General features: G+C 41.2%; 80 protein-coding genes and 1 pseudogene. 48 read left to right on the top strand and 33 right to left on the bottom strand.

The window, feature by feature from the left end:
- Window positions 1-240 precede the first annotated feature (240 nt).
- Window positions 241-738, top strand: a complete 498-nt coding sequence (locus tag IQ259_RS08720; RefSeq protein ID WP_228014440.1) for a hypothetical protein — start codon at window positions 241-243, stop codon at window positions 736-738.
- 123 nt (window positions 739-861) lie between these two features.
- Here the strand turns inward: IQ259_RS08720 and IQ259_RS08715 are convergent, their stop codons facing one another.
- A complete protein-coding gene (locus tag IQ259_RS08715; protein ID WP_193883706.1) occupies window positions 862-1,074 on the bottom strand; it encodes a helix-turn-helix domain-containing protein in 213 nt (70 codons plus the stop codon).
- A gap of 129 nt (window positions 1,075-1,203) precedes the next feature.
- Between IQ259_RS08715 and IQ259_RS08710 the strand changes: the two genes are divergently transcribed.
- The 3 genes from IQ259_RS08710 to IQ259_RS08700 all read left to right on the top strand — a co-directional run bounded on the left by IQ259_RS08710 (window position 1,204) and on the right by IQ259_RS08700 (window position 3,222).
- Window positions 1,204-1,428 carry a hypothetical protein gene (locus tag IQ259_RS08710; protein ID WP_193883696.1) on the top strand — a complete coding sequence of 75 codons (225 nt, stop codon included), beginning with the start codon at window positions 1,204-1,206 and terminating at the stop codon, window positions 1,426-1,428.
- 260 nt (window positions 1,429-1,688) lie between these two features.
- The gene (locus tag IQ259_RS08705; RefSeq protein WP_193883694.1) at window positions 1,689-2,498 is read left to right on the top strand and encodes a TPM domain-containing protein; all 810 of its coding nucleotides are present in this window, start codon (window positions 1,689-1,691) and stop codon (window positions 2,496-2,498) included.
- 94 nt (window positions 2,499-2,592) lie between these two features.
- The gene (locus tag IQ259_RS08700; RefSeq protein ID WP_193883692.1) at window positions 2,593-3,222 is read left to right on the top strand and encodes a precorrin-8X methylmutase; all 630 of its coding nucleotides are present in this window, start codon (window positions 2,593-2,595) and stop codon (window positions 3,220-3,222) included.
- A 62-nt stretch (window positions 3,223-3,284) separates the two neighbouring features.
- Here the strand turns inward: IQ259_RS08700 and IQ259_RS08695 are convergent, their stop codons facing one another.
- The 5 genes from IQ259_RS08695 to IQ259_RS08675 all read right to left on the bottom strand — a co-directional run bounded on the left by IQ259_RS08695 (window position 3,285) and on the right by IQ259_RS08675 (window position 9,773).
- On the bottom strand, window positions 3,285-3,971 hold the full coding sequence (locus tag IQ259_RS08695) for a phosphate ABC transporter permease (RefSeq protein WP_193883690.1): 687 nt from the start codon (window positions 3,969-3,971) through the stop codon (window positions 3,285-3,287).
- Window positions 3,972-3,997: 26 nt separating this feature from the next.
- Window positions 3,998-4,834: a 4-hydroxy-tetrahydrodipicolinate reductase gene (gene dapB / locus IQ259_RS08690; protein WP_193883687.1), complete on the bottom strand. Its 837-nt coding sequence runs from the start codon at window positions 4,832-4,834 to the stop codon at window positions 3,998-4,000.
- 123 nt (window positions 4,835-4,957) lie between these two features.
- Window positions 4,958-7,765, bottom strand: a complete 2,808-nt coding sequence (locus tag IQ259_RS08685; protein ID WP_193883685.1) for a CHAT domain-containing tetratricopeptide repeat protein — start codon at window positions 7,763-7,765, stop codon at window positions 4,958-4,960.
- Window positions 7,766-8,218: 453 nt separating this feature from the next.
- Window positions 8,219-8,755 (bottom strand): 2TM domain-containing protein, encoded by a 537-nt coding sequence (locus IQ259_RS08680; RefSeq protein WP_193883683.1) that lies wholly within the window; start codon window positions 8,753-8,755, stop codon window positions 8,219-8,221.
- 217 nt (window positions 8,756-8,972) lie between these two features.
- The gene (locus IQ259_RS08675) at window positions 8,973-9,773 is read right to left on the bottom strand and encodes a creatininase family protein (protein ID WP_193883681.1); all 801 of its coding nucleotides are present in this window, start codon (window positions 9,771-9,773) and stop codon (window positions 8,973-8,975) included.
- Between the two features lie 99 nt (window positions 9,774-9,872).
- Between IQ259_RS08675 and IQ259_RS08670 the strand changes: the two genes are divergently transcribed.
- Together IQ259_RS08670 and IQ259_RS08665 are read left to right on the top strand one after the other, a co-directional pair.
- Entirely contained in the window at window positions 9,873-10,580 is a 708-nt protein-coding gene (locus tag IQ259_RS08670) for an ROK family protein (RefSeq protein ID WP_193883679.1), read from the top strand.
- Window positions 10,581-10,882: 302 nt separating this feature from the next.
- Window positions 10,883-11,080 (top strand): hypothetical protein, encoded by a 198-nt coding sequence (locus tag IQ259_RS08665; protein WP_193883677.1) that lies wholly within the window; start codon window positions 10,883-10,885, stop codon window positions 11,078-11,080.
- Window positions 11,081-11,450: 370 nt separating this feature from the next.
- Here IQ259_RS08665 and IQ259_RS08660 read toward each other — a convergent pair whose 3' ends face one another.
- The gene (locus IQ259_RS08660) at window positions 11,451-11,852 is read right to left on the bottom strand and encodes a nuclease A inhibitor family protein (protein ID WP_193883675.1); all 402 of its coding nucleotides are present in this window, start codon (window positions 11,850-11,852) and stop codon (window positions 11,451-11,453) included.
- A gap of 217 nt (window positions 11,853-12,069) precedes the next feature.
- Between IQ259_RS08660 and IQ259_RS08655 the strand changes: the two genes are divergently transcribed.
- Together IQ259_RS08655 and IQ259_RS08650 are read left to right on the top strand one after the other, a co-directional pair.
- Complete coding sequence (locus IQ259_RS08655; protein ID WP_193883673.1) at window positions 12,070-12,462, top strand: MAPEG family protein; 393 nt, start codon at window positions 12,070-12,072, stop codon at window positions 12,460-12,462.
- Between the two features lie 262 nt (window positions 12,463-12,724).
- Window positions 12,725-18,409, top strand: a complete 5,685-nt coding sequence (locus IQ259_RS08650; protein WP_193883704.1) for an ATP-binding sensor histidine kinase — start codon at window positions 12,725-12,727, stop codon at window positions 18,407-18,409.
- Window positions 18,410-18,414: 5 nt separating this feature from the next.
- On the opposite strand, the gene IQ259_RS08645 is transcribed toward IQ259_RS08650, so the two are convergent.
- From IQ259_RS08645 to mutS, 3 genes are all read right to left on the bottom strand, one after another.
- A complete protein-coding gene (locus IQ259_RS08645; RefSeq protein ID WP_193883671.1) occupies window positions 18,415-19,809 on the bottom strand; it encodes a cytochrome P450 in 1,395 nt (464 codons plus the stop codon).
- 126 nt (window positions 19,810-19,935) lie between these two features.
- A complete protein-coding gene (locus IQ259_RS08640) occupies window positions 19,936-20,901 on the bottom strand; it encodes a terpene synthase (protein ID WP_193883669.1) in 966 nt (321 codons plus the stop codon).
- A gap of 1,287 nt (window positions 20,902-22,188) precedes the next feature.
- On the bottom strand, window positions 22,189-24,759 hold the full coding sequence (mutS, locus tag IQ259_RS08635) for a DNA mismatch repair protein MutS (RefSeq protein ID WP_193883667.1): 2,571 nt from the start codon (window positions 24,757-24,759) through the stop codon (window positions 22,189-22,191).
- A 473-nt stretch (window positions 24,760-25,232) separates the two neighbouring features.
- Between mutS and IQ259_RS08630 the strand changes: the two genes are divergently transcribed.
- Together IQ259_RS08630 and IQ259_RS08625 are read left to right on the top strand one after the other, a co-directional pair.
- Window positions 25,233-25,475, top strand: coding sequence for a type II toxin-antitoxin system Phd/YefM family antitoxin (locus IQ259_RS08630; protein WP_193883702.1), 243 nt, complete (start codon window positions 25,233-25,235; stop codon window positions 25,473-25,475).
- A gap of 485 nt (window positions 25,476-25,960) precedes the next feature.
- Window positions 25,961-27,538 carry a hypothetical protein gene (locus tag IQ259_RS08625; RefSeq protein ID WP_193883665.1) on the top strand — a complete coding sequence of 526 codons (1,578 nt, stop codon included), beginning with the start codon at window positions 25,961-25,963 and terminating at the stop codon, window positions 27,536-27,538.
- Between the two features lie 7 nt (window positions 27,539-27,545).
- Here IQ259_RS08625 and IQ259_RS08620 read toward each other — a convergent pair whose 3' ends face one another.
- Window positions 27,546-29,639, bottom strand: a complete 2,094-nt coding sequence (locus IQ259_RS08620) for an NAD(P)/FAD-dependent oxidoreductase (RefSeq protein ID WP_193883663.1) — start codon at window positions 29,637-29,639, stop codon at window positions 27,546-27,548.
- Between the two features lie 161 nt (window positions 29,640-29,800).
- Here IQ259_RS08620 and IQ259_RS08615 point away from each other — a divergent pair, with 161 nt between their 5' ends.
- Entirely contained in the window at window positions 29,801-30,034 is a 234-nt protein-coding gene (locus IQ259_RS08615; protein ID WP_193883661.1) for a hypothetical protein, read from the top strand.
- Between the two features lie 112 nt (window positions 30,035-30,146).
- Here IQ259_RS08615 and IQ259_RS08610 read toward each other — a convergent pair whose 3' ends face one another.
- On the bottom strand, window positions 30,147-32,960 hold the full coding sequence (locus IQ259_RS08610) for a tetratricopeptide repeat protein (RefSeq protein ID WP_339383851.1): 2,814 nt from the start codon (window positions 32,958-32,960) through the stop codon (window positions 30,147-30,149).
- 825 nt (window positions 32,961-33,785) lie between these two features.
- Here IQ259_RS08610 and IQ259_RS08605 point away from each other — a divergent pair.
- Complete coding sequence (locus IQ259_RS08605) at window positions 33,786-34,511, top strand: Uma2 family endonuclease (RefSeq protein WP_193883659.1); 726 nt, start codon at window positions 33,786-33,788, stop codon at window positions 34,509-34,511.
- A 65-nt stretch (window positions 34,512-34,576) separates the two neighbouring features.
- Here the strand turns inward: IQ259_RS08605 and IQ259_RS08600 are convergent, their stop codons facing one another.
- Complete coding sequence (locus tag IQ259_RS08600) at window positions 34,577-35,518, bottom strand: NAD(P)-dependent alcohol dehydrogenase (RefSeq protein WP_193883657.1); 942 nt, start codon at window positions 35,516-35,518, stop codon at window positions 34,577-34,579.
- Between the two features lie 1,013 nt (window positions 35,519-36,531).
- Between IQ259_RS08600 and nifB the strand changes: the two genes are divergently transcribed.
- The 19 genes from nifB to IQ259_RS08505 all read left to right on the top strand — a co-directional run bounded on the left by nifB (window position 36,532) and on the right by IQ259_RS08505 (window position 53,515).
- Window positions 36,532-37,974: a nitrogenase cofactor biosynthesis protein NifB gene (nifB, locus tag IQ259_RS08595; protein WP_193883655.1), complete on the top strand. Its 1,443-nt coding sequence runs from the start codon at window positions 36,532-36,534 to the stop codon at window positions 37,972-37,974.
- A 115-nt stretch (window positions 37,975-38,089) separates the two neighbouring features.
- The gene (locus tag IQ259_RS08590) at window positions 38,090-38,437 is read left to right on the top strand and encodes a 4Fe-4S binding protein (protein ID WP_193883653.1); all 348 of its coding nucleotides are present in this window, start codon (window positions 38,090-38,092) and stop codon (window positions 38,435-38,437) included.
- 2 nt (window positions 38,438-38,439) lie between these two features.
- The gene (nifS, locus tag IQ259_RS08585) at window positions 38,440-39,642 is read left to right on the top strand and encodes a cysteine desulfurase NifS (RefSeq protein WP_193883651.1); all 1,203 of its coding nucleotides are present in this window, start codon (window positions 38,440-38,442) and stop codon (window positions 39,640-39,642) included.
- 97 nt (window positions 39,643-39,739) lie between these two features.
- Window positions 39,740-40,654, top strand: a complete 915-nt coding sequence (gene nifU, locus IQ259_RS08580) for a Fe-S cluster assembly protein NifU (protein ID WP_193883649.1) — start codon at window positions 39,740-39,742, stop codon at window positions 40,652-40,654.
- A 302-nt stretch (window positions 40,655-40,956) separates the two neighbouring features.
- Window positions 40,957-41,316, top strand: coding sequence for a group 1 truncated hemoglobin (locus tag IQ259_RS08575; RefSeq protein WP_193883647.1), 360 nt, complete (start codon window positions 40,957-40,959; stop codon window positions 41,314-41,316).
- Between the two features lie 320 nt (window positions 41,317-41,636).
- Window positions 41,637-42,524 carry a nitrogenase iron protein gene (gene nifH / locus IQ259_RS08570; RefSeq protein WP_193883645.1) on the top strand — a complete coding sequence of 296 codons (888 nt, stop codon included), beginning with the start codon at window positions 41,637-41,639 and terminating at the stop codon, window positions 42,522-42,524.
- Between the two features lie 187 nt (window positions 42,525-42,711).
- The gene (gene nifD / locus IQ259_RS08565) at window positions 42,712-44,205 is read left to right on the top strand and encodes a nitrogenase molybdenum-iron protein alpha chain (protein WP_193883643.1); all 1,494 of its coding nucleotides are present in this window, start codon (window positions 42,712-42,714) and stop codon (window positions 44,203-44,205) included.
- 201 nt (window positions 44,206-44,406) lie between these two features.
- Complete coding sequence (gene nifK / locus IQ259_RS08560) at window positions 44,407-45,945, top strand: nitrogenase molybdenum-iron protein subunit beta (protein ID WP_193883641.1); 1,539 nt, start codon at window positions 44,407-44,409, stop codon at window positions 45,943-45,945.
- Between the two features lie 138 nt (window positions 45,946-46,083).
- Window positions 46,084-46,401, top strand: a complete 318-nt coding sequence (locus IQ259_RS08555) for a Mo-dependent nitrogenase C-terminal domain-containing protein (protein WP_193883639.1) — start codon at window positions 46,084-46,086, stop codon at window positions 46,399-46,401.
- A gap of 422 nt (window positions 46,402-46,823) precedes the next feature.
- Window positions 46,824-48,263 carry a nitrogenase iron-molybdenum cofactor biosynthesis protein NifE gene (nifE, locus tag IQ259_RS08550; protein WP_193883637.1) on the top strand — a complete coding sequence of 480 codons (1,440 nt, stop codon included), beginning with the start codon at window positions 46,824-46,826 and terminating at the stop codon, window positions 48,261-48,263.
- Entirely contained in the window at window positions 48,263-49,582 is a 1,320-nt protein-coding gene (gene nifN / locus IQ259_RS08545; RefSeq protein WP_193883635.1) for a nitrogenase iron-molybdenum cofactor biosynthesis protein NifN, read from the top strand. The genes nifE and nifN overlap by 1 nt, the downstream gene beginning before the upstream one ends.
- A gap of 114 nt (window positions 49,583-49,696) precedes the next feature.
- Window positions 49,697-50,110, top strand: coding sequence for a nitrogen fixation protein NifX (gene nifX, locus IQ259_RS08540; protein ID WP_193883633.1), 414 nt, complete (start codon window positions 49,697-49,699; stop codon window positions 50,108-50,110).
- Window positions 50,107-50,583 carry a NifX-associated nitrogen fixation protein gene (locus IQ259_RS08535; RefSeq protein WP_193883631.1) on the top strand — a complete coding sequence of 159 codons (477 nt, stop codon included), beginning with the start codon at window positions 50,107-50,109 and terminating at the stop codon, window positions 50,581-50,583. The genes nifX and IQ259_RS08535 overlap by 4 nt, the downstream gene beginning before the upstream one ends.
- A gap of 89 nt (window positions 50,584-50,672) precedes the next feature.
- Window positions 50,673-50,891: a CCE_0567 family metalloprotein gene (locus tag IQ259_RS08530; protein ID WP_193883629.1), complete on the top strand. Its 219-nt coding sequence runs from the start codon at window positions 50,673-50,675 to the stop codon at window positions 50,889-50,891.
- Window positions 50,888-51,205 carry a nitrogenase-stabilizing/protective protein NifW gene (nifW, locus tag IQ259_RS08525; protein ID WP_193883627.1) on the top strand — a complete coding sequence of 106 codons (318 nt, stop codon included), beginning with the start codon at window positions 50,888-50,890 and terminating at the stop codon, window positions 51,203-51,205. Before IQ259_RS08530 ends, nifW begins: the two co-directional genes overlap by 4 nt.
- A 10-nt stretch (window positions 51,206-51,215) precedes the next feature.
- Entirely contained in the window at window positions 51,216-52,016 is an 801-nt protein-coding gene (locus tag IQ259_RS08520) for a HesA/MoeB/ThiF family protein (RefSeq protein ID WP_193883625.1), read from the top strand.
- 295 nt (window positions 52,017-52,311) lie between these two features.
- Window positions 52,312-52,683: an iron-sulfur cluster assembly accessory protein gene (locus IQ259_RS08515; RefSeq protein WP_193883623.1), complete on the top strand. Its 372-nt coding sequence runs from the start codon at window positions 52,312-52,314 to the stop codon at window positions 52,681-52,683.
- 178 nt (window positions 52,684-52,861) lie between these two features.
- Entirely contained in the window at window positions 52,862-53,161 is a 300-nt protein-coding gene (locus IQ259_RS08510) for a 2Fe-2S iron-sulfur cluster-binding protein (protein ID WP_193883622.1), read from the top strand.
- Between the two features lie 102 nt (window positions 53,162-53,263).
- Window positions 53,264-53,515 carry a FeoA family protein gene (locus IQ259_RS08505; protein ID WP_193883620.1) on the top strand — a complete coding sequence of 84 codons (252 nt, stop codon included), beginning with the start codon at window positions 53,264-53,266 and terminating at the stop codon, window positions 53,513-53,515.
- A 104-nt stretch (window positions 53,516-53,619) separates the two neighbouring features.
- Here IQ259_RS08505 and IQ259_RS08500 read toward each other — a convergent pair whose 3' ends face one another.
- Entirely contained in the window at window positions 53,620-53,829 is a 210-nt protein-coding gene (locus IQ259_RS08500; RefSeq protein WP_193883618.1) for a molybdopterin-binding protein, read from the bottom strand.
- Between the two features lie 714 nt (window positions 53,830-54,543).
- Here IQ259_RS08500 and IQ259_RS08495 point away from each other — a divergent pair.
- The 3 genes from IQ259_RS08495 to IQ259_RS08485 are packed head-to-tail and all read left to right on the top strand — an operon-like array spanning window position 54,544 to window position 56,674.
- Window positions 54,544-55,008, top strand: a complete 465-nt coding sequence (locus IQ259_RS08495; RefSeq protein WP_193883616.1) for an ankyrin repeat domain-containing protein — start codon at window positions 54,544-54,546, stop codon at window positions 55,006-55,008.
- Window positions 54,995-56,281, top strand: a complete 1,287-nt coding sequence (locus IQ259_RS08490; RefSeq protein ID WP_193883614.1) for a SagB family peptide dehydrogenase — start codon at window positions 54,995-54,997, stop codon at window positions 56,279-56,281. The genes IQ259_RS08495 and IQ259_RS08490 overlap by 14 nt, the downstream gene beginning before the upstream one ends.
- Window positions 56,282-56,299: 18 nt before the next feature.
- Window positions 56,300-56,674 (top strand): hypothetical protein, encoded by a 375-nt coding sequence (locus IQ259_RS08485; RefSeq protein WP_193883612.1) that lies wholly within the window; start codon window positions 56,300-56,302, stop codon window positions 56,672-56,674.
- Window positions 56,675-56,687: 13 nt separating this feature from the next.
- Here the strand turns inward: IQ259_RS08485 and IQ259_RS08480 are convergent, their stop codons facing one another.
- Together IQ259_RS08480 and IQ259_RS08475 are read right to left on the bottom strand one after the other, a co-directional pair.
- The gene (locus tag IQ259_RS08480) at window positions 56,688-57,158 is read right to left on the bottom strand and encodes a hydrogenase maturation protease (RefSeq protein ID WP_193883610.1); all 471 of its coding nucleotides are present in this window, start codon (window positions 57,156-57,158) and stop codon (window positions 56,688-56,690) included.
- Between the two features lie 208 nt (window positions 57,159-57,366).
- Window positions 57,367-57,798 carry a nucleoside deaminase gene (locus IQ259_RS08475; RefSeq protein ID WP_193883608.1) on the bottom strand — a complete coding sequence of 144 codons (432 nt, stop codon included), beginning with the start codon at window positions 57,796-57,798 and terminating at the stop codon, window positions 57,367-57,369.
- A gap of 19 nt (window positions 57,799-57,817) precedes the next feature.
- On the opposite strand from IQ259_RS08475, the gene IQ259_RS08470 reads away from it, so the two are divergent.
- The 3 genes from IQ259_RS08470 to IQ259_RS08460 are packed head-to-tail and all read left to right on the top strand — an operon-like array spanning window position 57,818 to window position 60,350.
- The gene (locus IQ259_RS08470; RefSeq protein WP_193883606.1) at window positions 57,818-58,741 is read left to right on the top strand and encodes a nucleoside hydrolase; all 924 of its coding nucleotides are present in this window, start codon (window positions 57,818-57,820) and stop codon (window positions 58,739-58,741) included.
- Between the two features lie 25 nt (window positions 58,742-58,766).
- Window positions 58,767-59,030 carry a hypothetical protein gene (locus IQ259_RS08465; RefSeq protein WP_193883605.1) on the top strand — a complete coding sequence of 88 codons (264 nt, stop codon included), beginning with the start codon at window positions 58,767-58,769 and terminating at the stop codon, window positions 59,028-59,030.
- A gap of 15 nt (window positions 59,031-59,045) precedes the next feature.
- Complete coding sequence (locus IQ259_RS08460) at window positions 59,046-60,350, top strand: glutamate-5-semialdehyde dehydrogenase (RefSeq protein WP_193883603.1); 1,305 nt, start codon at window positions 59,046-59,048, stop codon at window positions 60,348-60,350.
- Window positions 60,351-60,601: 251 nt separating this feature from the next.
- Here the strand turns inward: IQ259_RS08460 and IQ259_RS08455 are convergent, their stop codons facing one another.
- From IQ259_RS08455 to IQ259_RS08445, 3 genes are read right to left on the bottom strand one after another with little or no spacing between them, the layout of a single operon-like run.
- Window positions 60,602-61,030 carry a hypothetical protein gene (locus tag IQ259_RS08455; protein ID WP_193883601.1) on the bottom strand — a complete coding sequence of 143 codons (429 nt, stop codon included), beginning with the start codon at window positions 61,028-61,030 and terminating at the stop codon, window positions 60,602-60,604.
- A gap of 30 nt (window positions 61,031-61,060) precedes the next feature.
- A complete protein-coding gene (locus IQ259_RS08450) occupies window positions 61,061-61,630 on the bottom strand; it encodes a Uma2 family endonuclease (protein WP_193883599.1) in 570 nt (189 codons plus the stop codon).
- Between the two features lie 54 nt (window positions 61,631-61,684).
- Entirely contained in the window at window positions 61,685-63,100 is a 1,416-nt protein-coding gene (locus IQ259_RS08445; protein ID WP_193883596.1) for an isochorismate synthase MenF, read from the bottom strand.
- Window positions 63,101-63,460: 360 nt separating this feature from the next.
- Between IQ259_RS08445 and menA the strand changes: the two genes are divergently transcribed.
- The 3 genes from menA to IQ259_RS08430 are packed head-to-tail and all read left to right on the top strand — an operon-like array spanning window position 63,461 to window position 66,713.
- Window positions 63,461-64,360: a 2-carboxy-1,4-naphthoquinone phytyltransferase gene (gene menA / locus IQ259_RS08440; protein ID WP_193883595.1), complete on the top strand. Its 900-nt coding sequence runs from the start codon at window positions 63,461-63,463 to the stop codon at window positions 64,358-64,360.
- Window positions 64,360-65,322, top strand: coding sequence for an o-succinylbenzoate synthase (locus IQ259_RS08435; protein ID WP_193883593.1), 963 nt, complete (start codon window positions 64,360-64,362; stop codon window positions 65,320-65,322). Before menA ends, IQ259_RS08435 begins: the two co-directional genes overlap by 1 nt.
- On the top strand, window positions 65,307-66,713 hold the full coding sequence (locus IQ259_RS08430; RefSeq protein ID WP_193883591.1) for a 2-succinylbenzoate--CoA ligase: 1,407 nt from the start codon (window positions 65,307-65,309) through the stop codon (window positions 66,711-66,713). The genes IQ259_RS08435 and IQ259_RS08430 overlap by 16 nt, the downstream gene beginning before the upstream one ends.
- Before the next feature lie 4 nt (window positions 66,714-66,717).
- Here IQ259_RS08430 and IQ259_RS08425 read toward each other — a convergent pair whose 3' ends face one another.
- From IQ259_RS08425 to IQ259_RS08415, 3 genes are all read right to left on the bottom strand, one after another.
- On the bottom strand, window positions 66,718-71,838 hold the full coding sequence (locus IQ259_RS08425; RefSeq protein ID WP_193883589.1) for a PD40 domain-containing protein: 5,121 nt from the start codon (window positions 71,836-71,838) through the stop codon (window positions 66,718-66,720).
- Window positions 71,811-73,145, bottom strand: coding sequence for a P-loop NTPase fold protein (locus IQ259_RS08420; protein WP_193883587.1), 1,335 nt, complete (start codon window positions 73,143-73,145; stop codon window positions 71,811-71,813). Before IQ259_RS08420 ends, IQ259_RS08425 begins: the two co-directional genes overlap by 28 nt.
- A 308-nt stretch (window positions 73,146-73,453) precedes the next feature.
- Window positions 73,454-73,657, bottom strand: a complete 204-nt coding sequence (locus tag IQ259_RS08415; RefSeq protein ID WP_228014438.1) for a hypothetical protein — start codon at window positions 73,655-73,657, stop codon at window positions 73,454-73,456.
- 664 nt (window positions 73,658-74,321) lie between these two features.
- On the opposite strand from IQ259_RS08415, the gene tatC reads away from it, so the two are divergent.
- Complete coding sequence (gene tatC, locus IQ259_RS08410; RefSeq protein ID WP_193883583.1) at window positions 74,322-75,116, top strand: twin-arginine translocase subunit TatC; 795 nt, start codon at window positions 74,322-74,324, stop codon at window positions 75,114-75,116.
- A gap of 128 nt (window positions 75,117-75,244) precedes the next feature.
- Here the strand turns inward: tatC and IQ259_RS08405 are convergent, their stop codons facing one another.
- A complete protein-coding gene (locus tag IQ259_RS08405; RefSeq protein WP_193883581.1) occupies window positions 75,245-75,553 on the bottom strand; it encodes a DUF3067 family protein in 309 nt (102 codons plus the stop codon).
- Window positions 75,554-75,786: 233 nt separating this feature from the next.
- On the opposite strand from IQ259_RS08405, the gene petC reads away from it, so the two are divergent.
- The 3 genes from petC (at window position 75,787) to IQ259_RS08390 (ending at window position 78,000) form a co-directional block, all read left to right on the top strand.
- Entirely contained in the window at window positions 75,787-76,326 is a 540-nt protein-coding gene (gene petC, locus IQ259_RS08400; protein WP_062290764.1) for a cytochrome b6-f complex iron-sulfur subunit, read from the top strand.
- Window positions 76,327-76,441: 115 nt separating this feature from the next.
- Window positions 76,442-77,443 carry a cytochrome f gene (gene petA, locus IQ259_RS08395; protein WP_193883579.1) on the top strand — a complete coding sequence of 334 codons (1,002 nt, stop codon included), beginning with the start codon at window positions 76,442-76,444 and terminating at the stop codon, window positions 77,441-77,443.
- Window positions 77,444-77,508: 65 nt separating this feature from the next.
- A complete protein-coding gene (locus tag IQ259_RS08390; RefSeq protein ID WP_193883577.1) occupies window positions 77,509-78,000 on the top strand; it encodes a WD40 repeat domain-containing protein in 492 nt (163 codons plus the stop codon).
- Window positions 78,001-78,386: 386 nt separating this feature from the next.
- Here the strand turns inward: IQ259_RS08390 and trxA are convergent.
- From trxA to IQ259_RS08370, 4 genes and pseudogenes are all read right to left on the bottom strand, one after another.
- Window positions 78,387-78,737: pseudogene (trxA, locus tag IQ259_RS08385) on the bottom strand (thioredoxin); the annotation flags it as partial.
- A 329-nt stretch (window positions 78,738-79,066) separates the two neighbouring features.
- Window positions 79,067-80,230, bottom strand: coding sequence for a GuaB3 family IMP dehydrogenase-related protein (locus IQ259_RS08380; RefSeq protein ID WP_193883573.1), 1,164 nt, complete (start codon window positions 80,228-80,230; stop codon window positions 79,067-79,069).
- Window positions 80,231-80,420: 190 nt separating this feature from the next.
- Complete coding sequence (locus IQ259_RS08375) at window positions 80,421-82,349, bottom strand: flotillin family protein (protein WP_193883571.1); 1,929 nt, start codon at window positions 82,347-82,349, stop codon at window positions 80,421-80,423.
- 22 nt (window positions 82,350-82,371) lie between these two features.
- Window positions 82,372-83,037: an OB-fold-containig protein gene (locus IQ259_RS08370; RefSeq protein ID WP_193883569.1), complete on the bottom strand. Its 666-nt coding sequence runs from the start codon at window positions 83,035-83,037 to the stop codon at window positions 82,372-82,374.
- Between the two features lie 707 nt (window positions 83,038-83,744).
- On the opposite strand from IQ259_RS08370, the gene IQ259_RS08365 reads away from it, so the two are divergent.
- From IQ259_RS08365 to IQ259_RS08350, 4 genes are all read left to right on the top strand, one after another.
- Window positions 83,745-86,141: an endonuclease MutS2 gene (locus IQ259_RS08365; protein WP_193883567.1), complete on the top strand. Its 2,397-nt coding sequence runs from the start codon at window positions 83,745-83,747 to the stop codon at window positions 86,139-86,141.
- A gap of 526 nt (window positions 86,142-86,667) precedes the next feature.
- The gene (locus IQ259_RS08360) at window positions 86,668-87,273 is read left to right on the top strand and encodes a DUF3038 domain-containing protein (protein ID WP_193883565.1); all 606 of its coding nucleotides are present in this window, start codon (window positions 86,668-86,670) and stop codon (window positions 87,271-87,273) included.
- Between the two features lie 25 nt (window positions 87,274-87,298).
- Window positions 87,299-88,879: a DUF4335 domain-containing protein gene (locus tag IQ259_RS08355; protein ID WP_193883563.1), complete on the top strand. Its 1,581-nt coding sequence runs from the start codon at window positions 87,299-87,301 to the stop codon at window positions 88,877-88,879.
- Between the two features lie 186 nt (window positions 88,880-89,065).
- A complete protein-coding gene (locus IQ259_RS08350; RefSeq protein ID WP_193883698.1) occupies window positions 89,066-89,350 on the top strand; it encodes a YiaA/YiaB family inner membrane protein in 285 nt (94 codons plus the stop codon).
- Between the two features lie 151 nt (window positions 89,351-89,501).
- On the opposite strand, the gene IQ259_RS08345 is transcribed toward IQ259_RS08350, so the two are convergent.
- The 6 genes from IQ259_RS08345 to IQ259_RS08320 all read right to left on the bottom strand — a co-directional run bounded on the left by IQ259_RS08345 (window position 89,502) and on the right by IQ259_RS08320 (window position 92,944).
- Complete coding sequence (locus tag IQ259_RS08345) at window positions 89,502-89,963, bottom strand: ferredoxin (RefSeq protein ID WP_193883561.1); 462 nt, start codon at window positions 89,961-89,963, stop codon at window positions 89,502-89,504.
- Window positions 89,963-90,349, bottom strand: coding sequence for a DUF1257 domain-containing protein (locus IQ259_RS08340; protein WP_193883559.1), 387 nt, complete (start codon window positions 90,347-90,349; stop codon window positions 89,963-89,965). Before IQ259_RS08340 ends, IQ259_RS08345 begins: the two co-directional genes overlap by 1 nt.
- Before the next feature lie 38 nt (window positions 90,350-90,387).
- Window positions 90,388-90,597, bottom strand: coding sequence for a DUF2997 domain-containing protein (locus IQ259_RS08335; protein WP_193883557.1), 210 nt, complete (start codon window positions 90,595-90,597; stop codon window positions 90,388-90,390).
- A gap of 545 nt (window positions 90,598-91,142) precedes the next feature.
- Window positions 91,143-92,123 carry a porphobilinogen synthase gene (gene hemB, locus IQ259_RS08330; RefSeq protein WP_193883555.1) on the bottom strand — a complete coding sequence of 327 codons (981 nt, stop codon included), beginning with the start codon at window positions 92,121-92,123 and terminating at the stop codon, window positions 91,143-91,145.
- A 234-nt stretch (window positions 92,124-92,357) separates the two neighbouring features.
- Window positions 92,358-92,558 (bottom strand): type II toxin-antitoxin system HicB family antitoxin, encoded by a 201-nt coding sequence (locus tag IQ259_RS08325; protein ID WP_228014437.1) that lies wholly within the window; start codon window positions 92,556-92,558, stop codon window positions 92,358-92,360.
- 107 nt (window positions 92,559-92,665) lie between these two features.
- The gene (locus IQ259_RS08320; RefSeq protein ID WP_193883551.1) at window positions 92,666-92,944 is read right to left on the bottom strand and encodes a hypothetical protein; all 279 of its coding nucleotides are present in this window, start codon (window positions 92,942-92,944) and stop codon (window positions 92,666-92,668) included.
- Window positions 92,945-93,088: the final 144 nt, after the last annotated feature.

The raw sequence follows: 93,088 nt of genomic DNA, 5'->3' as shown, positions 1-93,088 counted from the left end.
TTACAGAAGAGAGCTTTTCTCACCTCACGGGCATCTGGGCGACTATCTATAAATTCTTGTAGTTCTGCGATGGCTACGCCCGCCGCAGGCATCGCAGGTTGTAGATGCTGATCTATCATTGTTTGTTCTTAGACAGATATATTCCTCCGTATTATCTCGTACACTTTTTCAGAAATCAAATATGATTCCTATACTAGACTTGCTTTTCATGCTAAATATATAAAAGTATAAAAAATAGCTATGAAAAAGTCTGAAATGCCAAAAACTCCTCCTAAAGGAAATGCGGCTAAATACCTCAGTTATAGAGAAGCATGGGCGCGAATCAAAGTAGCATGTCAAGAAGGTTTTTATCTGGAAGCAATTACTCTTCAAGAGAGTATTATTACAGATCGTCTAATTAGTTATTTAACAGTCGTTGGAGAAATACAGAAACCGACAGAAGTCCATCAGTATCCATCTTTCGGAAAGTTGATTCAGTTATGGAAAAAGCAGAATCCTTTACCGATTGAAGTTGGAGGACAAACTAGTCTTCAAGAAGCAGTGGATCAGTGGCGGATACTAAGAAATCAAGCTGTACATGGAATGGTTAAATCTCACCCAGGTACACCTACAGTACCAGTTGATGACTTTTTAGCTGTTGCGGAAAGAGCTGCACATGAGGGGACATTATTGGCAAAGACAGTAAGTGAGTGGTGTAGAAAAATACGCAAATATCAAGAAAAAGAAAACTATCTTTAACAAAAAGATTAGGGTTTATTAATCAAGTGCAATACTTCTTGTTAAACAACTCTAGAACGCAAAATATCTAGTGAATTTTTGTCTACTAATTCAATTATTTCTACGCTATCCATTTCCGATCGCCTACTCTTCCACCAATTCCATCAACTCTTCAATTGTCACATCAAAGCTACGGGCTATCTTGTAGACTGCACTTAAATCAACTGTATTCAAGACATCACGTTGAACATAGCTTTTAACTGTGTTGTAGTTAACTCCAGAACGGTCAGCAACTTCTTTTAGTGTCCAACCCTTCTGTTGAGCTAGTTCTCGAATTCGCAGCCTAACATAGCCCATTTTTTGGTTGACAAGGGTGCGTATGCGCCCGATAATATCTGTGTACATCAAAAGCGATCGCTCTGACAGCCTGGAAAACTTGAGAGCGACCGCATTCCTAACACATCCCACTAAGGGGAAGATTGCTCTATGATATCAACGTCCCAGCCAAAATCAAATACTCATCCTTGGTGTATTATTCGCCACCTACCAAATATGCAGCGATTGGTAGTAGCCCGGTTTCATCGCCGTCATGATGCGGATGGATATATCCAAATTCTGCGACAATTGCTGCCAACAACCAAGCATGTGATTGTGTTTGACAAAAATAAGAATGAAGTGTATTGCAGAATACAGAATTCTAATCAATCTTAATTTCAGGCTTAAAAGCACCAAACATAAAAAAAGCGGTCGCTATGATGGTCTTGATGGCTGTGGGGCGATCGCTTAATCTCAAAGAAGCAACCGAGCTTTATCTAGAGGAATTTTCTCTCCCTAAATTCCTAACACCCGATACTTTCCCTAGACCCTAATATTAGAGTAAAGTAAACAAGTGTAAAGAAGTATCACTTTTCTCCCTTACTTTTTAAAACAACTTGTTCACTTCTACTGTTGATATTTGTATAAGAACATCCATGCAGTCTAGTTTTTGGCGACGAATTCTGGTATCTATTGCAACATTTTTCTTGGCTGGGTCAATTTGGGTAGCACATCCCGCCTCAGCACTTGCCTATGACAACCCTGAGTTATTGCCCAATTTCCAAACTCCAGTTATAGATTTGGCTAAAACTCTCACTGACATTCAAGAAGACAAGCTAGTTTCAGAGTTAGAGCAGTTTGAAACTGACACTGGCTGGAAACTGCGAGTATTAACACAGTACGATCGCACTCCCGGTCGAGCAGTGATAAATTATTGGGGTTTAGATGACAAAAGTATCCTGCTAGTTGCCGATTCTCGTGGCGGCAATATTCTCAGCTTTAGTGTTGGCGACGCAGTTTATGAATTTTTACCCCGGACATTTTGGATAGAATTACAAACGCGCTTTGGTAACTTGTACTTTGTGCGCGAACAAGGCGAAGACCAAGCAATATTACAAGCCCTAGAATCAGTTAGAGGCTGCTTGCTCAAAGGTGGTTGTAATGTCGTGCCTGGACTACCAAGAGAACAGTGGATTCTCACCCTAATAACCTCCGTCATTGGTGGAATCATCTGCGGATTTGCAGCTCAACCCCGTACTGACAAACAAATTTTTGCTTGGCAATGGGCATTAATCTTCTCTCCTTTATGGGGAATTTTGTTCATAGCCTTCGGCATTGGGCCAGTGGTGACACGCACCAGCGATTGGTTGCCTTTAGTTCGCAATATTTCTGGCTTTTTTATCGGCGCTTTAGTTGCTTACCTATCGCCTGTGTTCAGTCGTCCTTCTTCCAATGCTGAGTCCTGAATTCAGACTTCAGACTTCAAACTTCAGACTTCAGATTACTCAGCACTCACTGAAGCTGATAAGCTGAAGGCTGGTATATCAGCGCTGAATAGTGATGGAATGGCACGTAACGGATGCTCAAAGTTTAGCAATCATTGATAGTGAAATTGGCGATCATGTCTTTTCACCCGCAGAGTATGAAATTGTTCGGCGGGTGATATATGCCACAGCTGACTTTGAATATAAGTCTTTAATTCGCTTTTCGGAACAAGCTTTGCAATCTGGTGCCGCAGCGTTAGCAGCACGTACCACAATCGTAGTAGATGTGCCAATGGTACAAGTAGGTATCGCCTACGACATCCAAAACACTTTCGCTAACCCAGTCTATTGCAGCATGGAAACTGTAACGCGTCCCCAAAAGGAAAAAACTCTGGCAGCATGGGGAATTGAAACCTTAGCCAAGCGTTATCCAGAGGGGATATTTGTGGTTGGTCAAGCCCAAACAGCACTAACAGCACTGGTTGATTTGATTGAAGCTGAAGAAATTCTACCAGCTTTAATAATTGCTACTCCAGTCGGATTTGTGGATGTGGATACTGCTAAAAGCCGCTTGCAAGACTCTTTAGTTCCTTACATCACAATTGAAAGTCGCAAAGGAAACGCCGTTGTGGCTGCTGCGATTGTTGATGGACTGGTAGATTTGGCATGGCAAGCTTATGGGCAGAATGCGAATCGGGAAAGTTAGGAGAAGTATGAAGTATGAATTATGAAATTTCAGACTTCAGACTTCACACTTCAGACTTCACGCTATTCTTCATATTTCCGGCGACGGCGGCGTGGCCTGTCTTGTTGTCCTTCGCGTAAGCGGCGACTGACTTCAGAAAAGAAGTCTCTGCGGAGATAGGGATAATCATTAACCCACAGGTCACGACTGGGAATGTAAACATCACTAAAATCGTCAATACTGCCTAAATCTGAGCGATTTGACATGACAATCATCTCAGCAATTTGACCCCGTGCGATCGCTTTATGGAAAGGACGTAGTGGCGCGTCCAATTCCACACTAAATCCGGTGTCATCTCCCACTTCTAGGTTGATGCGTTTTTCTCGATTTTCAACAATTACTAATTCTCCTTTGCTGTTGACAGTTTCTTGTTTACCCATCAATTGGTCTGTAATCCACCAATCTAGAATTCGTCCACGAAAAAAGCCGCAGTACTTATAACGGCGGCATTTTGCATTCCGTACACTGGCTTGGAATACGGGAAACCACAGCCAAAAAAATGCACCCATTACACCAAGAAAAAATAGGATGGGGCCAAACTCCAGCCCAAAGAGGGCTTTGGCGAGCAAAATCACAACTACAGAAACTACAGAAATTAATAGTCGCTGCAAAAAATTAGAAAACTTCCCCCAGTAGTACTTGTACTGCTGACTGGTAGCAATAAGGGGGACAACTTGTTCAAATTTCTGGCGAGTCAGTGGAACAAGCATGGGTGCTGGATGTTGAGTGCTAATGTTTAGAGTATCTTTTCTAAACCATACACTAACGACTTTAACTGTACGACCTTCCGAATTGCCAATAAGACTCCGGGCATATAGCAAGCGCGATCGCTGGTATCATGTCGTAAAGTGTAAATTTGTCCAGCTGCGCCAAAAATCACTTCTTGATGGGCTATTAGTCCTGGTAAGCGCACACTATGAATTCTAATTCCTTCGTCGGCTAGGCTGCCTCTAGCTCCAGGTATTTTCTCGGTTTCTTCTACAAGTGCTGGGTTAAAAGCTTTACCCATCTCTCCTAGTAATTGTGCGGTTTGAATTGCTGTACCACTAGGCGCATCCGCTTTTTGGTTGTGATGCAGTTCGATAATTTCTACATGGTCAAAATATTGCGATGCGGTGAGGGCGGCTTGCTGTAACAATACCATCCCAATGGAGAAGTTAGGAATAATCAAGCAGCCAGTACTGGCTTTTTCGGCAAAGTCAGCCAAATTTTGAATTTGTTCTGGACTTAACCCTGTAGTTCCGACAACCGGACGAATACCGTAGGCGATCGCACTCCGCACATTATCATACACTGCATCAGGATGGGTAAAGTCTATGATTACCCCAGGCGGTAGTTTTCTTTCGCCAGCTACATAGCCAAGCATTGGTTCCAATTGGTTAGTTATAGGCACTTCCAAGGGTTCACTTAAACCTGCTAGTTCCCCAGCGTCCTTACCTTGATGTTCTAGACTGCTGTCAATTGCACCCATCAAAATTAAATCAGGTGCTTGTGCTACTGCTTTGACTACCTCACGTCCCATTTTGCCAGCAGCACCGTTAATAATTACTGGAATTGGAGCTTGATTTGTCATAATTCAAAAAATATTTTTCAGCCAACAAGGGTTTTATTGTAGATACTTTAGTGACACAGTAGCTAGTCTTAGAAGTCAGCCCTAAGGATGAAGGTAGTCGTTTACCCTATTCCTAACTTACTTTCATCGCCACTCACCTTGCATAGTAAAAGCAGCCCAATACAAAGGCTTACGCCAAGTAGGATTTTGCCATAAACTTAATTGCGCCGCACGCAGAGCCGCAACAGGTGATTTCCCTTCTTGCCACATTTGGCGATAAAATTGCGTCATCAATTCTTTCGTTCCTTCATCATCCACATCCCATAAAGACAACACAAGTCTGGGTGAACCGGCATACATCAATCCTCTTGTCAAACCTACTAACCCTTCTCCTTGAACTTCTCTACCTTGTCCGGTTTGACAAGCACTCAACACAATTAAATCAGCCGGAAAATCGAGGTTGAAGATATCGTTTAACCGCAAGTATCCTCTTTGCTGTTTACCTTGCTTGTCTACTAATGAAAGTACAATGCCTGATAACTCTGGGTTAACATCATCAGCAAAACCGTGAGTAGCAAAGTGAATTATACGATATTGATTTAGTTTTGCGTTTGTTACCCAGTCATAATTAGCATCAAAATCAAATGCTGCTAGGCTATCTTTTGGTGAACCGAGTTTGAGAATTGTCTCGGCTTCTTCACGAGTCCCGTTTAATCTATCCCAACCGTTGCGGTTGAGATTTCGGGCTGACCTTGACAATGCAGAACGCTGGAGGTCTAATTCAGGAGTGATGGAATTGTTCTCAGGTTTGCCAGTCACCCGTGAATCATCTGCACTGTATACGGGATCTGCAAGAATAGCTATGGCTTTCGGTGCTTTGGGACGCTTTTGTGTTTCTTGTCTGAGGATGGCAATGGTGGAAGCTGAAGGAAGATTGACGATTTCGTGGTTGATTAGCAGTGGTTGATAAGATTCTTGAGCAGTTGGTTCAGTGATGGCGGCGAAGGGAATATTTTGTAAAGCACCATCCGCGACAATTACCAAACGTTTGTTTGCTAATTTGTTGGCGACTGGAGTTAGGATAATTTGAGCCAGTTGTTTTGCTGCTGCTGCTTGTTGTTCACCAGAGGCTGATACTGTTACTAAACTTTGACGAAAATCGTTTGCTGCTTTTTCTATCTGTGCTTGTGGTGGAAGTTCATAGCTGTCGAGGGAATTTGGTGTTACAACCCAAAGATAACTGCGTTCTTTACCTAATGAATATTGCAACAGCACAGTATTTGCATCGAGTTGTTGCTGAATTTGCGCTAATTTTAACGGTTCAGGATATTTGAGCGCGGCATATTTCGGGCTAGTTGTGCGAATTTGTGTTTGTAGTTGTTGATATTGACTCAGAAGATTGGCAATTTCTTGTTCGAGTTTTTGGATTGTGGTGGCGGGTGCTGCTTTGCTGATTAAATCTCGACGCAGTTTATCTTTGGCATCAATTTGCTCTTGCAGACTTTGTTCTTGTGCTAATAATTTAGAGTCAACGCCTTTGCGGATTTTGGCATTGGCTTCGGTTAATAGTTCTAATAAAACCCTGGCGCGGGAGCGTTCGCTGATGTGTAGTGCTTGGGCGGCGTAACCTTTAGTTGGTTCTTTCTTGTGCAACTGCATTAGCAAGTCGATGTAAAATTGATAATAGTCTTGTACTGTAGCAAAGTAAGAAGTACGCAAATCTTGACTGTCGATTTTGGTGCGTAATTCTTCGATGATTTTGATAGATGCTTCGATTTGTGTGAGTGCAGTTTCTAAGTTACCTTTGTCTCTTTCTACGTTAGCGATGTTAAAGAGAGTAAGAGCTTCACCGGAGCGATCGCCCACTGCACGTCTGAGGGGCAGAGCTTGGTTGTAAAATGACAGTGCTTGCTGCTTTTCTCCTAAATCTGAGTAGACTCTAGCAATGTTATTAAGAGTAGTGGCTTCCCCCGCGCGCTCGCCCACCGCACGATATAGGGGCAGAGCTTGGTTAAGAAATGACAGTGCTTGTTGCTTTTCTTCTAAATCAGAGTAGACAAGAGCAATGTTATTGAGAGTAGTAGCTTCCCCAAAGCGATTGCCCACAGCACGAAATAGGGGCAGTGCTTGGTTGTAAAATTCTAGTGCTTGCTGCTTTTCTCCTAATGCGGAGTAGACTCCACCAATACTAGTGAGAGTAGTGGCAACGCCTGCGCGATCGCCCACCGCACGTCTGAGGGGCAGGGCTTGGTTGTAATATGACAGGGCTTTCTGCTTGTCTCCTAAATCGGAGTAGACTAAACCAATGTTATTGAGAGTAGTGGCAACGCCTGCGCGATCACCTACAGCACGCCATAGGGGCAGAGCTTGGTTGTAAAATTCTAGTGCTTGCTGCTTTTCTCCTAATGCGGAGTAGACTCCACCAATGTTATTGAGAGTAGGCGCTTCCCCAGAGCGATTGCCCACGGCACGAAATAGGGGCAGAGCTTGGTTGTAAAATTCTAATGCTTGCTGCTTTTCTCCTAAATCTGAGTAGACTGCACCAATGTTATTGAGAGTAATCGCTTCCCCAGAGCGATCGCCTACTGCACGATATAGAGGCAGAGCTTGGTTATGAAATTCTAGTGCTTGCTGCTTTTCTCCTAAATCTGAGTAGACTCTACCAATTAAGTGTAGAGTCAAAGCTTCGTAAGATTTATCGCCAAGTTTCTGCCACAGGGGTAAGGCAATTTGCCATTTTGCAATTGCCTGTCGTAAGCTTTCGGCTGTGCCTTGTTTGTATGATAATTCCAATCCTTCAAGTAATGCTTGTCGTGCTGCGGCGCGGGTTGCGTCTGGTGGGGTTGGTTGTTGTGCTATCTGCAAGTCTTGGGTTTTTGATGTGGCTCTCACTGCATCAGATAGCAGCAGCGAACTCAGCACTAAGGGTAAAAATAATGATTTGTAATTCATAGTTCGTAATTCGTAATTTGATGATGGGTTAATAGATCCCCGACTTCTTTAAGAAGTCGGGGATCTGACCACCTTTATTCACTTGTCATCAGAGATATTGCGGAAAATCTGTTGTTATCTTACTAATTTGCAAGATTATTTCTGTTTTTGTTGCATTTTTTGCAACAATTTGAGGGTGTAGGGAAAAAAATTTGACAGATTGATGCAATACGATTGCAGGACGATGCAATCTTATAGCCGGGCAATGCAATACGATTGCAAGTCGATACAATCTTATGGACGGGCGATGCAAGAAGATATGTGTATTGGTGTTAGGTTTTCTTGCGTCAACACAACTTATTACTTTAAATTTTTTCGCCAGTAGCGATCGCCACAACAATCAACCAAAAATTAAAACCCCGATTTTTCTTAACTGTCGGGGTTTGGTTTCAGGATGTGTATTTTTACGATCGCCTAAATCTGCAATGTCTTAAACCATTTATTTACGAGTGTATTGGCGGTTTGCAAAACTGTATTCATGTTCTGCTTTAGCTGATGCTTGCGATACCATTTTTGAAAAGCTATTTCATACTCTTCACCTTTAGCATGAAAGTTATTCCAAAAATCTAGCCCAATGTTCAATCCCCAGAAGAGTAAAATGTAGAGCGACCAAGGAAACAACAAAATATGACCAGTGGTAGCAATAAAGTTAATTGATATTAAAACAGTATTGACAATGGCAAAATTGCCCAACCGCTTTTTAAATCTTGAGAGACGGTAAGCGTCAAAAGCCTGACGTTGTTGAATTTCACTTTGTTGCGATCGCCAGTCTCGTTCTGCTAGTTGTAAAGAATCAGGCGAAATGTCTAACTCGCCAGCAATTTCTAACAGTAGTTCATAAGAAAATTCTTTGTCTTGGTCGTCAGCTTGACGAGTGATCGCCAATTGAAGAATGCGTTGTACATCTTCTTGGCTATAAGAACGATTGCTATTAGGTTCAAATGCCGCCATAATTATAATCTCTTATTTGCTATTGATAAAAATAAATTGCCCGTTCTACTGACAAGCACTAACTTTACACTAGCAAATCTAGAGATGGCTGGAAGTGATTAACAGACATTCTTTACCCTTAAGTAGTTGCACAAAATTAAATTCATTCGTGGACAGAGGAAACAGGGAACAGAAAAATAATGTGTGTAATTAATTCTGTTTAGGTACTTATTTATGACTAATTTTGTGGTAGTCCAAATGCGTAAATATCTTTAATCACTTGCACCCACCCATCAGATACAGATTCGAGGATGCGATCGCCTTTTTCTTTGGTTGCGGTTGTCGCGTCACCAATTACACCACTTTTACTAATATCTCGTGTTGTCCATGATACGGGTAATTGACCTTCCCAACTAATTAATGTACTTTCTGGTTGTTCTGGAGGATATTCGGCAACAGCTTTTTCGAGTTTTACCTGTTCTGGTAAAATTGCCAACATAATGCTAGTTTCTGCGTCCCCAGCGTGCATACCCAGTTTAGCTTCCTTGGGAGTTAACAATTCTTTAGTGATGTTAGGCACACGCCAAGTAAACAAGGGAAATACTAAAAAGTCATCATATTTTACATGTAAATCTCGCGCTGCCATTTGCATGATTTGGGGTTGTCCGCCGTGGGAATTCATCAAGACAAATTTTCTAAACCCAGCCCGGTAAATACTTTCTCCCACTTCCATAATTGTTGCTGTCAGCGTTTCGGAACTGAGGGTAATTGTTCCGGGAAAGTGCCAATGTTCGTTAGATTTACCATAATAGAGAGTGGGCAAAGCATAGGCGGGAATGTTTGCATCTAGCTTAGTGAGGGCTTTTCCCAGTACCCCAACACCAATCGCCGCATCTACAATCAATGGTAAATGGGGGCCGTGCTGTTCAATTGCCCCTACAGGTTGGATAATTACGACATTTTCCTTATTAGGCATTGCTCGAATTTCAGTCCAAGTCAGGTAAGGAAAAAAGCGTTCTGGGGGAATAAAGCTGTGCATTTTAATTTTGAGTCTTGTGAAGACTATCAACACATCAGGATATTACCAGAAGCAGGGACGCATAATAGCCAGAGAACAAGTAGTAATAGGGAAAATTAAATGGTTGAAGACAACGGTTCAATTCGCACTTTATCAGTTGATATTGGTGGTAGTGGTGTGAAGGCAATGGTATTAGATATTACTGGTACACCGCTAACTGATAGAGCGCGGGTAGATACACCATCTCCAGCAAAACCAGAAGTAGTAATCAATGCGATCGCAATTTTAGCGGCTGCTCAAGGTGAGTTTCATCGGGTTTCTGTGGGTTTTCCTGGTGTGGTGCGCTGCGGAGTTACAGAAACAGCAGTAAACTTAGATTCTGATTGGATTGGCTTCGACTTGCAAGCAGTATTATCACAACGTTTAAATAAGCCAGTACGGGTGATTAATGATGCAGATATGCAAGGCTTAGGCGCGATCGCCGGTAAAGGTGTGGAATTGGTAATTACCTTGGGAACAGGGTTTGGTTCGGCTTTATTTGTTGATGGTAAACTAGTGCCGAATATGGAAATGGGACACCATGAGTTTCGCAAAGGACAGACTTACGAAGAACAGCTAGGACGAGCGGCTTTACAAAAGTATGGTGAGAAAAAATGGAATCGGCGTTTAGAAAAAGCGATCGCTTCTTTGCAGCACTTGTTTAATTATGATTATCTCTATATCGGTGGTGGTGAGGCTGTGAAGGTGAATTTACAACTACCTTTGAATGTCAAGCTTATACCCAATGTCACAGGTTTGTTGGGTGGAATTGCTTTGTGGCGCGATTAGGAATGTCAAAAGCGTAGACGCTCTGCGTATTATATCATATAGCAGTAGCCAAGGCAGTTAGGACATCGGCCAATGATAAAACTCATGCACTAAAAGACTTTTAACCCTGTCACCTGTCACCTGTTCCCTGTCACCTGCGATACCATTTCACTCTAATCACGATGCACATAAGTAGAGACGCGATATATCGCGTCTCTACTTTGATTTTCATACATCTCTGTATTTATAAAAATTGTAGAGACTAGTGCGTTTAGTCTAAATCCGAGTGTACCCTAAATAAAAATGTGAATTGCTGTACTGCTATGGAAAATCAGCTAAGTTTTATTGTTAAATTGCTGTTGCTCTCAGCTTTATTATCTCTATTAATTAAGGATGTACTGCCAAGTGTCGCAATTCCCGCAACAGCGACGAATGCCTTAATTTTAGTTTTGTTACCTACTATTATTATGGCGATCGCTCTACTATGGCGATTCCAAGCACAGAAACAAACACCCTCTTAGAGAACGCTTGGTAAGTTGTGTTCACGTTAGTGTCTTTGCAAGAGAAGAATACCAAAAACCTCTCCCCGTTGGCGTTAGTCTACTGTTAAGCAACCAGAGAGAGGCCAATACGGTTCGGTTAAGAAAAAATTGAAACTTCAGCCCAAACACAACTATCCTTCTGTAGGGGGTTTGGGGGCGGCAGAATGCCCCCAATCGGGGGCTTGGGGGAGAATCCCCCCAATTCTTGGTTTTTCCGACACAATCAAATAGAAATCTGTTAACCGAACTGTATTGAGAGAGAGGCCGTAAAACCCTCGTTTCTTAGAAGGAAATGGGGGTTAGGTTTTTTAGATTTTAATGTTAGCAATAATACTTTTCAAACATCCTCTTAGGTTTCTACAACTTTTGTGGAAATTCCGGCTAAATCACCAGAGGTTGTTTTACCAATAATATAGACATCAATATTTATCGTACCCAAACGATAAACTTTGATATCTGTAAGGTTATCTTTTAGTGTGTTGACAAGGGATTGAAATTTCTGCACATCTTGTTTTTGGATTTCATCGTGCCATTCTTTTTCTTCAGCACAGTTACGAAATAAATAATCTAGTTCTACTGTTTCTATTGATGTCTCTGGGGGATGATCTGTTAACTGAAGAAGTTTTTGATTTGTCAAAGTTTCTTGGGCTTGTCCAGGCCATAAAACAACTTCAAAGGGATACTCAGATTCACTCATCATGAGCAAACTATTGGAAGCTTGCTTGAGTTTTGCAGGAATTTGATTAGTCATAGAATTGATTTTGTGAAGAAAAATCTAAAGTTTAAAAATTACAACATGGCTGCAAAAAACTGCATAAATCTTAACATTATCCTGGTGAACTAAGCGATCGCTCAATTTTTTTTCAATAAAAATTTAGTTTTTGGGCAATTCTCCCAAGGAGACACTTCGTGAACGCGTATTTATGTGACTAAAGAATTATACTTTTTTTGTACACGAGGATTTTGATATGTCGCCTTGGACTAGTCTGATCACTGCTTTGACACTACTACTCTACTTGGTGATCACAATTAATGTTGGTCGAGCTAGAGCCAAATATAAAGTATCACCACCCCAAATGACAGGTAATGCCAACTTTGAGCGAGTGCTGCGCGTTCAACAGAATACCCTAGAGCAGACGGTTTTATTTATTCCTGGTTTATGGTTGTTCTCTTTTTATGTCAACCCGTTATGGGGGGCAATTATCGGCGCTATCTGGCTTATAGGTCGAATTACTTACGCTTGGGGATATTATCAGGCTGCCGAAAAGCGGATGATTGGCTTTGGCATTAGTGCTATGAGTGGTACAGTGCTACTTTTGGGTTCGCTTGTTGGTATTATTTTGGTTTTGGTGCAGTCATAAACTGCTGTAGAGCGTTAATTTAACGCTCTATCTATATATACTTCGCTGTTATATAAAACCGTATAAGTGGCAAGTGGTCGCGCCTCGACTGCGATCGGCGACCACCGATCGCAGTCGAGGTGAGTGAAGAAGGTTTTAGCTCAGTTCATTTTTCTACACATAGTTTGGTTTTTTCTCAACCACCTACTTACTCACTCGACGTTAAATAAGCTGAGTCAAAGGGAATACTAAGCACAGTAAAAATATTGTGAACACTGCTGCAATGTTAGTCTTATCTGATAAAGTATTCTCTCTTGCCGGGTATCAAATTTTAGAACAAATCTATTGTGGCAGCAAAACCCTAGTTTATCGAGGCATTAGAGAACAAGACCAAAAACCTGTGGTCATTAAATTGATGCGAAATGAGTATCCTACCTTCAGCGAAATTGCTCAATTCCGCAATCAGTATACAATTACCAAAAACCTCAACTTACCAGGAATCGTTCAACCTCTGTGCTTAGAAAACTATCGCAATGGTTATGCCTTAATCATGGAGGACTTTGGCGGCATATCACTCAAAGATTGGGGGCGACAAAACAAAGTTTTACAAGAATCTGGCGTTACACTAAAAGAATTTTTCCATATTGCCATAGCGATCGCATCTACCTTAGAAGGACTGCATCGCAGTCGCATTATTCATAAAGACATCAAACCTGCCAACATCCTGATTAACCCCAGCACCCTGGAAATCAAAATTATCGACTTCAGTATTGCCACTCTCCTACCAAGAGAAATTCAATATCTCACAAATCCCAACGTCTTAGAAGGAACACTCGCTTACATATCTCCTGAACAAACAGGCAGAATGAACCGTGGTATTGATTACCGCAGTGATTTCTATTCTCTAGGTGTCACCTTTTTTGAACTCTTAACCGGACAGTTACCCTTCGCTAACACTGAACTGATGGAGTTAGTTCACGCTCACATTGCAAAACAACCACCAAGCGTACACCAAATCAATCCTCATCATCCGCAAATTTTGTCGGCAATTGTTAGCAAGTTGATGGCCAAAAATGCCGAAGACCGCTATCAGAGTGCCTACGGACTTAAGTACGACTTAGACATTTGTCACAACCAATGGCAAGAAAATAGTAATATTGCCACCTTTGAGTTAGCAACTAAAGATATTTCCGACCGTTTTCTCATCCCGGAAAAACTCTATGGCCGTCAAAAAGAAGTTGGCACTTTACTTGCCGCTTTTGAGCGAATAGCTAAAGGTACAACAGAAATGATCCTAGTCGCTGGATTCTCTGGAATTGGCAAAACCGCAGTGGTTAATGAAGTACATAAACCAATTACCAGACAGCGCAGTTATTTCATCAAAGGTAAATTTGATCAATTCCAACGTGACATTCCCTTGTCAGCGTTAGTACAAGCTTTTCAGGATTTAATGAGGCAAATCCTAGTAGAAACTGATGCTCAAATTCAACATTGGAAAGAAGAAATTCTCTCAGCATTAGGTGAACAAGCGCAGGTAATTATCGATGTGATTCCTGTTCTTGAACAGATTATTGGCAAACAGCCAGAAGTTACTGAACTCTCTGGTAGTGCTGCTCAAAATCGATTTAATTTACTATTCCCAAGATTCATCCAAGTATTCAGCACTAAAGAGCATCCCTTAGTGATTTTTTTAGATGATTTGCAATGGGCAGACTCAGCTTCTTTAAAGTTTATTCAACTCTTAATGAGTCAACCTAATGTCATCAATAAAAATTCTGCCTTAGTTTCTCTGGAAATCAAAGAGAATATATGGTCTCCTATATTTGATGGAGAGCCTTGGAAAGTTGATGAAGAACCAAAAGTTAATCAGACTGAAAGTGAAGGATGTTTTTTAATAATTGGTGCATATCGTAACAACGAAGTTTACCAAGCACACCCACTATCTTTAACATTACAGCAAATCGAAAAAACAGGAGCAAGTATTAATCAAATTACTTTAACACCTCTCAATCAAAGTAATTTAAATTTTTTGATTGCTGATACCCTTTGCTGCCACGAAGAACTTGCTATTCCTCTGGGGCAAATGGTGTTTGCTAAAACCAAAGGTAATCCCTTCTTTGCAACTCAATTTTTGAAGTCTCTACATCAAGATGGCATAATTAAATTTAATTTTGAGGTCGGCTATTGGCAGTATGATTTAGGCGCAATACAAGCATTAGCTCTGACAGATGATGTTGTAGAATTTATCGCAAGGCAAATAGAAAAATTGCCAATAATGACACAAAATGTCTTGAAACTGGCTGCCTGTATTGGTAATGAATTTGACTTAAAAACTCTGGCGATCGTCAATGAAAAATCTGTAGTAGATACAGCATCTGACTTATGGATAGCTCTTCATGAGGGAATAGTTTTACCCCAGACTGAACTTTATAAGTTATTTCAAAATGAAAATAATTCAGATGAAATTCTCAAAAATTCAAATTCTCCAGAATTTTTCAATAATAATTTTCAAGTTCCTAAATATAAGTTTATCCATGACCGAGTACAACAAGCTGCTTATTCTTTAATTCCAGAAACTCAAAGGAAGCAAATTCATTTTAAAATTGGACTCTTACTTTTGGATAATATTCCAGTAGCAGAACGAGAAGAAAAGATTTTTCAGATTGTCAATCAATTTAATACGGCATTAGAATTAATTACTTACCAAACTAAGCGTGATGAAATAGCCAAAATGAATTTCATAGCTGGACGCAAAGCTTTAGCATCAACAGCTTATGCAGCAGCAATAAAGTATTTAAGGACTGGTATCGAACTCCTCTCATCTGATAAGTGGGAAACACAATATGAACTCACTTTAGCTTTGTATGAAACAGCAGCAGAAGCAGCATATCTAGCTGGTGAATTTGACCAGATGGAGCAATTAGTTGATGTTGTATTAGCTTGTGCTAATACATTACTAGAAAAAGTAAAAGTTTATGAAGTCAAAATTCAAGCTTACGGCGCACAAAATAAAGCGCTAGAAGCTGTCAATACGGCACTCACTGTTTTGAAGCAGTTGGGTGTAGAGTTTCCTGAAAATCCTAGCCAATCTGATATTCAGATGGTAATGGCAGAAATCACATCAAATTTAAGTGGAAAATGTATTGAAGATTTAGTTAATCTACCAGAAATGACGGCAGCCCAACCTTCGTCAGTGATGCGTATTTTATCGGGTGTGTCTAGTTGGGTCTATCAAGCATATCCTCAACTTTTTCCACTGATTGTTATGAAACAAATAGAATTATCCCTCAAATATGGTAATGCTATTTTATCTGCTTACGCTTATGTCCTTTACGGATTAATGCTAAGTGGAATTATGGGAGATATTAAGTCTGGCTATGAGTTTGGCGATCTAGCTGTCAATCTAACGGATAAGTTCAATGCTGAAGAATTGAAAGCTAAGGTAATACAAATATTTTATGCTACTATAGCTCACTGGAAAAAACATACTAAAGATATAGTAAATCCTTTACTAGAAGGTTACTCTACCGGATTGCAGACAGGAGACTTAGAATTTGCTGGCTACTGTCTTTACAGTCATTCGTATTCTTCGTATTTCATTGGCAGAGAACTGGCAGGATTAGCATCTGAGATGGCAAGCTATAGCAATGCCATCTCTCAAATTAAGCAAGAAATAATATTTAACTGGCATAATATTTATCATCAAAGTGTTTTGAATTTGCTACAAGAAGCTACAGAAAAATCAAGTAATTTAATCGGTGAAGCATACAATGAAGAAGAAATGTTACCGATTCACCAGCAAGCTCAAGATGGAGTAGGTCTTATATATCTATACTTCAATAAACTATATCTCTGCTACCTATTTCGAGATTTTCCTCAGGCAATTGAAAATTCAAAATTGGCAGAAATTTATTTAGATAGTGGAGTAGGAAATTTAGTGTTTCCTCTTTTCCATTTTTATGATTCTCTGGCACAAATTGCTGTATATGCCGATGCAATTGATTCTGAGCAAAAACACATTTTGGACAAAGTGCAAATCAATCAGGAAAAGATGCAGAAATGGGCGGATCATGCTCCGATGAATTATTTGCATAAATTTTATTTGGTGGAGGCTGAAAAGTATCGGGTTACAAGTCAATATTTGGAAGCAATAGAATCTTACGATCGCGCCATTTCCCTTGCTAAAGAAAACGAGTACATTAATGAAGAAGCTCTGGCTAATGAACTAGCTGCTAGATTCTATCTTGAATGGGGCAAAAATAAAATTGCTCAAACATATCTCACCGATGCTTATTATTGCTACGTTCGCTGGGGAGCCAAAGCCAAAGTAGATGATTTGGCCAAGCACTATCCCCAATTACTAATGCCAATACTTCAGCACGAAAAACTTAGCCTCCAATCATCTGAAAAAATCACTGTTTCTACTCATCAATCCCTATCAAACCAATGTAGTTACCAAACACTTATCAGTTCTAAAACAAGCATTTCTGACGCGCTAGATTTAGCAGTTGTGATCAAAGCCTCTCAAGCGCTTTCTGGAGAAATTGACATGGAGGAACTGCTTGCTAAATTAATGCAAGTTGTGATGGAAAATGCCGGAGCTTCTAAATCTGCTTTGATTTTGAGTGAGGGTAATAACTTAGAATTAAAAGTAACTGCGGTCAGTTCTAGCGCAAATTTTGACCCAATTTCTACACAGTTCCCATCAATTCATGTGGAATCGAGTTACGATGTTCCCATTACGTTGATGAAACATGTTAAACGTACTGGAGAAGTATTTGTAGTTGATGATGCTAAGGCCGTTGCTTTCTTAGCAGGCGATCGCTACATTATTCGTGAGCAGCCTAAGAGCCTTTTGTGTATTCCAATTATTAACCAAGGTAAATTGCTAGGGATTCTATACCTCGAAAATAATCTTACTACGGGAGCATTTACCCGCGATCGCGTCGAAGTCATCAAACTCCTCACTACTCAAGCAGCAATTTCCCTAGAAAATGCCATACTCTACGAAAATTTGGCAAAAGCTAATCAAAACTTGGAGGAATACAGCCATAGATTAGAAGAAAAAGTAGAAGCTAGAACACAAGAACTGCACAACAAAAATCAACATTTGCAACAAGCTCTCCAAGAACTGCAACACACACAAATCCAATTAGTTCAAAGCGAAAAAATGTCTTCTTTGGGCCAAATGGTGGCGGGAATTGCTCATGAAATTAATAACCCAATTAACTTTATTCATGGCAATATTGCTCATGCTAGTGAATATGTAGAAGATTTGCTGGATTTACTTGCTATTTATCGGCATGAATGCGCTAATGTTTCGGATTTAGTTCAGGAAAAAGCCGCAAAAATTGATGTAGATTTCTTAGCAGAAGATTTGCCTAAGATTCTCGATTCAATGAGGGTTGGAAGTTCCCGAATTCGGAATATAGTTTTGGGTTTACGTAACTTTTCCCGCCTGGATGAGTCAGAAATGAAAGCTGTTGATATTTATGAAGGTATTGATAACACCTTGATGATTTTGCAGCACCGATTGAAGGAAAAGAGCGACCGCCCCGAAATAGAAGTTATCAAAAAATATGTAAAAATACCTGAAATTAGTTGTTATGCTGGTCAACTAAATCAGGTATTTATGAATATTTTGAGTAATGCGATCGATGCGTTGGATGAGTCAACAGTTAACAACGCTGAACTATTAACTAAACCACAGATTTGTATTTGTACTGAACTCGCAAACTCAAATACTCTGCGGATTCGTATTGCTGATAATGGTTCTGGAATGACAGAAGCAGTTAGGAAGAAAATCTTTGACCCATTTTTTACTACTAAACCAGTGGGTAGTGGTACTGGGTTGGGATTATCTATTAGTTATCAGGTGGTTGTAGACAAACACAAGGGTCAGTTAACCTGTGATTCTACTCCCGGAAAAGGTACTGAGTTTGTGATTGAAATACCAATCCAGCAGTGAGATAGCTAGGTTATGGCAGGTACAGTCGCTGCACTTACTAAAGATTTATGAGGTTTACGTTGCCCATGAATTAACATCTTGATTCCACTAGTAGGCCCAATACCAAAACCTCGCCGATGAAGTCGCTCTGGTTCACGATTCACCAAAGCAAGTTGATAGCGTGATACGACTGTTGCTATTACTAGCTTCATTTCAAACAAAGCCAAAGCCTCACCAATACAGCGACGGGAACCACCACCAAAAGGTAAAAATTCATAGGTAGAAAATTGTCTTTCGAGAAAGCGTTCTGGCTTAAATTGGTTAGGTTCTGGATATAAATCTTCACGGTGATGAGTAAGATAAATACAGCCAGCTACAACAGTACCAGGCTCTAACAGATATCCTAGTAGTCTTGCAGGTTCTTGCACTACTCTAGGCAAAGTCAATATCAAAAAGGGATGAATTCGCAGACTTTCATTACAGACAGCTGTGAGATAAGGCAATCGGAAAATACTCATGGGATCTGGCGAATCACCAAGAGTATCAAATTCTTCTAGCAGTTTTTTAAGGACTTCTGGCTTGTAGTGAGTCCAGTACAATACCCAAGCCATAGAAATTGCTGTGGTTTCTTTTGCAGAAAACATCATAAGTATTAATTCATCACGCAACTCCTGATTTGTCATTACTTTACCTTCTTCATCTCTTGCAGACATTAGCAAAGAGAGAATATCAATTCGATCTGGATCGAATTTTTGCCGACGTTCGTTGATTTCAGCATAAAGTAATTCATCAATTTGTTGTCGCAGCCGCAAAAATCTTCCCCAAATACTCCAAGCACCTAAATCTTTTTGCAGAAAAGGGAACATGAGAAAGCTAGAGGTGAGTGGTGAACTAAAGACATCTAGAAGCGAAGCTAACAAATGCTTGATTTGCTGATAACGGTCACCTTCATACAAGCCAAAAATAGTTTGTAGTATTACTTGTAGAGCAATATCCTGCATAGCAACACAAGCTAAAAAGGGTTGTTCTACTGGTAATTGACTAAACACTTTTTCAGTCAAATTACAGATGATCTGACCGTAAGCTCGCATTCGCTCTCCATGAAAGGGAGGCATTAAAAGTTGTCTTCGTTTTTTGTGAAAGCTGTCATCAAGCATAGCGATAGAAGAATTACCAACGATTGGTTCTCCTATTCTGTTAAACCTGCCAGGCGCTGTAAATTGTTTTCTATCGTTGGTTAAAATCTCTTGGATTCCTTGGGGATGGTTGACAAATACCACAGTATCTCCAAAACCAACCATGCTGCCAGTAAAAATATCGGGATATTGCTGAGATGCTTTTTGCATATATCCTACAGGATCAGCAACCCAATGAAGCTTTTGTATAAAAGGAAGGGTTTTCAGTGGATTAGGTAGTTGCATCTGAGTTGATCACTCCAAAATTCTATTGATACTCTTTGAGTGTCGAGCAAAACTAAATTGCTCCAAAAATTCCTTAGAAGTAAACAGTTGTATTCCTTATTTAAAATATGCTGATGAACTTAACATCTAGCTTACTTTAGCTAGACTTATATTTTCTCTAATTTGATATCGACCAGAGTAAGAATACCATTCAAGATGACCATTTATCCAAGCATGTAGTCCTAATACATATTTTGCGACTTTAGTGTCTAAATCCTCTCCTAAAGATGGAATAGAGGCTTCCAATTCAATCATATTTCTGACCTCTTTATTGTGCATTTCAACAACAATATCAACTGCTGCACTCAAAGAAATTTTTTGTTGGTAATGTAATATCAACACTAGATTATGAACATGGCCAATTGCAACTTCTTTTGGAAATGAAAATATATCATTAGACCAGCAAATAATATTAGTTGTCATCCGTTTTAGTTTTTTTAAGATTTCGTGGTTTCTTAAAAAATCTGAAATATTTAATTTGTCACAAAATTCGGTTAATGCAAGGGAAGTTTCCACTCCTATAGTTGACCTACGTATATTCATATAAGTCTCGACATTTGGCGTGATTTTCTGTATACTAATATTTGCTTCTTGCTCACAACCATCAAAGTAGTCTTCAAAGGTATGAATGAAGTAATTGAATAAATTTTTATTGTCTAATTGAAGCATTCTTTGTCTTATATCACTTAAGGCGTGACTAAAAGGTATATCCTGACTTGTAAGTTCTGCACCGTTTAATATCTGAATAAATCTTTGATGAAAGATAGTTAGCACTTCAGGCTTTAAATGTAACATATCGCATTGGTCATCCCAAATAAATACCCAACTCATCCAGTCATTAGCAACTTTTAGTTCTTCTAGTTGGCAGTAAGGGTAGACAAGTGCAACTAACATATAAAATTTGGCTTTTAAGAAGCGCTGATAAGTTAAATCATCTGTCATAAGATTGAAACGAAAAACCCATTCTATTGCAGATTCTTCTAGCGAATCAACATATTTATTGATTTGGGATGGAAATGGGCAGTATAAATCAGGCAAAATTAACTTTTGCATAAATCCTCAGTAGTTTTAAGAGATGCTAAAATGGTGAAATCATTGCTAGTTGCTAATTTTAGGATTGACACCTTAAATAGCAATAGCTAAAGTAATTGATGTCTCAGACAAAAAGTAGATATTTGAATTCTTACCAATGCTTTGTCTACCTTTTAGGCATAAAAGAAGAGTTACAAAACAACAGCACCACATTTTGATGATATGTTTTTATGTCTGCATACCTAATACAAATGTCATGCAGAGTTTGAACCTCATCTTATATGATGGTGTATATCGTATAACAGCCCTAAATCATTCGTGACAAATAACCAACGATGAATGATAGGCAAAATGAAATTTTTTACCAATCAAATAAGGTTGCTATGGTATTGTGAAAACTTTAATGAACAGCACTTATGACACTTACGCTGATTTTTATACAGTCTAAAGCTTTCTTTTTTGTCTAAAGCCACTAAGTGGTTAAGCAAAATTAAATATATGTTGCGATTGCTTCGTTCCTCGCAATGACAAGGGTTTGAAGTTTTCAAAATATATAAATATTTTTGCACTACTACTTATGTTTAACTTTACTTGAGACTGTATTTAGCCAAAATTTAGACTTAAGACCCAACCGTATTTATCATTTTTTAATATTTTCAGGAAAAAGATAACTGTATTTTTGTGTAATTATGAAGTGAAATTAAATTTTATATATACATTGTTAAAAATAATACTTTTTGATCTAAGTGATTGTAAATTTTGGCTGAAGATTTTTAGGTTTAATACCAATTAAAAAATGTTTGTCACAGATAATCACCGCCCTTGTCAAGGTTGAGGTTGCGGGTAATTTCTATTTAGATGTTACATTCTTTTTAAATTGGTATGACTAACACAAACAAGTTATGTAACTGATTTTTCCTAAACTGTTAGAAAACTTTTATCCTTAATAAAAGCAAATTGCTTACGTCAAAAAATACTTATTTTTTAAGTAAAAATACTAAATTGTCATGTATCCATCACATAAAATATTGTAATAAAAATAGTTTTTCTAAGCATTTGTAAAATAAATATAAAGAAACTGAATATTCACAAGCTTTTCCTCCCAATGGTAGATACAAATTTAAAAAAAATATAAAGTAATAAATAATACATAATATAAAATATATATTATGTATTATTTACTTTACTTCAAATGGTAGTTGAAAAAATCACTAAACTATGCTTATTTAGTTTTACATAATTAAAACTGAAGTGTAAGTCGAGAAAATTTGGCTCACCCTTTCTCGTTGATGCGTCTCTATTAAAGACTCATGTTAAATTTTTTAGCCCGATCGCAATCTTACTGTGTTTTTCAATTTGACCCATGACTTGTTTCGCCCGTTGAATTACCACTGTTGGTAAGCCAGCCAACCTTCCCGCTTCAATGCCGTAGGATTTATCAGCACCACCCGGTTGGACTTGGTGCAGAAAGATAATTTGGTCGGGTAATTCTTTTACCGTCACTTGATAATTGGCGACATTGGGTAACATGCTTGCCAACTCGTTCAATTCGTGGTAATGAGTAGCAAAAATTGTCCGCGAACGAATCTCTATTGCTAAATATTCTGCTACCGCCCAAGCAATGGAAAGACCATCAAATGTTGCCGTCCCGCGCCCAATTTCATCTAATAATACTAACGACCGAGATGTGGCATGATTGAGGATATTTGCGGTTTCATTCATCTCCACCATAAAGGTAGATTGACCAGTTGCCAAATCATCTACCGCCCCGACACGGGTAAAAATGCGATCGCATACTCCCAACTTTGCAGACTTAGCCGGGACAAAACTGCCAATTTGCGCCATTAACTGAATTAAACCCACTTGACGCAGATAACAACTTTTGCCACTAGCATTTGGCCCTGTAAGAATGACTAAATCAGGGAGTGGAGAACTTTCTTCACTACTCCCTAGCTGAGTTGAATTTGGGACGAAGAAACCCGCAGGTAAAGACTGTTCCACCACTGGGTGACGGCCAGCAACAATTCCTATCTCTCTTCCTGATATCATTTCAGGACGACAGTAACCTTGTTGTACCGCCAACTCAGCTAAACCACACAACACATCCGCCGCGGCGACAGCGCGAGAAAGTTGGCGAATCGCCTCCGCTTGTTCTCCGACTTCTTCCCGCAACGCCACAAAAATTTCATATTCCAACTTGTGTAAATCATCCCTGGCGCTGAGAATTCGCGCCTCTCGTTCCTTCAGTTCAGGGGTGATATAACGTTCCTCATTCTTCAGAGTTTGTTTGCGGATGTAATTTGCCGGTACTTGGTCGGCTTTGGTACGAGAAATGCTGATATAGTAACCAAAGGTTTCATTAAATCCTACTTTTAAAGTTGGAATTCCTGTTTTCGCCCGTTCATCTACTTCTAGATTAGCAATCCATTGATGATCTGCTTCTACAGTCGCCTTTTTTTCATCTAACAAAACATTAACACCTGGACGAATTAATCCGCCTTCTTTTAAATGTAAAGGTGGTGCTTCGACGACGTGAACTTGAATTTTTTGTGCCAATTCTTCTAATACAGGTGGTACTTTCTGCAAAGCTTTCAGGTAAGGAGAACTAGCATCAGCTACGACGTGGGCTAATTCTGGTAGACGTGAGAGAGAATCGGCCAAAGCGATTAAATCTCTAGCATTAGCAGTACCAGAACTCGCTCGTCCTGTCAATCTTTCTAAATCGTAGATTTGCCGTAATAGGTAGCGCAAATCCTGACGCAGAGGTGTATTTTCTTTTAACTCTTGAATTGTATCTTGTCGCGCCCAAATGCCTTTACTATCGAGTAGCGGTTGCAATAACCAACGCCGCAAAGCCCGACTACCCATCGCTGTGCTAGTTCTATCTAACGACCACAACAGGGAACCGTGAAAAGTACCATCACGGACTGTTTGCGTAATTTCTAAGTTACGGCGGGTTTGGTGGTCAATGATTAGGTAGTCTGTGAGTGTATAGGTGCGTAGCCTTTGCAGAGAGACTGTGTTTTCTTTTTGCGTATCTTCCACATATTCTAAAAGACCACCAGCTGCCCGTACAGCCAAAGGCAGATGGTCACAACCCAAACCTTCGAGCGATCGCACCTTAAATTTCTGCAATAATTTACTTCTAGCTTCCCCTTGTGTGAAGGGTACTTGCGATCGCAAACTATAACAAAATGATGGTGGTAAACATTGAGGAAGATGGGGTGAAGTTTCCCCTGGACGCAGCAACACACCTAAATCAGGGGCGTTGGTAGGAAATAGCACCTCGGAAGGTTGCAAACGCATTAATTCTTGGGTGAGGTGTTCTAAATCACTGTCTTGAGTTGTGAGAAATTCTCCAGTTGAGATGTCTGCATAAGCTAAACCCCAATGACTCCCAGCAATGACCACAGCCGCCAAATAATTATTGCGGCTTGATTTCAGCATTCCCTCTTCTAACAAAGTACCAGGGGTGAGGATACGGGTCACCTCTCGGCGCACCAAACCTACAGCTTCAGAGGCATCTTCTACTTGGTCGCAAATCACCACTGCATAGCCTTTTTCCACCAATAGGGTAGTGTAGCGTTCCCAAGCGTGGTGAGGGACACCAGTCATCGCCACCCGTCCAACTTCGCCGCCGTGTTTACTGGTGAGAACTAATTCCAGTTCCCTAGAGACAGTTACAGCATCTTGGAAAAAAGTTTCAAAAAAATCGCCCACTCGATACAGCAACAGCGCATGAGGATACTTATCTTTAGTTTCCACATAATGCTGATACATCTTACTCAGCTTACTGCGGTCTACCAATCGCGTATCAGCGTGAGGCGCAGGGGGTTGATTTGGTTCCGTTGGCTGGTTGTCAGAGTCAGAAGCAGTCATAGATAGATGCAAGGATTCATGCACGGAAAAGCCACAATACTCGATGATAACGTGATGTGAAGGCGAGTGGCGATCGCTCAATATTTTTTTATGCTTCTATGTTGCCTTGTAATGTAGTGAATAGGCGATCGCAATACAAGGCATCTACCATTAAATGTATTCCGGCTTCAATCAACAGTACCAAGCGGACTTTTGGAAAAGCAGCTCGCGTCCCTGTCTGTGTTCCTGGGTATCCAAAAACCCTGGCATTTGCTTGTCATAAAAAAGCAGGGGAGAAAAGCCACCTACAAGAGATGGGGTTTTAACCAAAGGTGAAAGGGAGCAAGGGAGCCTGAACGAAGTTCGGTTTGTACCTACAGTCCCCTCTTCTCTCTGCTCCCTGCCCCCTGCCTCTAATCAAAAACTGTTCCATCAACTGCTATCACTCGCTGTTTGTAGATAAAATAAAGTAATTGTCAGCCAAAAACATCATGATGTCTTCGCTTCCCGTCAACGAAGCTCAAAAGCATTTGCAACAGTTAATCGATCAAGTTGCAGAACAAGGTCAACCTGTAATTATTCAAAGCGATCGCGGTAATGCTATTCTGCTGTCAGAAAAAGATTGGTCTGCAATTCAGGAAACTCTCTACCTGTTATTTGTTCCTGGAATGCGAGAATCTATCAAAAAAGGACTAGCAACTCCTATTCAAGAATGCGATGAGGAATTGGATTGGTGAGTTGGCGTTTAGTTTACACGAAGATATGCAAAATCAGGTGGAATTTTTGAGTGTTTGGCATGAAGAAGCATAAGTTAACGTAAAGTCTCACACCCCTGTTCCCTTAAAAGCAAGGTGTTTGCTAAATTATATACAGCGCTAATGTCTTTCTAGCGCCGGGATTTTTTTGCCAGGAAGCTACTACTACCCAATCATTGTTTACCGAAGCCAAGGGGGCTAACACCTCTGTTAGGCATCTGCGCTGAAATCTGTACAATTAGTAGCATTTGAACTACAAACCTGCATCTAGCCCAAAGTTGACGGGTTGTAAGCTCATAATGTTATAACGTCTTCAGTTCCAGATGCAAAAATGGGAAAACTAACTAGTGACTCATGCTTGGGGAAAATTCAACTTGGCTTCTAGATTAAACTCCGAGCGAACACAGTTAATTAGCAATGCTCAAACTAGCAGTGCTAAGTATCTTTAGGTGGGTGGGTCAAGAGTGATGAATGAAGCTGACACCTCAAACAACAAGGCTGTAATGGAATCTCTCAATTCTGCTAACTCGCTACAACCAGAGCAAGCGAGCTGTCCTTTTTATGCAGTTGTGCCTTCTGAAAATCTGGCTATGAGGCAATTGCCACTCCTCAAACCAGCAGAAGACCAACAACACGAGCCGCCAAATCCTCAATCCTCTGAAAATGTTACCCAAGAAGAATGGGTAGCAGAACCAGACAGTGGACAACAGGCAGTAATTGACAATGAATTTCAGAAACTGCTGATATTAAATGAAGAACTGCGTGCTGCTAACAATGAATTGTACGAACAAGTAGAACATCTCAAAGATGACCTAGCTGAGTCAGAAAAAGCATTGCAGTGGCAGAAAAGGCGTTCCAGTGTCACTGAGTCAATGCTCAACCAACAAGCTCAGGAACTAATTGCCGCCCAAGAACAAATTCAGTCCCTATTTCAACAGTTAGACACTACTACACAAACTGTCCAACGTCAAGAAAGTTTGCTCGAAACCTATAAAGCACAGCTACAAATTAGCCAACAACGCCTCGCCCAGTTAGAACGAGAGTGTGCGTTCTTGCAAACTAATTACCATGAACAGTCTCAACAAGTATTACAGTCAGAAACTACTTGTCGAGAACTACGTACTCGGTTAATGCGCCAACAGCGTCAAACGCTGCAATTTAAGGCAGCTTTAGAAAAATGTTTAGAACCACCTACTGTCAGCGACGATACCCCAGACGACGCAAATAATTCTGACAATAGTGCTACTAAACAAAGCAGATTTTCTAGAAAGGCACGGTCTTTATTTCCTAACGTACAACCAATTCGACCTTGGTCAGCAGAACCAGAATCTTCCTCTGAGAATGTTGCTCATCCTTGGGGTGAATCTTCGACCCCACCCTCATACACCAATAGTAACCATGCTCCCCAGCCATCATCTCCTTGGAACTGGCCGAGTAAGGAAGAAACATCAGAATCGACTGAACCGGATGCTTCCTCAGAAATGGATGATGAGCCAACTATATCAGAAACGTTTTCATCTGATGAGTCAGCAAAGCTAGATGAGCAAATAGATAGTCTCATTCAAATGTTCTTTGCCTCCCAGCCTCTATCTTCACCACCCACTAACACCGAAACCAATATCTCCAGCAATCAAACTGATGTCCCGATTTGGGAAACTTGGGTGACAAATGGTGAACAATCGGAAACTACGATAGAACAACAATTGCAAGCATTAGCAAGAGAAAGCGATGCTCCTATAACTGTATCTAGTTCGGTGATCGAGGAATCCACGGTTTTACCAGAAAATAATTCCCCACTTTCCTTTACTTTGCAGCACACTCAGAAGGCAACTGAAGAGCCAGAAAATTATTGGTCAGAAACTACACCACAAAATACTGAGGAATCTTCAGAAACAGAATTTTCCGAAGAAATCACTGGTGACTTTAGTAATGATTCTCAATCACCGTCACCAGTAGTTTATCCCCAGCGTCCACCCAAGGGACGTAAATCTTTAGCTTCGGTGGAATTACCGAATTTTCAAACCAATAGTCAAAATAACTCGTAATTACGAATTACGAATTACGAATTGGTATTATTGCTTCTGATTTCACTGTTGGTGTTTGATTTGCCGATCGCGGTTTACCTGTGGTAATTGCGTAGCTAATTACGAGTAATTGTAACCACAATGCCGGATTCCGGGGTTCTAGCCACGGTTGAATCCGGCATAGGAAATGGGGAAACCAAGGATTCAGCAAGGTACTAACTAGGGCATAACTACTAAAGTTAAAATAATTACCCAGCCATCTGAATAAATCTTTGGGGCCAGCCAGTTCCCAAATCCACCACAGCAAGGCGGGATTTTTGCGGGCGGCTTTGAGTGCTAGGCGATTAAAGGTTAACCAATCGCACCGATCTTTAATGAAATTATCCGCAACTTCCGTCGGTTCATCTGCCAATAAACCAAAGAATGTATTCAGCATGGAGTTAATTCTTTGGGGCGGTAAAAATTTTCCAGTTGGTACCATCATGCCTTTAGAAAATAGCCAAGTCACCGAAACATTGCTTTGATAAGCGCGAATTTTATTCAAGTGGCGAAAACTTAATAAGTCATGCTTGAGGGCTGTATCCAACAGTGTGGTTAATCGTTCTAAATTCCGCACCAAGGAACCAAAACCCGTAAATACAAGGGGAGACTGAAGAGATGCAGCATCACCGATCGCAATCAATCTATCAAAGGCAATGGTGCGATCGCTACTGCTCGTACTAAAATGCCCTGGGATATATCCAAATGTCGGCTTTTTCCACACCAGTTTATCCAGATCGCAGCGACGATACTCTGGCAAGATAGTGAAAAAGTCCTCGTACATTTCTAGCAGAGAACCGGGATTTTCAGGATTGACTTCGTGGTAGTGAAATAAATAAATCGTCAGTTCTTCACCCGCACCAGGAAACAATTCCCAAATTAATTGTCTACCCCGCGAAATATCGCCGTGACTGTAAAGCACATCTCCGTATTGGGAATCCCACACCTCAGGCTCAAATCCCCCATCAACAACTGCGCCCACAGTGGGACAGACACTATCAAAGGCGCGGCCACCATTTAATTGCCAAGCAATTGGGGAGGCAGTTCCCATTGCATCTACTAACAATCGCCCAGTTACTTGCTTTTGTTCTTGCGTAGGCAAATGCTTGACTGTAACCGCAACTTGTGATTTGTCAATATCCACACCCATAAACTCAGTTTCATCCCAGATGTCGCCGCCAGCCGCCCGTAGCTTTTGTCCGCACATTTGCAGCCATTTCTCCGAGTCTAAGGCTAAATTCAAAACTGTGGGTGTGTGTAGAATTGGCGATCGCAATTTAGGCGGATTATTACCATCAAAAAATTTATTGAAGCCATCTTTATATTCTCTGACAATAATGCTTTCTAACTCAGCATTTGTCACCAAACCTAAATTAACCAAGCTTTGAATTTCATCACGAGAAATATTCCATTCGCGGTTCATTCGCCCAAAAGGTAAACGTTCCACCAACAGTACTTTATATCCCAGTTTGGCCATAACCGCCGCATGGACTGCTCCGAGTGCGCCGCCGATGTAAATCAGGTCGTAATGAAGATTGGGAAGCGCTGGGGGCAGGGGGCTAGGGGGAAAAGAAAAGACTACCTGACGCGGTTCTTTGGGATTACGTACACCTTCGCGCCATCGTTGCTCCCACCAATAGGCACGTTTGAGGTCGTATTCGCCATTGGGCATTTTTTGAAAATATTTAACCGTGAGTGGGTAATATGGCGCTAAAGCTTCAAAAATTGATTGTTGGGATAAATCAATGGTTGGTGGTTCAGGGTAGCGATGGGGAAAGCGCTGTCTGATTTCCGTCTTGAGGCGTAGCACAATCTCCTTCTCTTGAGGGAAAGGCTGATCTGCCCAACGGAAGACCTTTAAATAAGTAGTTCTCTGGACTGACCAAACAAAAATAGAAAGTTCAGTCGGTAATTTTTCGGAAATTGTTTGCTTAAATGCTGTAGTATCTGTAAGTATTTTCAGGCAGAAGCCATCTGGGGTCAATGTTTTTTCGCCAATTCCTGGCTGAAAATCCATTTGCAGCCAACGCCTTACAGCTGCCGTGTCTGAAATCGGCACTTCTAAATAAAGGACTTCTTTCATGTGTTTCTGACTTCTCCGTTTAAAATACTCATTTCGACAGATTTATTAATGGCGAAAATTAAGGTACACTCCGCCCTATTACTCAAATAAAGATTCTGTAAAGAACTTTTAATAATTTGTCAAAATTTTTGTTCATTTTTGTAACTTTGTAAACCCACGCCATGAATTATCCCATTCCAGACAGCCCTCAAGAAATTTTTGCTTTACAACAAAGGCCAGTTGATGAAGAACTTGTAGCTTCAGCGATCGCAGGAGTTATTAAAATTGTCCGTTCTCAAGGTAAATCTTTAGAAGATTTAACAGCGCAGGTACTTGAGGATGATCCATTGCTAGATCGGCAGCAACGACGCTGGTTAAGTCAACTGCTGGCTCAATCCTGGGAAAGTTTTACATAAATGAATTCAGGAGTCAGAATGGACTGCGCCCCGCTACGCTAACAGGAGTCAGAAGGGAAAACATTCTCACTCCTTATACCCCTGCCCTCTGAGCCTTTCAACGAAGATAATATTACTTGCCACTCAACGGTGTCCAGTTACCAGAAGGAAGAAAAGCCGCCCAATATTGCGGATGCTCATACTCCTGACTATTGAGCAAGTCTAACTGTGCAGAACGTAACGCTTCATGTCTCCCCTTACCCACTTTTAAATTCTGGTAATACTTCACCATTAAATCCTTCGTCGCCGCATCATCCACCAGCCACAGACTTAAAACCTGAGTTTGTGAACCAGCAATTACCAAAGCACGACGCAAGCCATAAACACCATCGCCAACTTTGATATCACCTTTACCAGTTTCACAAGCCGATAGCACAACTAACTCAGTGGAACGCAAATCTAAACCAGCAACTTCCAACGCTGTTAGTACACCATCATCATTATTATTTGTCGCTTGTTTGCGTTTGTTAAACCCAGCCAACGCCAAACCAGAACGTAACAAGGGATTTTCAACTTGTAAAATCTTCGGTTGACGTGGTGTTTCTTCAAAATCTAATGAAGCATTGAGATTTTGTTCGACATCGGTAATAAAGAAACCGTGAGTAGCCAAATGCAAAATACTCGGACTTTGTAGTTGTTTGACTGCGGTTTCTGTGGCTTCTTTACCTAATAGTAATTTTGCATCAGGTAAAACCTTTTTAATGGCTGCGGCTTCATCTTTAGTAGCCGCTAACGGGTCAAATATCAAGTTTGCCAAATCACCAGAACGTCGATTTTGTAAACCTCTGGAATTAGTTGTTTTAGCAGAAGCTACAGTTTGTGTTTGGTTGTCGTAGTCAATATCTGCCAGCACTACAGGCGCAGAAGCATTGTTATTATTTGACTGGAAGCCTAATAAATCTCGTCCACTGGTGAGGTAAGAAAAAGCATAACGCTGAATCAGAAATTTATCTTGCTCATCCTTTAAGGCTTCAAAGGGAATTAATGTTAATTGCCCATCAGGAGAAATTAAAATATGACTCGCATCACCCAATAAAGGGCGGATTGGTGTGATTAATTTTTTATCTAAAGTGCGGGCGAGTTGTTTGAATGGTTTTCCTGTGGCTAATGCTGCGCGGAAATCAATGGCTAATTGATCAATTTCTGCGACTTCGCCTAAATCAAGCCACTTGGGTTCGCCTTTGGAGCGCAATACAGCCGCCGCATAACGTGGTTTACCTAACTTTTGAGCATCCGTTTTGCCTTTGGCGTTGTATGGTTGATAGTGGACAATCTCTACCAAGGCTGCATCTTTGGGGATTTTGGCTTGAATGGTTGCTAACTCTACTGGTTGTGTTTGCTGACGGAATTCAGCACTTTTAGTACTGATAGCGGCTTCTATTTTTTCTTTTTCGGCTTCCAGTTGTTCTAGTTGAGTTTTCAGGTTAGCAGTTTGTTTTTCTGGCTGAGAGTAGATTAATGCTGAGAGTTGCTGTTGTACTTGCAGCCATTGAGCGAATAATTTTTGAGTTTCCGGGTTTTTGTCGAGTTGAGCGCGTAAGATTTGGATACTGTCGGCTACAGCATCTAACACCAAACCTTTGCGACGGAGTACCGTAGTTAAGGCTAGAGATGCGGCTGCTGGATTGTTGTGAGCTTCCTGCAAGGACAGTGAAATACTACGATAAGTTGCACCTCGAAAAGTTCTAAGGTAACTCTGTTTTCTTTGTTCTGAACCAACAGCAAAAATCAGATTAAGGTTTTGTGCTTCAATTTCTAGCCCACGCCGTAAGAAATCGGTAGTACGGGTAATATCACCCTGTGCCAAATACAGTACAGCCAAATTATTCAAGCTTAGGGCGACATTGGGATGTTCCTTACCCAGCACCTTTTCTCGGATAGCCAGGGAACGCAGAAACAATGGTTCCGCCTGTTGATAATTGCCCTGTAAATCGTACAGTAGAGCCAAATTATTCAAGCTAGTGGCGACATTGGGATGTTCCTTACCCAGCACTTTCTCTGTGATAGCCAGGGAGCGGAGATGCAATGGTTCTGCTTGTTGATAATTTCCCTGTGTTCGATACAGTTCAGCCAAATTATTCAAGCTTAGGGCGACATTGGGATGTTCCTTACCCAGCACCTTCTCTAAAATAGCCAAGGAGCGGAGAAATAATGATTCCGCCTGTTGATAATTTCCCTGTGCATAATACAGTTGTGCCAAATTATTCAAGCTTAAGGCGACATCGGGATGTTCCTTCCCCAATACCTTCTCCCAAATAGCTAGGGAGCGGAGAAACAATGGTTCCGCCTGTTGATAATTCCCCTGTGAATCGTACAGTAGAGCCAAATTATTTAAGCTAGAGGCGACATCGGGATGAACATTCCCCAGCACCTTCTCTGCGATAGCCAGGGAGCGGAGAAACAATGGTTCCGCCTGTTGATAATTTCCTTGTGTTCGATACAGTTCAGCCAAATTATTCAAGCTAGAAGCGACATCAGGATGTTCTTTGCCTAGCACTTTCTCAAGGATAGCTAGAGAACGAAGATACAATGGTTCTGCCTGTTGATAATTGCCCTGTGAATCGTACAGTAGAGCCAAATTATTCAAGCTAGAAGCGACATCGGGATGTTCTTTACCCAACACCTTCTCTCTAATAGCCAGTGCGCGTTCTGCTAAAGGGATGGCGGTAGTGTATTTACCCTCTTGATATAACTTGACTACCTGTTCATTCAGTTCTAAAGCTTCCTTTATGGCTGCTTGTTGCTCTGCTGAATATGCGGGTATTTGCTGTTGTGCTATTCCTATGACTGGCATACTTAACAATAACCCTGTTGTCATCACACCTGCTACCATCCAAGGTGCAAGATAGATACCCGCAGCATTCATCGCACTGAGTAATTTTTTCACAGTCAACTCACAAGCTTGTATAGTTCAGTTATCAGTTATCAGTTATCACGGTTTCAGTTGGAGATTTGACTCTTGTTGACTACCACTTTTTAGAAGTGAAGGACTTCAAAATATATTGCTGATTACTGTTCACTGTTCACTGATTACTGTTAAGTAAATCATGCCGGATTCAGCACTTTCCGCAAAACAATTGTGATAAAAGTCAAAAACTTTCTTATTTTTCTCTGCGCTTCTGGGCTTCTGCGTGAGACAAAACAACATTCCACAACATCCAACGCAGAAAATTTCCTGACGCTTCCACCTCAAAGCCTCACCTTTCACCCTTTGAACCTCAACGTTTGAGTAAAAAGGCTCAACTTTCAGCTTCAGAACTCGAAGTTTCAGCTTCAGAACTCCATCATTCCACCTCAGAACACGAAACTTCAAGCTCAAAACAGGAACGTTTTCACTTCAAACAAGAATGTTCTCACTTCAAACAGGAACGTTTTTACTTGAAACAAGAATGTTTTCGTTTAGAACCTGAAATGTCAAAATTCGATAATCGCATTTGCTAAAAATTGTAGTGACTGTCTTTAAAGTCAAGCGATCGCCATCTATATATCTGTTGGGTTTCGCTTTGCTACACCCAACCTACGTTAAATACTGCTGTAAATTTTAACGCGCTTGATTAGGCGATGCTTTGAAAAATTTGTTCGACGGTTAAATTTAGTTCGCTGAAAGTTTGTGAGATGAGGCGATCGCATCAGTATAATTTACCTAGATGAATTAGGTGAAATGGCATCACTACTAAGCTAATAATAATGAATTAATCTTAGGAGTATTTATATGGTTCTACAAATTAACCCCATCCAAAAAGAACTAAATATTACCTGGGAAGCCCTTCCAGCCGACTTCATTTTACCTGATGATCCAGTGGAAAATATTCAGCAACCTACTCTAGCCGCAGCACTTACCGATGCTTTAGGAAGTTCCGGGCGCATCCAACCTCAAATGCTGATTGGCTCTAATTTTGGGCTTGTCGCCACAGTCAATAAAAAAATCGTCGTCAAAGCACCAGATTGGTTTTACGTCCCTCAAGTCCAACCAGTAGCCGCTGATGTGATTCGTCGCAGTTACACCCCACATTTAGAAGGTGCGGCTGTGGCGGTAGTGATGGAATTTCTCTCAGACACAGAAGGTGGAGAATTATCAGTGCGCTCAACTCCACCTTATGGTAAACTCCATTTTTACGAACAAATTCTGCAAGTTCCTACCTACGTCGCCTACGATCCTTACGAACCAAGTCTGGAAGTAAGATGTTTGGAAAATGGACAATATACTTTGCAAACAGCAGATGCAAATGGACGATTCTGGATTCCAGAGTTAGAGTTGTTTCTCGGAATTTGGCGGGGTGAAAGATTATGCCAAACCATTAATTGGCTAAGGTGGTGGGATAGAGAAGGAAATCTGCTGTTATGGAGTAGTGAACAGGCGGAACAAGAACGCCAACGTGCTGATATCTTAGCAGCTAAGTTACGTGAGTTAGGTATTGATCCTGAAGCGATCGCCTAAAACTGTACACATAGACGCGGAGGAGTATTTTAAAACTCTGACTCTCTGCATCTGTGCGTGAAGTATCAATTAATTGCGATCGCAATTTTACCAACAGCCCGTTCACTCTCACTATAAGCATGAGCCGCCGCTAATTCTTGCAATGAAAAAGTCCGGTCGATGACAGCGCGAATTTTACCCGCCTCAATCAAGTCTTTTAAATAAATCAAGTCTTGGCTATTTGGTCTTTCAACTACTAATTTCGCTTTTTGACCAGGTAAAAACATTGTCAACAAACCTTGGATCAAAACTTCAGGCGTAGGCAAAGTTGTAACATAAATTCCATTTGGTTTCAGCACTTCTCTACAGGTAGAAAATGCTCGTTTGGCAACTGTATCAAAAATAATGTCATACTTTGTTGACTCTGTGGTGAAGTCTTGTTGCGTATAATCAACAACACTATCTGCGCCTAGAGATTTAACAAAATCTAGATTTTTGGTACTGCAAACTCCCGTTACCTCTGTCTCCAAAGCCTTAGCAATTTGCACTGCAAATATACCCACGCCACCCGCAGCACCATTAATCAAAACTGTCTGTCCAGCTTGGATATTTCCCAAGTCACGTAAAGCTTGCAAAGCTGTCAGCGCGGCTAAAGGTACGGTGGCTGCTTCTTCATAGCTCAAATTTGCTGGTTTGGGTGCTGCTAAATTCTCAGGAATGGCTGCAAATTCCGCGTATGCACCGCCAGGAAAGCTAGTGCTACCGTAAATCGCATCTCCAGCTTTGAAGCGCGTGACTTGGGAACCAACACTTACCACCTCTCCCGCCACATCAAACCCCAAAATCAACGGAAAGTTTCTACCTGTCAACACACTCAACATTCCCTTGCGAATCTTCCAGTCGGCGGGGTTAACGCTGCTGGCGTGGACTTTCACAAGTATTTGGTCAGGCTTAATTTGCGGCTGCATCCAATCTTCATACTGCAAAACATCAGTGCTTCCATAGCCCCGGATAATGACTGCCTTCATAGCATTCCCCCTGCAACCCTGTATTGCTTGCCTATGCCTTTAGTGTAGCGATCGCTGCCGATTTGTGACGCACTTAACTTTTTATGCTATCTGTTAGATATGCTGCTAATTCAATATCAAAATATTTTTCTTTTTATATAAAAACGTTAATTTTTGCAAAATATCTTCATTAATTTACCTGGAGCAGAAAACCTTGAAACCTAACACAATCATACTCTTCAGTGCTATTTAATCTCATTAAACTGAGAAAACTTAAGAAAATGTGAATTACATTTTTCTCTAAAAAAAAATGATATGTTGTATACAGAATTGAATTTCGCACGTATCTGGAGTAGTACGAAGTAATCTGCTCCAGTTTTTCCCCTTAAATCCTTGCCAACTCGACGTTTTCAGCAAGATGCAAGGGGTAGTTGAGTACATTTTTTTGTATCCTGAAATCAGCAAAAAATAGCTGAAAAGCTTTGCTGATATTGGGTTATAGCTGAGTACAAAGAAATCCTAAACCCCACTCTAAAAATACTAGAACCCTGACTTAAAAATACTAGAACCCCTACCCGAAAAAAAAATTATAAATTTTTTTATGGCTCAATATCAAGGTTTCCAGATTTGAGTACAAATGTAATAAATCCAATAAATTCTATCCACAAGTAACGGCCAGGCAATCGAAAAAACGGCTGCTATAAATCATATATCGCCAATCACTTAAAGCTCCAAGCAAAACAAAGAGCCAAAAGTGAGTGGAGGGATGAGATAGCACCATGCCTCGGTGAATCGAAGTTGCGGCTGTACACACCAACTCTACCCAAGACCAAAAAGTTGACACACACCAGCCGAAGAACAAGGACTTATAGCCTGCTGTCATCAGCAAAGTTACCCACCAAGTAGCTTTGCTACAACCAAAGGATGCACTCTTGCGGGCAGTGCGGCAGCCGCGACTTCCATTCTAGGGCAGACAAAATAGCAACGGCATCTCCCACAGTGGCAGCTTAGTCCACCGACATTTGCGAAATTCAATGACACCACAGGTTACAGGCTCCTCCGTTACTGAATCGACACCTACCCAAGCAAAATCTGGTGGTTGCGGATGCGACAGCAAAAGCAGCGCCACCGTGGAAATGGACGAAAAGCTCCAAGAACGCATTGCTAAACATCCCTGCTACAGCGAAGAAGCTCACCATCACTATGCAAGAATGCACGTTGCCGTTGCACCTGCTTGCAACATTCAATGCAACTATTGCAACCGCAAATATGACTGTGCCAACGAAAGCCGTCCTGGCGTAGTTAGCGAGTTACTTACCCCCGAAGAAGCAGCCCACAAAGCTTTAGTCATCGCAGGCAAAATTCCCCAAATGACAGTTTTGGGAATTGCTGGCCCTGGCGATCCCCTAGCTAATCCAGACAAAACATTCCGCACCTTTGAGTTGATTGCAGACAAAGCACCAGATATCAAGCTTTGCTTATCAACCAACGGTTTAATGCTAACTGAATACATCGATCGCATTAAACAATTAAATATAGATCACGTTACTATCACCCTTAACACCATAGACCCAGAAATCGGCGCGCAGATTTACTCATGGGTTCACTATAAGCGCAAGCGTTACAGAGGCGTGGAAGGAGCCAAAATCCTGCTCGAAAAGCAGCTAGAAGGTTTACAAGCTCTAAGAGAAGCCGACATTCTGTGCAAAGTTAACTCCGTGATGATTCCCGGAATCAACGACCAGCACTTAGTTGAAGTCAACAAGGCAATTCGTGAGCGTGGTGCATTCTTGCATAACATCATGCCTTTGATTTCTGCACCAGAACACGGCACACACTTCGGCTTAACAGGTCAACGCGGCCCCTCATCCAAAGAACTCAAGTTAGTGCAAGACCAGTGTGCCGGCAACATGAAAATGATGCGCCACTGCCGTCAATGTCGTGCTGATGCGATCGGATTATTGGGTGAAGACCGCAGTCAAGAATTCACTAAAGAGAATTTCTTGGAAATGTCTCCAGAGTACGACTTCAGCAAACGCCAAGAAGTTCACGAAGGTATTGAGAAATTTAGAGAAGAAATTAAAGCAGCCAAAGAAAAGGCAAAAACAGGCAAACCACAAAGTGCTAACAATCCAAAAATCTTAGTTGCAGTTGCAACCAAAGGCGGCGGATTAGTTAACCAACACTTCGGACATGTTAAAGAATTTCAAATTTACGAAGTGGATGGCAGTGAAGTTCGTTTCGTTAGTCACCGTAAGATTGATCAATATTGTCAAGGTGGATACGGTGAAGAAGCGACCGCAGACAATATCATGAAGACAATTGCAGATTGTAAAGCCGTGTTGGTTTCCAAAATTGGCAACTGTCCTAAAGAAAAATTGCACGAAGCTGGCATACAGACCGTTGAAGCTTACGACGTAATCGAGAAGGTTGCTTTAGAGTTTTACGAGCAATACATCCAAGAATTAGGGAAATAGGGAAATAGGTTACAGGTTATAGGTTACAGGTTACAGATAATTTTCTATCACCTATCACCTGTCACCTATCACCTATCACCTATCACCTGTCACCTCATTCGCAAGGAGAATAATCATGGCTTATAAGATTACTGGCCAGTGTATTTCTTGCAATCTCTGTGAGTCTGTATGTCCCACTGGCGCAATTAAAATAGTTGACGGTATCCACTGGATTGACCCCGCACTTTGCACAAACTGTGTTGGGAGCATTTATACAGTGCCTCAATGTAAAGCTGGTTGCCCAACCTGTGATGGTTGCATTAAAGAGACAAACGATTATTGGGAAAGCTGGTTTGCTAAATATAATCGCGTTATAGGGAAATTAACAAAAAAACAAGATTATTGGGAACGTTGGTTTGATTGTTATTCTCGGAAGTTCTCAGAACAATTGCAAAAACATCAGGGTGAAATTTTAGGGGTATAAGAATGAGCATCATTTATCTAGACAATAATGCTACCACTAGGGTAGATCCACAAGTCGTAGAGGCAATGATGCCCTACTTAACCGAATATTACGCCAACCCCTCAAGTATGCACACCTTTGGTGGGCAACTGGCTAAAGCAGTCAAAACAGCCAGAGAACAATTGGCCGCCCTTTTGGGAGCAGATGAATCAGAAATTGTTTTTACCAGTTGTGGAACAGAGGGAGATAACGCCGCTATTCGTGCTGCATTGTCAGCCCAACCAGAAAAGCGCCACATCATCACCACCCAAGTAGAACACCCAGCGGTGTTGAATGTCTGCAAACAACTGGAAACCCAAGGTTACAGTGTTACTTATCTGTCAGTGAATAGTCAAGGACAGTTGGATCTAGATGAACTAGAAGCCTCGCTGACAGGTAACACCGCCTTGGTAACAATCATGTATGCCAACAACGAGACAGGCACGATTTTTCCAATTGAGCAGATTGGCTTACGAGTTAAAGAACGGGGCGCACTGTTCCACGTTGATGCAGTGCAAGCAGTGGGTAAACTACCCCTGAACATGAAGGCCAGCACCATAGATATGTTAACTATGTCTGGTCACAAAATCCACGCACCCAAAGGTATCGGTGCATTGTATGTGCGCCGGGGTGTGAGATTCCGTCCTTTACTGATTGGTGGACACCAAGAACGCGGTCGCCGCGCGGGTACAGAGAATGTTCCGGGTATTGTCGCTTTAGGTAAAGCAGCCGAATTAGAACTGCTACATTTAGAAGAAGCAACCAAAAGAGAAAGACAGTTGCGCGATCGCCTGGAACAAACTCTCCTCAATAAAATTCCTGATTGTGAAGTTAACGGCGATACCAAAAATAGATTGCCCAACACCACCAACCTCGGTTTTAAATATATCGAAGGTGAAGCTATATTACTGTTGTTAAATAAATACGGTATCTGTGCTTCATCAGGTTCCGCTTGCACCTCCGGTTCACTCGAACCATCCCACGTTCTCCGGGCAATGGGTTTACCATACACAACTCTGCATGGTTCCATTCGCTTCAGTCTTTGTCGCTACACCACCGACGCTGAAATCGATCGCGTCATTGAAGTCATGCCCGAAATTGTAGAACGTCTACGCGCTCTGTCACCATTCAAAAACGACGACGCAGGTTGGTTGCAATCCCAAGAACAAACACTAGCACATCGATAAATAGGTTACAGGGAACAGGTTACAGATAATTTTCTATCACCTGTCACCTGTCACCTATCACCTGTCACCTCTCTCCACTCAGCACTCGGAACTTAATATGTGGGACTACACAGATAAAGTATTAGAACTGTTTTACGATCCCAAGAATCAGGGAACAATTGAAGAAACCAGCGAACCTGGAGTTAAGGTTGCAACAGGAGAAGTAGGTAGTATTTCTTGCGGCGATGCTTTGAGACTGCACCTAAAAGTGGAAGTAGAATCTGATAAGATTCTGGATGCACGTTTCCAAACCTTTGGCTGTACCAGTGCGATCGCTTCTTCTAGTGCATTGACCGAAATGGTTAAGGGTTTAACTCTAGATGAAGCCCTGAAAGTATCTAATAAAGATATTGCCAATTACCTCGGCGGCTTACCTGAAGCTAAAATGCACTGTTCAGTTATGGGGCAGGAAGCTCTAGAAGCCGCAATCTATAACTATCGTGGCATTCCTCTCGCTGCCCATGACGACGATGACGAAGGCGTTTTAATTTGCTCCTGCTTTGGGATCAGCGATACTAAGATTCGTCGGGTGGTGAAAGAAAATAACCTCACCAGTGCGGAGCAGGTAACAAATTATGTCAAAGCTGGTGGCGGATGCGGTTCCTGTTTAACAAAAATTGATGATATTATTAAGGAAGTTAAACAAGAAGTCGCTACAGCTAGTAAAAACGGCAATAACAGCATAGAAACTCCAGAAATTCTTAACTCTGGTCAGATAGCAACAAAACCACTAACCAACGTCCAAAAGATTGCTCTAATTCAAAAAGTTCTTGACGAAGAAGTCAGACCAGTCTTGATCGCTGACGGTGGAGATGTTGAACTCTACGACATAGAAGGAAATAACGTCAAAGTTATCCTCCAAGGTGCTTGCGGTTCATGTTCTAGCAGCACCGCCACTTTAAAGATAGCGATTGAATCGAGACTGCGCGATCGCATCAGCAAAGACATAGTAGTAGTAGCAGTCGAGCCATAACTCTAAATTTTACCCACAGCACAAATACACCTTGATGTGCAGTAGCTATAGCAGTAGCCACATAGATGAGGACATCAACAAATCACAAAACCCTTACTTCAAAGGGATTTTAACCCTGTCACCTGTCCTCTGTTACCTGTCACCTGCTATAAGAACAGAAAGTAGGATTTGACCGATACAATTGTTTTCCCATCAATGTTTGATTCCTACTGACAACGAACAGCTAACAGCACATAGGCAAAGAAAGGTATTCAGCGCCTACCTGCAATTTCATTATCCAACACGCTTCAAAGGAAAAGGATATGAGTGCAACATTGTATGACAGACTTGGCGGACAACCGACTATTGAGAAAATAGTTGATGATTTACACAAACGCATTGTCGCAGACAACACCCTCAAAGCATTTTTCGCTAACACAGATATGGCGAAACAGCGGGCGCATCAAATTGCTTTCTTCTCTCTGATATTTGAAGGGCCAAAGCAATACACTGGTCGCCCAATGGACAAAACCCACACAGGTATGAATTTACAGGAACAACACTTCGATGCGATCGCCAAGCACCTAACTGAGGCGATGGCTGTAGGTGGAGCATCAGCAGAAGACACCAAAGCTGCGTTAGATCGCGTTTCCAGCTTGAAAGGCGCTATTTTGAACAAGTAGTAGGACTGACGTATTGATGACGAATAGCTAAGTCAAGTCTTACCTAGCGTTCCCAGTTTCTCCAGATTATGGCGTATTTGTAAAGTGTGTAATTCCTTTGTCATTTGCCTAATCAACAACAAATGACAAAGGCTAAATAAAATTTTAACCCCGAATCATTATGACACCAATACCCACCAATTTTGCTGTAGAGCGATCGCCTCCGGCATGTGCCTAAGCGATCGTTCTACAAACCCTCACAGCCATAGCTCAACAGGCGTGAGAAGCCCACAGACAAACCCAAAGACCCACTAAACCAACCAATTGCAGGAATAGAAACCATGACTGAAGAAAGAATTAGACAGATAGCTTTTTACGGTAAAGGCGGTATTGGTAAATCTACCACCTCCCAAAACACCTTGGCAGCTATGGCAGAAATGGGTCAACGCATCATGATTGTAGGTTGCGACCCTAAAGCTGACTCCACCCGTTTGATGCTCCACGCCAAAGCTCAAACAACTGTGCTTCACTTGGCTGCTGAACGCGGTGCGGTAGAAGATTTAGAACTCCACGAAGTCATGTTGACCGGTTTCCGTGGTGTTAAGTGCGTAGAATCTGGTGGGCCAGAACCCGGTGTAGGTTGCGCCGGTCGTGGTATCATCACCGCCATCAACTTCCTCGAAGAAAACGGTGCTTACCAAGACCTAGACTTCGTATCCTACGACGTATTGGGTGACGTTGTGTGCGGTGGTTTCGCTATGCCTATCCGTGAAGGTAAAGCACAAGAAATTTACATCGTTACCTCCGGTGAAATGATGGCGATGTACGCTGCAAACAACATCGCTCGCGGTATTTTGAAGTATGCTCACTCCGGTGGTGTACGCTTGGGTGGTTTGATTTGTAACAGCCGTAAAACTGACCGGGAACACGAACTCATCGAAACCTTGGCAAAACGGTTGAACACCCAAATGATTCACTTCGTACCCCGTGACAACATCGTTCAACACGCAGAATTGCGTCGGATGACCGTTAACGAGTACGCACCAGACAGCAACCAAGGTCAAGAGTACCGCGCATTAGCTAAGAAGATTATCAACAACGACAAACTCACCATTCCTACACCCATAGAAATGGATGAACTAGAAGCACTGTTGATTGAATACGGTATCCTCGATGACGATAGCAAGCACGCAGAAATCATCGGTAAGCCCGCAGAAGCTACCAAATAGGTAATCTCGTCATTAGGAGACAAGGAAAGTGTGAAGTATGAAGTGTGAAGTATGAAGTGTAAAGCATGAAATCTAGAATATTTCAGCCTTTAACCTTCAGCTTTGAACCTTAACCTTCAGCCTTCATTCTTCTCCTCTCCATTTTTTCCCTCCCTTTCCCCATCCGTAACAGTAACCGAGGCAGACTATGACACCTCCTGACAACAAGAATCTTGTAGATGAAAATAAGGAACTTATTCAAGAAGTTCTGAAAGCTTATCCCGAAAAATCTCGCAAAAAGCGCGAGAAACACCTCAACGTCCACGAAGAAGAAAAATCCGATTGCGGCGTTAAGTCTAACATCAAATCCATTCCTGGTGTAATGACCGCTCGTGGTTGTGCTTACGCAGGTTCTAAAGGTGTGGTTTGGGGCCCTATTAAGGACATGATCCACATCAGCCACGGCCCTGTAGGTTGCGGTTACTGGTCTTGGTCTGGTCGTCGTAACTACTATGTAGGTATCACAGGTATCAACTCCTTTGGTACTATGCACTTCACCTCCGATTTCCAAGAACGCGACATCGTGTTCGGTGGTGACAAAAAATTAACCAAAATCATCGACGAACTAGAAATCCTGTTCCCCCTCAACCGTGGTATTTCCATTCAATCTGAATGTCCCATTGGTCTAATCGGGGATGACATCGAAGCAGTTGCTAAAAAAGCTTCTAAGCAAATTGGTAAACCAGTTGTACCCCTACGTTGCGAAGGTTTCCGCGGTGTATCCCAATCTTTAGGACACCACATCGCTAACGATGCTATCCGTGACTGGATTTTCCCAGAATACGACAAGCTCAAAAAAGATAACAAACTTGACTTCGAGCCAAGCCAATATGATGTAGCCCTAATTGGCGACTACAACATCGGTGGTGATGCTTGGGCAAGCCGCATGTTATTAGAAGAAATGGGCTTGCGTGTTGTAGCTCAGTGGTCTGGTGACGGTACTCTCAACGAGTTAATTCAAGGCCCTGCTGCTAAGTTAGTTCTGATCCACTGCTACCGTTCTATGAACTACATCTGCCGTAGTTTGGAAGAAAATTATGGTATGCCTTGGATGGAATTCAACTTCTTCGGCCCCACCAAGATTGCTGCATCTTTACGTGAAATTGCCGCTAAATTTGACTCTAAGATTCAAGAAAACGCTGAGAAGGTAATCGCTAAGTACACACCAGTGATGACTGCGGTACTTGATAAATACCGTCCTCGCTTGGAAGGTAACACCGTTATGTTGTACGTAGGTGGTCTACGTCCTCGTCACGTTGTTCCCGCTTTTGAAGATTTGGGTATCAAAGTTGTCGGTACTGGTTACGAATTCGGTCACAACGACGACTACAAACGTACTACCCACTATATTGATAACGCCACCATCATTTACGATGACGTTACCGCCTACGAATTCGAGGAATTCGTTAAAGCTAAGAAGCCTGACTTAATCGCTTCTGGTATTAAAGAGAAGTACGCCTTCCAAAAGATGGGTCTTCCCTTCCGTCAAATGCACTCTTGGGATTACTCCGGCCCTTATCACGGTTATGACGGATTCGCTATCTTCGCCCGTGATATGGATTTAGCACTCAACAGCCCAACTTGGGGATTAATTGGCGCTCCTTGGAAGAAAGCTGCTGCTAAGACTAAAGCTGCTGCTTAATTCCCAAAAATAATAGATGGATAGCCTGGGGTTTTTGCTCCAGGAACCCAGGGAAGAATGGTGAATGCTGAATGCTGGATGAATAATTTTATTCATTATTCATGATTCATCACTCGTGACTCTCTTGGTAGGAGCGATCGCCCCAGGCTTTCCCAACACCTTAATTACCAAATCAACCAGCAAGCGTAGAGAGATACACAAATGCCACAAAATCCTGACAAAATTGTAGATCACGTTGATTTATTCAAACAGCCAGAGTACACCGAGCTATTTGAAAACAAGAGAAAGAACTTTGAAGGCGCTCACCCTCCCGAAGAAGTTGCACGGGTTTCTGAATGGACAAAATCTTGGGACTACCGGGAAAAGAACTTCGCTCGTGAAGCTTTAACCGTTAACCCCGCTAAAGGTTGTCAACCTGTAGGCGCAATGTTTGCAGCCTTGGGTTTTGAAGGTACTCTACCTTTCGTTCAAGGTTCTCAAGGTTGTGTGGCTTACTTCCGTACCCACCTCAGCCGTCACTATAAAGAGCCTTGTTCCGCAGTGTCTTCTTCCATGACTGAAGACGCAGCAGTATTCGGCGGCTTGAACAACATGATTGAAGGTATGCAAGTTTCATACCAATTGTACAAGCCTAAGATGATTGCTGTCTGTACCACCTGTATGGCAGAAGTTATCGGTGATGACTTGGGTGCATTCATCAGCAACTCTAAGAATGCTGGTTCTATTCCTCAAGACTTCCCAGTTCCCTTTGCTCACACCCCCAGCTTTGTAGGTTCCCACATCACTGGTTACGACAACATGATGAAGGGAATTTTGTTGAACCTGACAGAAGGCAAGAAAAAAGCTACCAGCAACGGCAAAATTAACATCATCCCCGGTTTTGATACCTATGTAGCTAACAACCGCGAAGTTAAGCGGATGTTGGGTGCAATGGATGTTGACTACACCATTCTTTCTGACAGCAGCGATTACTTTGATTCACCCAACACTGGTGAATTCGATATGTACCCAGGTGGTACAAAGCTAGAAGATGCGGCTGATTCTATCAACGCTAAAGCAACAGTAGCTCTCCAAGCTTACACCACACCTAAGACCCGTGAGTATATCTCCACTCAATGGAAGCAAGAAACAAAAGTTCTGCGTCCCTTCGGTGTTAAAGGTACTGACGACTTCTTGGTTGGTATCTCTGAATTGACTGGTAAAGCCATTCCTGCGGAATTAGAAGTTGAACGCGGTCGTTTGGTAGATGCAATTACTGACTCCTACGCTTGGATTCATGGTAAGAAATTCGCTATCTACGGCGATCCAGATTTGATCATCTCCATTACTAGCTTCTTGTTAGAAATGGGTGCAGAACCTGTACACATCCTCTGCAACAACGGTGATGAAACCTTCAAGAAAGAAATGGAAGCTATCCTCGCCGCTAGTCCATTCGGTAAAGAAGCTAAAGTTTGGATTCAAAAAGACTTGTGGCACTTCCGTTCCTTGTTGTTCACCGAGCCTGTAGACTTCTTCATTGGTAACTCCTACGGTAAGTACCTGTGGCGCGATACCAACATCCCAATGGTGCGGATTGGTTATCCTCTCTTCGATCGCCACCACTTACACCGCTACGCTACTCTCGGCTACCAAGGTGGTCTAAATATCCTCAACTGGGTTGTTAACACCCTGTTGGATGAAATGGATCGCAACACCAACATCACTGGTAAAACCGATATCTCCTTCGACTTGATTCGTTAGGAATTGCGGCTCCTAGCTTGCTAAGAACAGCTAAGGATTAGGAACTGGGGACTAGGGAATAATTGATTCCCAATCCCCAATTCCTATAAAAAATACTCAAGTTTCAACCTACCTATCTCTTTATTCAACATCTCTATCATGGACAGCATCAATCACACTCACTCTCACGTTAATTACCATCCACCTAACTATAAAAAGTCTCCTCTACTTAATCCTTTACGTCGTTTGGTGGACGGCATTAAAGTTAAAAATTATCGCTTTGCTCATTTGATTTGCCAGGTAATTCCTTGCTGTTGTCCTTTTGAGCAAACTATTAGTTTATTTGGGCGGAGTTTCCATATTCCACCTTTGTGCAAACTTAATCCTCTCTATGATGAGTTTGTTGGCTTGCGTTTTCGGGCTTTGTCTTACCTCGCTGATGAATGTGGTGAGGATATCACAAAGTACATTTGCTAATGATTTGATTTTGGCAGTTATTCCAATTCTTGGAAGTTGTGAAAGGGTCTTTTTTGACTAACTGCATTCTCTACGAGAGGCTTTTGCCAACGCGCAGTGTCTCGCAAAGAAGTAGGCAAAGATAAGGAACAAAAAGTTTCACAGTTGAATTAGGCGTGTTTGGAGAGAGAAAGAAACTTTTTTGTCATTCGTAGTAAACAATACTTTTAAGTTTCTTGTAAAAGTCGATGTTATAGGAATGAATCACAGATGCACGCCGATAAATAAGTTTGTGTGTCTGGTATGAAGAAGATTTTTGCAAGAATTTTGTTACTCATTACTCAGTTAGCAGCAATCAGTTATCAGTAAATCGATAACTGATTACTAATAACTAATAACTAACAACTGACAATCACCAACGTCGATCCAGCGCGAGAAAAGAGATGAACACCCAAAAGAAAGTTAACGAGCTGCTGAGTGAGCCAGGATGCGAACATAATCAGCAAAAAAAAGGCGAAAAGAAAAATAAGTCTTGCGCTCAACAAGCGCAACCTGGGGCGGCTCAAGGGGGCTGTGCTTTTGATGGGGCGATGATTGCTCTAGTACCAATTACTGATGCGGCGCATTTGGTTCACGGCCCGATCGCCTGTGCGGGTAATTCTTGGGGTAGTCGCGGTAGTCTCTCTTCTGGCCCCCAGCTTTATAAGATGGGTTTCACTACCGATATGACTGAAAATGATGTGATTTTCGGTGGTGAGAAGAAGCTCTACAAGGCAATTCTGGAAATTCATCAGCGCTACAACCCAACGGCTGTATTTGTCTACGCTACTTGTGTGACGGCTTTGATTGGGGATGATATCAATGCTGTGTGCAAAGCGGCGGCAGAAAAAATTGGGACTCCTGTTGTCCCAGTGATTGCTCCAGGATTTATTGGTAGTAAGAATTTGGGCAACCGTTTTGGCGGTGAAGCTTTATTAGATTATGTTGTCGGAACAGCAGAACCGGAATTTACAACACCCTATGATATTAACTTGATTGGCGAATACAACATCGCCGGGGAAATGTGGGGAGTCCTGCCTTTATTTGAAAAATTAGGCATCCGCGTACTATCAAAAATCACGGGTGATGCACGTTATCAAGAAATTTGTTACGCTCACCGTGCCAAGTTGAACGTGATGATTTGTTCGCGGGCGTTGCTCAATATGGCGAGAAAGATGGAGGAGCAATATGGGATTCCCTACATTGAAGAGTCTTTTTATGGCATTGATGATATAAATCGTTGTTTGCGGAATGTGGCTGCGAAGTTGGGCGACTCTGATTTGCAAGCACGTACAGAAAAGCTAATTGCCCAAGAAACGGCGGCTTTAGATATTGCTTTAGCTCCCTATCGCGCCCGCCTCAAGGGTAAGCGTGTGGTTCTGTATACTGGCGGTGTGAAAAGTTGGTCTATTATCTCCGCCGCTAAGGATTTGGGAATAGAAGTTGTGGCTACTAGCACCCGCAAGAGTACGGAGGAAGATAAGGCGAAAATCAAGCGCTTAATCGGTACAGATGGCATGATGCTAGAGAAAGGTAACGCTCAGGAATTGCTGCAATTGGTCAAAGACACAAACGCCGATATGTTGATTGCGGGTGGTCGTAACCAATACACAGCCTTGAAAGCACGGATTCCTTTCCTGGACATCAACCAAGAACGTCATCATCCTTATGCTGGCTATGCAGGAATGCTGGAGATGGCACGGGAATTATATGAAGCCCTCTACAGCCCCATCTGGGATCAAATCCGCAGACCCGCCCCTTGGGATGAAGAAGCAGGGACTTTGAATAATTTTAGTTTGTCAGCAGATGACATGTTTTCTGCGTCAATAGAAGAGGTATTTTAATGGCGATCGTCACCGTTCCCGAAAAATCAGTTGCAGTTAATCCCCTTAAGCAAAGCCAAGCTTTAGGTGCATCCCTCGCCTTTTTGGGATTAAAGGGAATGATACCTCTATTCCACGGTTCTCAAGGGTGTACCGCCTTCGCCAAAGTTGTGCTTGTACGGCATTTTCGGGAAGCGATTCCCCTAGCCACTACAGCCATGACGGAAGTGACTACCATTTTGGGTGGCGAAGATAATGTGGAACAGGCAATTCTCACCTTAGTAGAGAAGGCCAAACCAGAAATTATTGGTTTGTGTAGCACTGGGTTAACTGAAACCAGAGGCGATGACATTGAGCGCTTCTTGAAGGATATCCGCGATCGCCATCGAGAATTAGATCATATCCCCGTCATCTTTGCACCAACACCAGATTTTAAAGGTGCATTACAAGATGGTTTTGCTACTGCTGTTGAAAGTATCGTTAAAGAAATTCCCCAAGCAGGGGGTATCAGAAGCGAACAAGTCACAATTTTGGCTGGTTCTGCCTTTACCCCAGGCGACTTACAAGAAATCAAAGAAATTGTCACCGCTTTTGGACTAGAACCAATCTTCGTACCTGACCTTGGTGCTTCTTTAGATGGTCACTTAGAAGATAACTATAGCCCTGTCACAGGTAGCGGTACAAGTGTTAAACAACTACGACAAGTAGGTTGTTCTGCCTTCACCATCGCTTTGGGCGAAAGTATGCGGGGGGCTGCCAAAATTCTGGATGAACGGTTTAACATTCCCTACGAAGTGTTTGGTGAACTGACTGGCTTGGAGGCTGTAGATGAATTTCTACAAGCATTATCGATTTTGAGCAGCAACCCAGTACCCGAAAAATATCGTCGCCAACGTCGCCAGTTGCAAGATGCAATGCTGGATACGCACTTTTATTTTGGTGCAAAACGAGTATCCCTAGCCCTCGAACCTGATTTGTTGTGGGCGACAGTGCGCTTCTTGCAATCGATGGGATGTCAAATTCACGCAGCCGTCACCACCACGCGATCGCCCTTACTCGAAAAACTCCCCATCAAAAGCGTCACCATCGGCGATTTAGAAGACTTTGAAGAACTAGCCGTAGGCTCTGACTTACTGATTGGTAATTCTAACCTGAGAGCGATCGCAAAACGTCTGTCGATTCCTCTTTATCGTTTAGGCTTGCCCATTTACGACCGTTTAGGTAACGGTCTATTTACAAAAGTTGGCTATCGCGGCACGATGGAGCTTTTATTTGGCATTGGCAACCTCTTTTTAGAAGCTGAAGAAGAGCGAGTCAAACACTTTTTTGGTGATGTTTAGTAAACTAACAAACACTCTTTTTCTCTGCGCTCTCCCGAAGTTTGCTCAACGCGGGGAACCCGCGCACGCAACTTCTCTCTGCGTCTCTGTGGTTCGTTAAATTAGGAGAACATAATGAAAATTGCCTTTACAACCAGTGACCATATTCATGTCAATGCTCACTTTGGATGGGCGAGAGAAATTGATGTCTACGAAATCAACGCCGAAGGATATCAATTTTTAGAAACACTCAACTTTGAGGGTGAGTTAAAAGAAGATGGTAACGAAGATAAAATTACACCCAAACTTGATGCACTGGTTGACTGTGCAATTGTTTACGTAACAGCAATTGGTGGTACTGCTGCCGCTAAATTAATCAAGAAAGGTGTTACTCCAGTTAAAGCCCGCACTGAGGAAGAAAAAATTGAAGAATTGCTCACTAAATTAGTCCAAACTCTTAAAGGCAATCCTCCACCTTGGTTACGGAAAGCTCTCCAGCCAAAAACCAAAACCTTTACAGATGATATTGAGAACGAAGCAACTGTATGAGCGCAGATAATACTGTTAACGGAAGCACATCTATTGCAGCCTTAAGCTCTCCATTCATTAAGGCATTAATCTTACAAATTCGTGGACAAGATAGTTACGGATTTTACCGTAGTTGGTCTGATGAATTAATCCTCAAAGCCTTCATCGTTCCCAAAAAAAAGAAACGTGAAATTCCTATTGAAGGTGAAGTTGATGCAGCAACACAAGCGCGAATATTAGTATTTTACAGGGCTGTAGCTGCTCGAATTGAACAGGAAACAGGCTTAATTTCTCAGGTTATAGTTGATATAAATCATGAGGGATTTGGTTGGGCGCTAGTTTTCTCTGGGCGACTTTTGCTGACTGTTAAAACTCTAAGAGATGCTCATCGCTTCGGTTTAGAATCTCTAGAAAAGTTAGCAGAAGAAGGCGAAACTCTTGTCCAAAAAGGAATTGATTTAGTTAACCGCTTCCCAGAAGTAGGCAAGCTTTAAAAGTGCTGAGTGCTGAGTGCTGAGTTAGTTATTGAATAACTCATACGTCATCACTCAGAACTCCTAAGTTTGATAAATAAGGTTGAGTGATGACGCAGGCAAAAGGAATAAGTATCGAAGAATTGAAAACTCAAATTAAGCGCCTTAACAGCAAAGCAGGTCAAATGAAAATGGATCTGCACGATTTAGCAGAAGGGTTGCCAACAGATTACAAAACACTTATGGATGTTGCGGCGGCAACTTACGACATCTATCGTCAACTTGATGATTTGAAGCAGCAGCTAACAGAACTGGAGAACGCTAAATGAGTAAAAGTATTGATGAATTCAAAAAATTAAGTGATGCTGAAGAATTTTTTCAATTCTTTGAATTGCCTTACGATTCAAAAATTGTCAACGTTAATCGTCTACATATTTTGAAAAAATTTTCGCAATATGTTCAAGAAATTGATGAGAATTCTACTGATTTAAGTTCAGAAGAAAAACTACATCAATATTCTTTAGCTTTGCAAACAGCTTATCAGGTATTTATTGACTCAACAGCCCAAGAACAAAAGCTGTTCAAAGTGTTTAAAGATAAGCCAAAAAATGTAATTACGCTGACAGAAATCACTTCTGATTAGGAGGTAAATAGTGATTAACCTAACTCCTACCGAGTTAGAACGTTATAGTCGCCAAATGATGCTTCCTAATTTTGGCGAAGCGGCTCAGAAACGCCTGAAGTCAGCAACGGTTTTGGTTACAGGTGTGGGGGGATTAGGTGGTACGGCGGCACTTTACTTAGCAGTAGCAGGTGTGGGGCGGCTGATTCTAGTCCGGGGTGGTGACTTACGGCTAGATGATATGAATCGTCAGATTTTGATGACGGATGATTGGGTAGGTAAGCCCAGGGTATTGAAAGCAAAAGAAACTTTGCAAGCCATCAATCCTGATATCGAAATCGAAACTGTTCATGACTACGTTACCCCAGAGAATGTAGATTCTTTGGTGCAATCCGCAGATATGGCGTTAGATTGCGCCCACAATTTTACGGAACGCGATTTGTTGAACGCAGCTTGTGTGCGCTGGCGCAAACCAATGGTAGAAGCTGCAATGGATGGGATGGAAGCTTACCTGACAACGATTATTCCGGGTGTGACTCCTTGTTTATCTTGTCTGTTTCCCGAAAAACCAGATTGGGATCGGCGTGGCTTCTCAGTTCTGGGCGCAGTTTCTGGAACCTTGGCTTGTTTGACGGCGTTGGAAGCAGTCAAGCTGATTACTGGGTTTAGTCAACCTTTATTGTCACAACTGCTGACAATAGATTTAAATCGGATGGAATTTGCCAAGCGTCGTTCACACCGCGATCGCTCTTGTCCAGTATGCGGCAATAGTGCGCCTTGGAGATACTCACAATCTCCATCGATGGAAATCACGAGTAATCTTACAACTTAACGGGATGTGCGACTTATTCTTAAAACCCCTCTCCAAACCTCTCACGCCAGTTGCTACAACGGGGGGAACCCCCGCAACGCACTGGCTCCCCTGCCGGGAGAGAGGCTTTGAATATTACTCCCCTTCCCTGATAGGGAAGGGGTTGGGGGTTAGGTTTGAAAGAAAGTTGCACACCACGTAACTTAATAAGCATTTTGTCCTTTGTCATTGATCATTTGTAAATGCAAAGGACAAACATCACAAAAAACTGACATTTGAAATTAGAACAATCAATCGCTACAGACTAGGAGATTGGATGACTGTTACTTTAACAGAAAAAGCAGAATTTCGTTTGCGGGCATTCCTGCGAGGTTCCGGTTCCGATGAAAATGGTGCAACTAAAGGCATTCGGATATCTGTCAAAGATGGTGGTTGCAATGGCTACGAATATGGCATGGATGTCACTAGCAAGCCCCAATCAGATGATTTAGTAATCCAGCAAGGTAGTGTGTTGGTTTACGTCGATCCTAAAAGTGCACCTTTATTGGAAGGAATCGTGATCGATTTTGTCGAAGGGATGGTAGAAAGCGGTTTCAAATTTACTAACCCGAATGCAACTAGTACTTGTGGTTGTGGCAAATCTTTCCAAGCTGGTGACTGTACGCCGAATAGTGTCCCTTGTAGCTAAAAGACTTTCTTCTAGCTTGAAGTCGAACTATAAAGGCTTCCCGGAAACGCACTACGAAATGTCAGAGACACTCGCTCAACTCATCAAATGCAGTGTCATCCTATCAACAGCTTCTCGAAAAGGATACTGACAAACTTCGAGAAATTAGGCGAATTATATATTTGAGGAGAATCGGAAAATGGCTACCTATCAAGTAAGATTAATCAACAAAAAAGAAGACCTCGATACCACAATTGAAGTGGATGAAGAAACCACTATATTGGACGCAGCAGAAGAAAATGGTATTGAGCTACCTTTCTCTTGTCATTCAGGTTCTTGCTCTAGCTGTGTAGGCAAAGTTACTGAAGGTGAAATTGATCAATCTGATCAAATCTTCTTAGATGACGAGCAAGTATCAAAAGGATTTGCTTTATTGTGCGTTACCTATCCTCGCTCTAACTGCACAATCAAGACACACCAAGAACCTTACCTCGTTTAGATTAGTGCTTTAGTTATTATCTTTAGCAACTAATAAAAGGATGAAAAGTGAAGATAATTATCTTTATTTTTCATCCTTAATTATTCAAAACTCACCTTACTAATGTTTACCCCTTTTACCGTCAGTGGCTGTTCATTAGAATTGCTCAAAATCGGAGAGCAAGGTATCGTCACATTTTATAGAACTCAGGATGAAGAAATTCTCAAAGAACTAATATCACAAGGTATAATAATCGGAACTAAACTCACAGTCGAAAATGATTTTACTGATTTTCTTATCCAAATTGATAATAAATATGTATTAATAAACCGGGAAGTAGCTTGTATAATTTATGTGCGTTTACTTAAGAATTAAAAAAATATATTTTTAAATTTATGTTAATTAAAATACGACATTTGCTTTGCAGATTTTGATTCAGGCGATCGCCTGAATCAATAAATAATAACTTGAGTTATTAGTTAATCAACAGCAACAATAACATCCGATGCTTTGATAACAGCATAAGCTTGTTTCCCTTCTGTTAAACCAAGCCTATCTGCTGATGATTTCGTAATAATTGAGACCAATTCAACACCAGGTGCTAATTCTAAAGTTATTTCTGTATTAACCGAACCAGCTACAACCTTTTTTACAGTAGTTTTTAAGGTATTACGAGCGCTAATTTCCATGTTTTAATTTCCTGGTTAAAGATACATGTTGCATACAATACCAACTTTTTAGGTTAACAATAATCTTTTTTATATTTTTTTTATAAACTAAGTAACATTTATTATACAAAACTAGATATTTTTAGCTAAAAATATCCCATTAGTAAGATAAAGTCTATAAGTTAGTTTCTGAGTAGAGTAATAATTTAACTAATTAAATTTTATCTTGAATAAAAAGATACCTAACTTATTTGAGAATTCGGGTATCTAAGCCTCTCGAAAAAACATAAACTTTAAAATATAACTGTATTTGGGTATGCTGTTTTATCTTATTTTGAGAAATTTAACTAATATCTATAATATGATTCACAGTTATTCATAAAATAAACTTATGAAGGTGATAATATATGGGTAAGCTAAATTGTTGCTAGTGAACCTAAACTTCAGCGAAAAGCGATGACAAGGTTATCAAAGACATTTCTACCTAAACCCCAATACAAATAATAGTTGAGCAGATAATACGATAGCTTCACCGTAAAAATTAGGTGAAATGTGTAAACCTTATTTCAAAAGTTTAGTGGCAATTGGTGAACAGTCTAAGCAGATAATTAATGCTGTCTAGAGTATGAATTGGTGAGGAGTTTTTACAACTCTACGTACAGGATTTCTATAGAATTTTTCAGAATGGTGGGCATTGTCCACCATTCCCTTTAGTTTGTAATTTGAGGAAGATTTATGCAGCAGCACAGCAAGCAAAATTTGAGTAAAACAACTTATGAATGGATGATAGCAAGAAGCTACAATTCTGAAGAATTAAATCAACCTGGTGAGAATGGAGATACAGCTTTAATGAAAGCAACCAGGGAAGATAATAACTCAGTTGTTCGAGAACTTATTGATGTAGGTGCGGATATTAATACCAGAAATAATGATGGTAATAATGCTTTATGGTTTGCTTGTTTTGGCAATCATTATGAATTAATTGATTTGCTGCTGGCGGCCAAAATTAATATTGATAACCAAAATGATAATGGTGCTACAGCTTTGATGTATGCAGCATCAGCAGGTAAGGTAGAAGTCGTCAAGTTGCTTTTAGAACATCGTCCTAATTTGGATTTAAAAAATTTAGACGATTATAAAGCTATAGATTTTGCCAGTACTGTAGAAATTCTAGGAATTCTCAAAAATGCTACGAAGTAATCTTTCCAAGAAAAGCTATCATCAAGCTACTAAACATTCTTACCTATCAGTACAACTTGATCCCAATTATGTAGACTCTTCAACTCAACCATCTGCTTTTAAGCAGTACCCAAAATTCTATCGAAGGTTGCAATTAAATCTCAACGACCCGACACATTTGTTTATTTATTTAACTAGTGCGGTTACATTGGAGCAAACTTATAAAGATGTAGCCTACAAACTACGTGTAAATCCTTCAGCAGGTGGGCTTTATCCCACTGAGATTTATATACAAATCCGTGGAATAGCGGGAATAGTTGATGGTATCTACCATCTCGAAGTTGAGAATAATTGTCTAACACTCATCTATGAATTAATTGATGATGGCTTAGAAAGTTATATTATACCGACCAAATGTATCAAGGGAATCATTTTTTTAATTAGTTGCGTTTATTATAGGTCTAGTTGGAAATATAAAAATAGAAGTCTGAGATATTGCTTTTTAGATAGCGGACACCATTTAGGTACAATTGCCGCATCAGCTTATCTTTATGACAAAGACATCCAGCTAATTTTCGACTTTGATAAGTTAGCTCTCAATACAGACTTAGGTTTTGAGAATAAAGAGTTCGTGACTGCTTGTGTTGTATGTGGGGAAGTAGAAGACAAGAAGGTAAGACGGTTAAGGCTGAAGGTTCCTTTTGTTTGTGGCACAGATTATTTTGAAGCTAATGAATTTATTGAAGATGGCTATCAAGTAACAGCTTTACAAAAGAGTTCACAGCAAAAACTAGAGCATCCCAAGTTTGAATTTGACAAGGATAAATTCTACCAAACTGTTTGGAATAGACGTTCAAATAGACGTTTCCGGAAACAGTTGATTTCTCAAGAATATTACTTCAGGATATTACAACAACTGAAGCAAGCCATCCCAACAGGAAGTTGTGAGGCATTAGATATTTATTCAGTCGTGCATCGAGTAGAGGGTATTTTACCTGGGTTATACAAAGGCAATCATCTGATTAAAAGTGGTGATTTTAGTGAACAAACAGGTTACTTGTGCATTAATCAAGCAATCGCCAGAGATTGTGCAGTAACTTTATTTATTGTGTCCGGATATACAAATTATCAAACTGCTATGCAACTAGCAGGTTTTCTAGGACACAAAGTTTACCTGAGTAGCAATTATTTGGGGATTCAATGTAGCGGAATCGGCGCTTTTTATGATGATGAGACCCAGATTTTCTTAGAAACAACTAAAGATATTCTCTACGCAATGGCTATTGGCATCTAAGTAGTTTTGAAAGCACAAATGGCTAGGCGTATGTATTATTTCAATGATGATTACCGTCCAATGCAGCCAACATCGGCAGATATTATCTTACGGCAACAATTAGAGCATTCTATTAGTAGATACTTTTACGAAGGGTGCGATCGCACAATTCAAAATCTTCTCTCTAGTTGTCGATGGTATGTCACAACTGATGCAAGTGCAATGACATTAGTAATTGAATGTCCCGACCAAGTTACTAACTGGCGAGTACTACAACAAATCGTACCAATGGGAACATTACTCCAAACAATTGTTAGCAGTGCTAAAATCCGCGTCTGTCCTCCAGAAAGTCAAGGTGTGCCTTTTGAAATGAGGGTAGATGAACTTGCTGTTTATCGTGATATGGCTGGATAGGGAGATTCTGCAATTACGAATTATTCTGTCTGATAATTGCAACTACCGCTTCAAAAACCAGGTCAGCAGAATGTTTCACAACAGGACTTAACTCCAGTCCAAAACCAAGACTTGCCGCCTCAATTAAATAAACTGTCACATCTTCAGGAAAGTCATCCTGAAATATTTTCCTGCCGGCGGCTAAAGCATTATCCCAACGAAAATCATGCAAGTTATAACTAGGTTCCGGTAAAGCTTCCAATTCTTTACCCGGAACCTTAAATATTGCACCTGCTTCGGAATTAGTTGAACTGGCATCAATAATCACTAATTGTTTGCTGCCTCTAGCTTGAAACATTACCTCCATTCCTGCGGTTCCACAGTCATACACGCGCACATTAGGGTGAGGATTTTCGGCTAGATATTGTTGTAAGCGTTGGGCGATAATTACACCTACAGCGTCGTCGCAGCGATTGAAATTTCCGCAACCAATAATAGTTAGCATGGAATAGTGTTTATAGGCCTTAACTTGTATGTAAAAATACTGCTTTTCAAGTCTTTATATAGTGTTTAGAGTTGATGAATATTGCTGACGGATTGATGTTCGATGTATCTATTTTATTATCTATCTGCTTGAGTTGGTAATAATAACAAACTTTGACAAGATAGAGTTAGCAATTGTTGCTTACTAAAAAAGATTTGATAGCTATTGACTACTTTCCTATATCTTCATTCCATAATTCAGGATTAGTTTGAATAAATTCACTCATCATTTGTTCACATTCATCTAAATTTAAATCAACAACTTCTACGCCGTGAGATACCATAAATTCTTTAGCACCAGGAAATGTGCGAGATTCTCCAGCGATGACTTTTTTAATGCCAAATTGTACCACTGCCCCAGCGCACAAATAACACGGCATTAAGGTTGAATAGAGTGTTGTACCTCTGTAACTGCCAATTCTGCCAGCATTACGGAGACAATCGATTTCAGCATGGGTAACAGGATCGTCATCTTGGACGCGTTTGTTGTGTCCTCTACCGACAATTTTGCCATCCTTGATGAGAACAGAACCGATAGGAATTCCACCTTCTTGTCTACCTTGTTTGGCTTGGGCGATCGCAGCTTGCATAAATTCATCCATTTCTTTATTCTCCTTATATATGTCAAAACAACTTGTATTGATGGATCACGATGGTGGTGTAGATGATTATCTCGCTACTATGCTGTTGTTGACGATGGATCATGTAGAACTTCTTGGTGTTGTCGTCACCCCAGCTGATTGTTATATCGAACCAGCAGTTAGCGCTACACGCAAAATTATCGATTTGATGGGATTTTCTCATATCCCAGTTGCCGAAAGCACAGTACGTGGGATAAATCCTTTTCCCCGTCTCTATCGGCGTGATTCGTTTATTGTTGACCATCTTCCCATTCTCAACCAGCAGGATACTATTAACACACCTCTAGTTGCAGAACCTGGGCAAGATTTTATGGTGCGGGTATTGCGTGAAGCACCAGAACCAGTCACGCTGATGGTGACAGGGCCATTAACGACAGTTGCAGTGGCGTTAGATAAAGCACCAGAGATAGAAGCCAAGATACAAAGAATTGTTTGGATGGGAGGCGCGTTGAATGTTGGTGGTAACGTCGAAAAAAGTTTAGAAGCCGGACAAGATGGTTCGGCGGAATGGAATGTCTACTGGGATGCAGTTTCAGCGGCGCGAGTTTGGCAAAGCCAGATTGAAATTATCATGTGTCCTTTAGATTTAACTAACAATGTACCAGTGACATCAGATATTGTGTACAAAATGGGAAAACAACGCCACTATCCTATCTCTGATTTAGCAGGGCAATGTTACGCACTGGTGATTCCTCAAGATTATTATTTTTGGGATGTGCTGGCGACGGCTTATTTAGGACACCCAGAATTTTATCAACTGCGGGAGTGGGAAACGGAAATTATTACCACTGGCCTAAGTCAAGGGCGGACTAAAGTTGTCCCTGGCGGTCGTAAAATTTATGCAATGGATCAAGTTGATAAAGATGCTTTTTATGCTTATATCTTGCAACAATGGGCAAGGTAAATAAATTTAGTCAATTGTGAATGTGATGACTCACACTGTTGATGTGATAATTCGCATTGTGAATGCGACGGCTGACATTGTTGATGTGATAATTCGCATTATAAATGTGACGGCTGACATTGTGAATGCAACGACTGACATTGTTGATGCGACGACTGGTAAAAATAACTCACCTTACTGGCGTGAAAGATTTGGAGAAGGTTATTTTCTGTTACCTCCCTTTAGGAATGATTCAGGAATCAAATCAGATTGCTATAGGATGGAAAATAAATGTTTGTGCCATAATTAAGAGTTATTTTTTGACATGACTATTTTTCAAGTTGAGTCATCTCTAGTTGAAATCGCTGGAAAAACTCGCGTTGCTGCAAGTAAGTTGGCAATTCTGGCGACAGATGGAAAAAATCAAGCGATCGCAGCGATCGCTCAAGCTTTAGAATTGGCAAGAGAAGAAATATTGCAAGCGAATGTGGCTGATTGTCAAGCTGCGGCGGCGGAAGGAATTGCCAAACCTCTATATAAACGCTTGCAGTTAGATGAACATAAATTAAGAGATGCGATCGCTGGTGTGCGAGATGTTGGTAAACTGGACGATCCTATAGGTAAAGTGCAGATTCACCGCGAACTTGATAAAGGTTTAGTCCTCAAACGCATCACTTGTCCTTTGGGTGTGTTGGGAATTATTTTTGAAGCACGTCCAGAAGCAGCAATTCAAATTGTTTCTTTGGCGATTAAGTCGGGTAATGGCGTAATTCTCAAATGTGGCAAAGAAGCTGTGCGTTCTTGTGAAGCGATAGTTAAAGCCATTAAACAAGGATTATCTCAAACTGCTGTTAGTCCTGATGCAGTACAGTTGCTAACAACGAGAGAAGAAACCTTAGAACTTTTAAAATTAGATAAATATGTGGATTTAATTATTCCGAGAGGTTCTAACTCTTTTGTCCGGTTTGTCCAAGAAAATACCCGCATTCCTGTACTCGGTCATGCCGACGGTATTTGTCATGCTTATATAGATAAAGCGGCTGATATTACCAAAGCAGTGGAGATTACTGTTGATGCCAAAATACAGTATGCTGCTGCTTGTAATGCCATTGAAACTTTATTAGTGCATCAATCAATTGCTGGGGAGTTTTTACCTAAGGTGGCAGCCGCTTTACAAGCAACCAATGTAGAATTAAAAGGTGATGAACGCACTTTGAAAATATTACCTGACATCGTAGCCGCAACCGAAACAGATTGGGAAACGGAATACAGCGATTTAATTTTATCGATTAAAATTGTAGACTCTTTAGAAGATGCGATCGCTCATATTAACCAATACGGTTCTCGCCACACCGATGTAATTATTACTGAAGATATCGCCACCGCTGAAACTTTCTTCGGCTTGGTAAATTCCGCCGGAGTATTTCACAATTGTTCTACACGTTTTGCTGATGGTTTTCGCTACGGTTTTGGCGCAGAAGTCGGCATTAGTACCCAACAAATGCCTCCCCGCGGCCCTGTCGGTTTAGAAGGATTGGTAACTTATAAATATCAAATGACTGGTGATGGTCACATTGTAGCTAGTTACACTGGCGCAAATGCTAAGGCATTTATCCATCGTGATTTATAAAGTTTGTAGAGATGTTGTAATGCAACGTCTCTACAGATTTATGTAACTGCAAATTCAGTATACTTTTTTACTTCTTTCTACTGCTTGGAAGGCCATCACAAGTTCGTTAGCAATACTGAGAATTAGTATTAAGCATAATAGATGACGGACTTGAGATTTTTCAAAAAAACTTAATTATCGAGAGTTAAAACTTTTCTTCTCTGTTTTTTGACATAAATAGCAGTTTGAGATATTACTATGCACCAAGCTTGTTAGGTGACTGTAATTAAACCAAACAACAGCAGTAGCCAAGCCAAAACTACAGAGGTAGGTATACCGTAGCTTGTAATTCTTCCTAATAAGCTTATTTTACTAGTCCCAAACGTTGGTGGGTAATCCTGGAATCCAGCCCTCTGTTTCCATTTTGCCTTAATTTCATTACTTGAAAGAGCAGCAGCATGAATCCCAATAAAAGCTAATAGTGCAACGGCAATTCCAATGGCTGGTATAACATTTCTAAAAACTAGACGTATTGACGGCTCTGTATCTTTGTTAGCAACTAATGCAATCGAGGCGAAGAGAAATCCTTGAAATGTAAGCATCCAGGAGAGTCGATTGTTGACTAAATTTTGCTCCCTTTCTATTTGCCGTACTGTGTACTCGTAGAAATCTTTTTGTGATAGTTCCTCTTTGTTAGTCATATATTGAACAAAATTATTTTTCTTATCAAATCAATTTAACACCTTTAACCAGCCAAAAATATTACCTACGCTCAACTGTAATCCCTGACAGAATTCTGGCACTGGTAAAATAGCCTCAATTTCTTCAAAAGGTAAAGGTTGTCTTCCCGCAGGATAAGCAGCAATAAATCGCTCGTCAGGGTCAATTAACCAACCCATTTGAGTGCCGTGGTTGAGAGCGTGTAAGATTTTTTTTGTAACTTTTGTATGGCTTTGTTCTGGGGAAAGAATTTCTATTATCCAGTCGGGTGCTATGGCAAATGTATTAGCAATATCACCGTTTTCATCTACAGGAAGCCTTGCCCAAGAGAATACAGCAACATCGGGAACTATAGAACCTCCTCCAAAAGTGCAACGTAATTCTGGAAAAGCCCAACCCATTTTTTGTACTTTTACAACAGAATTGATTGTAGGACAGAGTTCTCCTTGAATAGTGCTATGTTTTCCTTGAGGCATCGGTTTTTGAATGATTTGACCGTCGATATACTCTAAGCTTGGCTGAGTTTCTGGTAGTACAAGAAATTCTTCTAAAGTCAATATTTCATTTGGTACTTGTAACATGCGTATCAGCTTCTTTATCGATGGGGAGATGAGGAGGAGAGAATAAATAGCAGATTAAACCAATGCTTTGAGTAAAGCTTGCAATTTCAATTGCACCTCAGCAAATTCTTTTTCAGGATCAGAACCGGCGACGATACCAGCACCTGCATAAAGTCTAGCGCGATCGCCATCAATTAATGCTGAACGAATCCCAACAATGAACTCACAGTTACCTTGAGAGTCTATCCAGCCTAGGGGTGCAGCATACAATCCCCTCTCAAAGCTTTCGTAACGGCGTATCTCTGCACATGCCACATCTCTAGCCGCACCTGCAACGGCTGGTGTAGGATGCAATTGAGCAACAATTTTTAATGGGTGAACGTTAGCTGGAACTATGGCGCTAATGGGTGTCCATAAATGTTGGATGTTAGATAGCTGTCGCAAGCGTGGTGGTAATATTTGGGGTGATAATCCTAGTTGTGATAGGCGTTGAGTAATGAAGTCAATCACCAATGCGTGTTCGTGTCTTTCTTTTTCACTGTTTAGTAAACAATTAGCATTAGCAGCATCTTCTGTTGGTGTTTTACCGCGTGGTGCAGAACCGGCTAAAGCATCCGTGATTAACTGTTGATTCTGAATACAAATTAATCTTTCTGGGCTTGCCCCAATAAAGTTTTGTCCTTTACCATTACTTGTAGAGAAAATATAGCAATTAGGATGTATTTGTCTAAGATTATCTAATGATTTATATAAATTAAATTGATGATTTGATCTGACATCTAAAGCATCTGCTAAAACAATTTTACTTAAATGATTAGCTTGAATTTTTTCTAATGCAGAGACAACAGAACGCTTAAATTCTGTAGCCTTGGTTACAGATTGCTTACTAAAGTTTGTTGATAAAATATCCAGTTTGGGCGAAAAGTATTCTAAAGAATTAATCAGTTCGATTTTATCCCACAAATTATGCCAGATTTTTTGTAAATTTGCGTTAGCAGTGATGAGTATATTTGCAACTAATATGCAGCGCTGATTTTTGACAGCTATTTGCCAACGCGGCAGAAAAATCGTAGCGGAGGGAAAGGGATAGTCGGCTTGAATGTTTTGGTTAAAAAAACTAAAGTAACAAAAAAAGTGTGGACTAGCAAAAGGTTGATTAGTGCCTCCAAAATTAATTATATTTTTCAGACAATTTTTGATAAAATGTTCTGCTTGATTAAAACGGTCTTGCCCATCAATTTGTAATTTTGCCACAGCATCAATCGCCGCGATCGCTTCTTTTTTACCTCTATTCTCAAAGTAAAAATTTATTTCATTTGCTTGCGCTAGTTTATCCAATGCAACTAAAGGATCAACCCAGTCAATATCTAGGGAAATGCTCACAATTTGCCGACAATTATTGTTGAGGCAATTTTCTTGAACCGCTAACAGAAATTGGTATATGTCTTTGTGCTTTACAAAGAAGTTGCTGCGACATGGTGAAACTGTCATGGATCTAAGAATAGTAAACTTTTTTTAAGTTATCTTCCTAAAGTGTAATTAATCATGGTCTATTTCTACAGGTAACATATTCAGTAGACATTTCACCAGAGTATAGTTTGCTTTATTTAGAGTATTACCAAATGCTGACAAGCTATGCTCAGTTTCAACCTACAACCAAAGAATAAGTTTTACTAAGGGAGAGTTAACCAGTCCAAAAAAGTGCTGAGTGCTGTTAGCGGAAGCGGGAGTTGAGCAGTGTGCTGAGTGCTGAGTAAAATAAATAAAAGCAGGATGATTAAATTTGGGTGAGAACAATCATCAAAACTGAAATCATGCAGAAACTTTGGGTAATTTAATGAATATTAACTAATGACTACCGAGCAAATTTCACGTTCCAAAAGTAAGCTGTGGCTGGCGGCAATTAAACCGCCCATGTACAGTGTCGCTATTATGCCAATATGGATAGGAACAGCGATCGCTTTTGCAGAAACCAAAATTTTTAATCCGGCAGTATTTTTGATTTTTTTATTAGCGGCAATCTTAATTTTGGCATGGGAAAATTTGAGTAATGATGTCTTTGATTCTGAGACAGGAATCGATAAAAATAAACATCATTCACTGGTGAATTTGACAGGTAAAAAGTCGCTAATATTTTGGTTGGGAAATCTGTGTTTGGTGATTGGTTTATTAGGAGTGGTAGCGATCGCCATTTGGCAACAAGACCCAACTGTCATCATAATGGTTCTGGTAGCTTGTGCTTTAGGCTATATGTACCAGGCTCCGCCCTTCCGATTAGGATATCAAGGTTTAGGCGAGATTCTGTGCTTTTTTGCCTTTGGCCCTTTGTTAGTACCAACGGTATATTACAGCCAAACTCAAACTTGGTCGCTGGCGAGTTTAGCAACTTCAGTAATTGTCGGTATTGTCACCAGCTTAATTTTGTTTTGTTCACACTTTCACCAAGTTAAGGATGACATAGCTGCGGGTAAGCGATCGCCGATTGTTCGTTTGGGTACAGCTAAAGGTGCGAAAGTCTTGGTTTGGTTTACCGCCAGTATCTATCCTCTGTCCTTGTTGTTTGTTCTTTTGGGAATTTTCCCAGTTTGGACATTGTTGAGTTGGCTAAGTTTACCCTACGCCGTCAAATTATGTCGCCATGTCCAACAAAATCACAACCAGCCAGAAAAAGTTAGCAACTGTAAATTCATCGCTGTAGCTGTGCATTTCTGGAGTTGCTTGTTATTGGGTGTGGGATTTTTTATCAGCTGATGGTTTATCAGTTTGAATTTCGTCCTTATCAACGTAGATTTGTGCAACCACTCACCACCCATCACGGTGTTTGGGATATCCGTAAAGGAATTATCCTGCGTCTTGTTGATGAAGCAGGAAAAGTCGGCTGGGGAGAAATTGCACCCATAAGTTGGTTTGGTTCGGAAACTTTAGAACAAGCCTTAGATTTTTGTCGTCAACTCCCAACAGAAATCACCAAAGAAATAATTTTCTCAATTCCTGATTGTTTACCCGCTTGTCAATTTGGTTTTGAATCAGCGTTGGTAGGAGTGGGGAGTTGGGGAGATATCTCCACATCTTCTATCTCTGGCTTACTTTCAGCAGGGGAAGCTGCTTTACAACAATGGCCAACGCTGTGGGAAGAAGGATATCGCACATTTAAGTGGAAAATTGGTGTTGATGCGATCGCTAAAGAATTAGCAATCTTTGATACCCTAAGTTATAGCTTACCAGCCTCAGGGAAACTCCGACTAGATGCCAACGGCGGACTCAGTTATGAAGAAGCGAAATTATGGCTGTGGACTTGCGACAACATCCAGGGAGAAGTGCCTGTAGACATTGAATTTATGGAACAACCCCTACCTGTTGCGGAATTATCGGGAATGTTGGAATTAAGTAGATGTTACAGCACTGCGATCGCTTTAGATGAATCTGTCGCCACACTCCACCAACTCATCACTTGTTATCAACAAGGCTGGCGAAAAATTTTTGTCATCAAACCGGGAATTGTCGGTTCACCATTGCAGCTGCGTCAGTTTTGCCAACAGCATGAAATTGATGCTGTATTTTCATCTGTATTTGAAACTTTTATTGGTAGACAAGCTGCACTTAACCTAACAGCAGAATTATCTCGCAAAAACAGAGCAGTTGGTTTTGGTGTTGATCATTTTTTTGCTCAAGCAGATGCAACCAATCCCCAAAGTTTATGGAACAACCTTTAGCTTATCTGCAAAATTTGTCTCAACATGATTGGCTAATTGGTAACAACAGCCATCAATTTCCAGCAATAGCTGAAGAATTATATTTAGAACTAACAGAAATATTAAAAAAGTGCGATACACCACCAAAAATTATCTTAGCTGAACGCGAACCAGTAAAATTTTTAGCCAGTTTTATTGCCGCTTGTGCAGCCAATTGTCCAGTCTTCCTCTGTAACCCCGACTGGGGAACACAAGAATGGCAACAAGTATTTGAATTAGTCCAACCAGATATAGTCTTGGGAGTAAAACTCAGCCAACAAATAGAATATCAAATATTTTCCCCCTGCCCTCTGCTCCCTGCCCCTTTTCCTCTTCTCACTCCCCACTCCCCTCAAATCATGATTCCCACAGGTGGTTCATCAGGTAAAATCAAGTTCGCCATCCACACTTGGGAAACTCTCATGGCATCTGTGCAAGGATTTAGAGAATATTTTCAACTCAAAAAAGTTAATTCTTTTTGTGTGTTGCCGCTATATCATGTCAGTGGGTTAATGCAATTTATGCGTTCTTTCACGACTGGCGGTAAACTAGCGATTCTGCCATTTAAATCTGTAGAATATAGTCAAATACCTACTATTAATCCCTCGGATTTTTTTATTTCTCTCGTTCCAACTCAACTACAACGCCTCCTGAAAAGTTCAGAATTAACTGAATGGTTAGCCCAATTTCAAACGGTGCTTTTGGGAGGCGCACCAGCTTGGAATGAATTGTTAGCAAAAGCGAGATTTCATAGCATTAGGTTAGCACCAACCTATGGCATGACAGAAACAGCCTCGCAAATTACCACCCTCAAACCCGATGATTTTCTCAAAGGTAAAACTAACAGTGGTCGAATTTTACCTCATGCCCAGGTAACAATTCGCAATCAACAAGGCGAAATTTTAAATGTTAATCAAATCGGCAATATCACTATTCAAGCTAAATCCTTAACCCTTGGCTACTATTCTAATACTTGGGAATGTCAGGATTATTTACAAGTAGATGATTTAGGGTTTTTAGATAGCCAAGGTTATCTACACATTATCGGACGCAGCAGCGACAAAATTATTACAGGAGGAGAAAACATTTACCCCGCAGAAATAGAATCAGCCATCCATGAAACTCAAATGGTTGCCGATGTTTGTGTAATTGGTGTACCAGATAAACACTGGGGACAAGTATTAACAGCTATATATATTCCTCAAGATGGTAATACTTCTAATTTAGAAATTCAAACTTTACTCAAACAGAAATTAAGTAAATTCAAAGTTCCTAAACATTGGATTTGTCTATCAAATTTACCTCGCAATTCTCAAGGCAAAATCAATCGTCAAGCACTACAACAAATAGCAGCAGAATTTCTTTTACAGTAAAATTTTAGATTTTGTTATACTGCCTAAAGCACAAATCGCGATCGCTCTTACTCACTTTGGGGTTAGTCTTTAAATAATCTTGTAGCAAGTCGCAACCCTGTGACAGTAAATTATCTAGTTTAATATCTGCCAAAGTCCGAAAAATTACCATTCCCTTACCACTGCCAGCTGCCAAAGTCTTACCATCTGGACTAAACGCAATACTGGTTAATTCGTCTTTATCGCCTTTAAGCGCAATCAGTAGTGTGCCATCGCGGTTCCAAAGTTTTAGTTTATCATCGCTGGCAGCTACTATCATTTTGCCATCCTGGCTCAAATTCACACTAATAAAACTGTCGCCATCCCCTGGAATATCATTGAGTAATTGACCGTCTCGACTCCAAATTTTGACTGTGCTATCAATACTAGCTGAGGCTAAAGTTTTACCATCGCTTGACCAAACTACACCATTCACCCGACGACTGTGACCATTTAAGGTTTTTTGTAGTTTTCCATCCCGACTCCAAATAATTACTGTTCTGTCATCGCTGGCGGAGGTGAGTAATTGACCGTCAGGGCTAAAATCTACCCAATTTACAGCATCTTGATGGCCTTTTAAAGTGTTGAGTAGTTTTCCGTCACGACTCCAAAGCTTGACTGTCCCATCCTTACTAGCTGAAGCGATGATTTGTCCATCCGATGACCAAGCTACACCCAAAACTACATCTTGATGCCCTGTTAAAGTATGCAGTACTTTTCCGCTACGATTCCAAAGTTTGACTGTCGTATCCTTACTAGCTGAAGCGATGTTTTGACCATCCCTTGACCAAGCCACACCCCAAACCTGACCCTTATGACCTTGCAATGTGCGTAACAGTTGACCTTTGCTACTTAAGAGTTTAACAGTTTGATCACGACTTGCGGCTGCAATGGTGCGACCGTCAGGACTAAAACTAATACTGGTAATCCAGTCTTCTTGGTCACTTTTGGGGTTACGCAGCAGCACGTTATCCCAGTGCCAAAGTTTCACAGTTTTATCACGTCCAGCCGAAACCAGAGTCCGACCGTCGGAACTAAAACTGATACTATTGACCCAATTGTTATGTCCCCTGAGAGTTCCCAACAGTAAACCTTGAGGACTCCACAATTTCACGGTTTCGTCGAGACTGGCTGAGGCAATTGTATGACCATCGGGGCTGAAGCTAACGCTGGTAATTCCTGCCGTATGTCCCGATAAAGTTTTTATTAGCTTACCTTCTGGAGTCCACAGTTTGATTGTCTGGTCTAAGCTTCCAGAGATAATTGTTTGACCATCGGGCGACCAAGCTATACTTTTGACAGCATCATCATGTCCTCGCCAAGTTTTCAGTAATTTACTTCCTCGGTTCCACAATTTGATGCTGTCATCAGCACCAGCAGAGGCAAGAGTTTGACTGTCAGCAGACCAAGCTACACTCAAGACAGTACTTTTATGCCCGGTTAAGGTGTGGAGCAATTTTCCGTCATGGCTCCACAATTTTACGGTCTTATCGGTACTCCCAGAGGCAATAATTTGTCCATCTGGACTGAAACTGACACTATTAACTACAGCCCTATGACCTTTGAGGGTGTTGAGTGGTTTACCCTCCCGACTCCACAATTTTACTGTTTTATCTTGACTGCCAGAAGCAATTATTTGACCGTCATAGCTCACACTGACGCTGTTGACGATATCTTCGTGTCCCCAGAGGTTTTTGAGGAAAGTACCATCAGCCCGCCAGAGTTTAATTGTATTATCAGCGCTGGCTGAAACAATCAAAGAGCGATCGCTTCTTTGCCCACGCCCAGGGCGATCGCGGCTAAATGTTACACTATTCACACTGCCCATATGTCCCTCTAGGCGGTTAAACTCCCTAACTCCCGAAACTGCTTGATACAAAGCCGTCTGCACTTGCTGTTTAGTATAAGCATCTACCCAAATAGCTTGTTGTAATTTTCTTCCGGCTTTTATCCCTTCTTTTAAAGCATCGATACCTTTTTGCGAAGCAAATAAAGCTTCACTGGAAACACTCAGAGTTTTAATTTCGCTATCTACTGCGGTGATAATAGAAACAGATAAGCCTAATATGGCTAGAAATGCAACTGACAAAGCTACTTTCAAGGAACGATTTAATCTCGCTTCACTCAGTCGTTGTTTTTCTTGACTTTCTACCAGTCGTGCTGTCAATTCTTTTTCTTTTAAAACAGAGCGTAATTGTTCAATTTCCAACTGACTTATTTCTTCACGCTTGCGTAACTCCCGCAATTCTGTGACTAAATCCAATCCCTGCTGGGGTTGAGTTTCTATCAGTCTGGCTTGTTGCTTTTTTTGTCGCAGTTCGTTCTTGAGTCGTTCAATTTCAAATTTACTTTGATCAACTTTCCAACGTAACTGATCTAGTTGCGCTTGTAAACTAGATTCTTGTTCTTGCAAGTAGCGAATCAAGTCTACTAAATAATCATGAATTAGTTGATAGCGCTCTGGTACATCAGGAAACAACACTACTAACCCAGAGCTTACTAAAATGTCTAAAACTAATTCTAATTTGCCAGCATCTTCTAATTCGGCAATTTCTGTAGCTAATTCTGCACGAGTTTTAAAAGGTCTTTGATTAGTTTCATCTGTGAGTAAATATAACACGAGTAAAGCTGCTCGTTCATTTTCTGGGCCGCAGTCTTTAATGAGTTCTTTGATATAACGTTCTATAAGTTTATTAGGTCGATATGGCTGATATTGCTCTAGAGTATTAATCCGTTCATCTTGTAGTTGTGCGCCAACAACTTGCAATTCAATCGGGCGGACTTCTCCGAGGTCTGCTGATAAATCTTCTACTAAAGCATCAATTAATGCTGGTTCTAAGTGCAGTTGAGAACGTTCTGTTAATTTTTGAATGATGACTTTGGCATATTCAGGTGAAAAATTATTTAATTGATAACGAATATTTTTATTCAGAATGTTATGGTCAATTGCTTCTAATGCCGACAGATTTTTAAACTCTAATATTCGATGTAAATAATCTTCTCGCAGGGAAAAGACAATTTTCACAAAGGAAATATTTAAGCAATCTCGCAAAAATTGATCAAAGTTTTGTTTTTCAGATTGTTTAGTACAAGTAATGAAAAATTCCTCAAATTGGTCAAAAATTAACACTGTAATCAGATGGTTGTTAGCATTTTCAGTTAGTTGTGCTAAAATATCAGCGACGCTGATAGGTGCGTTGAGGTCAGATGCGACAACTTCTATCGCTTCTTCTCCTGTAATTTGAGACATTGCTTCAGTTAAAGCTTTACCAAGTTTCCGCACCCAATCTGTATAAACGCCTACAACTACAGGCAAAGCAATTTGGTCACCAACTGTGCGATTTTGTAATGCTGGGACTAAGCCAGCCCTGACAGTGGAACTTTTACCCACGCCTGATTGACCGTGAATGACAATCAGTTTTTGGTCGGCGCGGCTAATTTTACCAATTAAATTATTAATATCTCCCTCTCGACCGGAAGCCGCAATTTCTAAAGCGACGCTGCTAGTACCAGAGGGTGACATCAAGGCTGGGTTTGTGGCTTGTCTTTGGGGTTGCAAGCGTCCTGCACCAATAAAAGCCCGAAAGCCGTACTGCTGCTCGACAGAACGCCGTTTTTGGCGAATTGTGTAGGCTTCAAGATAGCGACCGGCAGCAAAGTAGAGCGATCGCAATGTCCGCAACATGCGAATATAACGATGGGCATTATACTGATGGGCGCTGTTTTCTAAAGCATTCGGCAGTTCTTTCGCCGCTTTATCTAAATATTCATTGGCGACTTGATGTTCACCTAAACTTTGCTGTGCTTCCGCCAATACCAAATAATAAATTTGCGCCAGCAGTAAAGGAAATAAATATTGATGGGGAGCGCCATATTTTTGAGCTTCTCCCAACTTCAGCAAAGATACATGAGCTAAAATACTCGCCTGCATCCATCGAGACTGCTGCAAAGCCACTTGAGCCAAAAAACCGTAATCACAAGCTAGTTGAATTTGACTACCATAAATTTGATGCAACTCCAAAGACTTTTGCGCTACAGTCTGCAATTCTGACCATTCTTGTAGATGTTGCAAAACTTCAGCGAGTTGACTAATAAATTCTGCAACTATATCTGCTCGTTGCGCCAACTGCAAAACATTACACGATTGCTGTAAATAAGATTTAGATTCGTACCAATAGCGGCGGTTTTCGATTTGATTCTGTTCGGCGAGGCGAGAATAACATAACCCCAAATAATATAGCAATACTCCCTGGCGAACTAAAGGTGAAGTGTGGTTGCTGAGGATATCTAATTCTGTATTCCAGGAATTGGGAATTGTCTGGTTATAATTTTCTGAGGTATTTTCTAGGGCTAACTGTTGCCAAACCAGCAAGCTTTGTTGAAAATGAGTTAAGGCGATATTAATGCGATCGCTCACATAATCATCTAAACCAAAAACAAATTCTAAACTAGCGTATAGTTCTGGTTCTAAGGTAATCCCACGATGCCGCAACTCTTTAATTGCAAAGTGGAGTTCATCATTATGCTCCCAGACCTGCTCTAAGGTAGAATAATGCTCTGCAACTTGAGTATCTTGATGCTGTGGTAAAACTGTGGCGAATAGCGCATCTGTTTCCTGGCGTAAAAATTCTTGCAATTGGGAAATAGTCATTTCAAACCGAATTGGTGTCGCCGCCCAACTGGCAAAATCTGGAGCTAATCGCACCACCTTTTGCAGCACCTCATCATTTACCCAAAAAATCATCGGGAATGAGTGGCTTTTCGGGAATTCATCGCGGATTTGATTGATGGAACTGAGTAAGTCATCAATGCGCTCTACTGAGTCTAAACCCAAAATATTCAATGCTACTGGTTGCTGCTCATTGGTACGCAGTTGAATGTGAATAGCGCTGTAAAGACTTCTAGCATTGCGGGGTAGAACTAGTTTTGGTATTGAGCCTGGTAAAAGAGTTTGTAGTTGTTGTAGTATTTGCTCTTGCAAAACGCGATAGTTGCAACACACCAAAACTACGGAGAATTGACCCCGTGAGAGGGAAATTGCTCTTCCTAAACTTCGCAACGCCCGCTCATTTGCAGCTTTTATGTTGGCTTGTGTGTGTTCAACCATAATTTAAATTTTTGCGCTTCTGCTAATACTGGGTTGACAGCAAACCAAGCTCCGCGATGATCTCGGTATTCAAAGACAAACAAGCTGCGTAAGAGGGTGTGATAGGCAATATCACCGCCGACTCTTTGCTGTTGTACCACCTGAAAAATAAGTTCCCATTCATGGGGGTCAATGGCGTTAGCACGGTAGTCTCTTTGGCGTTGAATCACTAGTTCTACGCAGTCGCGCTCAAAAGGTGGATCTTGTTCTCTCAGACAGTCGAACAGCAGCCCCAGTAAATCGCGGACATGACCACCACTAATTAGGCACAATCGATCTAAGGTGTCTAAGTGATCAAATATCTCTGTAATTAAGCCTAACCGATCGCTGGTTTCAATGTCAGGGAAAGCTCTAGCTAAGACCATTTGGCGCATCATTGCTAACCCTTGGTTAAATATTTCCCCTGAACGCAAACGCACAGGTATCATTGGTAAAACTTTTGGCGCAACACCACCACCCAAGCGATGCTGAAGTTCGGCGCTGTCGTTGGAGAAAATTAAAGCTAAAGGTATAGTGTAAACTAAGTGACATTCTAGTTTGCGTAACTGTTCACCCCGTTCAATAAATAAGTATTCTGGCAGCGATCGCCCCGATGGTAAAGGACGAATTGCTACCCGATCCAAGTTATCAACAATCACTACTAGACCTTTTTTACCTAAAGCTCTTAGTTCTGTGGTCGCACGTTCTAGAAGTTCTTTATTAATTGACTGCAAAATATTTTGGGTGCGCGGTTCGAGGTAGTCTCTTAAGCGTCGCCGCAGTTGGGGACTTTCTTTAGTTTTGGCGGTGATTTTGGCAATCCCCACAGATAATTCTGCTTCTACGCCCAGGTCGATAGGGGTTTGTAAAAAATCGACAACTTCTGTAAACAATTTTGCGAAGTAGTTAGGCTTGATGCGGATTTTCATTGCTTCTAGGCTTTCACTCACTTGACCTGCGATCGCCAACAAAATATCCGTCACATCCACATCTGCCATTTCTAAGACATGGGTAGACTCAAAATAAACTACATGAAATTTCTGCTCTTCTAACTCGGCTTTCAGTCGCAGCAATTCTGTGGATTTGCCACAACCCAGATGTCCAGTAAACAATTGACAAGTTGGTATATCTGGCGAAATTCGCGTAATCGTACGCTGTAAAGCTTCAATGATTTTGCCACCCCGCACCGCAGCAAAATCGATATAGTAGCGGCGATCGTTCGCATCTCCCATCATTAGAGGTCTGCTGGGATTGCAAGCCTGATAAAATCTTTCTAAATCTAGGTGCATAATTAATCGAATTTACTCGGTAAACAATCTGGATGGTGCAACCTGTTAAATAAATATATTTCTTTTGATTAATTTATGCCTTAATTTAATATCTTTCACTTAAAATACTAGCTAAATTAGCAGCATTCCGCATATTAAATAAGTTAATTAAGTTTGAACAAGATTTATTTTTTATATTCAAGAAAAATGTCAAAAATACCTAATCTAAAAAGTGTTGAGTTCCGCGAACAGAGTCCCAACTAAATTACTCAGTAACTCTGAATTTTGGAGACTCAACACTACTTCACCTCAAAAATTTTGCTATGCCATCAATCCCTACACATCCCGTCTCGGATACAATCTCCCGTTTGATCATCTCTAGCCAAGACGTGCCACGGCGGTAGATTTGATAGAGTATTTATACTATTACTCATGAAAGCGATGGCGATCGACAGGTGGGGATTGACAATTAGCACATCATCACTACTAGCTAAACTTGGCTCGGCATTGTAAAAATAAACAGGCAATGCCATCAGGCCAATGCAAATTGTCCTACGCATACAAACCTCAGCGAACAGTTTCCGATTGCGCTATGTATAGATAGATGCCACCTTGATGAACCGGAGTTTCCAAACGGAGCATTGTATAACAACCACTAAGCCAGTTAAGGCATTGTTGATTGCTCAAAGCATTGAAACAACTGGGTTTATACTCAGCCATCAGCACTTTGCAGTTGTGTCAATTTATGCAATGCTACTGACCGCAGAGACGTGATTTTTAAAATATCGGTTCCATACCCATGTAGTTTACAGGATGGGCATGACTCACCAGATGGCTTCCCACTAACTTATACAAGCTCTACCGTCAAAAATCAGGAAAAATTCTCTAACTAGCAAAAAATTCGCTTGTTAGCCATCTTTAAAGTACAGTTTGGTTGTCCAGATTTTTTGTATTCCAACCCTAATTTTTACTTTATCTAGGTAATACCAATTGGAAAAAGAATGGGACAGATGGATTCCCAGAACCCAGACACACAGGGCGATTCCCACTCCAAAATCCGTCTTGAAAAGTTTGCTACGGAGGGAAACCCTCCTTACAACTTTTCGCAAAATCTAAAATCCAAAATGGTATAAGTTCCGTCTTGGTAGTTGCTTCGCCAGATAAAATAGTTAACAAATGTTGCCTAATAGCCTACTCATGACTCCTTCACAAGAAGCTGACACAATCACTACTCCTAATATCGACCCAGAAGGACAAGGCAACTCAGACATTGATCCTATCAATGAGTTGCCAGATGAAGTCGAAATGTCTCTGTTTGACCATCTAGAAGAGTTGCGACAGCGAATTTTTTATTCACTCATAGCTGTAGTAGTTGTTGTTATCGGCTGTTTTTTTGCTGTCAAGCCGATTGTCCAACTACTAGAAGTACCAGCACAAGGAGTCAAATTTCTCCAGCTTGCGCCGGGAGAATATTTCTTCGTCTCTCTGAAAGTTGCTGGTTATAGCGGTTTGGTACTTTCTAGTCCTTTCATCCTTTATCAAATTATCCAGTTTGTGCTTCCCGGATTGACTCGCCGTGAACGTCGCCTATTGGGGCCGATAGTTTTGGGGTCGAGTGTGTTATTTGCTTGCGGGTTAGTCTTTGCTTATTTACTTCTCATCCCCGCAGCTTTGAGATTTTTCATTAGCTACGGTGCTGATGTGGTAGAACAACTGTGGTCAATTGATAAGTATTTTGAATTTGTACTGCTGCTGTTATTTAGTACTGGCTTGGCATTTCAAATTCCCATTATTCAATTGTTGTTAGGTAATTTGGGAATTGTTTCTTCGGAGCGAATGCTTTCTGGTTGGCGCTATGTGATTATGGGAGCAGTAATTTTAGGTGCTGTTCTCACACCTTCTACCGACCCCCTAACCCAAGCTTTGTTAGCAGGTGCAGTCCTAGGACTTTACATGGGTGGTATTGGTTTAGTTAAGCTCACAGGGAAATAACACAAACAACTGATGATGAGTTTAAAAAAGTAGAGATATATGTTGGTAAGCACAAGCATTTTATAGTTGAAATTTTGGATAATTACTCAAGAAATTTCTGCAAAAGCAGTAGGCTTTCATCGCCTTAGTTACACAATCCATTCGGAAGCGCGTTCACCCAAGTCGAGAGGTATACTGACAGCTTTACCCAGACGAGGGCGATCGCGTGTTTGTGTAATAAAAATTTTTACCTGTGCTGTACCACCTAAAGCATTAAGATAATTAGCGACGCTATCAAGATGTTCTTGGTACTCTGCCTCTGTGAGTGGAAAAGAAGCTTGCTCTAGATATTTCCACATCACTTGCAGAAATATCTTGCCTTGAGTACGGCGGAACTGGACATCGTAAGAATGTCCCCACTTATCAAGCAACAGTTGGTGTAATTCCTGTCCTGTCATAGCTTCTCTCAATTAGATTTTACATTTAGTTATGATATTAAGTTCCGTAACTCAAGTATGATAGGGATATAAAGAAATGTAATGCTAACAGAAAAGATGCTAAAAGTATCTTGGAATAAAGAAGTTTGGCATCGTTGTGGGCGTTAGCATTTCAACCCAGACAAGAGTTGCTCAAGTATCAGTACTCTTGTCAGAATGCTTAACAAAATATACAAAGAGCGAGCGCGTAGGATATGGCTCAATTTTCGGAATCAATGGACGTGCCAGATATGGGCCGTCGTCAATTCATGAACCTGCTCACCTTTGGGACTGTCACTGGAGTAGCTCTGGGTGCATTGTATCCCGTAGTCAACTACTTTATTCCTCCCGCTGCTGGTGGTGCTGGTGGCGGTACAACAGCAAAAGACAGTTTAGGCAACGATGTCAGTGTCAGTCAGTTTCTAGCTAGTCATAATGTAGGCGATCGCACCCTCGTTCAAGGATTGAAGGGCGACCCCACCTACATTGTGGTAGAAAGCAAAGAAGCTATTACTGATTACGGCATTAACGCTGTTTGTACCCACCTGGGTTGTGTAGTTCCTTGGAACGCTGCGGAAAACAAATTTAAATGCCCTTGTCACGGTTCTCAATACGACGCAACCGGTAAGGTGGTTCGGGGGCCAGCACCGCGTTCTTTGGCTTTAAGCCATGCCAAAGCCGAAAACGACAAAATTGTTTTGACACCTTGGACTGAAACCGACTTCCGCACCGGCGAAGAACCTTGGTGGGCTTAATTTTTAGTGCTGAGTGCTGAGTACTGAGTGCTGAGTGCTGAGTAAAAGTCCATAGTGAAAACTATTGACTATTGACCCTTGACTACTTCATCCAAGAATCGTTGCCCTTATAGAGATGAGAAATTCCTTGATAACAGCGAGTTTAACTCGCAATGCTAGAGCAATTGTGAGAACATTGCTCGTAGCGATCGCTACTGTAACATTCTTCTTTACTAGCGATATTGCCCTTCCTCAAAGTGCTGCTGCTTATCCCTTCTGGGCGCAGCAGACCTATCCCGAAACTCCCCGCGAACCAACAGGCAGAATTGTTTGCGCCAACTGTCACCTAGCAGCCAAGCCTACAAAAGTGGAAGTTCCTCAATCAGTGCTTCCTGACCAAGTATTTAAAGCTGTGGTGCAAATTCCCTACGATACCAGCGTCCAGCAAGTTGGGGCTGACGGTTCTAAAGTTGGCTTAAACGTCGGTGCGGTATTGATGTTACCCGAAGGCTTCAAGATTGCACCAGCAGACCGCATTTCTGAAGAACTCAAAGAAGAGATTGGCGACACATACTACCAACAATACAGCGATGATAAAGAAAATGTCGTCATTGTTGGGCCCCTACCAGGTGAACAGTATCAGGAAATTGTCTTCCCTGTTCTCTCTCCCAACCCTGCAACTGACAAAAATATCCACTTTGGTAAATATGCAGTTCATGTAGGTGGTAATCGGGGACGAGGACAAGTTTATCCTACTGGTGAAAAGAGCAATAACACAGTTTACAACGCTTCCGCTACCGGCACCATCAGCAAAATTTCCAAAGAAGAAGATGGTGACGGTAACGTTAAATATTTAGTGAACATCAAAACCGATTCTGGTGATGTGGTCACTGATACAATTCCTCTAGGCCCAGAACTAATTGTTTCTGAAGGGCAAGCAGTGAAATCTGGCGATGCTTTAACCAGTAACCCCAACGTTGGTGGTTTTGGTCAACAAGATGCAGAAATCGTGCTACAAGATGCCACCAGAGTCGGTTGGCTAATTGCCTTCGTCGCTCTAGTAATGATGGCTCAAGTAATGCTAGTTCTCAAGAAGAAACAAGTTGAAAAAGTTCAAGCTGCTGAAATGAATTTCTAAATTCTCTAGTTAAATCATTATTTATCAAGACAGGCAGATTCCCTGTCTTTTTTTGTTTGTAGTTTATGTTATATCTGTGGTTTTCTGTGGTTTTTAGTCCTGATGGTAAGATTTTAGTTAGTGCTAGTAAGGATAAAACTATTAAAATTTGGGATTTAACTAAACAAAAAGTGCAAACTATCCATACAGATTCTGATTGGTTTTCCGGTATTAATTCTATAGCTTTCAGCCCAAATGGTAAAATTTTAGCTAGTGCTAGTCAGAACAAGAAAATTAAGTTATGGAACATAGCAACTGGTAAAGAAATATGTTCACTTACAGGACATAATGATGAAGTTTGTTCTGTGGCTTTTAGCCCTAATGGACAAACATTAGCCAGTGGTAGTAAGGATAAAACTATTAAATTATGGCAAGCAAAAACTGGTAAAGAGATTTGTACTTATCAAGGTTTTAACGAATCAGTTTATGCTGTGGCTTTTAGTCCTGATGCTAAGAAGATAGCTGCTGGCGGTGGAGGTAAAAATATCATACTTTACCCTTCTGTAGATAAATCATAAATTCGGCTATACATCTAGGCTTTTATAACTCAGTGACAAGTAAAAGACTTGTGGCTTATGCAGAAGAGAAAGCACAAAAACTAACTGCTAAACTTTAAGAATTTAAATATTGAGCTAGATAACTTCTGATTAAAAAAAATTATTAGATAAAATAAACTTTCCTCAAACGGGTAGTCGGAGGAAACATAAATTAAGCCTATGTTGGCTAGATATTTAATATTTGAGAACAAAAATCAAGTTCTTCAAATAGTTGAGTGTAAATTATCTAGTACAGGAGAAAGTTTTACTGAGACGCGGGGTTTTGCGTCTCAAAAACTTTTTTACAAATATTTACCTAAAACTAAAGCAAATGAGCAACTCAAAAGGATTGTATTACCGTTTGAGGTTTAACCAAGATACTTTTCCAAAGTATTAGCTAATGTAGTTTTGGGTACGGCACCAACGACCATATCAACTTTTTGCCCATCTTTAAAAATCATTAATGTGGGAATGCTGCGAATGCCATACTGACTTGCAACTTGAGGATTCTCATCAGTGTTGACTTTCACAACTTTTAGTTGACCATCGTACTGAACGGCAATTTCTTCGACAACAGGAGCTACCATGCGGCAAGGGCCACACCAGGGAGCCCAAAAATCAACTAAAACAGGTACATTGCTGTCGAGTACTTCTTGCTTAAAAGTAGAATCTGTAACTTGTGTGGCTGCTGACATGCCTAAAAACCTTTGCCAATTACATTTCTGAGTTTCGTGAAAATTCTACCATAGCAAAAACGTCTGCTTTGAAGAGTCAGGATATACATTTACAAAGAAGCTCTAAAATTTATTCATAAACATAAGGAACCGCCCGAACAGTAGTCCGGGCGGAGTGTGGTGTGAGGAGTGAACGGAAACATGCGTCTCCGCTTTCTCTATTGTAGGCGACATAAGGGATTTTTCCAGTTGATTGTTTAGGAGTCTGGAAAAATTTTCTTAAGAATTTCAAGTAAATATCTCTTGGGGATTAGAGAAAAAGAAAGTCTGAAGTATGAAATCTATTCTTTCAGCCTTTAGCCTTCATATTTTCTTTATTTACCCATGCCCAATTGTTGAGCTTTTTGGTAAACTTTACCCTCGGTTAATAGAGAAGGAGCAATTACAACTTCAACTTGCTGCATTTCTTTGATGTCTTTGGCTCCCAAGGTACCCATACTAGTTTTCAAGGCTCCTAAAAGATTATGAGTGCCATCATCCAATCCGGCCGGGCCGATAAGGATTTGCTCTAGAGTGCCAGTTGTACCAACTTTGATCCGAGTCCCACGAGGTAGTACTGGGCTAGGGGTTGCCATTCCCCAATGGAAACCACGTCCAGGGGCTTCGGCGGCTCTAGCAAAGGGTGAACCAATCATCACACCATCGGCACCGCAAGCAATACACTTACAAATGTCTCCTCCGGTGATTAAACCACCATCAGCGATGACAGTCACATAATTGCCAGTTTGCTGATAGTAATCATCACGGGCGGCGGCACAATCTGCGATCGCGGTTGCTTGGGGTACACCCACACCCAACACCCCACGAGAAGTACAAGCTGCACCAGGGCCAATACCCACTAATACCGCAGCCGCACCAGCCTTCATTAAGTCTAAAGTGACATCGTATGTCACACAGTTACCTAACACCACGGGAATGGGCATAGAACGGCAAAATTCTGCCAAATCGAGAGCAATATATGACTCTGGTGATAGGTGTGCGGTGGAAACCACGGTAGCTTGGATAAAAAATAAATCTGCCCCAGCTTTAGCTACTACCTCACCGTACTTGCTGGCTCCTGCTGGTGTAGCACTCACCGCCGCAATCCCGCCTTGTTGTTTAATTTCCTGAATACGTTTTTCAATTAATTCCGGCTTGATTGGTTCGGCATAAAGTTCTTGCATTAAGGAGACAAATTCGTCTTTTCCCACAGCAGTTATTCGATCTAAGATGGGGTTTGGGTCAGCATAGCGAGTTTGGATACCCTCTAAATTGAGGACACCTAATGCGCCTAACTGCGACAAACGTACAGCCATGCTTACATCAACTACGCCATCCATCGCACTGGCAATAATGGGGATTTCCCGCTCAATATTGCCAATACGCCACTTGGTATTTGCCAAACTCGGATCTAGTGTTCTGTTACCGGGGGCTAGAGCAATTTCATCAATTCCATATGCTCTGCGCGCTGTTTTTCCTCGCCCAAGTTGAATTTCCACGCTGTAACTTTTCTCAAAACTGTTCTAGCTAGGGTATCAAATTGTGAGGGGATTTGGAGCGTTCTTTTGGCAAGTAAGCACTAAAGATTATGGATTGATGGGGAGGACTGGAGATTGGGAAATAAATGAAGTATGAGTTTAAATTAATAGTTTCTAACTCTTAATTCTTCCCAATGCTTAGTCTCTTTTACTAAGTATCTTTGATAGTTGATGTTGGCGTAATTTTCAAGGAATCATGACTGGTTGTGTCAGTTATAACTTGGTTATTACTACGCACTAATTGGCTGATTTGACCAATTAATTCACCTAATTTACCTTCATCAAGTAAGGTATTAATTAACGCAAGTCCACTGGTGGATAGGAGTAATTTATTAATATCTTGACTACCGCTGCTACCATTTGCACCAGGGAATGAGTAAATACGAGCATCACCTAAAACTCCCGGTTGCGGTGCTAGAGCGGTAACAATTTCTGGAAGTTTATCAGCTAATTCTGGCCAGATAGTTGTGATAATTTTGGCTGTGAGGTTAGCGTTGCTGATGGTATTTTCGGCGGCGATTTTAACTTGTAACCCTTCAGCTTCTGCTAAAATTTTATCGCGGTTAGCTGCTGCAAGGGTACGAATTGACTCCGCTTCCAATTCTGCGGCTTGTTGAGCGATTTCTGCTTGGCGACGACGGCGAAAGGCATCGATTTCGACAACGTTGCGATCGCCTATACTTTTTTCTTGGGCTTCTCTTTCAGCTGCAATGATTGATAAGCGTTTATCGCGTTCGGCTTTTTCAATATCGCCTGCGGTACGCACTGATTCTTCGGCTTTGGCTTGTTCTGCTTGGGCGAGAAAGCTTTCACGTTTTTTAGTAGCAATGGCAATCGCCACGTCTTCTTGAGCTAGTCTGGCTAGTCTTTCTGATTCGACTATCTGCACTTGGGCTTGCAATTTTCCAGATTCTACCTTTTGTTGACGGGAAATTTCGGCAATTTCTGCTTCCTGTTGTTGCAGTGCTTGTGTTACTTTTAGCTGCTTATTCCGTTCTTCTAGAGTAATATCCGCTTCAATTTGGCTTTGCTGTAGAGCTAATTTTTTGCGAATTTCTTCTTCTTCAACTGATTTTGCTTGCAAGATTTTGGTGCGCTGAACTGCGGCTGCTTCTCGATCTTTTGCTTCTTGAATTTCGCGTTCTCGTTGGGCTTTGAGTGCTTCTACTTGCAATTTTTGTTCTAGTTTAGCACTTTCTTGCTCTTGGGCAATTTGTAGCGATCGCTTTTGAGCATCCAGTTCTTTTTGTTCAATTGCTACTTGCGTTGACAATTCCACTTCTCGTTTTTGTTGAATTGAACGCTGAATAATTTCTGTTCGCAAGCGCACACCTTGAGCATCAAAGAAACTATCTGGATCGTAGGTGACACTTTCTAATATTTCTGAGATCGCAATATTATTCAGTGTCAGTCCTACTTTTTTCAAATCTGGCTCAACTAAATTTAATACTTCTTGGGCAAACCCCAGTTTATCAGAATCAATTTCTGCTATATCTTTAGTTTTAGCTGCTGCTCTAATTGCATCATCAGCCCGTTTTTCTAAAGCATTTTTAATATCTTCGGGAGTAATTCTACTGCCATTTTGAGATAGTCTAGCAGCAGCCGTCAACACGTCTTCTTCGGAGGCGTTAATACATACATAAAAGGTGACTCTAATATCTGCTCTGAGATAATCTTTGGTACGCACAGCTAATTTACCAGTCCGTTCCACATCAATGGAAATTTCCCTTAATGGTACGCGTGTTAGTTGATGAAACCCTGGCAAAACAATACAACCACCATAAAGAATTACTGATTTCTTTTTAATAAATAGCCCCCCAGTTCTAACAAAAGCTTCGTTGTTGGGTGTAACTACATAAACCCGTGTATAAGCAAACAAGCTGAATAACAATAATACAACTACAGCTGCAATTACTCCTGGTATTACTAATCCACTGTTGAGTTGAGCAATAGTAGGCTTAACTGTGACAGGGATTGTTTGAGAAATTAATTTTGTTTGATTTTGTTGTGGTTGCAACTGTGAAATTTTCTCTGATTTAATACTTGGCAAAGACTGAATAAATGTTAACCAAAATAGCATGTTTTCCTCCTAATCCTGGGGTTTATTTTTTATAGTGTGAGCTTGTTAGCCAACTTTCTTCGTCAGCACTATCTTTGGCTATAACAATATAATTTCGTGGCTTAAGTTCAATAATTAAGACTTTTTCGCCGCGTTGAGGTACGATAGTTGCCCACTCTGCTAAAACAGCGCTAATAGTCAAAAAATTTCGTTTTGCATCCAGCACATCTACTTGCCCAATTTTGCCTTGATTTTCGATAGGAATGTAAGCAGAATTCACAGTACCAATGCAACCAATCAGGCGATCGCTACTCGCATCCTCACTAAACTCTGCAAAAATATTGCCAATTGGTTGAGCTATTAATCTACCCATCAATAAACTGAGCATCAATGAACTAAATAACACGATACTCCCTATAAAGCCACTCGCTTTGCTCCCCAACCAAACATTCAATATCAAACCAAAAATTCCCCAAAAGCTCAAATCTATTGCCAGTAATAAAATAAGTGGAGCTTTCCCAATACCTGCCCATCCTAACAATTGTCCAAAACTAAATTCGCTGCCGCTATCTGCATCAAATTCTACGTCTGTATCTGTATCTAAATCAATATCTTGGTCTCCTCGACCAGAAATAATAATGAATAAAAACAGCAAGACTCCCATTCCTAGGAAAATCCAATAGGGCAAGTTGGCTTGACTAAATAGCATAAAATTTTTTAAAGTTTTATGGTGTGCGATTGGCAGTTCTGTTACAGCAACTCATCTGAATTTATTTCATATATATTACATCTGTCAATATAAAATACTACATGTGCAATTTCATCAATAATTTTATCTGGATAAAAGAATACATTTCTTGACATTTTTTAGTAAAATTTTTATAAAAATTAAGTTAAAAAAAGTTACTTCACTTTGCGTTATTGTTGAATGGGAACTGATAAGCTGTTCTATTTTAGTTAGTTTGCAGCACCAGAAAAAAACAAGCAAAGAAAAACGAAAATTAGTGGTTTGGGCTTTACTCAGATTTCTCACCACATCTCTCAAAGCCTTATAAAACCTAGATTTAAGCGTTTCGCACTGTGCCAAAATTATTAGCCGCTAAAAAGGCTCGAAACCTGTTCTGCTCTATTCTATTCGCCCAAAACTTTTCAAACATCCTCTTAGACATCTGGTGAAAAGGTAGAGACGTAGTAATGCTACGTCGCTGGATAACCCATGTTTAAATTTAGCTGATGTCTTTTGATGAAAATCACTTTTGGGTTACGTGTGTAGTTCTACAACACAGCCCGTTGTATCAGCCAACAGTGACTGCCAGTAAACTTGACTTTTAAGACCATTGTCCGTTGAACTTTGACTGTAAACGCAACTCTGTTGTTACGATAATTTCATATGAGATTTTTTTAGATGTTGCAGCCTTGATCCAATCGGAAACTTTAGAACTACTAGAATGGCATCGCCTCTGCCAGCATCTGGCGACATTTGCGGCAACTAAGCTAGGGGCGATCGCATCCACTAATTTACACATTCCTACATCACAGTCAGTCAGTGAGCAGTTGTTAGCACAAACTAAAGAAGTCTATCAACTAGAAAGTCATCTGGCTACAGGCTTATCTTTTGACGGGATTCACGATATTGGTGATTCGATAAAACGCGCCGAACTCCAAGGGATTTTGGCTGGTGATGAATTATTAGCGATCGCCACCACCCTAGCAGGTGCGCGAAATCTCCGGCGTGTAATTGATAACCAAGAAAATATACCAGTATTAACTGATTTAGTATCAGATTTACGGACTTATCCAGAATTAGAGCAGGAAATTCACCGTTGTATTGATGAACGCGGGAATGTATCTGATCGCGCCAGTCAAAAATTAGGTGAAATCCGCGAGGAATTGCGGCGATTACGCAGTCAGATTAACCAAAAACTGCATAATATTTTACAAGCAAAATCGAATGCCGTTCAGGAACAGCTAATTACCCAACGGGGCGATCGCTTTGTCATCCCAGTCAAAGCCAGCCACAAAGACGCTGTACCTGGTATTGTTCACGATACTTCTACCAGTGGTGTAACTCTGTACGTGGAGCCTAATTCCATCGTGCCGATGGGGAATCAATTGCGGCAAACGCTTAAAAGAGAACAAACTGAAGAAGAAGCAATTCGACGCAGTTTGACAGAGCAAGTAGCAGCCGTAACACCAGATTTGGAAAAGCTGTTAGCAATTGTAACTACCTTGGATTTAGCGGCGGCGCGATCGCGTTATAGTTTCTGGCTCAAAGCCAATCCTCCGAGATTTATCAACCGCGAAGCACAAGAAATTGTGACATTGCGGCAGTTGCGTCATCCTTTGTTAATCTGGCAACAACAGCACGAACAAGGCCACTCAGTAATTCCCGTAGATTTATTAATTAGTCCCCATATTCGGGTTGTCACGATTACCGGGCCTAATACTGGGGGTAAAACTGTCACGTTAAAAACCCTAGGTTTAGCTGCATTAATGGCTAAAGTGGGTTTATTTGTCCCTGCCCGTGAACCTGTAGAAATGCCGTGGTTTGACCAAATATTGGCAGATATTGGCGACGAACAATCCCTCCAGCAAAGTTTATCTACTTTCTCTGGGCATATCCGCCGCATTAGTAGAATATTAAATGCTCTGGCTGCTGAAACACCGGAAATTACCCATCCTCAATCCCTCGTCCTACTCGACGAAGTAGGCGCAGGTACAGATCCCGCCGAGGGTAGTGCATTAGCGATCGCGCTTTTACAATATCTAGCCGAACACGCCCAGCTAACAATTGCCACAACTCACTTTGGGGAATTAAAAGCCCTAAAGTACGAAGATGCACGGTTTGAAAATGCCTCGGTAGAATTTGATGAAGCTACGCTGTCACCTACCTATCGTTTACTATGGGGGATTCCTGGACGTTCCAATGCTTTAGCGATCGCGCTGCGTTTGGGCTTAAAGCCAGAAGTAGTAGAACAAGCTAAAACCCAAGTCGGCGAAGCATCGGACGAAGTTAACCAAGTTATTGCTGGGTTAGAAGCACAACGCCGCAGCCAGGAAACGAAAGCAGCGGAAGCACAAAAATTATTGCAGCAAGCGGAACGTTTATATAAAGAAGTATCTGACAAAGCTGAATCTTTGCAAGAACGAGAGAAGGCACTAAAGGCTTCACAAGAAGTTGCAGTCCAACAAGCGATCGCCCAAGCCAAAGGCGAAATAGCCCAAGTCATCCGCCGCTTGCAACAAGGTACACCCACAGCCCAAGATGCCCAGCAAGCCACCAATGCTTTAAATCATATTACCCAGAAATTCCAGCCAGCGGTGGAACCCAAACCCAAAGTTGGGTTTATGCCTAAAGTAGGCGATCGCATCCGCATTTCCCAATTTGGACAAACTGCCGAAGTTTTAACTGCTCCCGATGAAGATGGCGAGTTAAACGTCCGCTTTGGCATGATGAAAATGACGGTGAAATTGCAAGACATCGAATCTCTCGATGGTCAAAAACCAGAAGCGATCGTCAAAGCAAAACCAGCACCAGCCGCAACTACACCTCCACCCCAAGCCGCACCAGCAATTCGCACCTCTAAAAATACAGTTGATTTGCGTGGTAAGCGGGTAGCTGATGCCGAGATTGAATTAGACAAAGCCATTTCCGAAGCTATTGGCCTCATCTGGATTATTCACGGACACGGTACAGGTAAGCTGCGGCAAGGTGTTCATGCTTTTTTACAACAGCATCCCAGAGTCAGCAGTTACACAGCAGCAGAACCAGCGGATGGTGGTAGCGGTGTGACAATTGCTCAAATTTCTTAAAAGGGCAATCAATATTACTGGTGTCGTCTACTAAAATATCAATTGCTAATTACTAATAGCTTCTGGGTTAATGGTAATTAGCAATTAAAGGAAATTTATGATGTTGATGTTGATTAGAGGCAAGGGGCAGGGAGCAGGGAGAAGAGGGGACTGTAGGTACAAACCTAGGCTCCCTTGCTCCCTTTCACCCTTTCACCCTTGGTTAAAACCCCATCTCTTGTAGGTGGCTTTTCTCCCCTGCTCCCTGCTCCCTTCCCCCCTGCTTTTTTATTTATTTATACTTCCTACTGAAGTAGCAGTTAAGGCTAGGAATATTTTAACTAAGGTAGGGAATGTTCTACTCTGCTAAGTGTATGGAAAATAATTTTTCATCTTGTAGAGTAAGACAGTGACAATTGCTGTTTACCAAAATTCGACAAGCTAGGAGTCACTTCTAGCTAAATTATTTATGGGAAACCAACCTTGTTCTTTAAGAGTCTGGTTTCAAAATAGGTAACAGCACCAGCCCCTACCAGCCCGATCACCTATGCTAAAAGTTATGCACTCGGCCGCCGATTCAGCCACGCCCAATTCCCAATGGGAGGATTTAATCAAGCTTCCAACCCCAAACACAGTTCAATGGGACAATATCAAAACTCAATTGGACTTGGTGCTGTTGGCGCTAGAAACCTTAACTGGGATTGGTTCCGAGGCCATGCTTGCTGCGGCAGTTAACCTAAACTTAGAGTCAAGAGTGCCAGACCGCGTAGCTTTATGGCGACTACGCCAGTCTAATCCCCTACGCAAAGGTCAAGGAGGGCGAAAAAAGCTAGATGTAGAAGAAGCGCGATCGCTTGTTTTAATCATCTGCTATCTCGCCAAACAGCACCAAGAACTAGTTCGCCGTGCTGTTGGGTTACTAGAGCAAATGGCGGAAAACAACCGGGAACCTCATCAGGCTGCTTTACTTGGTGATTATATTGATGCTTTTTGCAACACCTACCAAGAGCGCATGGAAGAGGATGACCAAATCTCAACGGAATTACTTACCCACCTGGCACTCAAACTGCTTGTAGACTTGTTGTTCTACAGCGCTCCTGGTGGACACCGCCGCCTCTGGTTAGCACTCATCGACAATTCCGCAAAATTTTGAAAACGTCTCCTTCGCAGTTCCTGCCATGCCTCTATCAAATTCTGTCATTCGTCGCTACACACCCCCTACTTGCACGCTAGAAGTATTGGCGCAAAGCTCTCCTTTGTCCCATTGGATGGGGAAAACTGTCATTAAGCAACTCAGCTTTGAGTTACGTTTTGACGATCCACGACTACCAGAAGAAAACAGGGTTGTAATTCGGGGCGATCGCGACCAACTCGAAGCTTTGTGTGATGCCGTCACCAGCTATGTCCAAGAATTCTTACAACAGTCCCCAGAAAGCTTTTGGATTGGGTTTTCTGGCCCCAAAGACTCAACTAAAGCATCTCATGATTTAGAGTTGAGCGATGTTCACCCATCTTCTTTATCGACACAGACTTTAAAATCTTTTACCTCAGATATCCCCAGAACAAAAATATATTTAGAACCGAGCAGCTATTTAACTCACAACCTGTATCTTGGTTCTCTTGGCAGTCAAGCATCTCATCCTGTTATTCCACTCAGTCTGCTGCAACTTTTTGATTTAGCAACAGCCTTGGATGAATATTCCGCTGATGTCATGGCTTTACCATCTCTCAATACCAACAGGTCTGTTCTCCGCTTCCCTGCTTGGACACCTGTGGCCGCTGTTCTGGTGTTAAGTGCAGGTTTATTGCCCATAACTTTACAATACGCTAATAATCGCCAAAATCAGCCAACAGCCACGAAACCAGCTTCTACAGAGTCTGATGTAGCTCTATCACCTTCACCATTAGCTAACTTGGCACCATTACCGGGGCTGACACCTTCAGATAATTTGCCACCGCTACCACCTATAGATTCAACTCTTCCACTTCCGACTTCTCGTTTCCCAGCGCAACCTGCAACTCCTGGCAATACGAATCTGACGGCAAATTCTCCAACATCCTTGGGTTTACCTCAGACAGCAATTAACTCTAAGATTAATCCGCCAAGTACAACATCTACAACGATTCCTGGTCAACAAATTGCTCTAAAACCAAATCTCAATTTGAACCCCACACAGCCAATTGCCAAGAATGAAATTGCTCTACCTCAAAGGCGGAGTTTACCACCTCGCCTATCTTCTGGCTCAGGCAGTTTATCATCTATCCCAGCAGTTCCACCTCCCCTTGCTACCCTACCGAATGCAAGCCGCAGCAACAATCTTCCTCAGGGGTACTCACCAATAAACCCACAACTAGAGGAAAAAATCAATTCTTCTATTCCGCCTTCAGCCGCAGATAGTAATCGATTAGTTGATGGATTGGGTGACGCGCCTAAAACCCTCACACCTACCAATGTCGCTACTAACAGCACATTGTTTGACACAAACCAAATAGCAGAAGCCCGAAGTTTTTTCCAAAAACGCTGGCAACCACCATCTGGATTGACCCAAACACTAGAATACAGCTTGACTTTGGATGTTAATGGTTCCATTGAGCGGATTTTACCACTTAATAAGCCAGCCAGAGAATTTGTTGACAGTACAGGAATACCTGAAATTGGTAAACCCTTTGTTTCTGCTAATAAATCGGGACAAAATCTCCGAATGAGAGTTGTTCTTAGTCCTGATGGTAAAGTACAAACATTTTCAGAGTCTGAATAGTTGAATTCAACAACTTCGTGCCATTTGTAAAACTGGTACAAAACTATGTACCAGTTATTCTTTTATTTATGTACTTTTCAATTAACCTTTTACAGTCCAGTTACCAAACTGGTAATACAATTGTTGCTATCAAATGTGACAATCAATACGATCGCTATTAAATCGCTGAAAACACAGGTCAGAAATATGCAACCGTTAGGGTCACAAAAAGATAGTGCAGCTTGGATTATTCAAACATGGGCTGCTTTTATACTTTCTCTTTCTATGACCAGCTTTGGTATTGTTAATTTGCCTGTTGATAGCTGGGTTAAAGGCTTTATGAGTATGGGTTTAGCTTTTTCTGTTGGTTCAACTTTTACCTTGGCAAAAACTACCAGAGATTTGCATGAAGCCAAAAGATTAACAGCTAGAATTGACGAGGCGAAAGTGGAAAAATTACTTTCACAACACGACTCTCTAAATTTAAAGTGACGGTACAAAAAATAACAATTATTCTCTTAGCTGCTGATTTAGATAAGGTAATTCCCCTATCAGAGACATTGCATTCAAACGTCTCTACTTAATTAAAAATAAAAGGACTGGATTAACCAGTCCTTTTTTGTACTTATTTAACTTGTGTATTTTAATAACGGGATTTTTTGTTTTTGAGTTTTTGCTTTTTACGCCGCCGTTCAGAAGCAGCAACTGCCAATTCTACCGGATAACCTACAACAGGAATTACTTGATACTTGCGCTCATCTTCTAACTTTTTCAGTTCTGTGTAATCTACCCAATGGATGCAATCGACTGGACAGGTGTCAATCGCTTCTTGGATAAGTTCTTCCGCGTCCCCATCTTGACGAATTACGCGCGATCGCCCGTAATCTGGTTCAATGTAAAAAGTATTCCGCGCAACATGGGCGCAGTGTTTACAGCCAATACAGGTAATTTCGTCAACGTAAACACCTTTTTGCCGCAACACACCACCCAATTCCGGTTCCAAACCAGAACGTTCTGGGTCTTCCCGCAAAAAACCACCTAATTCTGGTTCCAAACCGGAACGGTTATCTTCCTGTTCTTCTGGTGAAGGCAGAAAATCAGCCATTACGCACTCCAGCGTTGTACTACTAAGCGAATAGAACCGTCGGCATTTTTTTGTTGTTCAGCAACTTGAAAACCAGCAAGGGTAGTTTCTTTAACGACTGTTTGGTAAGCATAGCGCTGGGTTACTTGACGCAAGAAACCATCTACAGATAGATTTTGCTGCCAATATTGCAAGTCAGCTACCAATTCGTATTCTTTGCCATTCCATCTAAAGCCGATGTCATAGCCATTTTCCTGCTCAACGGTAATTTCCGCAGGATGGGTTTGACCACGATAACCACGCACCTCACGGGGGCCGGGTTTCCAGTCGATGCCCAAATCAGTCAGCGCATCTTTTAAAGAATCAAGGTTACGGATTTGAGTCTTAATTTGGCTAAAGTGTGACATGTTGGTTGTAAATCAACGACAATAAACTGTTGGAAAACTTACCATTCGCTGTAAGTAGCTTGGGTATTCGCCAGACTAGATTGTTGTACCTGGTTGACGAAAAATTCTGAGGTTGGCTCTTGACTAAGTACTTGCCCCAGCTGTGCTTCAATTGCTGCTGTAACCTCAGCACAAGAATTACCCACAATGCCAGTGACTTTCTCTTGTACCCTACCGTCTGGATAAATTATGAATTCTAATGTCTCCATGCTTTTGGCCAACTACGATAGTAAGCTTGGACTGTACTAATTAGCACAATTTTCAAAAGATTGTCCTCGGAACATTGTTACTTAGAGACAAACTTGCCATTTTTTAACTAATGTTTCATCTCTCAAAATAAATATCTCAAAATCTTTACAAAAATTATTAGTTTAATAAGTCCGCACATCTGTCATTAGTTAGTCTCTCTTAACCTTATAGAATAGTCAAGTTTATAACTAAGCTGATAAATCCAGCGATAAAAGCCTGACAAACAAGCATTAGCAGTAGTTTAGCCAGCTAAGTAAGTCACAAAACTATGAAATTTATTGAAAAATTTTATTATTAGTATTGGGTATTTTATTTGAAGTTCCTGAATCGATTTCAACTACGTTGGCGATCGCAATACCCAAAATACAATAATCTCACGCCCAAACACTAAAACCCAAAGAAAAAACTTTGCGCCTTTGCACGGCAGTCGCTACAAGTCGGGAAACACGCCCAAAGCGCTGCCTTATTTCTGCGTGAGATATGGAGCAAACTTATAAAAACCAACCTAACGCAACCATCGCGCCGCATTTTTGGCATGGTAAGTTAAAATTAGGTCTGCACCGGCACGTTTAAACCCTGTTAAAGTTTCCATAACTACACGTTCCTCATCAATCCAGCCGTTCAGAGCCGCAGCCTTAATCATGGAATACTCACCGGAAACATTGTAAGCTGCAACAGGTAAGTTACTCGCTTCCTTTACCCGCCAGATAATATCCATGTAAGCCAAAGCTGGCTTAACCATAAGCATATCCGCACCTTCGGCAATATCTAATCCAATTTCCTTAATAGCCTCACGACCATTTCCAGGGTCCATTTGGTAAGTTCTTCTGTCACCAAATTGCGGTGTGGAATCGGCTGCATCTCGGAATGGCCCATAGTAGGCCGAAGCATACTTAGCAGCATAAGACAAAATTGGTGTGTCTTGGAATCCCGCTTCATCTAATCCAGTCCGAATTGCCTGGACAAAGCCATCCATCATCCCGGAAGGGGCGATGATATCTGCACCAGCATTGGCTTGAGAAACTGCTGTTTTCTTGAGCAATTCTAGGGTGGGGTCGTTGAGTACCCGTCCTGTCAAATCACCAACTTGCAAATAACCGCAGTGACCATGACTGGTGTATTCACACAAGCAAGTATCAGCGATGACAATCAAATCTGGGACTGCTGCTTTTACCGCAGTTGCAGCTTTTTGGACAATACCGCAATCGTGCCAAGCACCAGTAGCATCGGCATCTTTATCTTCAGGAATACCAAATAAAATAATTGCGGGGATTCCTAAGTCGTAAACTTCCTTAGCTTCGTCCACAATTTTATCTACCGAAAGTTGGTAGACTCCAGGCATAGATTTGACTTCTTTGGCAATTCCTGAACCTGGTACGGCAAATAGTGGGTAAATCAGATCATTAGTTGTGAGGATGGTTTCACGCACCATCCGGCGCAGTTGAGGATGGCTACGCAAACGACGGGGACGTTGTATGGGAAACATAATTTTTTGTCAGGGATATAATGCAATGGACACAAGTCAAAGCGTCATAAAAGTAGAGAAAAACTCTACTGCTGTCAGACAGACTACAATCAGTGCTTAACTGTCCTTTGCCCTACGGTTGATGAAACTGTGTGGCAATTTTGTATTTTACAACTTAGTGGAACTGTATCTAGCTCAAATTTTTGGAAAAAAGATGTTAATTTTTGATTCTTACGCAGAGATTTATGTTTCCTTTTAGTTGACTTCAAATGTAATAAACATTTCTGTGTGCAATCTTTCCTGGATTTCAGAAGGTGATGCTGTCTCAAAAAATAATTCTAATGCTTCAATTAAATTAGTTTGTGCTTCTTTAATTGTGTCACCTTGGCGGGCTATATCTAATTTGGGACATAATGCTACATAGCCATTTTCTTCGCGCTCAATGATAGCAGTCATTTGTGTTTTTTGCGTCATTTTTATTACGTTATTTTTGAAGTAAATCTATCAATTTTGATTTTAAAATAACGTGAGAGACGTTGCACTGCAACGTCTCTACATTTAAATTATTGGATCAAAATTTGCCGAGTTAAAATACTCATTACCTCACCGGAATTCTCGGTTGGTAGCAGTGGACTCCAATCTCCAACTTTAGCGTAGCCAAGCACATGCAAATAGTGAATTGTGCTGGTGACGGCTTTGGGTGAACCAATTAGCAAATGTTTAATTGGTTCTCTGTGGGAAAATGAGAGTTCAGAAAGTTGCTGACGAACGAGAAAATTGAAATTTTCGCGTAAGAACTGGGCTAATTTGAATTGGGCAAATTTTAGTAATTGTGCGAACATGGTGTTTATGCTCCTTGAGGCAGGGCTGTTTCATTCCACAAGGGCAAGAAGTTTGTCAATATCATGAGAGAGAAATCTTTGAGCAATTGTGATGGAAATATGACCATTTCGACGCAGTATGTTGAGAGCGATCGCTCTCAAGAT

This window comes from Fortiea sp. LEGE XX443, assembly GCF_015206815.1.
GTDB lineage: Bacteria > Cyanobacteriota > Cyanobacteriia > Cyanobacteriales > Nostocaceae > Nostoc_B.
Note: the sequence above shows the minus strand (reverse complement) of the source record. Positions and strands in the feature narration are given on the sequence as shown.

Coding starts and splice junctions, on each gene's coding strand:
- IQ259_RS08600 (WP_193883657.1), bottom strand. CDS start 35,518: ATGAAGGCAGTCATTATCCGGGGCTATGGAAGCACTGATGTTTTGCAG.
- IQ259_RS08420 (WP_193883587.1), bottom strand. CDS start 73,145: ATGCACCTAGATTTAGAAAGATTTTATCAGGCTTGCAATCCCAGCAGA.
- mutS (WP_193883667.1), bottom strand. CDS start 24,759: ATGACTGCTTCTGACTCTGACAACCAGCCAACGGAACCAAATCAACCC.
- IQ259_RS08430 (WP_193883591.1), top strand. CDS start 65,307: ATGGAACAACCTTTAGCTTATCTGCAAAATTTGTCTCAACATGATTGG.
- IQ259_RS08340 (WP_193883559.1), bottom strand. CDS start 90,349: ATGTCACACTTTAGCCAAATTAAGACTCAAATCCGTAACCTTGATTCT.
- IQ259_RS08370 (WP_193883569.1), bottom strand. CDS start 83,037: ATGCTATTTAGTCAAGCCAACTTGCCCTATTGGATTTTCCTAGGAATG.
- IQ259_RS08455 (WP_193883601.1), bottom strand. CDS start 61,030: ATGACTAACAAAGAGGAACTATCACAAAAAGATTTCTACGAGTACACA.
- IQ259_RS08405 (WP_193883581.1), bottom strand. CDS start 75,553: ATGACAGGACAGGAATTACACCAACTGTTGCTTGATAAGTGGGGACAT.
- IQ259_RS08555 (WP_193883639.1), top strand. CDS start 46,084: ATGGACAGCATCAATCACACTCACTCTCACGTTAATTACCATCCACCT.
- IQ259_RS08515 (WP_193883623.1), top strand. CDS start 52,312: ATGACTGTTACTTTAACAGAAAAAGCAGAATTTCGTTTGCGGGCATTC.
- IQ259_RS08700 (WP_193883692.1), top strand. CDS start 2,593: ATGGAATGGCACGTAACGGATGCTCAAAGTTTAGCAATCATTGATAGT.
- tatC (WP_193883583.1), top strand. CDS start 74,322: ATGACTCCTTCACAAGAAGCTGACACAATCACTACTCCTAATATCGAC.
- IQ259_RS08675 (WP_193883681.1), bottom strand. CDS start 9,773: ATGCACAGCTTTATTCCCCCAGAACGCTTTTTTCCTTACCTGACTTGG.
- IQ259_RS08530 (WP_193883629.1), top strand. CDS start 50,673: ATGACGCAGGCAAAAGGAATAAGTATCGAAGAATTGAAAACTCAAATT.
- IQ259_RS08640 (WP_193883669.1), bottom strand. CDS start 20,901: ATGCAAAAGTTAATTTTGCCTGATTTATACTGCCCATTTCCATCCCAA.
- IQ259_RS08695 (WP_193883690.1), bottom strand. CDS start 3,971: ATGCTTGTTCCACTGACTCGCCAGAAATTTGAACAAGTTGTCCCCCTT.
- IQ259_RS08485 (WP_193883612.1), top strand. CDS start 56,300: ATGGCTAGGCGTATGTATTATTTCAATGATGATTACCGTCCAATGCAG.
- IQ259_RS08575 (WP_193883647.1), top strand. CDS start 40,957: ATGAGTGCAACATTGTATGACAGACTTGGCGGACAACCGACTATTGAG.
- IQ259_RS08615 (WP_193883661.1), top strand. CDS start 29,801: ATGAATTATCCCATTCCAGACAGCCCTCAAGAAATTTTTGCTTTACAA.
- IQ259_RS08375 (WP_193883571.1), bottom strand. CDS start 82,349: ATGCTATTTTGGTTAACATTTATTCAGTCTTTGCCAAGTATTAAATCA.
- IQ259_RS08630 (WP_193883702.1), top strand. CDS start 25,233: ATGTCTTCGCTTCCCGTCAACGAAGCTCAAAAGCATTTGCAACAGTTA.
- dapB (WP_193883687.1), bottom strand. CDS start 4,834: ATGACAAATCAAGCTCCAATTCCAGTAATTATTAACGGTGCTGCTGGC.
- IQ259_RS08495 (WP_193883616.1), top strand. CDS start 54,544: ATGCAGCAGCACAGCAAGCAAAATTTGAGTAAAACAACTTATGAATGG.
- IQ259_RS08670 (WP_193883679.1), top strand. CDS start 9,873: ATGGTTGAAGACAACGGTTCAATTCGCACTTTATCAGTTGATATTGGT.
- IQ259_RS08450 (WP_193883599.1), bottom strand. CDS start 61,630: ATGTTACAAGTACCAAATGAAATATTGACTTTAGAAGAATTTCTTGTA.
- IQ259_RS08345 (WP_193883561.1), bottom strand. CDS start 89,963: ATGGCTGATTTTCTGCCTTCACCAGAAGAACAGGAAGATAACCGTTCC.
- IQ259_RS08535 (WP_193883631.1), top strand. CDS start 50,107: ATGAGCGCAGATAATACTGTTAACGGAAGCACATCTATTGCAGCCTTA.
- IQ259_RS08465 (WP_193883605.1), top strand. CDS start 58,767: ATGACTCACACTGTTGATGTGATAATTCGCATTGTGAATGCGACGGCT.
- nifH (WP_193883645.1), top strand. CDS start 41,637: ATGACTGAAGAAAGAATTAGACAGATAGCTTTTTACGGTAAAGGCGGT.
- IQ259_RS08715 (WP_193883706.1), bottom strand. CDS start 1,074: ATGGGCTATGTTAGGCTGCGAATTCGAGAACTAGCTCAACAGAAGGGT.
- IQ259_RS08460 (WP_193883603.1), top strand. CDS start 59,046: ATGACTATTTTTCAAGTTGAGTCATCTCTAGTTGAAATCGCTGGAAAA.
- IQ259_RS08650 (WP_193883704.1), top strand. CDS start 12,725: ATGTTAGTCTTATCTGATAAAGTATTCTCTCTTGCCGGGTATCAAATT.
- IQ259_RS08475 (WP_193883608.1), bottom strand. CDS start 57,798: ATGGATGAATTTATGCAAGCTGCGATCGCCCAAGCCAAACAAGGTAGA.
- IQ259_RS08350 (WP_193883698.1), top strand. CDS start 89,066: ATGCAACCGTTAGGGTCACAAAAAGATAGTGCAGCTTGGATTATTCAA.
- nifD (WP_193883643.1), top strand. CDS start 42,712: ATGACACCTCCTGACAACAAGAATCTTGTAGATGAAAATAAGGAACTT.
- nifW (WP_193883627.1), top strand. CDS start 50,888: ATGAGTAAAAGTATTGATGAATTCAAAAAATTAAGTGATGCTGAAGAA.
- nifB (WP_193883655.1), top strand. CDS start 36,532: ATGACACCACAGGTTACAGGCTCCTCCGTTACTGAATCGACACCTACC.
- IQ259_RS08645 (WP_193883671.1), bottom strand. CDS start 19,809: ATGCAACTACCTAATCCACTGAAAACCCTTCCTTTTATACAAAAGCTT.
- IQ259_RS08510 (WP_193883622.1), top strand. CDS start 52,862: ATGGCTACCTATCAAGTAAGATTAATCAACAAAAAAGAAGACCTCGAT.
- IQ259_RS08490 (WP_193883614.1), top strand. CDS start 54,995: ATGCTACGAAGTAATCTTTCCAAGAAAAGCTATCATCAAGCTACTAAA.
- nifK (WP_193883641.1), top strand. CDS start 44,407: ATGCCACAAAATCCTGACAAAATTGTAGATCACGTTGATTTATTCAAA.
- IQ259_RS08435 (WP_193883593.1), top strand. CDS start 64,360: ATGGTTTATCAGTTTGAATTTCGTCCTTATCAACGTAGATTTGTGCAA.
- nifE (WP_193883637.1), top strand. CDS start 46,824: ATGAACACCCAAAAGAAAGTTAACGAGCTGCTGAGTGAGCCAGGATGC.
- IQ259_RS08685 (WP_193883685.1), bottom strand. CDS start 7,765: ATGAATTACAAATCATTATTTTTACCCTTAGTGCTGAGTTCGCTGCTG.
- petA (WP_193883579.1), top strand. CDS start 76,442: ATGAGAAATTCCTTGATAACAGCGAGTTTAACTCGCAATGCTAGAGCA.
- nifN (WP_193883635.1), top strand. CDS start 48,263: ATGGCGATCGTCACCGTTCCCGAAAAATCAGTTGCAGTTAATCCCCTT.
- IQ259_RS08655 (WP_193883673.1), top strand. CDS start 12,070: ATGTCGCCTTGGACTAGTCTGATCACTGCTTTGACACTACTACTCTAC.
- IQ259_RS08625 (WP_193883665.1), top strand. CDS start 25,961: ATGAATGAAGCTGACACCTCAAACAACAAGGCTGTAATGGAATCTCTC.
- IQ259_RS08390 (WP_193883577.1), top strand. CDS start 77,509: ATGTTATATCTGTGGTTTTCTGTGGTTTTTAGTCCTGATGGTAAGATT.
- nifS (WP_193883651.1), top strand. CDS start 38,440: ATGAGCATCATTTATCTAGACAATAATGCTACCACTAGGGTAGATCCA.
- IQ259_RS08590 (WP_193883653.1), top strand. CDS start 38,090: ATGGCTTATAAGATTACTGGCCAGTGTATTTCTTGCAATCTCTGTGAG.
- IQ259_RS08320 (WP_193883551.1), bottom strand. CDS start 92,944: ATGTTCGCACAATTACTAAAATTTGCCCAATTCAAATTAGCCCAGTTC.
- IQ259_RS08505 (WP_193883620.1), top strand. CDS start 53,264: ATGTTTACCCCTTTTACCGTCAGTGGCTGTTCATTAGAATTGCTCAAA.
- IQ259_RS08665 (WP_193883677.1), top strand. CDS start 10,883: ATGGAAAATCAGCTAAGTTTTATTGTTAAATTGCTGTTGCTCTCAGCT.
- IQ259_RS08355 (WP_193883563.1), top strand. CDS start 87,299: ATGCCTCTATCAAATTCTGTCATTCGTCGCTACACACCCCCTACTTGC.
- IQ259_RS08335 (WP_193883557.1), bottom strand. CDS start 90,597: ATGGAGACATTAGAATTCATAATTTATCCAGACGGTAGGGTACAAGAG.
- IQ259_RS08710 (WP_193883696.1), top strand. CDS start 1,204: ATGATATCAACGTCCCAGCCAAAATCAAATACTCATCCTTGGTGTATT.
- petC (WP_062290764.1), top strand. CDS start 75,787: ATGGCTCAATTTTCGGAATCAATGGACGTGCCAGATATGGGCCGTCGT.
- IQ259_RS08680 (WP_193883683.1), bottom strand. CDS start 8,755: ATGGCGGCATTTGAACCTAATAGCAATCGTTCTTATAGCCAAGAAGAT.
- IQ259_RS08480 (WP_193883610.1), bottom strand. CDS start 57,158: ATGCTAACTATTATTGGTTGCGGAAATTTCAATCGCTGCGACGACGCT.
- IQ259_RS08445 (WP_193883596.1), bottom strand. CDS start 63,100: ATGACAGTTTCACCATGTCGCAGCAACTTCTTTGTAAAGCACAAAGAC.
- IQ259_RS08415 (WP_228014438.1), bottom strand. CDS start 73,657: ATGGCATTGCCTGTTTATTTTTACAATGCCGAGCCAAGTTTAGCTAGT.
- IQ259_RS08705 (WP_193883694.1), top strand. CDS start 1,689: ATGCAGTCTAGTTTTTGGCGACGAATTCTGGTATCTATTGCAACATTT.
- IQ259_RS08470 (WP_193883606.1), top strand. CDS start 57,818: ATGTCAAAACAACTTGTATTGATGGATCACGATGGTGGTGTAGATGAT.
- IQ259_RS08720 (WP_228014440.1), top strand. CDS start 241: ATGAAAAAGTCTGAAATGCCAAAAACTCCTCCTAAAGGAAATGCGGCT.
- IQ259_RS08500 (WP_193883618.1), bottom strand. CDS start 53,829: ATGGAAATTAGCGCTCGTAATACCTTAAAAACTACTGTAAAAAAGGTT.
- IQ259_RS08325 (WP_228014437.1), bottom strand. CDS start 92,558: ATGACTGCTATCATTGAGCGCGAAGAAAATGGCTATGTAGCATTATGT.
- IQ259_RS08360 (WP_193883565.1), top strand. CDS start 86,668: ATGCTAAAAGTTATGCACTCGGCCGCCGATTCAGCCACGCCCAATTCC.
- IQ259_RS08605 (WP_193883659.1), top strand. CDS start 33,786: ATGGTTCTACAAATTAACCCCATCCAAAAAGAACTAAATATTACCTGG.
- IQ259_RS08425 (WP_193883589.1), bottom strand. CDS start 71,838: ATGGTTGAACACACACAAGCCAACATAAAAGCTGCAAATGAGCGGGCG.
- IQ259_RS08660 (WP_193883675.1), bottom strand. CDS start 11,852: ATGACTAATCAAATTCCTGCAAAACTCAAGCAAGCTTCCAATAGTTTG.
- IQ259_RS08620 (WP_193883663.1), bottom strand. CDS start 29,639: ATGAAAGAAGTCCTTTATTTAGAAGTGCCGATTTCAGACACGGCAGCT.
- nifU (WP_193883649.1), top strand. CDS start 39,740: ATGTGGGACTACACAGATAAAGTATTAGAACTGTTTTACGATCCCAAG.
- nifX (WP_193883633.1), top strand. CDS start 49,697: ATGAAAATTGCCTTTACAACCAGTGACCATATTCATGTCAATGCTCAC.
- menA (WP_193883595.1), top strand. CDS start 63,461: ATGACTACCGAGCAAATTTCACGTTCCAAAAGTAAGCTGTGGCTGGCG.
- hemB (WP_193883555.1), bottom strand. CDS start 92,123: ATGTTTCCCATACAACGTCCCCGTCGTTTGCGTAGCCATCCTCAACTG.